The organism is Rhodohalobacter sp. 614A, assembly GCF_021462415.1.
Lineage (GTDB): Bacteria > Bacteroidota > Rhodothermia > Balneolales > Balneolaceae > Rhodohalobacter.
Genome location: NZ_JAKEDS010000001.1, coordinates 1,604,384 through 1,719,726 on the forward strand (window position 1 = coordinate 1,604,384; position 115,343 = coordinate 1,719,726).

The window sequence follows — 115,343 nt, forward strand, 5'->3', positions numbered from 1 at the left end:
CGTAAAATTGAACGGACTCACAGCAAAGACAAATCCTTCCAGCGGCCGGTAATCCACCCGATTCCACATACCGTCCGGAGAATAGGGTTGCTCATCCATAATTTTCGAGAGATACCACGGGCCAAAGCGGAAGAAATCGGCCAATTCACCCACAGCTTCAATTTCAGACTGATGGGGTGTTTTGGATAAATTCAGCATCGTGGAGGCGTTCATTGTGTAACGCCACGGCCCGGTGATGATATCGGCAGCTTTTTGAAATATGGCAACGCGTTCCTGCCACGGCAATACCGCCCATTTTTTACGGGCCTCAAGGGCGGCCTCAATGGCCATGTTTACTTCTTTCTCACCACAATAATGAACGGTAGCCAATTTATGGCCATGCTTGTGTGGCATCACCACATCGGCGGTTCTGCCGGTCTTTACTTCTTTTCCGTTGATGATCGCAGGAATTTCTATGACTTCATCCTGCAGTTCTTTCAATTTTTCTTTCAGCTTTTTTCTTTCGGGAGATCCCGGTTCAAAAGCATTATAGGATTCGTTTTTTGGCTCCTGAATGTTAAAATAGGCGTTCGACATGGTTCTCGTCTTCTATCTTAAAATGTTAGTTTTTCTGACTGAAAGATAAAGGATTCAGACCGATTATGAAGAGAAAAAACTATGCAGATAATATTCTACCCTGATGAAATATTACCTTGTTTTAAAAACGATGAGTATACGAGAGCTTGATGGTTCCGCTTCGCTGAAGAGTTCTGAACCGGTCGAACTGATCATCGTTCAGCCAGTTGTGATTGTAAACAAGATACAGGTCTGATCCCGGCCTGATAATCCACCGAAGACGATTGTTTGTGGCAAGCAGATCACTGAGGTTATCGAACTGAATATTGGTGGTGAAGAACAGGGAATTGGTAAAATCGATATTGGCTTCAAACCGGAAAAGGTCGGTCGAAAAACTCCCCTCTGCCAAATCAACATTGGTTCGGATATATTCAGGATTTAGTTCGAGGCCGGCAACCGGTCGCAGGCTGATATTTGCAGCATATTGAAATTGAGTGCCCGACCAGAATCCTCCCACAGCAACAGACGTTTCTATGGATATTTTGCGGAAAGATGCCGTTTCTATCTCGGCTGTAGCTAACCAGTTTTCGTACTCATCCACCGGGATAATAATGGAGGCGTCTCGTTTGATGTCAAACGGTAACTCCAGGCGTTCGTAATTCCTGGAAACATCAAACCGGATTTGGTCTCCGCTCATAAAGGAGATGTCGAAGAGGGTAAACGTGAGATCCTGTGTCAGAAGGTCAAAATCGAGATCCATCAGGTGTTCGTATCGAATGCCCCAGCCAACTTCCTGGAAAATATCACTTTCAGGAAATTGGGGTGTGTATTGAAGGGATGGCTGCAATCTTCGGAATGCATTTCTCGGTGTGAACCCCACGGCCGGATCAAACGCATTCCCGAATTCGCGGTAAGAAACATGCCCCGACCACGGCTCGTTTGGATAGTTTAGTCGGATTCCACGCGATGTCCGGTCCCAGAATTCCGATTCAGAATTCTCGAAAGCTGAGTTATGGAAAACAAAAAAGGCCTGGAATTGCAGGTTTTTATCACCAAGAAAATTCGAAGTACCGAGTTCAAGATCGGCACCCAGAGTGTGGCGATCCTGGAGATCAATGTCAGGATCAAAATCATCAGATGTGGACCGGCGCGTGTACACCACACCGATAGTACTCTCACTGCCGATATTTCGTTTGATTCGAGCCACCGAGAAATTTTCCGCACCTATGGTATTGGTTTCTCCCGTACGTACATGCAGGAGTGCGAGATTATATGGGCCGGTTGTACCGAGAAGCCGCGCGCCATATGTAATGGGTATGGGCTGACCGGCCGTGAGCCCGATCCGGCGGCTAAAGTATGGATTGATTCCACTCGAAGGTGCGAATTCATAGATATTGGATCCCTCAAGAAAGAAATCCCGTTGCTCGGGAAACTGCACGGCAAAGCGAGTGAGATTTACAATTCGCTGATCCACCTCGGCTTCCGCAAAATCGGTGTTGAATGTAAGAGAGGCTTTCAGGCTGGGAGTGATGCTGTAATTGATATCAAGGCCACCGTCAATTTCGCTGTCTGTTGTTTTGCCGGACGGGCTGTTCAGCTCATTTCCGGTCAGTATGCCGAAAGGCACAACTTCCAGGCCAAGTCCCTGAGACATGCCGTTCAGCCCGGTTAAAATTCCACCATCCTGCGGACGTGAAATTCCCTGGCTGCGCAGGTAGCCGGTCCAGAGTGCGGTTTCGTTTTTGCGACGGATCACCCGCATAAAATTCACACCCCACGTATCGCTGTTGGGATTGAAATTGAAAGTCCGGAATGGAATTTTAATTTCGGTCATCCAACCCTGTTCATTGATTTCCGCTTTTGCATCCCAGATACCATCCCAATTCAGGTTGATACTCTCGCCCTGTCCGGTGGTTATCAATCCGTCCGTTCGGAGGGCATTCGGGTTCACCTCCATAAAATAAGCCGTGCGGTTGTCGTTAAACGTATCAAAAAACCATGTGAACCGTTCATCAGCTACAATGGGTACGTCTCTTCGCTTTTGAGTTGCCTTAATTCCCGACGGATCGCTGTCGTATAAAATTACACCCATGTAGAGATACTCATCATCATAGGCGATTCGTACTTCTGTTAATTCGGTTGCTGGTTCTCCTTCCGATGGTTCCTGTTGACGAAAACGGGTAGCAGGCGCAATTTTCTGCCAAAAATCTTCTGTGGGATTTCCGTCAAAAATAATTTTGTCGGAGTCGGTAAGCCGATAAGCCTGGATTTCATTGCGCTGATGATCAGCCTGGGCAAGTAGTGCGGAAGGCAGGGAAAAAGCCAAAACCAAGAGCAAGATAATTAGTTGAAAAGGAAATTTATTTGAGAAGATGTGCGGCTCTTTGGAGATTCGATACATGTAATGGTTTTTCCGTCAGTTCTGTTGTTTGTAACCCCAGCAAAATATTTAAAATGAAGAAGTTATCTTTTACACGATACAACTTAAATTTGTATCAAATCTGAAGTAAAAATGAGAGTGGCAAGGTGCAGTTTTGCATAAATGATACGGAACGTTGACTCTGTGAATGAGTTTCTAAAGGTGAATAAAAAGAGATTCATAATCAGTTATGAGTAAAAATTTTTTCAATAATTCCCTGCTGGTAATCAAAAAAGCCGGGAAGAATTTCATGAAAAATGATCCCATCACCCTTGCCGGTGCACTGGCATTTTTTTCTATCATTGCCGCTCCACCCATTTTGATTATGATTATTTTCCTGGTGGGGCTGATTACGGGTCAGGACATGGCCAGTCAGGAAGTATTCCAGATCATCCGGACATCCATCGGAGAGGAAGCCGCGGATTTAATCCATAACATTGTACGGAATTATTTTGTAGAAGGAATCGGCCTGATCCAGCAGATCGTAAGTATCATCATTTTTCTGTTTGCAGCCAGTACATACTTTATCATTATTCAAAACTCGCTGAATCAAATCTGGCAGGTAAGAACAAAATCGAGCCGTAATCTCAAAAGAGTTCTCAAAGACCGGCTGATATCATTCATCCTGATTGCGGTTATGGGCGTTGTACTGATGCTCTCACTTTTACTGGAAGCAGCCCTGGGTTTTGTGGGTAACAACCTGGATTACCTGATTCCGGGCGTTTCCCCTATTCTCATTCATATCTTTGGTTACCTGATCTCCTTTTTAGCGGTGGTGATTATCCTGGGAATGATCTACAAATTTTTGCCCGATGTAATTATTGAATGGAAAGTGGTTTGGACAGGTGCGGCCGTTACGGCGTTCCTGTTTACGCTTGGTAAATTTTTGATTACGTTTATCCTCACCAACAGCAACATACAGGATATGTACGGAACAGCAGGCTCGACTGCCATTTTCCTGTTGTGGGTTTTCTATTCATCTTTGATCCTGTTTTTTGGGGCTGAGATCACCCAGCAATTTGCCATGGAATTCGCTGAAAATATTCAGCCGAAAGACCACGCCGAGAAAATTGTAACTCACAAAGCCGGTAAAGATTATATCGCCGATGAGCAGGGTGGGTAAATGCTATCATCAACACTCGTGTGATTAATTTTTTAAGAACATCTAAAAAGCATCAAATAAAGCTCAAAGTGACAGAAAAGAAATAATTAAGAATTTGAGTTGTACAATTGTTACATTTATGTATGCTGATAACAATTGACACATCCGCAGTACTGGCAGTTCTTGTTAATGAATCTCATAAGCAAGTAATTATTGAGCATACAGAGAACTCCGAGCTACAGTCACCGGAAAGTATAGATGCGGAGATCGGAAACGCACTATCAGCTATGCTAAAGCGCAAAAGAATATCCCTCACTAAGACGAAGCAGATTATTAATCAATTTGATCTCGTGCCCATTAGAAGAACACCCATTCGATTGAATGAAGCGCTCAAATTGTCAAAAGAATTCAATATTTATGCATATGATGGATACGTTTTGGATTGTGCAAAACAATACCGAACACCCTTACTTAGTTTGGACAGAAGAATGGTTGATGTTGCAAAAGAACTTAATATTACAGTTTTAGAGGTCTCATAATGAAAGTTTACACATACTCTCAAGCTCGACAAAAGCTGGCAAAATTACTGGATGAAGCCCGAAATGAAGGAGAGGTGGGAATAAAAAAAAGAGATGGTCAAACCTTTGTACTGAAGCCTGTAGAAAAGAAAGGCTCACCCCTCGATATTGAAGGCGTAGAAACTGATTTAGATCTCAATAGTTTAAATGAAGCCGTTCGAGAAAGCAGAGAGCGCGGCTAAAACTGCTGACTGATCTCTTCCAAGTGCCACACTGTTAATAGTAACCCCGCCCGGACTTGAACCGGGATTTAAAGCTTAGGAGGCTTTCGTTCTATCCGGTTGAACTACAGGGTTATATAGAACGTGAATTTCAATGTGATTTTGGTTAAACACACTCTTCATTTCCCTTTTAAGTGAGAAAGATATTGAGCCGGAGATCGGATTTGAACCGACGACCTACGCTTTACGAGAGCGTTGCTCTACCCCTGAGCTACTCCGGCGGGTAAAGAATCGTAAATTTAGGCACTTTTTGGTTCAGATTAAACCTTTGGTGAATGAAAAGTTTTGTTCATTCTGGAACTTTGGTGTTACCAAAAGTAATACACAGAGTGTGCAACTGCTCTATTGTCCTTTTGTATGGATTCAAAAGAACAAAAAAATCAAGACCGATTGGTTGGTACAGAATTTCTTCAATTGTTGAATGACTTGGGGTCATTCCAAAGTAAAAGAGTTGAAAGTTTTTTTCTGTGTAAACGTTTATTTTGAGAACGGTTTAAAATGAACGACGGCTTGATGTACAAAAGACTATTTCTTACCACAATTGTCTGGTTTCTGCTGGTGGGTGCACTGTTAGCCCAGGATTTGGAGCGCTATTCGTTTAGCTCAAACCACATGGGCACCCGGTTCAACATCGTTCTGTATACGGACAATGAATCTGTTGCAAGCCAGGCATCAAAAGAAGCATTTGCCCGGATTGAGGAGTTGAATCAAATCATGAGTGATTATCTTGAGGATAGCGAACTCAATCGTCTTGCAAAAACTTCAGGATCGGGCGAGGCCGTCAAAGTGAGCGAAGATCTGTTTACTGTTTTGCAGGAATCCATCCGAATGGCCAAAATGACGGATGGCTTGTTTGATATCACCATCGGCCCGATGAGCAAATTCTGGCGGGTGGTTCGGATGTCACCCGAGCCGGAATTGCCATCCAATGAAGAACTGGAAGAACTTCGGCAAAAAGTCGGTTACAAATACATCAAACTGAATGAAAAGAACCGAACCGTAGAGCTTCTTAAACCGGGAATGCAACTGGATCTCGGTGGAATCGCAAAAGGTTACGCGGCCGAAGAGGCACTGGCCGTGATACGAACGCATGGAATTGAAAAGGCACTCATTGATGCGGGGGGAGACGTCACTCTCGGAGATATGCCGCCCGGCCGTGACACTTGGGATGTGGCGGTTCCAAAAAATAAAACCAGGGGAGAAAACAGTTTTATTACACTTCAGGTTACCAATCGAACGGTAACCACTTCCGGTGATTTATTTCAGTTTGTAGTGATTGATGGAGAACGATATTCACACATCTTAAATCCGAAAACCGGGCTGGGCGCTACCCGTCAAATTCAGGCTACGGTCATTTCTCCCGACGGAATGCAGGCCGACGCCCTTGCATCAGTCCTCACCTTGATGGATCCAGAGGACGGAATAGAATTGGTCAACGGGCTGGATCACACCGAAGCCATTATTTTTATGAATGATGGCGGGAACATTCTTGAATGGTATTCGGTTAACAGTCGTATGTATCTCAAATGATTTTGAAATCATTTTCGGTTTCATTTTCTTGATTAAGAAGTACCTGGGAGATCATTTACAACTTAATGGAGAGCCCCATGAACGAGAATATCAGGATATTCGGCTGGTTACTTTTGGGTATGGGATTTGTACTTACCTTGTTAGGAGTAATGGCCATCATTGGTTTAGTTCACGTACAGATTGACGCTTTCGGAGTAAATCTGGATACCATACAGGAGAGAATTGCCTGGGTTGTTTTATGGATCGTTGCCGCTGTAACCGGTGGATTGCTTCTCGGGTTAACGCGCCCGGAAGACCAGGAAAGATCGGTTTGAGGTCGCTACTCTCGTTGAAAATGAAACCCTGAATTACAATCCCATACTCTGATTGTATTTCTATCGTTGCGGAACGCAGCTAATTCATTCTTCTTTTTTTGAGCAGTTATAGAATTTCCTCATCATTCGCTTTAGTGCTGTTTTTTCTCACCTAAAAATTATTATAATCTCCCCGAAACTTGTTGAGCTAAGCTCTCTAAGAAAGCGACTAATTATTTAAAGTGAGATTGGTTAAAGCATGAAACTGGAATACCGGGCATCGGATGAAATACGCAATGTTATAAATCAAATCGGGCGGACGGAGGACATCAAATTTTCTCCCGGAGCTCGCAGTTTTATCATTGCTGAATTTCTTGCTAATACGCTGCATCTATTCACTTTTGAGATTGACCGAACCATTTCTCCATCCGGTATATCTATTATGGGTTACAGCAAAATTACCTCTCCGGATATCAAAAATCCCCACGGGGTTTGTTTTTTGAATGAGGAATGGATTGTGGTTAGTAACCGGTCTGCGGGCGTTTCAATTTTCAAGCTTCCTGAGCCTGATGGTGAAATCAACAATTATGAGTTGTCTGCGGAGAAAGTCATCAGCGGGAAAGGGTTATTCACATCAAAAGTGAGTACACCCGGTTCGGTTCACAGTCACCAGATATCGGAAAATAAATTCAGAATTTTTGTTTGTAATAATCACAGGCATACGATTACATCTCATGTTATCAACCTGGAAAATGGCGTCAAAGTTAAGAACGAAGGGATTCTGATCGAAAATTCACTCCGGTTTCCGGATGGGATTACTGTGAGCCTGGACGGGAAATGGATCGCAATCAGCAATCATGATTATGGGCAAGTGGCGATTTATGAAAATAGTGGTGAACTCAACAAAAAAACTTCACCAGCAGTGGCCCTTGACGGCCCGGTTTGTCCGCATGGGATTCGATTCAGTCCCGATGCAAAGAAACTGTACGTTGCGGATGCCGCTACACAATATGTCTATTTTTTTGAATCTGAGGATGGAAACTGGAGCCGTGTAAAGAATTCGCCAAAAGCTCTTAAACTGGTAGACGATGACCAGTTCTACTATGGAAAAACCGGTGTGAAAGAGGGAGGTGTAAAGGGAATTGACATCGATCGTTCAAATGCTTTTTTGATACTAACCCACAGAATGGAAGTGGTTGGATTATATGATGTTCAGGCGTTAAATGAAATCAATCACAAACCGGATCCAAAAGAAATTGAAGAAATTAAACGTCTTCGGGATGAGACATTTAAAGCATCGGGAGAGAGCTTGTTGTTTAAGTACTGGCCGCAAGCGATTCCTTTCGTTCATTCGATAAAGCACAACAAGTATTTAAAGCCCGGTTATTACAAACAGCAGCGGAGGGAAGCTTTAGCCTTGCGTTCACTGAAATCTGAAAATCAGAAGTCCCGGCAGCCACTGACGGATCCGGCGGGTCCGGTTGTTTCTCTCACATCTCACGGTGTAAGAATTAACACGGTTTTCTATACGATTGAATCGATCCGGCGGGGAACTGTAAAACCATCGAGAATTATCTTGTGGCTCGATAACGAGGATTTGGGAAAACTGCCTGAACCGTTGCGGCGGTTACAGAAAGTTGGCCTTGAGATTTATTTCTCTGAAAATATTGGCCCTCATAAAAAGTATTATAGTTTTCTTCAGCAAAATGAAGCGTTTGATAAACCTCTCGTTACAGCAGATGATGATGTTATTTATCCGCCTGATTGGCTGGAAAAATTGGTGGAGGTTCACAAATCAAACACAGACGTAATTCACGCTTATCGCACCCTTCGGATGAGATTCAGTAACGGCAGGTTTATTCCTCCAAAAGACTGGAAGAATTCCGGAAGTACAACTCCCGACTCCTTGAATTACATTTTGGGGGTTTCCGGTGTTATTTATCCTCCGGAATTTCTTGAGTATCTCAAACAAGCAGGGGATAGATTTCTTTCAAGTTGTCCTACGGTGGATGATGCCTGGCTGACTGTAAGTGCGTTAAGAGCGGGTTTTAAGATTGCCCAAGTAGAGAACGAGCCCCGGTTGTTCATGACTATTCCCGGTTCCCAGAGCATGAGTCTGTATCAAAAAAATGTGGTTGAAGCAGGAAATCATTTTCAACTTCTCAGCACTTTTACAGATGAGGATATGCAGGATTTGAAAGTGGTTAGAAAAAATTGCTTTTTAGAAAAGGGCAGTTAAAGTACAACTTCCAACAAATCCACATCATAATGAGAGATTTCACAAGAGTCATTTCGCTATTTATTCTATTCATTTTCATTACATACAATTCCGCATTCGGGCAGGAGAACTCCACAGAAACAGATTCAACATTTGAAGCATACCATTCAGAGGTTTGGGATGAAATTGAGAAATCTGAATTTTCAGACAGCCTCCAAAATCAATATGCGGAGGAGTTTTTTGAGTATTACAAATCCCATAAAGGAACAAAATCAGCAGAAAGAGCTTTTTCCTCGGCCTTTCTTATGTGGGGAAATACAGGAAATAATCAATATGTTGATGAAGCATTGGCAACTCTTGACAACAATTCAGAATTGTGGACTTTAATATTGCGACCGCTTGGGAATATTTATGCAAGAAATGAGAATCTGGATTACGAGAATTATATCGGGTATCTGGAAAAAAAGGAGGACGAGCTAACACAACCTACAAGCAAATCTCAGCTTTACTTAATCTTAGTACGGCATTATGAAGACCAAGATAAAAAAGACAAGATTCGTGATTACGCCCAAAAAATGGTGGAATTAGATGCCAAAGATTTTTTCGTAGATTTCGCGCTTGGTCAGCTTCATGAGCTTGAGTCATTGCAAATTGGTCAGCCAGCACACGTTTTTGCAGCAGAAACTGTTCAGGGAAATTCTTTTTCTCTGTCTGATTTAAGTGGGGAATTTATCTTGCTGCAATTTTGGGGTACCTGGTGCGGTCCGTGCAAACCTGAAATACCTCACTTGAAAACATTATACGAGAAACACTCTGACAGAAATATGACGATTATTGGTGTTGCGTTAGATGAGAATGAGAAGTTAGTGCAGGATTTTACCACAGAAAATGAGATAGAATGGCCGCAAATATTGCAACCAAAAAGATGGGGAGGGGAAATCGTCGAGTCTTATAATGTGGCTGGTGTTCCCAGAATGTACTTGATTGATCCCGATGGAAAAATTGTGGCTAAAGATCTTAGAGGCGAAGAAATGGTGAATGAAGTAGACCGAATGATTGCTGAGTACTTTGATGAATAGATCAAACAAGATCCGCGAATCTGTAAAGGCTTAACGAATCTGATACTCAAACCTCGAAATCATCAGCTTTTACATAGGCGTCAATCAGGGCCAGCTCTCCCTCTTTGCCACCTTTCGATTTTCCGTGTTCCATTCCCACGATGCCGTCAAACCCTTTATCATAAATGTGCTTGAAGATATTCCGGTAATTGATTTCACCGGTGTAGGGTTCATTTCTTCCGGGATGATCGCCCAACTGGAAATAGGGAATTTCATCCCACGCCGCATCGATATTCGGGATCATATTTCCCTCGGTAATAGCCTGATGATACGCATCATACAGGATCTTGCATGATGGACTGCCAACATGCTTGCAAATTCGATATGCCTGTGATGTTTTGTTGAGAATCATTCCGGGATGATCATGAAGTGTGTTCAGAGGTTCGAGAACCACTACTAAATCGTGTGGTTCAAGAATTTCCATAGCCCGTTTCAACGTATCAATAACATTGAGTTCCTGGTAATCCATATCAAGACGTTTGTCTACATGGCCCGGGACCACCGTCATCCATTTGGCATCCACCCGTTTTGCCACCTCAACCGATTCACGGATTTCATCCAGGAATTGTTCCAGGTAGTCTTTGTCTCCGGTACTTAAACTCGGTTCATTCCAGTAGATCGTATGAGCCACAAACACACCCATTTCCATCCCGAGATCTTCCAGTTTTTGGCCGATTTGTTCTTGTGTCCGCCGGCTTCGGCCTTTCATACCGTTGTCTTCCAATCCACGGAATCCGATGTCACTCATAAATTGAAGCTGGTCCATTAAATCGCGGCCGGCATGATTCTCAAACATTCCGAAATGCGGGGAATATTTCAGTTTGAAATTATGCCTCGTCAGAAGATCTGATTTTTTAAGTGTCGAGGCATTTGCTTTAGTAAAAGCCGCACCGGTAGAAAGAGCTGTAGCTGCAAAAAGACTGTTTTTCAGAAAGGTTTTTCGATTCATAGGATATGTTGGATTGCAGAATAAGAAATGGATGTACAGAAAAGGAGTCCCCTCTTGAGAGGAGATTCAGGGGTGTGCTATTTGTAGTCAGTTCAGACAATCTCCATACTTACATCACACGGACACACCCCTGCTAATTCGCTAAACGCTTTTCAACGGTCTCCTTTTTAGAAGGATTTCTCTTTACCCTTTACTCGCCGTTGATTCCGTTCCCAAAACATCTGTAACTCCCGGAGTTGGAACAGGATAGTTACCATTCTCATCAGGCATTACGGGAGGAGGAGTATCCCAGGTCATGTTGTCAGGAACCATTTTATCATTGGCGTTAATGGCTTGATCCCAGGTAATCATCTGGCCGGAATATGTAGCCATTCGTCCAAGAATAGCAGTCATTGTACTTTTTGCTCCGTATTCGGTGTCGTCAATGACTTCTCCGTTACGAATAGATGCAAAAAGTTTGTCATGTTCAACCTGGTATGGATTTGGATCGTTCATGCCCTCGTGATCGTACAGAACAACGCCATCCCAATCTTTAATAACGGCTTTATTGTTGGAATCCAGCTCGATTGTGCCGAAGGCTCCCTGGAAATGCTCTGCTACACGAGAAAAGGTGTTGGGCTGATGACGGCACTGGCTGGCAATGACCGCTCCGCCCGGGTAAGTAAACTCTACAAAATGGTGGTCAAAAATCTGTCCGTGATCCTTTCCATTTCGAACTTCGCGTCCACCCATTCCCTGGGCAGAAACCGGATATTCGCCGATGAACCAGTTCGCAACATCGATGTTATGAATGTGTTGTTCCAGGATATGATCGCCGCATAACCAGTTAAAGTAGTACCAGTTTCTGTTTTGATATTCAAGCTCACTCATACCCGGCTGACGTTCCCGAACCCAAACTCCGGCGCCATTCCAGTAAACCTGTCCGGCCGTAATTTTACCGATGGCATTATCACGAATATGCTGAAGGGCTTCATTGTAATTATTTTGATAGTGCCGCTGCAATCCAACAACCACATTCAGTTTTTTACGCTTGGCTTCGCGACCGGCCTGCAGAACGCGGCGAACACCATGAGCATCCGTTGCAACCGGTTTTTCCATGAAAATATGCTTGCCCTGGCGTACTGCTTCTTCAAAATGCTCGGGACGGAATCCGGGAGGAGTGGCCAGAATCACAACATCAGCCAGCTCAATGGCGTGCTTGTATCCATCAAAACCAACAAATTTGTGCTCTTCCGGCACTGCAAGGCGGTCGGTTTCATTGCTTGCTTTCAACCGTTCGGAAAGAGCGGTATAGCACTCATCCAGCCTGTCTCTGAAAAGATCAGCCAACGCTACAATTTTAACACCGTTATCGGCCGTAAGTGCCTGGTTTGCGGCACCGGTTCCTCGTCCGCCGCAGCCTATCACGGCAACATTTAACGTATCATTGGCAGCAGCATAGGCACTTGATCCTATCGGAAGGCTGCTCAAAAGAAAACCGCCACCTGCAGCAAGCGATGTTTTCTTCATAAAATCTCTTCTTGTCAGTTTTGAGTTTAGCTGATTTTTGTTTTCCATGGCTTCATGTTTTGGTAGTTGTTGTTAAAATTTGATGATGGCTGTTAATTGTAATCCTGTATAGCATCAATCCAGTATTCTTCCATCTCATCAACTGAATTAGGTTCATTGACCGGCCTTACCACTCTGATGCCTACAAATGGCGCATTTGTATGCCACCAAAGACTTTTGGGAAGTTGAGGATCTCTCATTTTCCAGTTGGGATTAGAACCTCTCCGCTGAACACAGCTGGCCGATTCGGCAGGATCCATCCACGACCCGCCACGAACACTTCTGGGATAAAGCTGGTCCGGTTTGAAAAAAGGATTATCGGCAGGGTTGTGTTCAAGCTGGGCGCCGTAATCTTCATAATATTGATCGAAAGTCCATTCGGCAACATTGCCCAGCATATCATAAAGACCCAGAGCATTCGGTTCTTTACTTCCGGGTTGATGATATTTTCGTTCGCTATTATCACGATACCAGGCAAACCGGTTAAGTTCGCTTTGATTGCTAATTGGTTCATATACATTCGGATTGGCAGCCCTGCAGGCATATTCCCATTCCGCTTCCGTTGGCAAACGATAGAAATTTCCGGTTTTTACAGTCAGCCATTTGGTAAACATAAATGCGGCATAATGCGTCATGCTTACGGCAGGGAAACCGTCCGTTCCCATTCCGGCAGTCATATCGGAATAGGGTGGAGATGGCAGCGAAATAATATCGGCAGGAATGTCATTATCACGAAGCAGATCAAGCGCTTCTTCCGATAAGGTGGGAGATGAAATAGCATCCCCTTCAAGGTCAACGCCATATAGTTCCTTATAAACCTGTGTGCGGATGTCTTCAAGCACTTCATTTCTGAAGAGATTGTATTCATCCCAGGTGATTTCGTGTTTAGCGATCCAGAAAGAATCTACTTTTACTTCGTGGATTTCTCCATTTTCAAACGGGCCCATTTCATAATTTCCACCGGGAACCAAAACCATTTCGATCTCTTCACCGCTTCCGGGAATTTCAGCCGTATATTCTTCCGTTTGGATGTCAGTTACAGCAACATTATTAGTTTCATTTTGGGAAGTTGGTTCGGATTGAACCGGGGTATTATTTGTATTGACCTCAGAACTTTTACAGGATAGAATGAAAAATGGCAGTACCAGTATCCAAAAGAGGTTTGGGTTGTCCCAAACATTGCAAGCTTTCTTAATCATGTGAATGTAGGTATATCTTTTTCTCCAGTTGACAAAAGCCGTCTCATTAAATAAGCAAAATAAAACTTAAAAGAGACAACCGAATTTTAGACTATACCTATAAAATAGGAGAGAGGAAAGAAAAAATAATAAGGAATTTCCTGAAAGTGATGTTTATCCGAATATTTTCTTTTTCTTTTTTTGAATCCTCATTTCTACTTTAATCGAGAATACTTCAACCAAGACATACAATTTTTAAATTTAACGGATGATATGATTCTTAGAGTTGCCAACTACCTGATGATTGTTCTTTTTCTTTTAGCTGTGGTTGTTCAGTATAATGATACGAATCCTTTTCGCTGGATGTTGATTTACGGTGCAGCAAGCCTGGTTTCAATTCTCTTTGCCCTCAAAAAACTCAACTGGATTGCAGCTTCATCGGTACTTTTAATAACCGGGGTTTGGGCTTTGATGAAGATTCCTCACCTGACCGGAAATGGATTCCGGCATATGCTGGATGAAGTACAAATGAATCAGGCGGGTGTAGAAGCTGCCCGCGAATTTTTGGGGCTTCTTATCATCTTCGTATGGGTAGGGGTTCTGGCAATTTCCACTTATCGCAAGAAAGATAAAGCACCGCCAATAGCAGAATAAACTAATTCTGAATCCAGATTTTAGCTTTTTTCTTTTCATCAAACGAGAAAGCCTCAACTTCAATTGAGGGAAAAAGGTGGTCAGAAATATCAATAATTTTTTCCAGCCATTTCTTGTCTGTTACGAGCGCTTCTTTGTCGAAGCGGTCCCAGTTTTGAAGTCCGAATTTCAGATCTTTAAAGAATGTTTCGGGTGACATTCCTCCCAAAGATTTAATTTCAGCATAGATTCGGACGGTGGAGTGCTTGCTCATTTTTTCTTCGAGACGTGCTGTTATGGCGTCAAATTCCTGTTCGCTGATTTTTCCATCTATTCGAATTCCAACAACGTTATCTGCATCAATATCAATAAAGCCGGTCATGTCTCTCCTTATTTATAGTATTGCATATTATATTTTTCGAAAATCTCTTTATTTAAAGGGAAGGCCATGAGAAAAGTTTCTTAAAACAGGCATTCTCTCTGAAGTCGGTTTCAATTCGGAATTCACTTTTTGAACACATTCAGGTTGTAGATTCTATATCTTTTTAAAAAGGATTATATACCTGATCAAACCTTAGCCAGCTCTCTAAGAATGGATAAATCTCTCATTGTTCTCTTCATCATTATTATCACATTTGGTTTCATCTCTTGCCGGGAGTCATCTGAATCAAGTAATAATGAATATTTTTCACCACTCTCATACGTTGATCCGTTCATTGGCACGGCAGCTCACGGCCATACCTATCCCGGGGCAACAGTTCCATTCGGTATGGTGCAGGTAAGCCCGGATAACGGCAAAGACGGATGGGATTACTCCTCGGGTTACCATTATGAGGATTCGGTTTTAGCCGGTTTTAGCATGACTCATTTGAGCGGAACTGGAATCGGAGATCTTTCCGATCTGTCGTTTATGCCTCTTAACGGAACCGAACGCGACAGCGCAGCGGTTTACAACACGTATTCACACGAAAATGAATCCGCCAGTCCGGGTTACTATTCTGTGAAAATGGATGACGGTATTCGGGTTGAACTGACCGCAAGCAAACGAGTTGGTTTTTATCGCTATACTTTTCCCAATGATGAAGGACAGGCAGTTTCGTTGGACTTGGGATTTGCCATCAACTGGGATACCCCAACCGAAACTTTTCTTGAGATTGTAAACGACAGCTTGATTACCGGTTACCGTTTTTCTTCGGGATGGGCAAGAAACCAGTGGGTCTATTTTGCTGCTGAGTTTTCTAAACCGTTCTCAGAAGTAATTATCGAGAATGAGGGGGAAAAGCTTACGAATCCAACCGAAGCCAAAGGGCGTGAAACACACGGTTTCTTTTACTTTGATGAATCCGACAGTAATGAACTCTTGCAAAAAGTAGCCATTTCTGCTGTGAGTATGGAAAATGCTTTAGAGAATTTAAAAACCGAGGTTCCCCATTGGGAGTTTGATGACGTTCACAATCAAGCCGTTGGGATGTGGGAGAAGCAGCTTCAAAAAATTCAGGTTCAATCCGACGATGAAGCAAAGTTGAGAACGTTCTATACGGCACTTTACCATGCCACTCTTGCACCCACTCTGTTTATGGATGTGAACGGGCAATATCGCGGCCCGGATAAAAACGTTCATACGGCAGACGGTTATGAACACTACACCATTTTCTCCCTTTGGGATACCTATCGGGCGGAACACCCACTGCTCACCTTCATTGAGCCGGATCGGGTAAACGATATGATCCGAACGATGCTCAACTATTACGATCAAAATGGTTTTCTGCCGATCTGGGATCTTCACGGGTATGAAACCGGCACGATGATTGGGTATCACGCTGTACCGGTTATCGCTGATGCTTACTTCAAGGGAATTCGGGATTATGATGTTGAGAAAGCTTTCGAGGCGATGAAGAAGAGTTCACTCGAGCAAAACGAAGAGATTAAACGATACAACGAGCTTGGATATGTTCCATCGGATGAATTTGCAGAATCAGTTTCCAAAACGTTGGAATATGCCTATGATGACTGGGTCATTGCCCAAATGGCAAAAGCGCTTGGCAAGAACGAAGATTTTGAAATCTATTCAAATCGAGCACAAAACTATCTGAATGTATGGGATGAATCGACCGGCTTTATGCGTCCCAAACTGGCCAATGGCGAATGGGAAACGCCGTTTGATCCGCTTGCCGCCCCCGAAGATCTCGACAAACGAAATTACACCGAGGCCAATGCGTGGCAGTATTTGTGGTATGTGCCGCAGGACGTACCGGGACTCATGGACCTGATCGGAGGGAAGGAAAACTTTGTAGCACGACTGGATACCCTCTTTTCGATGGAATCAGAAACCAGAAGTGAAATTTCCGATATGAGCGGCCTGATTGGCCAGTACGTTCAGGGCAACGAACCTGCCCAGCAGATTCCCTATTTCTACAACTATGCGGATGCCCCGTGGAAAGCGCAGGAGATGGTTCGTACGATTGTGGATTCGCTGTACACCGATCAGCCCGACGGCCTGCCGGGGAACGAAGACTGCGGACAGATGTCGGCCTGGTATATTTTCTCCTCTCTCGGATTTTACCCGGCAAACCCGGCGAATGGCGTCTATGTAATCGGAAGCCCGGTGTTTGACAAAGCATCCATCAACCTGGCAGATGGAAAAACATTTACAGTGATCGCCAATGGTGTATCCTCACAAAACAGGTACATTCAATCTGCAACGCTGAACGATGAGCCGTACGAAAAATCCTACATCACCTACCGGGACATCATGGACGGGGCAACCCTTGAATTTGAGATGGGGCCGGAGCCGAACAAAGAGTGGGCAACAGGAGAAGATGCAAGGCCGCCGGTAACGGTTTATGAATAATGGTTTTTTAATCGGGACAGGTGTCCCAGATGGGTTTGTTTTCTTCTTCTAGAGGACTGTCTCACAAAAAAGTACGAAGGGGTTATAAAAGAAAGTCGGGATGACAGGATTTGAACCTGCGACCTCTTCGTCCCGAACGAAGCGCGCTACCGGGCTGCGCTACATCCCGAAAGATTAAAAATACGAAGTTGTGAATTGAATGTACATCCCAAATATCTGAATTATTCGTCACCCATTCGAATAGATAAACTTCTATAATTTACAACCCCATCCTGAATGAGAACCATCCGTAGAATTTCTTCCAAAAGAAGGCGGTTTGTGGTAAAGAGTCACTCCGCTGTTTGGCAATGGATGATCCAATTCTGGCAGATTTTTGCAATCCTGATTGTTTACAAAAAGTGAGTTTTGATAAATTTTTTCCAGATGACTCTGATAACCTCTGGCCAGTGAGGAGATATAATTTTCAGTCTGCCCCATGTCGTACACGGCAACCGTAACCTCCGTTTGAAGAAACGAGGCAAGTTTTTTGTACGATTCTTCCGCGATCTGTTGAGCCAATTCTGAAGCAGGGACATCGGGATTTGTTTCCAGTTGCCGAAGCGGCTGATCTGACAAATGGGAAAGGTGCAGGTTTTGGGGCGATGCCACGAGATAATTCGTAATACCGGAAAGAGATTCCACCATGACCGGATTCCCGTTGTTACAGGTGGACAGAACTGTTACATCAAACGTATCACCAAAAAGCCCCAGATCATTCGAGAAGATTTCTGTGTTCAGCAGGTTGTAGGGGCTGGAGCTGTGGTAAACGAAATATGGTTTTCCAACAGGAATTTCGTGGCCGAAGTAGAGAAAAATATTTTTATTGGAAGATTCGGCCAGGCTTTTAGTAACGATTTCTGCTTCTGCTTTTAATCCACCATTTTTGGGTGAATAATTTCCTCCACCTACCAGTTCACCATTCCGAAAGTGGTAATAATCCCTGTCTTTTTGAGGGATTAAAAACAGGAGTTTTCTTTCAGGTTTTTGATGGAAAATAAAAACTTCTCCATGCTTTGCATTTTGTCCGGTTTTGATGGCTTTATTCAGTACATCGAGATCAGCTTTGCGGCGTTTTCCATTAAGGTGGTAGGTATAATTGGCATCCGCATGAACGACGTATACCAGCGAATATTGAACCTCGCGAGTTGATTCATCCACCATCTGTTGGGAGGAAGAGCAGCCAAAGAACAGCACGAAAGCTGCAAGCAAAAAAACCAGACATAATTTTCTTTTCATAAAAAAAGCGTGGCAGAACCACGCTTGATTTTAAAAACTCAACGATTGTTTACAGTAACAACAAGATAATGATAATCAGCAAAGCTGTTGTTAAACTAATGGTAACAACTCGGTCGGCCTGCTCAATATCTTGCTGAGCGAATTGGGCAAAATCATTCAGTTGGCTGTCAGGAACTCTTTCGTATCCGTTTGTTCCATTCAGCTCATCCTTTTTTTCCTGGATGGTGTTTTTAAAATCAGCCAGTGCTTTTTTATCCGATTCCGGAACCCGGTTCATAGATTCTACCCGGTTGAATGCCGTGATGAGTTTATCAAAAGAAGTGTTCAGGATTTCTCTTTTTTCAACGGCTGTTTCTGCTTCTTTAACATTTTCAACCATTTTATTTATCTCGGTCTTCAGTTTGTCATGGGCATCTGAAGATTGAGCCTGAACCTGAAGAGGCATGAACGTTGCTGTCAAAAATAAAAGTAAAAATGATATTGTAAGCTTTTTCATAGTGTCATTTAAATTAATTAGTAACATCACTAATAAAACAAATTTTTAGCGATCATGTTCCATTTCGGACAAAAATTTACTCTTAAGATCCTAATTATCATATAATTACTTCATCAAAATTTTAATGGATTTAAAGGGTGCTACAGCAGCTGAATCGGTAAAATATGATTGTATAAAGATACTTTTGCAATTTCGAAACTTCATGGGTGTCAGCATCGTAGCCAAGAGAAATCATCCATTAACCTTTTGCTCATGACACAATCTCATCCGAAGTTTTCAAAAAAAATAATGTTGGTTGCAGGTTTTTTGTTTACGGCACTTTTGTTGCCGCTGCACTTGTCTGCTCAAAACCATTTTGGTGACCATGATATTGATGCCGATATAACTCAGCGTCTTCATCCCAGAGACGCCGAATATGCAATGACAACCCGAGAAGGTTCCGTGGATTTATTGGTTACTGATGATGCTATTCAAATTCAATTTTCAGACCGTTTTCTTGCCGAACTTGAGGATGAAATTCGTGACGATGAAGACCAGGATTATCACGAGGCATCCGTATTGGCAGATGTGATTAAATCGATGGTAACCACAGGTGTTAAAAAATTGTTGGATCACGCACTGATCATTCCTTTGTATGAAATCAGTGAGGTTTATTACGATGATGGAAGACTTTATATCATTGATCGCGAAGGAGATGAAATTTTTGAAGACCTGGAAATCGACGATGTGGATGTCATGGAAGATTTCTCACGGCGAGACGCCCGGCGGTTTGTAGCTGCTGTTGAGCGAAGAATGTATTAAGGAAGAAACGTTCGATGATTGGATCAAATCATCGAATTGTATGAGTGATCAATAAAATCGCCCGGCGAAGAGTATTCGTCGGGCGATTTTTTTTACCCCGAGTCGCCTGCACCTTCACAGAAACGAACCCAAAAGTTGTTCTGTTTTTGTAGTTTAGAAGTAATAAACAGAATCAAAAAAAGAGGTTTAAAATGGAGTATCGATTTTTGGGGCGATCCGGCCTGAAAGTGTCCGCCCTGTCATTTGGCTCATGGGTTACATTTGGAGAACAAATTGACGAACAACTTGCTACCGACTGCATGACGGAAGCGTACGATGCCGGTGTTAATTTTTTTGACAATGCCGAGGCCTACGCAGAGGGAAAATCCGAAACGGTTATGGGAAAGATCATCAAGAAACAAGGATGGAAACGTTCAGATCTTGTTTTATCAACCAAAATTTTTTGGGGTGGAGAAGGGCCAAACGATAGCGGGCTTTCTTATAAGCATATCATCGAAGGAACAAATGCGTCCCTCAAACGAATGCAGACCGATTATGTGGATCTGATTTTTTGCCACCGCCCGGACAAATTTACCCCGATTGAGGAAACTGTTCGCGCAATGGATCAGGTGATTCGTGAAGGAAAAGCATTTTATTGGGGAACCAGTGAATGGTCGTCCGAACAGATTCGTGAAGCGTATCATATCGCGAGAAGAGAGAATCTTCGTCCGCCATTGATGGAGCAGCCACAGTACAATATGTTCAAACGGGATAAAGTAGAAGGCGAATATGCGCGTTTATATGATGAAATTGGTTTGGGAACTACTATTTGGAGTCCGCTGGCGAGCGGCCTTTTGACCGGAAAGTATAATGACGGAATTCCCGATGACAGCCGCCTTTCTATGGAAAAATATGACTGGCTTCGCGAACGTCTCCTGGAAAGTGAAAGTGGAAAACAGCAGCTTCAGAAAGTAAAGGAACTTGCAGAGGTGGCGGATGAAGCCGGGATTTCCATGCCGGAAATGGCATTGGCCTGGTGCCTGAAGAATCCCAATGTGAGTACGGTTATAACCGGCGCTTCAAAACCGGAGCAGGTTCGCCAGAATATGAAAGCGATGGACAAAGTTGAAAAACTGACGGACGATGTGATGGAAAAAATCGAAGAGATTTTAGACAACAAACCGGATGAAGAACCAGATTTTCGCCGATAGATGAACCAGACATTTAATCCGCTCCGGAATCCCTCTCAACAAAAACCGGTCCCTGATATCATCCGGGAACTGAAAGAAGAGGGATATGAGCGGGAATTCAAAAAAGGGGATGTCCTTGTAAAACCCGGCAGCCCAATCTCGGACATTCCCATCATTTTGAAAGGTGCAATCAGTGTCTACCAACTGGATGATGATTACCGCGAAATGTTGCTCTATTATCTTGAGGAAGGGGATATGTGCATTATGTCGTTCATGGGCGGATTGTACAATGAATCAAGTAAAATAAAAGCGGTAGCCAGCGAGAAAAGTCATGTACTTCTTATTCCCGTCCAGAAAATTGGGAAAATTATTAAACATCATCCTGAATGGGTGGAATACATTTTTGATGTCTACCATCAGCGATTTCATGAACTGCTGGATGTAGTGAATGCAGTTGCGTTTAAAAAGATGGATGAAAGATTGGTGAACTTCATTGAGAAAAAGAGAGAAATTACCGGCAAATCTACCATCAAAATTACCCATGAAGAACTTGCCAACGAATTGGGAACTGCCCGGGTAGTGATATCCAGATTACTTAAAGAGCTGGAAAAAAAGGGAGTTGTGAAGCTCGGGAGAAATAAGATTACGCTACTGTAACAAATGTTACTGAGTTGGGAAAAACTGCTCTGTATATTTCTTTCTGTTGATTGAGTAACCAAGGATTTACCTGGCTATTTAATCTAAAAAGTCTCAGGACATAATCGATAACAGAAGAAATCAAAAAGACAGATGATGTTAAAAGAGCAGTTATTTTCAAACTGGTACCCCATGCGATGGTTTATGCTCATCCTTGGATTTGTGCTTGGTTATAATTTCCTGGCAAGTGGATCATCCATTTCCGGTCTGCTTTCACTTGTTATTCTATTCCAGGCACTTACCAATACAGGCTGTTTGCTGGGGCATTGTACTCCTGCTGTTCATCATCAAACCAAATCTGATTTAAATCTTGATGACGTAACCTTTGAAGAAATCAAAACAGATTGAACCATGAACGAAACACAAACAAAAGAGATCACTTTTAATGATTTAATAAAAGGCGAAACACCTGTCCTGGTGGATTTTTATGCTGATTGGTGTGGTCCGTGCCGAATGATGGCTCCCATCCTGCAAGACGTAAAGAACCGTTTTGGCGATTCTCTGCAAATCGTAAAAATTGACACAGAGCGAAATCCTGACATCGCCATTCACTACAATGTGAGGGGAATTCCGAATATGATCCTGTTCAGTAAAGGAGATATTTTGTGGCAGCAGGCGGGTGTAGTTCAGGCTCCACAACTCGAATCTATCATCCGAAGAAAACTGGAGGAACATGCCGTTGCCTGATCACCATAATTACGACGTAAAACTAACTTGGAAAGAGGGGCGCATCGGGGAACTTTCAGCACCTGGAATAAATGAGAAAATTGAAGTAGCTACCCCTCCACAATTTCCCGGAGGGGTTGATGGTGTTTGGTCGCCCGAGCATCTTTACACGGCATCGGTTGTGAGTTGTTTTTTTACATCGTTTACGGCCATTGCAGAATACTCCAAACTGGACTTTGTGAATTTAGAAGTAGAGAGTTCCGGAGAGATGAATCGGAATGAAGAGGGTAAATACATAATGAGCAAAGTGACGCTGAAGCCGGTTCTGACGATTGATGACGGATCGAAAGAGAAAAAAGCGTATCGCATTTTAGAGAAAGCAGAGGAGATCTGCCTGATCACCCGATCCATTCAATCAGAAATAATTTTCGAACCGAACGTTTACATTGCCCAAAAAGTGGGATAGATTTAATGCCGATTACTTTTTCTTTTATAATTGATTTGTGAAAGAATTAAGTTAAGTGTAAACAAATGGTTGAAAGAAAAATCGTACCTGATTATTATGAAATTTGAAACGCTGGCTATACACGCAGGACTTGATATTGGTAATCCCTCAAAAGCCATTATCCCCCCCATCTCTCCAAGTACAATTTTTGAGATTGATGAAACCGGATTAAAAGAAGGAGATTTTCATTATACGCGGCTACAGAATCCGAATCGCCAGCAGTTTGAACATGTAATTGCTGCGCTCGAAGGGGGAGAAGCTGCGGCCGCTTTTTCATCCGGAATTGCCGCTGCGGCAGCAATTTTACAATCATTGGAAACCGGCGATCATGTGATTATTCCCGAAGATGTATATGCCGGGAACCGGAAGATGGTAACATCAGTTATGAGCCACTGGGGGCTGGAATCCGATTTTATAGACATGACGGATCTGGAGAATATTGAATCGCATATCAGGCCGAATACAAAAATTATCTGGATTGAGACGCCCTCAAATCCGTTAATGCGAATTACAGATATTGCTGCTGTAGCCGAATTGGCAAAGTCGAATAACATCCGAACCGTTGCGGATAACACCTGGCCGACGCCGGTGAATCAGCTTCCTCTTGAATTGGGAATCGATCTGGTTCTTCACTCCACTTCCAAATATTTTGGCGGCCACAGTGATATTCTGGGCGGAGCCGTCATTTCAAAAAAACATGATGAATTTTTTGATCGGGTTTTAACGGTTCAAAAAATGGGCGGAGCCGTTCCCTCACCGCATGATTGCTGGCTGCTGAGCCGTAGTACCCGAACGCTTTCCTACCGGATGAAAGGCCACAACGAGCATGCCGAAAAAGTGGCGGCTTTCCTGGTAGATCATCCGAAAATTGCGGATGTATTTTATCCCGGTTTGGAATCTAACAAAGGCCATGAAATTGCCAAAAAACAGATGAAAGGATTCGGTGGGATGATTTCATTCTTGGTTGATGGTGATTACGATGAGACAATCAAAGTCGTGGGACGCACGAAACTGGTCAAACGTGCCACAAGTCTTGGCGGCGTGGAGACGACTTGGGAACACCGAAGAAGCAGCGAAGGTGAAGGATCCGTATCGCCGGAAAACATGGTTCGAATCAGTGTGGGCCTCGAACACCCGGATGATATTATTGAGGATCTGGAGCAGGCGTTGGGATAGTCAGGTTACAAGTCTCAGGATTCAGGAAATTTTAACTTTCCGAAGGTCTCCTTCGGAACACCCGGCCCGGAATCATTGCTTCAACCAAACACCAAACGTTGGCAAATTCTGACTACTCGCCAGAATTCATAAACTTCTCAACCCGTTCCGGATCATCCGGTTTGGTCATGAAACTGATACTCACAAGAAGCACTATGTTTACGATCAATCCGTAAATTCCTTCATGCATGGGGAATGGCTTGATTTCAGGGAAGATCAAACAGATTGTGTTTACCAAAATTCCACCGAAAAGTCCGGCAAGGGCACCGGCTTTGGTCGCCCGCTTCCAGTAAAACATGGCAAATACGATGGGAAAAATTTGTGCAACTCCGCCGTAGGATGCAAGCAATAAGGCTACGATGGAAATCTCATTAGAAATGGCAAAAAAGTATGATATCAAACCAATGATGATTACTGAAACCTGAATCAACAGGCGTTCTTTTTGATCGCTTAAAGGCTTGCGCACCAATTGGCTGACACCATCCCGAATGCCAATGGAAGCCGCTGAATGAAGAATTGCATCTCCCGATGACATGGAAGCTGCGAGTGCTCCTGCACAAAACAATCCTACGACAATGGCCGGGAGATCGAGTTGCATGAGAATGTAAGGCAAAATGCTGTCGGCTTGCTCTACTCCCGGAAATGCCACGATAGCGGAGAATCCAATCATCAAAATCGGGACAAGAAAAATCAAAAAAGTGGGATACAGAACCACGCTGAGCCGCAGAGAACGGGCGCTTTTGGCGGCATAACTCCGCATGAAAAGGTGCGGCCATGTCGAAAAACCGAATGCTGAAACCAGAACCGCAGAACTATATCCCCACCAGCTCCAGGCGGAGCCGTCGGAAGCTAATCCGGGTGCTTCGAGCATGGCTGTTTTTCCACTTTCCATAATGGCTGTAAACATTTCACCAATTCCGCCATACAGAGTGTTTGGAAGATAAATTCCCAGTACCCAAGCCATCACCATCATGAACATTCCCTGGAATGCGTTTGACCAACCGACGCCCATCACACCGCTGAAGTAAACATAGATCAACACAACCAAATAGGTTACACCGGCTCCCAGCCAGTATGGAATCAGTCCTTCACTAATCACATTCAAGACATAACCGGCCCCGACCATTTGCAGCGTGAGATAAGGAATAAAAACCACCACGCTTAGCAGTGCCAGCATCACCGACATAAATTTACTGTCGAACCGGTCGGAGAGGAGTTCTGCCTGGGTTACATATCCGTATTTTTCGCCCAATCGCCAAGTTCTGGGGCCGAAAAAATAGAAGGGTACAATTCCAATCACTCCGTAAGCAATGATGTAAAAAGCCGCAGCACCACGTGAATACGCCCAGCCCGGCCCTCCCAGAAAAGCGAATGACGAAAAGATAGATGCTCCCAATACAAAATAGAGAATAAACACATTCATGCTGCGGTCGCCGGCAACATACCCGCTCACACTTTTCGAAATTTTTAGCGATGGCAATATGCCTGTAAGAAGAGAGATGAACAGGTAGATCCCAACAATGAGGAGAATAATTGTGCTGGTTTCCATCTACTCCGGTTTTGATTTATAATCGGACCTGTAAAGCAAAAGCAAGGCGATGAATCCTGCGATGGTGCTGAAAATAATCCATGCAAATGATAGCGGAAATCCCAGGATAAATGGTGTCGCAGAGGAGAAAATCGTGTATCCCGGCCAGATAATCATGAGGGAAATCAAGGTCATCATGATGCAAAAAATGACTCTCGAAGTGCGATAGGATGATGAATTGTCTGTACCGTTACGGTTTTTAACCACGCCTTTTAATGAGTTATTAAGGATTGAATTCAGCGTGAATATAGTTTTTAAAAGCTTAAACTGAAAGATCCCGAAAGTTTTCAAAATTTTTAAAAAGTTGTCCGGTGACTCCTTATTGCTGAAGATTCTATTCAACTTTTCCTGCCAGATTCCATAGCTTTCCACCATGCCAAAAACCTACGTTGATATCGCATTTCCAACGGCCGTTCGCCGATTGTTTACCTATCATATTTCTGATTCTCAGAACATTCAGCCGGGCATGAGGGTTTGGGTTCCTCTGCGAAAGGAATTTGCAATCGGGATGGCTGTGCAGGTTCACACTCGAAAACCGGATTTTAAAACCAAATGTGTTGAACAGGTTTTGGATGAAGAACCAATCATGGATCAAACCATACTTCAATTGACAGAGTGGATTCATCGGTTTTACTATTGCAGTTGGGGCGAGGCCATTCAGGCGGCACTTCCGGTTGGGCTGAATTTTACGTCGGAGAAAAAATTGAGGGTAAAGAAAACGGATCGCGATTCACTTACTCAAAAAGAGAGAGAACTTCTTGGGGATTTGGAATCCGGGGATTACACATTACAAAATGCCCGAAAACGATGGCGAGACGGATCAGAAAAAAAAATCCTGAAAAAAATCATCAAACTGGGTTGGGTGGAAGTGTGGGAGCAACCCCGGCAGCGGGTGGATTATAAAACGGCAAAACACTGGCGGATTTCGGATTCCATCCATCCGGAGGAAATTTTGGACGAACTTTCTGAAAAAGAACAGGCCAAAAAATGGGTGCAGGCGTTTGAAGAACTCTCGAAACTGGATCTGCCAAAAACTCATCAGGAGCTTTTGAGCGACGAACTTTTTACGTCTTATACGCTGAATCGAATTGAAGAAGAGGGCTGGATTGAATCCGTTGACCTGCCGGTTGAGACGGAATCAAACCACAACGGGATTCATGAACCAAATAAAATCAAAACGCTATCAGAACAGCAGGGGGTTACTTTTGAAGAAATCAAACAACCTCTTGATGCTCGTGAATTCAAAAGTTTTTTGCTTTATGGCGTGACAGGATCAGGAAAAACAGAAGTGTACATTCATGCTCTGAAACATGCTTTGGATCAGGACAGGGGCGGGTTGGTCTTAGTGCCGGAAATTGCACTCACGCCTCAAACAGTTCAGCGATTTTTCCAGATTTTTGGGGATCAGATTGCCGTCCTTCATAGTCGTTTGAGTGATCGCGAACGTTTTGAAGCGTGGCAAAGCCTGAAATCCGGGGAGAAGCGAATTGCCATTGGCCCGCGTTCGGCAGTGTTTGCCCCGGTACAGAATATCGGTTTGATTGTTGTGGATGAGGAGCACGATACCTCCTACAAACAGTTTGATCCATCGCCACGATATCACGCACGGGATGTGGCGGTCATGCGGGCCAGTATGGAAAATGCAGTTGTAGTTTTAGGTTCGGCTACACCAGGAATGGTTTCTGTGAAAGCGGTGATGGAGAAAAAACATGAGATGTTGCAATTGCCACTGCGGCCAACCGGGACCATGCCCGAAGTAAAAATTCTGAATCTCCTGGAATACAAACACGCGATGAAAGGTTCGCTAACGGCCGAACTTCACCTGGAAATCGAGAAAGCACTGGATAGAAAAGAACAGGTCATTTTGCTCTATAACCGGCGCGGATATTCTTCTTATTTGCAATGCGAAGACTGCGGGCACATCCCGCAAAGTCCGCACAGTTCAACCAGTCTGACATATCACAAAAAGAAAAATATTCTGCTGTGTCATTATAGCGGCTATTCGCGTCGTGCCGATACGCATTGTGAAAAATGCGGATCAGAAAATTTGGTAATGAAAGGCAGTGGAACTCAAAAAGTAGAAGAAGAGATGAAGGACTTATTTCCAGACGCTCGATTGCTGCGGATGGATCGCGATACGACATCAGGGAAGTTTGGGCATCAGAAAATTTATGAGAAATTCCTGAATGGCGAAGCTGATATTCTGATCGGCACCCAGCTCGTAGCAAAAGGCCTCGACTTTCCGAATGTGACGGTTGTAGGAGTTATAAATGCTGATACTGAATTGGCCTTTCCCTCATTTCGTGCGGGCGAGCGAATGTTCCAATTGTTGAGCCAGGTAGCAGGACGTGCAGGTCGGGCTGAGAAACCGGGCGTGGTTTATGTACAAACCTGGAAACCGGATCATCCTGCTATCGAGTGTGCGCGAACACACGATTTTAAAACATTTGCCAAATATGAACTGGCTGACCGCGAAATGCTGGAATTTCCACCTTACTCAAGAATGATTGTATTCCAGTTTAAGGCAAAGAGTTTATCGAAAGTGCAATTGGTGGCAAATCGTTTTTGTGATGCCATGAGAAAAGTAACGGGTGAGGCTTCCGTTATGGGACCGTCACCGTCGGTGATTGAATGGATGAACGGGCAGTATCAATGGGAGGCGAATATTAAGCTGAAGCGGACGTATAATGCGCATGTGATCGAAAAATTATTGGATAGTATTTTTGAGCAGTACGAATCTATGAAGCCAAAAGGAGCGTCATCGGTGAGAATAAATGTAGATGTGGATGCGGTGGAATAAGGAAATAGCACTGTCACAGTGAGAGTGTCATCTGTCTTCCGAGAAACTTTTTTGATGCAGTTCAATTAAAAACGGTGATCTGCCAAAAAAAAAAGGAGCTCACATGAGATATAGAATTCAATTACTATTTCTTCTAATAGGTAGTGTTTTGATTGGGTGTAACCCAAAATACTATGTACCCAATACACAAAATGTTCCGGTTATCACATCCAAGGGACAGACGGATCTGACCGCTGCGGGAAATGCAAATCAATTGGAGTTTTTGGGAGCCTATGGGCTTACGAAGAATATAGCTATTCAAGTGAACGCTACACGTTTTTCACCAGGTACGGAGGATAATGGTGATGGAGGAACGGGAAATTTTGTAGAAGCCGGCATTGGATATTACACGAATATCAGCCCATCGTTTGTATTTAGTACATATGGACTTGCGGGAGTGGGTTCAATAGAGAATCAATTTCCCAGAACGGTGGACGAAAATCCGGCTACAACCGGGAATATATCTGCAAATGCTACACGGTTTGGTGTTCAACCTGTATTAACCTATCATAGCAAATATGTATCTGTTTCCGGCTCCACCCGGCTGATGAATCTCAATTATTCAAATGTTGAGGGGAATTTGATTTTTGATGGAGAAGATCAAGTAAACTATTTAACGGAGAACCGTTCGAATATTCTTCTTGAACCTGGAATTACAGTTCGCGGAGGCTTGGAAAGAATTAAACTTCAATTGCAATTGCTTCAAAGCATTAACCTCTCGAATAGTGATTTCAAACAGGACAATACTCTCCTGACAATAGGAGTAAATTTCAGGTTTGAATAGTTTCTTTGTATCAGTACAAACAGATGAAATTTCAAAAGGGAAATTGAGGAAAAAATTAATTCCAGAATTTCAAATACCCAATCTCTTCAAAAATCCATCTCGTAAATTTTTTCCCTTTAAACCAACCGAAGAGAGCACAAAGCCCCAGGAATGCCAGGAAGTAGGGATTTTTGAACCAATAAAAAGCATGCCCAATGGAAACCACCACAAATATTTTGGCTCCGTAGAAGAATACATGGAAGAGAGCGATACCTAATACAACGGAGGTTAAGGCATTTCTGAATCGCTCCGTGAGTGTCGGCCTTTCTTCGGGCGGACCAAAGTTCTTTTCGAATTCATCGAAATAAGGAAGCGGGTCTTTTATGTTTCTCATTGGAGCCATAAATCTTTCCAAAAGATGGACAAGCTAAACGCTTGCAGCAGAATGATGTGTCTTAAATTTCAAGGCTAAAGACTTTGTTTTATACATCACAAATCTCAACTCCCTGTTCGAGAGCAGCCATCTTATCATCCCAGGTTGGAATAAACTCCTGGCCGATATAACCGTCATAACCCGTTTCCAGAATAGCTTCAACAATAGCGGGATAGTAAAGCTCTTGGGTTTCGTCGATTTCATTCCGTCCGGGAACGCCGCCAGTGTGATAATGCGCAATATATGGATGATAATCGCGGATGGTTCGGATTACGTCGCCTTCCATAATCTGCATATGGTAGATATCGTATAACAATTTAAAATTGTCCGATCCAACCCGGTCAACCAATTCTACTCCCCATGCCGTGTGATCACACATATAATCGGGATGATCGATTTTACTGTTCAGCAATTCCATGCAGACCGTCACGTTGTACTTTTCGGCAGTGCTCATCAATCGTTTCAGGCCGGTTGTACAGTTTTCCAGGCCGGTTTCATCGTCCATTCCATTTCGGTTGCCGGAAAAACAGATGATCTTATCCAAGCCTGCATCCGCCGCGAGCGGGATCACTTCTTCATAGCTTGCCAGCAGCTCATCATGCAAATCGGGATTGTTGAATCCCTCAACAATTCCTTTCCCCGCTCCCCACGGCATGGCACAGGTGAGGCCATATTTTTTTAGAGTCGGCCATTCGTCAGGCCCAAGAAGTTCAATGGAATGCATTCCGAGATCTCGTACTCCGGCGCAAAATTCTTCCAGCGGAATATCATTGTAACACCATTTGCAAACCGAGTGCTTCACCCGGCCTTTCAGTTCTTTGCCTAAATAATATTCTACATTTTTAATTCGATCGAGAAAACCGGCCACTACACTCGAACCCATCATGGCACTCATCACATTGATTGCTTTTCGTCTGGTTATATTCATAAAATTATTTATTTGATGTTATGTTTCACAATTCTTTTGTGAAAGTAAAATGGCAGAGGTCCATCACAGGGTTGTTAGTCTCATTGTGATGTAGATTGATCCAAATTGAAGAATTCCCGGCTCCATCCTTCGGAAAAATGATCAGATAAGAATAATGTAATCGAAAAAGAATGGACTGCAAAAAATGAGATGGTTTGTGAAGCCGGTCGATTTATTTGTTAATAAAATAAAATCTGTGTTACCTTTGGTTGCAAGAATTTAAAAAACACCGTTATCCAGGAGTAAACGAAAGCTCAAAACCTGTTTTTCCCGCTTGTGGAAAAATCATTTAAATGATGAATACATTTTGTGCTAAATCACTGTTATTATTGTTCTTTCTTTGGATGGGCTGCGCAAACATGGTTTGGGCTCAACCGGAAGTTGAGGCAACGTTTGTTGAGTCCGGGTTAGCAAGCTGGTACGGCCCGGGACTTCATGCAAATACAACAGCAGGAGGTGAAGTGTTCGATATGAATAAACTCACCGCCGCGCACCCTTCACTGCCATTTGATACGCGCGTGAAAGTCACCAACCTCAGGAATAAAAAATCGGTGGTGGTTCGGATTAATGATCGCGGGCCATTCATCAAAAACCGGATTATTGATGTTTCCAGGGAGGCCGCTCGTAAACTTGACATTCTCCATTCCGGAGTTGCGCGGGTGAGAGTTGAAGTTTTGGATAACGAGATTGCGGAAAATATTCGACTTACCCATTCACTCGTTTCCATTCCTAAAAAAAGTATCGGGCTTCCATTCGGGCTGACAGAGCCGCTTCAAAACGAAGCGTTTTCCATTTCTGAACTGAATCGGAATTTCCCTTATGCCGCTCCGGGAAATAGCGAAACAGATTAGGCAGAGTGAATCAAATATTCATCATTTCTGAAGCCTAAACGTGTCGCCTTCGGTCAACAGTTTAAAATTTACTCCGGCATTTTCAGGTTTTTGCATGGCTTCGTAGAAATCATTGGCCGGTTCTTCCATGCCGTCATCTGCCAGCGGAAAAGTTCCGAAATGCATGCCAAAACTAATCTCCGCGTTCACATCTTTGTGAATTTGTATCGCCTCAGCAGGATTTACGTGGATCGGTCCCATGAACCATTCCGGTTTGTACGCCCCGATGGGAATCAGCCCAACTTTGACCGATCCAAATTTCTCTCCAATCTCTTTAAAGAAATCATCATAACCGGTATCGCCGGCGAAGTACACATTGCCAAACGGCGTTTCCAAAACATAACCGGCCCACAGGGTTTTGTTTCGATCAAAAAGTCCGCGGGCTGAAAAATGCTGTGCCGGAACCGAGTTTACAACTATGTCTTCAGAAACGGCTTCCTGATCCCACCAATCCAGCGCCGTGGTTTGGGAAATACCTTGCTTGTTCAGGTAGAGATCCACGCCGAGTGGCACAATAAAATCCGGCGCGTATTGGGTATTGATTTTTTTGAGTGTTTCAATATCCAGGTGATCGTAATGATTGTGGCTGAGGATGACGAGGTCAATTTCCGGAAGGTCTTCGAATTTCAATCCCGGCGGCCGCATCCGTTTTGGTCCGGCAAAACTCAAAGGACTGACACGCTCGCTCCAAACCGGATCAAGAAGAATGTTTAATCCACCGGTTTGAATGAGAAATGTGGCGTGGTTCACGTATGTAATTGCCAGAGAATTGGTAACTCTGGAGGCAGGTTTCTCAGCAAAGGTTGCGTTCTCTTCCGTCAGTTCTGTCCACTCGCCCGGTTCCCGGTTCAGTGACCACTTTAAAACTTCCAGAGTGCTTTGCGTTGTAGCTCCGCTGGGATTCACAAATTTGGATCCGTTAAAATGATCGGAAACCGGACCGCTATATCCCGGTTCGGAAAACCACCATCCGGCAATCACAATAAATAAAGCGGCGAAAATGAGAAGACCTAAAATCCAGAGCATTAATTTTTTCACTTAGATTGAATCAGTTTTAAAAATTAGACTGTGAATGATAAGGGTTTTGAATGATGAATAGCGAACAAGGAAGTCAGAATTCAGAAGTTTCGATATTCGTTATTTCTTTAGCAATCACTGTTTGCTCGCATTATCCTTTTAATTTCGCCTGGAAAGAGAAATCACCTTTCATAGGTATTAAGTATTTTATTGACAAGTGATATAAATCCATTTAGAATGAGATAGAAATAACTATTAAAAGTTAATGGTGCTTACCATAAAGAGAATAAATAAAAAACATTTCCGCCTTCTAATCATTTGTCTTTTTTTGATTGGATGTAATGAAGAATACCAGATGCAGACGGTTTTAATTAATGGAAACATCATTGATGGAACAGGTACTGAACTTAAACAAGACTGGGACATATTAATTTCTGATGATAAAATCACAAAAATAGGTCCAAATCTTGCAATACCTCAGCATGCTACAACTGTTGATGTTTCAGGTTTAACGATTCTTCCCGGACTTATTGACATGCATGGGCATATTTATGCTAACCTGGGATCAACAAATGGGATAAGCAATCAGAAATCGTATCTGAAGTTTTATTTGGCTGGCGGGGTAACCACAATTTACTCTCCAGGTGAATATGATGCCGAAGGAACTTTAGATCTACAAAACAGAGTAAGTCAAGGCCAGGAAGTTGGACCAAATATTCTAACTACAGGTCCTTATTTTGATCATAGCCCCTCACAAGTTCCATGGATCAATGGGATTAAATCTGTTGAAGAACTCGAATACCAGTTTAACAAATGGAGTGGAAAAATCGACGGGGTTAAAGTTTATACAAGCATCACTTCCAAAGAGCTGAGCAGACTTGTTGAATTAGCTGACAGTCATGATCTGCCGGTGACAGGACATTTGGGATCAGTTACTGCTAATGAAGCCATTGATTTAGGCATTCATGGGCTTGAACATGGTATTTTTGGGATGCCGGAATTTTTTTCTTCTGGGTTTACCCCGAGTAGCATAGCCTGCCAAAGTGGAGATTTTGCTTTGACGCATCCTGAGATAAAAATGTTAATTGATAAAATTATTGACAATCAGGTTTATTTGACTCCCACCATCATAACATTTCAGGCTATGTTAGTTAATTCGGAACCGGTTACTACAGACTGGCAAAAATATTTAAGTAGCGATGTTTTAAAGTCGATTTCAAAATTTGAGAAAAGGTTGATGTCTAACCAAAACATGCAAGATTGTCTTGAAAACGGTCTTAAAAAACAAAGTAAGCTATTAAAGGAAATTTATGATAGAGGAGGCTTAATTGTAGCAGGCACAGATCCCGTTGGGCCTATGATTATTCCGGGATTTGGACTTCACCGCGAAATGCAACTTTTGGTTGAAGCAGGCCTTCCTCCGATGGCAGCTATCCAAGCGGCAACAATAAATGCGGCCAAAGCATTACGAAAGGATGCTGAGTTTGGTTCAATAGAAACAGGAAAATTGGCGGACTTAATTGTAGTGGAGGGTGATCCATCCCAAAATATTAACCATATTGGAAATACCGTAATGGTTTTTAAAAACGGGAAGCAGTTTAATCCTTCAGAACTACGTGAATCAGTTATCGGTAAAATTGGTGGTGTTGAAGATTAAAAAATAATAGCACAAGCGAGACGCTTGCGCCATCCCTTCTCACTTCTCACTTTTGCCTTTTCACTCCTTAAGCTCCTCCTCAAAAAATTCAAAAATTCGCCGATACTCATCATACCATGAATCCGCATCAGTAAAACTGTGCGGTTCAGAAGGATACATCATCATATCGAAGTCTTCGTTGCCGGATTGAATCAACTTTTCGATGTACTGCACGGCATCCTGGAAACCGACATTGTCATCCTCTAATCCGTGGAGTAAAAGGGCCGGATGTTTTAATTCGTCCGCATAGGTGAGGGGGGAACTTTGGTCATAGTGTTCGGGGACTTCTTCGGGATCACCCAATCGCGGCAGTGTGTACCATGGATTGGCGTAATAGTAATTCCTCCAGTTGGTTACGGATCGGAGTCCGGCACCGGCATGGAAGCGTTCGGGAGCTGCGGTGAGGACATAGAGCGACATGAATCCGCCGTAACTTCCACCGTAAATTCCAACCCTGTCTAAATCAAGGGCGCCGCCGGTATGTTCTTCAGCCCAATCGAGGCCGTCCACGATGTCTTCCGTTTCATACTTGCCCATCCAGTTGGTGACATCTGCGCGGAAATCACGTCCGTAGCCGAGGCTGTGTCGGTAATCTACTTCCAAAACGATGAATCCGTGTTTGTTCAACAATTGATTAAACATGTATTCGCGCCAGTAGTTGTTGGACCATCCTTTGTACACATTCTGAAGCGATCCCGCCCCGTGTACAAAAACCACAACGGGGTATTCTTTGGTTTCGTCATAATCCAGCGGATAAAGAAGCGAAGCTGAGAGTTCGGTCTCGCCATCGCGTCCTGTAAATCGAACGTATTCTTCCTGCTGCCAGTCGTAATCATAAAAACTTTCCGGAACAGAATTTGTCAATTGAATTTCTTCATCGGGATCTTCCAAATCGAGACGGTACAAATCATACGGTTGGTTAAAAAACGTCTTCGCATAAATCAGACTGGATCGATCCGGCGTCAGGTAAAACTGATATCGGTAGGCTTCCTCATCGGTGAGCTGATACACAGCGCTGTCATCCACATCCAATGTGTAAATGTGTCGGACCCCGTAATCTTCCTCATTGCTCGCGAAAACAATCGATTCGTCATCCAGCCACTCGGCCCATGGAACGTAATAATCACCTTCCGTATGTTGAGTGAGATCGGATCCGTCCGCATGCACGGTGTAAATGTGGTTCCATCCGTCCTTCTCCGACAAAAAGAAAAGCTGATCGCCTTCCGGGGCAAATTCCATCTCACGTTCATCAATCCAGCCGTCGGTTGAGTCTTCAAATACAACCGTTTTTGAATCCTCCTGCAGATCATGAATAATAATTTTTCGGTGTTTCAACGGAGCGTCCGCCCAGTCGATGGCCACATAACGTCCGTCATGAGAAGCGCTGAGTGATGATCGATGAAGGCCGGTTACAAGGGTATCAAGAGCGGTTGTATCGAAAGAAGCAACATAAACAGAAACCTCAGGGATGCCGCGACTATTTCCACCCGGGACAACAAATTCATCTACATACTCGGGGAAATAGATGGTTCGCGCACCTGAATAATCATATTGAGAGAGAACCAGTTTTTCATTTCCGGCCCACGAACTCAGAGAGAAATTGGGATCATCGTCTCCTTTTTTCGTGATCTGTTGAATGGAGGGCGAATGTACGTTTGTCACCCAAACATTTCCGTCCATCACAAACGCCAGTTTTTGGCTGTCGGGAGACCATTCCAGTCCGTATTCACTATCCTGCGATTGAACAATCATCTGTTCGTTTGATCCGTCTGCCTCGGCGATAAAAATACCGTCATCTTTGGTATAGGCAATCTTTGATCCGTCGGGGGAGTGAACCGGCCGGTGAATGTCGTCATCCTCCACATCTTCCAGGTTATTTCCGTCCCAATCCACCGAATACAATCCGGTTTCGAAATAGGAAGAATCATTCCATTCAAAGAAAATCCTGGATTGATCACCTGAAACAAATTCAAAGTTGGGGCGAATGCCGGGAATCATGGGTTCCAGGAAAATCTTTTTAAGGGTGAGATCTGTCGGTACAGATTGCGAGAAAATGGTTGAGGGAATAAATCCAACGAGAAGAATTAGGGAGAATAGGAAACGTTTCATAAAATACGAATTGTAATTATGGGTCATCGGAGGAGGATTTATAAATTGAATGCTAAAAAGAGTAAAAACTCTCACCCGATGAACTTTCTTGCTTCAATTTTATTTCGGGTACGATAACGGGATTCCCAATTGGAATCAAGCGAAATGAATGAGGAATAGTGAAGAAGGTAGGACAAACACGTCACTTTGAGCGCATTGGAGCACAGCGGAAAGTAGTCGAGAAGTCTCGACCAATACGGCGAAGTTTTCGGCTTCCTCTTCGTTACAACTCAGAGTGCACTCAAACTGACGAATGTTGTCATGTGTGTTCCTTATTCAAGAGTAGCCTGATCTACCCCGTCCATCAATCTTGTAAAAAATTCTTCATCGCTGATTCCCCCGACTAAAAAAGTACCGTATCGAACAATGACCAGGTTCAGAGAAGGACAGATATAGAGTTTTTGGCCAAATAAGCCCGACATCATAAAAAGATCATCGGGCATGATGTCGGATATCATCTTGCCCGTAGCCAGACTTTTTGCATGATCCGGCAGATCCATTGTTGATCGTTTCTGTGATCCGACCGGTGTGTTGAGCCAGAATGTAATTCCGTAACCCGGATTGGCTTCAGTGGGGGTTAAAAGTTCGGCTAATAATTCACCCGAAATGATTTCGGAATTCCCGTTTAAGGTGCCGCCATTCATCAGCATAATGCCGATTTGCAGCCAGTCAAGTGCAGGATAGTTGCCTCCGTAAGCCATATTCGGATAAAAGAAATTCATGTTCGACCATTCACCACGAGATACACCAAGCGGGATAAAGAGGTGCTCTTCCAGGTAATCGATAGGATTGATCTCAAAGACCTCAACAAAAATCCAGGACAGAATATAAAATGGGGTAGGGCCGTAGGCAAAGGTTGATCCGCGCTCATGCTCCATCTCAACAGCAAGCCATTTCTCGGCCGTTTGGACCGTGCCTGCCGAAGCTGTTTCAATTCCTGAGGTGAGGCTGAGAAGCTGGCGGATGGTAACCTTTCCTCGCTCGCTTTCAGGATCCCATTCGGGGATGAGTTCGCCTAAAGTAGTATCAAATGTGAAAAGTTCATTTTTCACGGCAATTGTAGCCAGTAAACCGGCAAAACTTTTTGATCCGCTAAAGATTGTGTGAAGTTGTTGACGCTCAAACTGTTTGCCATATTCTTCCAGCAAAATTTCGCCATTGTGCCAGATGATGAGTGCTCGGCCTGTAGGACTATCATTTGTCCCAAGGGCGTACTCCTGAACAGCTTCGAGATTTTTATGAGGAATCAGGCCTTCCCCTTCTTCCGGGCCGGTGGATGAGTTGTCGCAGCCCGACAAGAAGAATAGCAGAAACAAGACAACGGAGGTAAGAGAAAGTTTATGGTTCATAGCAAAAAAATATCTCTGCCGGATTCATCTAATGGATAAATTCAACAGAGATAAAGTATAAAAAGTGCTAAAAAATTCCTGCTGTGGGATCAGGCAGAAATTTTCTCACTGATATTCTGGAAAACAATCGGCTTAATGGCTTCAAACGCATCGAGTGTTTTTTCAATGTGCTCGTCTGTATGCGATGCCATCGGAATCAGCCGGATCAAAACCATTCCACGCGGAACGACCGGGTAGGCCACGCCACTCACAAATACACCATGCTTCTCGCGCATTTCACGCATAATGGTTGTACAGAGATCGGTGCTTCCTTCCGTCAAAACCGGGGTAACCGGACTTTCTGACGGCAGAACGTTATAACCGATTTTTCGGAGGCCGTTTCTGAGTTTCAGTGTATTTTCCCACAATTTTTCTCTCCACTGGGGATTTTGTCGAATTAGTTTGATTCGTTCCCGGGCCGTTTCAACAATGGCAAGTGGAAGAGATTTTGCAAAAATCTGGCTTCGTGCGTTTGCTTTCAAAAATTCTTTTACCCGTGGCTCGGTAGCTACAAAAGCGCCGATCAATGCAACGGATTTGGCAAACGTTCCGAAGTAGATATCAATTCCATCCTGGCAGCCGAGGTGTGTTCCGGTTCCCGAGCCGTCTTCGCCAAGGGTTCCGAGTCCGTGGGCGTCATCAACCAAAAGACGGAAATCATATTTTTCTTTGAGTGCGATGATCTCCTTGAGCTTCCCGAGATCGCCTGTCATGCCAAAAACGCCTTCTGTAACCACCAAAATGGAAGAGTTCTTTTTGGCTTTGGAGGTAGCTCTTTTCAGCTGTTTCTCCAGGCTGTCGATATCGTTGTGTTTGTAAACGGATTTTTCGCTCATGGCGAGTTGCTTTCCGTCAACGATACAAGCGTGGCTTAGTTCATCGTAAATCAGAAAATCGTTACGGTCTACCAGGCAGTGAATCACACTCATGATTCCCTGATAACCGTAATTGAGCAGAAGTGCATCCGGTTTATGAACGAAGTCAGCGAGTTCTTTTTCAAGTTCTTCATGCTGATCAGAGTTTCCGGTCATAAGCCGTGCACCCATTGGTACGCTGAGTGAATGTTTTTTTGCTGCCTGAGCGTCTACCTCGCGAATTTTTGGGTTGGCGCCGATGCCAAGATAGTCGTTAATACTCCACACGATGACATCTTTACCGTTGAACCGCATTTGGGGCCCCAAGGGTCCTTCCAGTTTGGGGAATGTGTAATAGCCGTATCCGTCTGAAGTAAATTCACCCAACGGTCCTGGACGGTTTTCCAGCTTTTTAAATAGATCCATAAAAGAAAATTAAGCTAAATTTTTTTTGCCCGATTATTATTTTAAGCGTTACTATTTTTTTAGAAAAGTTTGATTGTTCAAAAGTAAGGAAATTGGAAAGCATGTCAAAAGTAATGAGACATCTATAATTTCTGAGATATTATTTAAGGTACGGGTTCTCCCTGCGATGCTTCAAGCAAATGAAACCAGTCCTGCCGATCCAGATCTACATCCCAAGCATTAACCGCCTTGATAATACGTTCTTTTTTACCCGTTCCCAACACCGGTTGAGGATTGCAGGGAAGTCTCAGGCACCAGGCAAGCGCAAGTTGGTCGAGTTCGATTTCATATTTCTGACAAAGTTTTTTTCCAACTTTCTTGATGCGTTTGACTCTTTTTCCATCCCCTTTAAAAAGCTTTCCGCCTGCAAATGGGGACCAAAGCATCGGCGAAATGCCATATTCCTGGCATTGATCGAAAGTGCCGTCATAAATAGGATCAAGGTGTAAAACGGAGCATTCCACCTGGTTTGTGACCAGTGGAATATCCAGTTTACTTTGAAACATCTGAAACTGTGACGGAGTGAAATTGGATACGCCCACATGGCGGATTTTTTGTTCCTCCCTGAGCTTCATGAAAATGTCGGCCATTTCTGATGCATCCATGAGCGGATCGGGACGGTGAATAAGAACCAGATCCAGATATTCTGTATGCAACTCTTTCAGGGAATTTTCTACCGATTTGCGGATGTGTTCAGCAGTTGTATTGTAATGCTGCATTTTATGCTCCGGTCGACTTTTCACCGGCAGGCAAATTCCACATTTTGAGACCAGTTCCATTTGGGAGCGTAGTTCTGGTTTTTCTCTCAAAGCCTTTCCAAAAATTCCTTCATTTTGATAATTGCCGTAAATATCAGCGTGATCAAAGGTAGTAATGCCATGTTCAAGGCAGGTTTCAATGAAATCGATGAGATCAGGTGTAGACATATTCCACTCGTTAAGCCGCCAGAAACCAGCTGCGAGTTTCGAAAATTCGGGGCCGTCTTTGTGGAGTTTTAAGCGTGTTTTTGCAGTTTGAGTCATGGTTCAAATCTTAGAATAAAAAGCCCCTGTTCAATATCACTCACAATGATTTTATCTCCTGAAAGCCAGGGGTAAACAGACCAAAGGCCGCCGAAGGTTAATAAATCTTCCTCTGGAGTTTCCGGGGTTGTATCAAAATATCCAATTTCAAAAATATTTTGAGGATTTGGATTGCTAACATCCAGAATCCGAAGTCCGGACATGTAATTCGCCTGGTACATCATATTATCCTCAACATACAGATTGTGGTCTCTCGATTGAGTGTCGTGCTAGTAAAATCCAATCATCTCAGGATTGTCCAGATCCTGTATATCCCAAACATAAGTACGGGTATTATGATGAAATCGTGCTTCATCCAGTTCATCATTCATAAAGAAAGTTTGCTGGTCTTCAGACAACCATCCCTGGTGCATGTAGGCCTGGCCCGGATAATTTCCAATTGAAATGGTGGATACGTTTTCTTTATTGCTTACATCCGAAATCAAGAAAGCACTTTCGCCTGAACTGAAACAGATTTCCTTTCCATTGTGCTCTTCATCCGGTCCGGTGTATATCACACATTGAGTGTCGTGAATGTATCCAGATTCAGTTATTCCGCCAGCATTTTCATCAAAATAACACCCGCCATATTCGGGTTGAAGGGGTTCGGAGATATCAATCATATGGAGTCCGCCACGTTCTGCACACAGCGAACCGGTTGTGCTTCCAACGGCATAAAGAAAATTGCTATCGCTGTTAATGTTGATGTTATGAGCATTTCCAAAATCGGTATAGCGCACATAATTGGAGAATGTGATACCCGTTTTGCTCACAATTCGGAGCTGAGTCAGATCGAAGACCTGCAGTCCATAATTATTTTGTTCGCTGACAATGTAAAGCGTGTTATTATGGACTTTCATATCACGCCAGGGAGAGTTCTCCTTGAAGCCTTCGCCATCATCATGAGCTTGAAAATCGGGCGATTTTGCAGGCGTTTCATTTGCATCCGGGATAAATCCAACGACAACGGGTTCGGAAGGAACGGTCACATCTACGATATCCACGCCACTATTCATGCCAATAATCGCGTACTCGCTGCCGGTTATCGGGTCAATCCAACCCCAAATATCGTTTAAATAATCACCTGAAAGTTCGGAGACCGGAACGTGCGCATAAAGCCCGATATTATTACAGGGATAAGATTCAGCCTTTCCATTTTCACAAGGGGTGTAATCAAGATCTGCCGGGCCTGTGCTTGGGTCACAAGCTGTCAAAAGTATTGTAAATAAAAGGCTTATTAGGAGGAAATAACGAAACATTTTGTTCATTAAACTCGTTATAAATAGTGATATGGCTAAAAAAAGTGGATGTTAGAACTTGACTTAACGAGCACTTCTTCCATTTTTATAATACGATCACACAACCAATAATATACAATATTTATTATGTCTGATTCTGATATTGAGATGTATGAGGAAATGATAGAAAATCCAACGAAGCACCAAATGAAAGCCATCCGTCATGCACGGGAACGAGCTTGTATTGATGCCATGAAATCATCTTCTTCCAAAAATCCACATAACAAGGGTTCCAATCTTGCCGGATTGTGGAATTACGTTTACGAAGAGTACTATCAGATTCAATAATCTTCAGGAACAATCACATTTAATGAATTTTTTTCTACGGTGAGTTTTAATTTGCGGATGTCCGTTCCCAAATGCTCACCGTCTCTGTGAACCGCCAAAGGAACGGCGCTCGATATTTCAAGATTTGTGGTTCGGCTTTTTTCTACACCTTTCATCCATTTTGCAGGCCCCCATCGAAATCGGAGGAGGTAGGCCAGCAACAACAGTTGTGGGACTTTTTTAACGGTCAGAATATCAAGTTCCCCATCCTGCAAGTCTGCATCCGGTGCAACCAGAAAACTCCCGCCTTCCCATTTTCCGTTGCATGCAGTTATCATTAAAAAATTATTTTTTTCTTCATCGTTATGCGATTTTATCTGCATTTCTGATCCATGAAATTTCAGAATGGCTTTTAAAGCGCCATAGTAATAGGTGATTCTTCCTTTTAACCACGACGTTTGATGCGCATAGAAATTTGCCCATCCGTCAATTCCAATCCCGATAGTATTGACACACCAACCCTGTATATCGCCCTCGTATCGAATCAGGTCAATTTTTGTGGTATGATTTTGATGAAGAACTTTAAGGCATTCCGTAAGTGATTTTTTTAACCCAATTGATTTCACAAAATCATTGCCGGAACCGATGGGGAGTACACCCAGAGTTCCACTCGTTTTCGCCAATCCATTGACGATTTGACTGATTGTGCCATCTCCGCCACAGGCTACAATGACATCAAACTCTTTTGATTTTTTTCTTGCAAGACCGGAAAGGGAATCGCGCTTATCAGCGATAACAATTTCATGGTTTTTCCAAAGCTTGGAAGCCTCCTGTCTCAGCCACTCGGCATTTTTTGCAGACCGATGACGATCGGCCGCCGGATTGATGATAAAGCAGATCCGTGTATTCTGATTTTGCATACCGGATACTACATCAAAAGAAAGGTATTTAAAAGCTGTTTAACCCACAGAAAGGGTTGTCAGCGCCCGGGTTCGTCAGTTCTGAAGTTTCTGGATATTGTTGAGCAGATGATGCAGGTGAGATTCCAAAGTGTCAAAGGGCCGATATCCGCGGGAGAGAATTCCGATTTCATCACCAATTTGAAGAAGCAGAGTGGGAAAAGCTGTGGCGCCGTGCTTTGCACACCATTCAAAATTCTGTTCGGTTATCTCTTTCATGTTTTCACTCTGGTAGAGCGTTTTAGCATCTTTGAGATTAACTGGAAACTCTGAAAGTATTTCTTCAAATGTGTCCCATTCATTCAGGTTTTTCCCATGTATAAAAATGGCTTCCTGAAGCCGCCCGGCAAATTCTAGAGCTATATCAGGATTAAGTTCATTCACTACATTTTGAATACGGCAGGAAGGCTCGGAGTTCATGAGATACGAACCCTCTTCAAGCAGAAGCTTGAAATTTTTTCCATACGTAATGCCGGTTGTTTTTTCTGCCTGAGGGAGTAGAGACAGCAGGTTGGGATATCCTTCCTCAACAGTTTTAACATTTTCTTTTGTAGCAAGGCCGCCCGGTATAATTTTCAGGTTTAACTGATCAGAAAATCGATCGGTTAGTTGTTTTATAACCGGATGAAAACCAAAACACCACCCGCAAAGCGGATCAAAAGCATATATCAATGTGGGTTTCATGGAGTACTGTCTGCTTCTTTGTTATCAATTGCCGCACTTAATTCAGCCAGCCGCTCACCTGCCTCTTTGATAGGAATAGAGACGGCGCTGGCACCGGCTTCTTGCATAATTTGTGCTTCCTCTTCGCGCATGGTTAACACATAAATCAATCCATCGAAACCGGTTGCACGAAGGGTTTTTGTCGCATTTTCTTTCACTGTTTCATTGCCCATTGCAATCATTACGGATTTGATGTTTTCCAGATCGAGACTTATCCATAAATCTCTGTCCTGAATATCACCATATACAACACGTCTGCCTGCTGCAAGGTTTCGCTCGATGCGTGCGGGGTCAATATCCATCCCTACAACTGCTTTTCCATCGGCTTTTAATTTATCATAAGCGGCGCGGCCGGCGTTGCCCATTCCTACAATCAGGAATTCGGCAGAACCAAGGGAAACCGTTTCGTGTTCGGGGTGTCTGCCGGCTCGTTCGAATTTTATCAAGTAGTCATGCCACTTGGTCCAGAGTCTCTCTTCCTTGATGCTGATGGGAGAGTTCATGGCATAAGAAATGGCTGTTGTAAGCCCAAGAACGACTAAAATCTCCGGAGGAAGAAATCCATTCTGAATAGCAACAGCACCGGCAATTAAAGTGAATTCACTGTATGATGTGAGAGATATGCTTGCCAGGAAACTGGTTCGGCCCCTGAGTCTTAACTTTGTAAAAAGAAGGTAAAAGACAATGGATTTAACCGGGAGTAATAAAAGAAGTACGGCAAGCATATAGAAACCCCGGGAATCCGGGAAGCCTGTGAGGCCCACTTCCAGGAAAAAGCCTACAAGAAATGCTTCTTTCACTCCCCACATTTTTTTACCGATTTTATCGGCTCGTTCATCAGACGCCAGCAGCATTCCTGCGGCAAGGGCTCCAAGTTCGCCTGAGAGATGGAACAGGTCAAAAAGAGCAGCTCCGCCAAGTGCGAGACCAAGCCCCAGCAACATCCAGATTTCATCATCCCGGATGTCTTCGAGAAACCGCAAAAGAACCGGCCGAAGAATCGGGAGAGCAAAGAGAGAAAGCGCCCACAAAGAGGGAACGCCGCCGCCGGTGTAAGCAATTAACGCGATTGCAACCAGATCCTGGACGACAAGGATACCAATGGCCGTTCGGCCGTAAAATGCACCTAATTCATTTCGCCGTTCAAGATTTTTTGCCGTTAAAACTGTACTCGAAAATCCGAGAGTAATGGCAATAATGATGGCAGACTGAAGCTCAAATCCAAATGCCAGTGCAACCGGTGTAAATAACAGCGTTGAAAAGACAAGGTGAGAGAGGCTAACGCCAAGAATATCAAACCGAAGAATATTCTTCAGGCGAATGTGTAAACCAACGGTGAACAACAGGAAGAGTACTCCAAGATGAGAGATTTCGTGGAGCATAGGTCCCGGTTCGTAGCCGGCGATGGAGAGAACCAACCCCGCGATGAGGTAACCCACCAGTGGAGGAAGTTGAATACGCGAAACTCCAAATCCAAATAAAAATGCAAGGCCGATCCAAATAATATCCATCTAAAACAAAGGGTATCCGGGTTTGAATTAATAATGATGTAGAATGTACCAATTGTTTAGGAGTGAATCACTTTGTTAAGAAGCCCGGAGCCACAAGAAAATGGATGGCTCCGGGAGATATTTTAAATCAGCGGGAGTTTATACCTGGATTCAGAACGTTTGTGTAACAAAGAACTGATTTTTCTCGACCATTTATTGGCGATTGAGATTTCTGATGTAAGCGACTTGCCGTTTTCACCATCATAAATTTCAAGAAATTCCGATGCTTTTCCTGATGTTTTATAATGGAGTTGAAGACGAATATTATTTGTGAAGCTCACATTTCCTTTCGCACCGCGAATGTTTTTAGAGCCATTCACAACTTTACAATTGTCAATTTCGGAAAGGTCAACAAATATTTTCTCTTCATTGTCTTTATTGGCTTTGACGTATAGAAGTTTTTTGCTTTTTTCATCGATGCCAAAGGCATAAAAATCTCCCCAGATTTCGTGATTAGTCAGGGAGATATTTTTCTCGTTCGCAAACTGGTTCAGTATTTCAGTTAATTTTTTCACTTTGGCTTTTTCTGAAATATGATACCAGGTGATGGGTACAAAAAATGTTGCCAAAGCAAAAAAACTGATAATTACAGAGGGTAAATCTACTTTCATTGTCGTATAAAATTTTTTGAGTGAACACACTCCACATGCTCTGTCCATTTGACAAGAAATATGAATCAGAGTGGATATGTGTATAGGAAATTTTGGTGAGGCTCAGACGTGACAGGAGCCCCGGGTATTAAAAAAGAAGGAGAGTTTAAAAGTAGAAATAGAATGGATATAACAATTCCCTTACTGAAGAACTGCCGACAACACTTCGCGAAAGTACAAGATAGATAGAACTGTATCTTTCAAGCGCCGATTCCCGGGCTAAATCTGATTTTGTTTGATCTTGCAGATCTTCCTCAGAATCTGAAGAAGATTGGGCGAACAGCAGATTTGAAGCACTGGTCTCAAGGTTGATAACAGCCCACAAAGTTGGAACCGATATTTCCCTGTAAGCCGGAGCTTCATTCTCCTGAGAATGAGAATATACCGTCTCAACTTCAGTGAAAGTCTCTATCCGGTTAACAGAGCTAAATACAATGCCAACCGCCAGAAGAAAAGATATTATTTTGGGTAAAAACCTCATGACTAAGTATACAAATTTTACTAGCTATTTACGTTGGTTGAGAATAGAAGTTGTCAACCAGCGTAAAATTTTTTCTGAATCATTTCTCTAACTCTGATTATAGCTCACGAATAACGTCAGGAAAACTTAGAAATTATTTTTTGGATGTGATCAATCTCATCCCGATTTACGGTATGGCCCATTCCCGGATAGATTTTTTTTGTTACTTCCGCTCCAAGACTTTTCAGGACTTCCACCGATTCATTAACCCGTTCAACAGGTATGTGCGGATCAACATCTGAACAGCCAACGAAATAGGGCATTCCGGCAAGATTGCCTTCATAGTTTTCGGGCTGAACCGTTTCACCAATCAGTCCGCCACTCAGTGCTACAAGTCCGCCATATTTGGAAGGGTGTCTGGCCACAAACTCAGTAGCGAGACAAGCGCCTTGTGAAAATCCCAAAAGAATAATTTTTTCTTTTGGAATGCCTTCTGTTTCAAGATCTGAAATCATGTCAAAAATTACTTGAAGTCCAGAGGATAAGCCGGGTTCATTTCGTTCGGTTGGCTGCAAAAAAGAATAGGGATACCAAGTATGGTGGTTGGCCTGCGGCGCCCGATAATGAATATTTCCGGTATCAAATTCATTTGCGAGTGTAATAATACTTTCCGCAGAAGTACCCCGCCCGTGAATGAGTATCATCGCCAAATCCGCATCGCCAGGGGAGACGCCTGCTGTTACGGTATTAGAATTTTGATGCGGACCGTTGAAAGGTTTTTTGGAGTTTGCTCTGAACATGAATCCATATTTTAAGATTTAAACTTCAAGTGGTGGAAGCCGGTTTTCAATATCCTGGCGGTGGTCTTCATACCACGGTGGTAATTTCAGTTCCGTTCCCAGAGTTTCAAGATCTTCATCTTTGGTAAATCCCGGGATGTCCGTAGCGATTTCAAACAGGACGCCGCCCGGTTCCCGGAAATAGACTGAGCGGAAATACTGCCGGTTTTGTACGGGGGTGGGATTAAATCCAAGGTCTATCAATTTGTCCCTCCAAGCGAGCTGGCTTTCATCATCAGGAACCCGGAAAGCAATATGATGAACAGATCCGCGCCCAAACCGTCCCCGCAAATTCGGTTCTTTTTTGAGGTCGATGACAGCGCCTAAATGATTCTCCGGCTCTGAAACATAACGAGTAATATCCGACTCTTTATTAGTCTCCTTCCATCCGAATTCCCGGAGAAGTTCTGCTGTTCGGCCAGTATCTGCCAGTGAAAGTGTCGTTCCGAAAAATCCCCGAATGGCCAATTCAGCCGGAATCCCATCCGTTTCTTTGGGTTTGATTTCATCGATTCCGGTTGATTCAACCACTTCAATGATCATCCCTTCACTATCTTTGACGCGGATTTGTTTATCGCCAAACCGGTTTTCATGAGGCAAAATTTCAACATCATTCTTTGCAAAATGTTCTCGCCAGAAATCAAGCGAATTTTTCGGCGTGGCGTATGAAACAACAGTCGCTTCACCGGTGTTCGGTATTCCCTGCGGAACTCCCTGCCACGGAAAAAAAGTAATTGAACTGCCGGGCGTGGCTTCATAATTACCGTAGTAGAGATGATAGGTGTAGGGATCATCAAAGTTGATAGTCTTCTTTGTGAAACGAAGTCCCAGCACGCGGGTATAGAAATCATAATTCAGGTGAGGCGGGCCAGACACCGCTGTTATATGATGTAATCCGTTTATTCTTTCAGGCATTTCATCCATGATCAGTTACCATTTCTTTTTTTGATATGAAATAAAAACCGGAAAGAAAAGAAAATAGTTCAATGTTAAACTAAATAGCCTATAAAAAACCCCCGCCCCAAATAAATGGGACGAGGGGACAAAGCTACGTGATCAGATAAAATTTATATTTCCGGATGATGTGGCCGTTCAGGGGCCAGTTTCCATTGTTCCGGAGATCGCCAGAGAGCTGAAAGCAACAGTTCGCGCATGAACAAGAACTCTTTCGGTAGTTTGTCATACAACTTGCTAAACAATTCCTCATGGCTTAAAACTTCTTTTTTCCAGGCTTCGCGATCAACGGTCATCAGTTTTTGGAATTCTTCTTCACTAAAGTCTTCCATTCCTGCCCAGTCGATATCTTCATGGCGAGGCATCCATCCAAGCGGACTTTCAACAGCGAAAGATCTTCCGTGAACACGTTCAACAATCCACTTCAGCACGCGCATGTTTTGTCCGAATCCCGGCCATATGAACTTGCCGTTTTCGTCTTTTCGGAACCAGTTTACGGCAAAAATTCGCGGAGCATTCGGTAGTGTTCGGCCCATCTGTAACCAGTGATTGAAATAATCGGCCATGTGATATCCGGCGAACGGAAGCATGGCAAATGGATCGCGGCGAACAGCGCCGATATTTCCAAAGGCGGCGGCTGTCATTTCAGAACCCATCGTGGCAGCAGCGTACACACCAAAATTCCAGTTAAAGGTTTGATAAACCAGGGGAACGGTTGTACTTCGGCGGCCGCCAAAGATGAATGCACTGATGGGCACACCGGCAGGATCTTCCCAATTATCATCAATAGAAGGACAGTTGGCTGCAGGAGCTGTAAATCGTGCGTTTGGATGAGCAACGGTTTTGCCGGATTTTGGATCGTGTAATTCTCGTTGCCAGTTGATGGTTCCTTCCGGGCATTCGTGACCGATTCCTTCCCACCATACATCACCGTCGGGCGTCAGGCCTACGTTGGTGAAAATGGTGTCTTTAGAACTGCTTTCCATCGCGTTTGGGTTGGTATCATAATTGGTGCCGGGAGCCACGCCAAAGTATCCGGCTTCAGGGTTGATGGCGTTCAGTTGACCTTCTTCATCTTTTTTGATCCATGCAATGTCATCGCCGATAGTGGTTACTTTCCATCCGTCAATACCTTTGGGAGGAATCATCATTGCAAAGTTGGTTTTCCCACAGGCACTGGGAAAGGCAGCAGCCACGTATGTTTTCTCTTTTTCGGGAGATTCTACACCGAGAATCAGCATGTGTTCAGCCAGCCATCCTTCATCACGGGCCATGGTTGATGCGATTCGCAGGGCAAAGCATTTTTTACCAAGAAGTGCGTTTCCGCCATAGCCTGATCCATAAGACATAATCAGTTTTTCTTCAGGGAAATGGCAGATATATTTGGTATCGCGATTGCAAGGCCATGGTACGTCTTCCTGACTGGGTCTCAGCGGTGCGCCAACAGAGTGCAGGCATCTCACAAAATCATCATCGCCAAGAACATCAAGAACGGCTTGTCCCATCCGTGTCATAATTCTCATGTTGGTCACAACATAAGGTGAATCGGTTATTTCAATACCTATTTCGGCAATGGGTGATCCAAGCGGCCCCATGCTGAAAGGAATTACATACATGGTTCGTCCTTTCATGGAACCGTCAAAAAGTTCATTCAGAACTTTTTTCATTGTTTTAGGATCTTCCCAATTATTGGTTGGGCCGGCATCGCTCTTTCGTAAGCTGTTGATGAATGTTCTGTCTTCAACCCGTGCTACGTCAGATGGATCCGAAAAAGCCACATAACTGTTCGGGCGTTTTTCAGGATTTAAGCGGATGAATGTTCCTGCATCCACCATTTCCTGGCAAAGGTTGTCGTACTCTTCTTGCGAGCCGTCACACCAAACCACTTCATTTGGTTTGGTCAAATCAGCAATTTCTTGTACCCATTTAAGAAGTTGTTTGTTTTTGGTAGGCGCCTCAGCGTTGATTGAGGGGGCTAATGTTGTCATGTTTTTCTCTTTTAATTGTTATAGGTAACTCTCTTTATTTCTCTACCTGTAAAATAAAAGAATAAAGACAATTTTACCTTAAAATCGATCTCAAAAACATCTTTTTTTCGGAAATCGCTTCCACGGAGGAATGGACTAAAAAAGGCCTTCAGGGTCTTAAATGGTGCATTTTTGTAGAAATAATTTTGTACCTTTGTCCCCCTTTACGGCTTTGAATTGTCAGAATTGAAATTCCATAAATAGTACTCTCCATGAATATATTTACCATTATCATACTTGCAGCAATTCTGGTTGATTTTGTACTTGAAATTGTATCCAATCGTCTCAACCTCAAAGCTCTGTCAACCGAACTTCCCGATGAATTTGAAGGAGTGTATGATGAGGAGACATACGCAAAATCGCAGGAGTACACCCGGGTAAATACGCGTTTTGGATTTCTGACCGGTACATTCGATTTGATATTGTTACTCGTCTTCTGGTTTGCAGGAGGATTCAACTGGCTTGATCAATGGGCGAGGAGCTTTGACCTTGGTGTGATTGGTACCGGTTTGATATTTATTGGAGCTTTAATCATTGGCAAAACCATTATTGATCTTCCATTTAACATTTATTCTACCTTTGTAATTGAAGAGCGATTCGGTTTCAACAAAACAACTCCCAAAACATTTGCGATTGACCGTTTGAAAGGATTGTTGCTTGGTGCTGTGATTGGATTGCCGCTCCTTGCGGGAATCATTGCATTTTTTGAATATGGAGGAAGCTGGGCGTGGGTCTATGCCTGGTTAGCGGTAACAGCTTTTTCCCTGATTATGCAGTATGTAGCGCCTACCTGGATTATGCCGCTATTTAACAAATTCGAGCCTTTAGGAGATGAAGAGTTGCGTAAGGCCATCGAAAATTATGCTGAGAAAGTAGATTTCCCACTTCAGGAAATTTATGTGATGGACGGCTCCAAACGATCCTCAAAATCCAATGCTTTTTTTACAGGTTTTGGGAAAAATAAACGAATTGCCCTGTTCGATACGCTGATTGAAAATCATACAAAAGAGGAACTTGTCGCTGTGTTGGCTCACGAAATCGGCCATTATAAAAAGAAACATATTGTAAAAAATATGGCGATCAGCATTCTGCATACCGGAGTTATGTTTGCGTTGTTATCCATTTTTCTGAAAGTTCCAGCGCTTTTTAATGCATTCTATATGGAAGAAATGAGTGTGTATGCCGGGCTGCTCTTTTTCGGGATGCTTTATTCGCCCATCGAAACTATTTTAGGGATCGGGATGCAGAAATTGAGTCGAACTCATGAATTTGAGGCAGATCATTATGCGGTAACGACTATTCAGCAACCGGAAGAGATGGTAAATGTGCTCAAAAAACTTTCAAAAGATAACCTGAGCAACTTGACGCCTCATCCGTTTTATGTGTTTCTGAATTACTCGCATCCACCAGTGTTGAAAAGGATAGAGGCGATTCGGGGACAGAGAAAGCAAACGAAGTGACGATAAGAATGTCAGGATTTTAGTTCTTTCACTTTTTCCTTTTTAGAAAGTCATCCACCCGTTTCAAATGCTCTTCGCTCTCCCAGAAGGTGCTGAAGGGTTCAATTTCATCCTCTGATTTCAACAAATCCTTTCTCTTTATATACTGGATAAATTTTCGATCATTTTTAACCAGGGCTTTCTTTAGATTTGTGAGCTTTTGATCGTACTCATTCTCTCCAAATACATCCTGAATAAGTCCTGATTTCCAAGCTGTTTCTGCATCGATCATCTTGTGCGATGCCAACCAATACATTGCTTGGTCTCTGCCTACTGTTTCCGTCAGTTTGGTGATGCCACCCCATCCGGGAGGGAGGTAAAATTTTCCTTGTGTAAAGCCAAAGGTAGCCGTAGAAATGGCAATTCTGAAATCAAAAGCTAAAAGAGTTTCCCATCCGCCGCCATACGCAGGACCATTTACGGCTGCAAGAGTCCAGCAGGGTAATTGCTCAATGCGCGACAGAACAGACATCATTCGTCGTGTCATCTCTTTTGCGCCATCAGCATCTTTTATTTGATGAAATTCGCGAAGATCGCCGCCGGAGATAAAGCTGCTACCGGCTCCGGTCAAAATAAAAAGCCTTAGTTCATGATCCTGTTCCAGTTCATCCAGAAGAGATTCAAGGGCGTTCATCACCTCAAAATTAATTGCATTCATCGCCTCGGGCCGGTTGATAGCAGCTTGTACGATGAATGGTTCTTTCTGGATGATCAGAGGCATGAATTAATCGGTTCTTAAATCTTCGTCTTGCGGCAGAGGTTTACGAACAGAGTCACGAATCCAGTTCAGGTATTCCGGGTTTCCCTCTTGCTCTGCAATATTTAAACTGACAACACAGGGAACTTCGTAGGAGTGCAGTTCTTTCACCCGTTTCGTCAGTTTTGCTACATTGCTGTAAGTTGTCTTTAAAACAAGTACCGCCTCTTCTGCAGTTTCAATCCCGTCATTCCAACGGTAGATCGAATTCATCCCATCAAGAATATTCGCGCAAGCGGCCAATCTTTCTTCAACGATTTTGGTGCCAATTTGAACCGCTTCTTCACGATTTTTTGTTGTAACGTATACAAGTCGAAGGTTTCTAAACATGGTGAGATTTATAGTTTGATTATTAGATCGAAAACTACAAAATATCGAACAATTCTTGAGTGAAATTTCTTAAAGAATTGAAACGATTTCTAAATCAAAAATTCAATTTAAAAGAGTAAATTTTTGATATCAGCAAGTAGTTGAAACCAGAGGTGAAAAACCGTATTTTATCAGGCTCCGATAAAAATTTATTGGAATTTCGCGAGAGTGGCGGAATTGGTAGACGCGCCAGATTTAGGATCTGGTACCTAAACAGTGTGGGGGTTCGAGTCCCCCCTCTCGTACCATAACAATTTAAATTTTCTAAAATAATCAGGTAAAACAAGTGGAACTATCCGTTGAGGAAATAACCTCTGTAGACAAGGAGATCACGATTAAAGCCAATCGGGAGGATTTGTCTCCTAAGTTTGAAGAAGCTTACAAGAAGTATAAATCTCAGATTCAAATGCCGGGTTTCCGCCCGGGACGAGTGCCGATAGGGCTTATCAAAAAACGATTTGGCAAAGAAATTGAGATGGAAGAGATCAACAGCTATGTTGAAGAAGTCTACGAAAAACAGATTGTTCCCGAACACGAACCCGTCGGTGAGACACAAATGCTGGATCTTACGTGGGAAGATGACAAACTCGAAGTGGTTTTTAAAGTAGGTGCCAAGCCGGAATTTGAGTTGAAAGACCTCAAAAGCATCACTGTAGATAAAATGGTGCATGATGTAACCGACGAAGAAGTGGAAGAGGAGATTGAACGTACACTACAGCGCCAGGGAAACTGGGAAGAAGTTGACGGCGAGATCACCGAAGAGAGCCGGGTTACCGTAGATGCAGTTTCACTGGATAATGAAGGAAATGCCATTGAAGGGGAGAAAGATGAAAATCAAAAGCTGGATCTTCGTCAGGATGCCGCTGAAGATTTTAGAAAGCATCTTGTTGGCCATAAAGTGGGCGACGTTGTAAAAATGGAGTTGGGCGAAGAAGAAGAGGTTGACCGGTTTGAACTTCATGTGAAGAAAGTTGAAATCAACCATGAAGCAGAACTGACTGATGAATTTGCCCAGGAGCAATCCAACGGCCAGGCTAAGAATGTAGATGAATTCAAGAGCTTCATCAAAAGTAAAATGCAGGAATATTACGATCAGTCATCCGGTGATATGTTCCAGCAGGATGCCGTTGAAGAGCTGACCGATGCTCACGATTTTGAGGTTCCGGATGTTATGCTGGAGCAAGTCAAAAATAATTTTGTTGAGTACGCAAAGCAGCAATCCGGCGGGAATTTACCTCCTAATTTTGATGTTGAGCAGTACAAGGAAAACATGAGCGACCAGGCAAAACAACAGGCCAAGTGGGCGTTCATTAACGAGAAGCTTCAGGAGAAGTTTGAGGATATTGAAATCAAACCGGAAGATATTGATGAGTTTATCGGGATTGAAGCCGCCAAGTACGGAGCTACAACCGATCAGTTGAAAAGCTATTACGCTCAGAATCCATCGCAACTTGAAAACCTGCGAAACAGCATTCGCGAAAATAAAGTTTTTGATAAATTGAGTGAAGAGGTTACTATCAATGAACTCTCTAAAGAAGATTTTCGTAAGAAAAGAGAGGAAAAAAATGAGAATCAACAAATACCACAACCGTAGTTAAGCTATGAACTTCAAACAACCCCTTTTTGAATTGCCCGAAATGAGCAGCGTTAGCCAGTTTCAAAATAACCTTGTGCCCATGGTGGTTGAGACCACGAACAGGGGAGAACGTGCTTATGATATCTATTCAAGACTTCTTAAAGATCGTATTATCATTTTGGGTACTCCCATTAATGATACCGTTGCAAGTTCAATTGTAGCTCAGTTACTTTTTCTGGATTCACAGGATTCTGAGAAAGACATCAATCTCTATATTAATAGTCCCGGCGGGGTAGTTTCTGCAGGAATGGCTATTTACGATACCATGCAATATGTAAAGAGCGATGTAGCTACAACATGTGTGGGTATGGCCGCTTCTATGGGCGCTGTTCTTCTTACTGCCGGTGAGAAAGGCAAGCGCCACGCACTTCCTCACTCGCGTGTAATGATTCACCAGCCATTAGGCGGTGTTCAGGGACAAGCCAGTGATATCGAAATTGAAGCCCAGGAGATTATCCGCCTCAAAAGAGAATTAAGCAGAATTTTGGCAGACCATTCTGGCCAGGATATCGAAAGAATTATTGAGGATTCAGACCGTAACAAATGGATGACTTCTGAAGAGGCTCAGGAGTATGGCCTGATTGACCACGTAATGAAACGTGACGACAGTAAAGAGAAGTAATTATTTACATTTTTCTGGTTTTTCCACAGAAGGAATTACCATAGCTAATCCGAAATATTTTCTGAAAAATTGCTGAGATTGCATACTTTAAAGCAACAAAAACAGAACTATGAGTAAAAAGAAAGATAACGATTCGGTCTATTGCTCTTTTTGCGGGCGATCCAGCCATGACGTAAACTCAATGGTTGCCGGACCAGACGTATACATCTGTAACCACTGTGTGGAAGATGCATCCAGCATTATTCAAAGTGATTTGTCTTCACTCGCACGTCGGCGGGAAAAACAGTACAAACCGATCCTGAAACCGGTTGAGATAAAGAACAAACTCGATGAATATGTTATTGGTCAGGACGGGGCAAAAAAATCACTTTCAGTAGCTGTTTATAACCATTACAAAAGAATTTCCAGCAGCTCGGATATTCAGATCGACGATACTAAAATTGAGAAGAGTAATATTATCCTTTTGGGGCCAACCGGAAGTGGAAAAACTCTTCTTGCGCGTACACTAGCAAACATCATTGATGTACCTATTACCATTGCAGATGCCACTGTACTTACTGAGGCCGGTTATGTGGGTGAGGATGTAGAGAGTATGCTCAGCAATTTATTGCAAGCCGCCGATTATGATGTTGAGCGGGCTCGCAAAGGAATTGTCTATATTGATGAAATTGATAAAGTAGCGCGTAAAAGTGATAATCCATCTATTACGCGGGATGTTTCCGGCGAGGGTGTACAACAGGCTTTGTTAAAAATCCTGGAAGGCACAACAGCCAATATTCCTCCAAAAGGTGGAAGAAAGCATCCTGAACAGAGTTTTATCCAGCTTGATACTTCGGATATTCTTTTTATTTGCGGTGGCGCTTTCAGCGGGCTTGAAGAAGTAATCGCCCGCAGACTTTCTACAAGTGCTATGGGTTTCCATTCACAGGATCAGGTGAAGTTTGACAAAGACGATCCCAGAATTTTTACCAATGTAGAACCCGAAGATCTTCAAAAATTTGGGTTGATTCCGGAACTGATCGGTCGTTTGCCAATCATTTGTGGACTCGAAGAGCTTTCTGATGATGCAATGATTGAAATTCTGCTTAAGCCAAAAAATGCAATTACAAAACAGTACAAAAAACTGTTTGCCATGGAAGATGTTGAGCTTGAGTTTGAAGATGATGCACTTCAGGCAATTGTCGAAAAGGCAAGGGAACGAAAAACCGGTGCCAGAGGCTTGCGCTCAATCCTTGAGGAAGCCATGCTGGAAATTATGTTTGTGATTCCATCGATGAAGAATGTAAAACGGTGTATTATTACGCGCGAAACCGTTGAGAAAAAAGCACCTCCCGTCTACGAAAAACATAAGGCAACAGCTTAACGGGTAGAAGTAGCGCAAAAAATATCAAAGTGTGCCGTTGCACTTTTCATGTAGGTTTGGCGAATTAATCAGGTTTCCTGCCGTTTAAATAGGCTTGTACATGAACACACTATTTCAATCCAGCCGGATTAAGATTATTCTCGTCTCCCTTCTGGTTCTTCTGGCAGGTGCTTCCTTTATTTACAACCAAATTCTGATCAACAGAATCATGGATCAGGAGAGAAAGAGTATAGAGCTATGGGCAAAAGCTTTTGAATTCAACTACGACCCGGTACATCTCGAGGTTAGTACAACGTTGAACCGGGTGGCAGATATGCTCAGCATGTATCCAAATGTACCGGACAGTTTGGCAAGAATGATTCGGTCGGCAGAGTCAGCCAGAACTACGGAAGACTTTGTTACACAAGAGTTAATTCGCCAACCTGATCTCTTTAATATTCCGGTTATTGTGATGGATGAATCCGGATTTGTTGTTTGGTATCGGTTTATTGAAGATGAGAATGCCGACATACAAGCCCTGGCCGAACGGTTTGCTGAATTCCAGGACCCGATTACCATTACATTCGGAGAAGAGAATCAGATGCAAAACCAATACATTTATTATGGAGAGAGCCCAATGATTCGGTACTTACGATTTTTTCCGTACGTACAGTTTGGAATTTTAGCTCTCCTTTTGGGCATCGGTTATATAACGTATAAAAGTATTACGCGTTCAGAACAGTCGAACCTTTGGGTTGGTATGACCAAAGAAGCTGCTCATCAGCTGGGAACGCCGCTTTCCAGTATTTATGGCTGGCTTCAACTCCTGAAAGATAAAAATCACGAAGACGAAGAAACACTCTCCATTGCCTATGAGATTGAAGATGATGTTTCGCGGTTGAAAGGAATTGCGGAGCGGTTTAATAAAATTGGTTCACAACCGGAACTAAAACTGCTGCATCCGGAGCCTATTATTGATGATGTGATATCTTATATGAAACGTCGCCTCCCTCAACTTGGAAAAGCCATTGAAGTTCGGAAATCCATACGAACAGATGTTAAAGCCCATATTAATCCCGAACTATTTCAGTGGGCGATTGAGAACCTGATCAAAAATGCGATGGATGCCATCAAAGAGACAGTGGCCGGGGCTTACGTTTCCATTTCCGTAAAGAAAGACGGCGGACAAATGATTATCGACGTGGAAGATTCGGGTTCAGGTATTGACAGAAAATACCAAAAAGAGATTTTCAAACCGGGCTACAGCACCAAGAAAAGAGGTTGGGGATTAGGTTTAAGCCTCACCAAACGAATCATTGAAGAGTACCACAAGGGAAGGGTTTTTGTATACACATCAGAGGTAAACAAAGGTACCGTAATTCGTATTACCCTTCCGATTTAGTCTGCATAACCTCGCTTTGTGGCATAATCCATCAATTCAGCTTTCAGCAGATTTCTTCCCCGGTGTAGCCGAGACCGAATAGTTCCGATGGGCACATCCAGCATGTTTGCAATTTCTTCGTAAGTGAAGTCTTCTACATCACAGAGCAGTACAACCGTTCGGAAATCTTCCGGAATATTATCAAGTGCCTGAGAGAGCTCATCGTCAATTAACTCCCGGAACATTTTATCTTCGAGATCAGATGTTTCTGTCCTTTCAGCACGGATTGTTTCGTAGAAAGTAGCCACTTCATCATAGTCCACTTCTTGTGGCTTTTTGGATTTCTTTCTGTAATTGTTGATGTAAGAATTCTTCAGAATTCTAAACAACCATGCCTTGGCATTGGTGCCTTTTTCGTAACTACTGAAGAAACGATAAGCTTTCACAATGGTGTCTTGAACGAGGTCTTCCGCATCGTTCGGATCTGAGGTCAATCTCAACCCAAAGTTATATAATGCATCCAGGTGAGGAATGATCTCTTCGTTAAAATCTTTCTGTTTTTTTACTTCTTTTTTTGTGAGTTCTGCCATCCCTTTTCTTTACTTGTCAGAACAGATTTTAAATAGTGAATCATTTACGTATCTGAAGAAAATTTATTTCAGATACCTTGGTCAGAAATTACAACTAAGCAAACGATTAATCTAATTGATAGAATTGATCGTATTTGTAGATATTATTTACATCCCTTTTGATTAAGTGAGCTATTAAGTTTCCTTACATTTGTGAAATTACAAAAATGTCGTAAAGTGCATGTGTCCACGCCGCAATCCCAAAACCACGTGTAACATAAATAACATTTAGAGCTAAGCCAAATAAAAACCTGAACAAAAAAGATCCCACTGTAAAGGAATCTCCAAATTGGCCTACATAATGAACGCCGCTAAATATAAGGGCCGCAATGAGTGCCGCGATTGCATAAGCTACTCCTCTCTTCGAAAAAAAATTCATCAAGACATATGATAAACCTCCAACCAGGATAACTCTGAAAAATAATTCTTCGTAAAGCCCGGCTCCTAACGACAAGGCGAAAAGTTGAACTTTATTCAGCGCCTCTACTGTATTGTATACTTTCATTGTCAGAATTGTTTCCAGCAGACCAATAATCACAATGGTTACCAATACTGCATAAACTGCCGATTCAAGGATCATCGACAAGAAGTATTTCTTTTTTAGATGAGAAAGATCTGCCCGTTTTATGTAGAGAATAATGGCCCCTATCACGGCAGCTACAATGAGAGTAGCTGAGATGGCATTTACTCCCAGTGATTGAAAAATGGATTTAAACCAGACATCAATGGAAATTCGTACAGCCTGTTCGGGAGGCTGCGAAACCAGAATAAGAATTTCATACGCTATCAGTAACGGTACCGAAATCAAATAGCTGTATAAAATCCCCCGGGTCTGTTCCAGGTATGATGTTGAAGTTTGGCGCAATGCTTAATTATCGAGATAAATGGTAACTTCGGGCTGTTCGATGCTTGAAAAACCTAGCATTTGAAAAGCCTTTTGCGACAGTTTCAGGCCGTCACCCGAATGTCTGTCATTTACACGTACGAAAACTCCGCGGCCGTTGGATGGGTTTTCTATAAAAATAATATTGCCGAGAGCCATGTTGGAATGGGCAGCAGTAAGTTGTTGAGGGTTATACAGTTCTCCGCTGGTTGTGGGGTTCGCCCTGTCATTCTCTCCATAACTCATAACCGGTACCGTTCCCAGATTTTCAAGGTTGGCATCCGGGCGATAAGGGTTGTTGAAGTTTCTTGTAGGTGGAAGAAGTACGGTGATTTGCTGGCCGGACGAAATATTATCAGCATTCATGCCGGGATTTAAAGCTTCAAATTCACTTCGGGTCATATTGAACTTGTCCAGTACTCTGGAACTATTCTCGTTACGCTGAACTCTGTATGTAGAAAATTTCCCCTGGGGGGTTGAATCTTCAGCTCCTTCAGCAATTGAAGGTGCCGTCTGGATTTTTCGAACGGTGATTCGTTGACCCACCCGAAGCATATCATCCTGAAGATTGTTGATCTGCCGAAGTTCGTTAACGGTCATATCGTGCTGGCGGGCAATTCCGTAAAGGGTGTCACCGCTTTTAACAGTATAATTTTCACTCTCGGCTGCCGATTCCGAATAGCGTTCAACAATGGATGTTCGCTCTGCCTGATCCATCTGTTCAAGATCATCAATTGATGGCTGTTCTGCTTCAGCACTTTGCGGGTAGATAACCAATTCGGTTCCGGCTTCGAGGCTGGTGCCTTCAAAGTTATTCCACTCCTGTATCTCAGCGATCGTTACATTGTATTGTCTTGAAATTCCAAAAAGAGAATCTCCCGGTTTTACTTCATGTAAAATGCTTTCGTCATTAGATTGCGGAACAATTACCAGCACCTGGCCGAGACGAAGGGAGTTCGATTCAAGATTATTCCACTCTTTCAATTCGCCAACCGTTACGCCGTAAGTTCGGGAGATGCTAAACAGCGTTTCTCCCTGTTTTACAATGTGTTTCTGATTGGTTTGTTGAGCATAACCTGAGAAAACCAATCCAAAAGAGAAAACCAGCGCAATCAGTGAGATAAGTACGAATTTTTTATAAAGTGGAATCATCATTTGATTCAAAATTTAGAGATTCAAGAGCATCTTTTAATTCAAGAGCCGTTCGTTCATTTTGTTGTTCTTTAGCAACTTTATAACCATCAGTGAATAACTTTTTGGCTTCTTCGAACCGGCTCTGCCGCTCATACAGTTTGCCGAGATGATAATAAACGCCCAGATAATCCGGATCTTGTTCTAAAACGGATTCAAAGAGCACTTTCGCTTTTGTTACGTCATCTTTTTTTAACAGTTCCAGTGCAAGGGCAAATTTTGTGAATGAATCGTCAGGATTTTTTTTAAGTGATTCAGCCAGTTCGCGGATTTTCTGGTTGTTATTCTTCATGATGATAACGTTCAAGAATTTCTTCCATTGAATCGCCACCGAATTTTTCCAGGATAGCATTGGCAAGGACGGGCGCAATAACGCTTTCTGCAACAACAACCGCCCTGGGCAGTGCGCAAACATCAGATCTTTCGTACCGTGTATCTTGCTCTTCTTTGGTATCCAGGTCTGCTGTTTTCAGCGGTTTGATCATGGTTGGAATCGGCTTCATAACACCCCTTAAAATAATCGGCATGCCGGTTGTCATTCCGCCTTCAATTCCACCGAGACGGTTGGTTCTTCGCTTGAAGGAGCCGTTTTCATGAATGATTTCATCATGCACATTGTGTCCGTGAGTTTTTCCGGCATCGAAGCCAAGCCCGATTTCAACTCCTTTCATCGCTTGTGTGCTCATGATAGCCTGTGCTAAAAGTCCGTCCAGTTTTCGATCCCAATGAACGTAGCTGCCGAGGCCGGCAGGAAGGCCTGTGACAATAATTTCATAAATACCGCCAAGGGATGTTCCTTCTTTTCGTTTTACTTTTATTTCTTCTCTCATCTGGTCGCTGAGTTCGGGATCAAGACAGCGAACGTCTGATTCATCCGCTTCTTTATAAATGGATTCCGCACCTTGATCGGCCAGAGGATCAGCAATAGTCCGAACAGCATTCCAGTTTTCATATCCGATAGATCCCAAATGAATGACATGGCCGCCAATCTCAATGCCAAGTTCTTTCAGGAATTTTCTTGCAACAGAACAGCAAGCTACACGCATGGCTGTTTCTCTTGCACTTGACCGCTCTATGACCGGACGGATATCATCAAACTTATACTTCTGGACGCCTACAAGATCGGCATGTCCGGGGCGGGGAAGGGTAATGCGTTCAATGTCACCGCGCTCGCCGTCTTTTGCCATTACTATGGGCCAATTGCTGTCATCTTTTTCATAGGCCCGGTTGGTCATCAAAAAAGCAATAGGGGCTCCGGTGGTTTTTGAAAAGCGTACACCGGATTGAATATTTGCATGATCTTTTTCAAAGGCCATTCGTCCGCCGCGGCCATAGCCTTTCTGGCGACGAATAAGATGCTGCTCAATGTAATCTTCAGTTAATTCAAGGCCGGCGGGAACGCCTTCAACAATTCCTGTAAGTCCCGGTCCATGGGATTCGCCTGCTGTAAAATATCGAAACATTAAATAGGGGTATAAAATTAAAGATGTAAGTTAATAAAGAGTCGTGGGAAAAATAAGAGTTATCAAGACGAACTGCTTGGCACTTATCAAGCTTAATTATTGTTGAGCCTATAGACGTTCTAAAATTCCTTCACTTTGTATAAACCTTTTGTAGTTTCAGGTGTTCACGAATAAGTACCTTTGAATGTAGCCACATTTTGGATAAAACTTTTGTAATATAATCGGATAAAATTTTCAGAATGACAGAACAGTTACGCGAAATATTTTTGAAAAAGATGATACTGCATGCGCGTATTTAAAGAGTTAGGCCAGTACAGTTCACTGCTTTATCAGGCGCTTCGGTCGTCAACAGAATTTGGTACCTACCGGAAGAATCTCTTCCAGGAATTGGTGAAGGTCGGTTACGACTCTATTCCAATTATTATCTTGGTTGGCGTTTTTACCGGATCTGTAATGACACTTCAATCCGCCTACCAGCTTGAGTCGGCATTTATTCCCTTATCCACGATTGGAGCTATCGTTTCGCAATCTATTTTGATAGAGCTGGCCGCTGTAATTTCAGGACTTGTGCTTGCCGGTAAAGTAGGAGCAAGAGTTGCAACCGAGCTGGGTACCATGCGGGTTAGTGAACAGATCGACGCGCTTGAATCGATGGGTTTTAATTCCGTGTCTTTTTTGGTTGTGCCACGCGTATTGGCCGGCATCCTGATGTTTCCAGTCATATATATTGTAGCAGGCGTCTGCGGATTGGGAGGAGGACTTCTTGCAGGATATTTTTCCGGGCAGGTTCCGGTGGCCGATTTTCTTGAAGGAGCCCGAATGTATTTTTATCCCTGGGATGTGGCGTTCGGTATCGTGAAGTCGTTTGTTTTTGGTTTTATTATCACCTCCATTGCATGCTATAAAGGATATTTTGCAACCGGAGGAGCCGAGGGAGTGGGAAATAGCACTACCCAGGCTACCGTATTGGGATGTATTTATATTCTTTTGGCAGACTTTCTCTTAGCAGCTTTATTACTATGATCGAAATTAAAAACCTGAAGAAAAGTTTCGGAGACCTGCTTGTCTGGGAAAACGTATCCTTTTCCATTGAGGATGGTGAGACGATAGCTATTATTGGACGCTCAGGTTGTGGGAAATCCGTACTTTTAAAACATATCAACGCACTTTTAACGCCTGATGAAGGTGAGGTTATCATCGACGGAAAAAATATCTTTGAACTCGATTATGTTGATAAGCGTTTATTGAGGCAACAATTCGGTGTACTTTTCCAGGGTTCAGCTCTGTTTGATTCCATCAATACATTTGAAAATGTAGCCTTCCCGCTTCGTTATTTCACCGATCAAGCGGAAGAGGAAATTGAGGAAAATGTGATGCGGGCCCTTAAATATGTGAATCTTGAAGGTGCAGCCAGTAAAGAAACTTCCGAACTTTCCGGAGGGATGAGAAAACGCGTGGGATTGGCAAGAGCCATTATCCTGGAACCCCGGTATATTATGTATGATGAGCCGACATCCGGCCTTGATCCCCAAACTTCAAACGAAATTAATGGATTGATTATTGAAATGGCTGAAGAGTTCGATATCACCTCCATTGTAATTTCGCACGACATGCACAGCGTTCTGGAAGTTGCGGACAAAGTTGCTTTTCTGGATCAACAAAAGCTAAGTTGGCACGGAACAATCGATGAGATGAAAAAAAGTGATCAACAGGATTTGGTTGATTTTATAACAGCCAGTGAATATCAAATTAAAGGACATTAAATATGAAAATGAGTAATGAAGTAAAAGTGGGAATTACCGTTTTCCTGGCTGTAGTTGTGGCCATTATCGGGTTTCGGTTCATGAGAGATATTCCCATTTTTGGCACCTCCCTGAAGCTAACCACTACGTTTGAAAAAGCGGATGGAATCAGTTCGGGAAGTCTTGTTTATATAAAAGGTGTGCGGGTTGGATCTGTCAGTGCTGTAAATTTAACTCCGGAAAATAATGTACACGTAGGCATGAGTATCGATACCGACGTAAATATTCCCCAGGGTTCTACAGCTATACTCACATCGTTGGGAATTGTAGAAGGGAAATCAATCGTTATTGAGCTCGGTACCGGCTCCCAATATCTTGAAAGTGGCGATGAAATTCCCGGTGAGTATGCCCAGACGATCATGGAAACCCTGGGTTCTCAAGGTGAACAGTTGGGGGGTGATGTCTCGAATTCCATCAACGAATTAAACCAATTTCTGCGCCAGTTAAATAAAACGGTTGATGACGAGACCAGTGCGAAACTAAACGAAACGCTTACCAATTTACTGGAATCGTCAGAAAGTGTGGCAACTCTGTTGCAGGAAAAACAGGATGAGATTGATTTAGCCATAGAATCTGGAAGCCGTGTGATCAGCCAGTTGGATACACTCACTACAAACAATCGCCCAAAAATTGACAGCCTGATAACATCTATCGAAGAAAATGTAAGTGAACTCTCGAAGGTACGTGAAGAGCTTGAAACAGCCACTGCAAGCCTGAATGAAATCTTGGATAAAATTAATCAGGGTGACGGCACGATGGGTAAATTGATTAATGACCCCTCCGTTTATGACAATCTCGATTCTCTTACCATTGAACTAAACAAACTGGTGAAAGGCATTAACGAAGATCCCGGCCGTTATTTGAAACACATGAGAATTTTCGAAGTCTTTTAATTGCAAGTTGTTCGAATAATCTTGCCTGACTGATTCCGTTGTTCTTCGTACAGAGTTATTGTATATTTCGGGGCTACAAAACAAAGCAGATTTTTAACAGATAAATAAGATTTTTTGAGGTTTTCCTATGGGTGTAATGGAAAAAATGAGAAACAGTACAACGACCATTTTGTGGGTGCTGATTTTCTCATTTGGGATTTTATGGATTTTGGCCGATACGCAGGTTTTTGATGCATTGACCGTGGGCCCAAGATCTTTGGGTAGCGTGAATGGCGAACCCATTTCTTTGGATGAGTACAACAATCGAGTCAACTTCTATACGGAGCAGTATAGCCAGAATACCGGCAACTCCATGACTCCGGAAATGCGATCGATGTATGAGAATCAGGCGTGGGAAGACCTTGTTGCGGCTGAACTCATTCAGCAGAAAATGAATGAACTGGGAATTACGGTTACCGATAGTGAATTACTGGAAATGGTTACCGGCGAAAATCCGGCGCCATTTATCCGGCAGCGTTTCCAGACCGAAGATGGCAGTATTGACCGAATCGCTCTTCGTGCCGCTATAGAAGCTCCTGAAAACAGCGAAGCATGGATTATGGTTGAGCAGCAATTGCGTGACAGCCGACGACAGGAAAAGTTAAGCAACTATATTTCTTCAGGGCTGAAGGTAAATGCACTGGAAGTAAAAAATGAATACATCAGGGAAAACTCGTATGCAGATATTCGATACCTCCGTTTCCCTTATGCAGATGTGTCTGATGATGAAATAACGGTTACGGAAGAAGAACTTCGTGATTATTATGAGGATTATCAGGATCAGTTCGAACGTAGTGAAACGTATCGCTTCAGATATGTAAGCTGGGACAAGACTCCGACCGCACAGGACACGACGAATATCATCGGCGAAGTGGAAAATCTTCGTACGGCTTTTGCAAATGCGGAAAACGATTCACTCTTTTTAGACCGCTATCAGTCTGCTGTACAGTTTACCGGTGCCTATGTAGCTGAAGACGAAATTCGTGAAGAATACCAGCCGGTTGTTGATTTGGAAGTGGGTGAAGTTTCTGAGGTTGTAATGATTAACGGTAATCCATATGTCTTCAAAAAAGTAGATCAGCGCGGAAATGAAATTAAATTTGGCGTTCTTTCCTATCCTGTCATTGCTGATCCGGTTGGAACCGTTGACCGATTGGCCGAGCAAGCCAGTGAGTTTGAGTTTTATGCATCATCAGAAGGATTTGAAGAGGAAGCCGAACGCCGCGAATTGGAAATTCGGGAAGGAACCGCTACCCAGGAAACAGCTTTTATACCCGGAATTGGTCAGAGTCAGCAGACCATGCAGGCGCTTGAAAATTTAAGCGAAGAAAGTATTTCGGAAGTAATTGAGCTAAACAATCAGTTTATCGTGGTTCAAATGCTTCAGCGAACACCAGAAGGTGCCCGTCCGTTTACAGAAGTACGAAGCCAGGTTGAGACGATCGTCAAAAACCAAAAGAGGATGGATATTATGCTTGAGCGGGTTCAGCAGATGTATCAAAGCAATTCAGATTTGGAAGCATTGGCTGCAGCCTCAGAGAAAGAGATTCAGGTTGCTGAAGATCTTCGAATGGCTGCAACCCGAATTCCTGATGCCGGCCGTGAAGTGAAAGTCATTGGTAAAGTTTTCAGCATGGAACCAGGTTCTACTTCGCAACCCATCCAGGGCGAAAACGGTGTGTACGTTGTTGAAGTGACCGAGCTCACAAAAGCCGATCCCGCCAGCATTACGGAAGCTGAAAGGCAACAAATTCAAGCCAGGCTGGAGCAGCAGAAATTTATAACATTTAACCAGATATTTCTCGATCAGTTAAAAGCCGAAGCAGATATTGATGACAACAGAAGTCAGCTTATTCAATAAGTTTAGATTTTGCTGAAATGATTTACAGGGTAAGGGAATTCTCTTACCCTTTTTTATTTTTAGGAGTAGTTACTTTATAATCAATTCCGGTATAAATACTTTTTGATTTCAATCGAATATGACCGCCAAACAAGATAAAATATGGATGCAACGCGCACTCAGCCTCGCTGAAAAGGGCAGGGGATATGTTTCGCCAAATCCGATGGTTGGTTGTGTGATTGTTTCAGAAGATGGAGATGTAATTGGCGAAGGATATCATGAGCGATATGGCCAGGCACACGCAGAAGTGAATGCGGTAAGGAGTGTGAAGGATTCATCTCAACTGAAGAATGCTACGGTTTACGTTACGCTTGAACCCTGTTCTCATCACGGAAAAACACCGCCCTGTGCCGATTTTTTAGCTGCGAAACCGATTAAAAGAGTGGTGGTAGCAATGACTGATCCGTCGGAGAAAGTCAATGGAAAGGGACTGGAGCGAATACGAAAAAGCGGAATAGAGGTGGATACCGGAATTCTTCAAAAAGAAGCCCGCCAACTGAACGAAAGCTGGCTTCACTACCTGGAATTTGATCGTCCGTTCATTACACTCAAAATTGCCCAAACCGCTGATGGCTATATTGCAGCACCTAACGGCGACTCGAAATGGATCAGTTCAAAAGAATCCCGCGAACAGGTTCATATCTGGAGGAGCCAGAATGATGCGGTGATGGTTGGACGAAATACAGCGCTGTACGACAACCCATCATTAACTGTACGATTGGTGGAAGGACGACAGCCAAAGCGTGTGGTGATTGACGGTCCGTTCTCACTGCCAAGAAATCTGAATCTTTTTTCGGATCAGTTTGAGGAAAAAACGTTTATCATCACCCATAATAAAGAGAAATCTCAGGCTGAAGCCGACCCGATGCTGAAGATGTTTCAAAGCAACTATTTTCGGGGTGAAATTATTCATGTGGAAGAAGTAAATGGTCATTCCCGATTGAAAGAGGGGATGAGAAAGCTGGCTGAGAAAGGAATCACATCGTTGCTTGTTGAAGGCGGACAACAACTCTCTTCGGCTCTTTTGAAGTTGGGAATTGTAGATCGTTTGCAGCTTTTTATCGCACCAAAATTATTGGGTGGCGGTACGAAATCAGTTATGGGTTTGGATATCAACAGGATGGAAGATATCGTACCTTTCAAAGAGTTCAGCTGGTCACAATCCGGACCGGATATGTTATTAACTGCAGATCTTTAAACGATGTTTACAGGAATTATTGAAAAAGTCGGTACCATTCAAAAAGTATCTCAAATGGATGGGGGAAAAGAGCTTACGATTCAGGCTCCTTTTGCGAATGAGGTTCATGTAGATGAAAGTATTGCCGTAAATGGAGTCTGTCTAACCGTGGTTTCTTTTGATGAAGAATCTTTCCACGTTCAAGCTGTAGACGAGACGTTGCGAAAGACCAATCTTGGTTTGTTACAAGAAGGTGATCCTGTAAATCTTGAGCGATCCCTGACTCTCGACAAAGCCGTGGAAGGACACATGGTTCAGGGACACGTGGACACAACCGGCACCATCAAAAAAATCCAGAAAGAAGGAGTGGATCTACTGATTACTGTTCAGTTTCCGGAAGAGTTCACCGATTACATTGTTGGACGCGGCAGTATTTCTATCGATGGAATAAGTCTCACGATAGCCCGTGAAAATGGGAATGAATGCACCGTTGCCATTATCCCCTACACGTGGGAACACACGAACCTTCATTCTAAGCAAGAAGGAGATCCCGTAAACCTGGAATTCGATATTTTTGGCAAATACATTGTGAAGTATCTGCAAAAACATCAGGGAAAATAATTTAAATGTCAGTTTGAACGCAACGAACGTTTCAACTTCGGCCGATCTAAAAGCAGACAGGACTGCGCTCAAACTGACGTTGAAGTCAAAAATTTACTTCACCGTTTGGCACAACTCCACCAACACGCCATTACTGCTTTTCGGATGCAGAAAGACAATCTGTTTTTTATCTGCACCGGGTTTTGGGGCATCACTTAAAAGTGTAAATCCTTCCGATTTTAGACGCTCAATTTCGGCGTGAATATCTTCAACTTCGAACGCTACGTGGTGCAATCCTTCTCCCTTTTTTTCAATGTATTTTGTGATAACGGAATCAGGGTCAGTTGCGCCTAAAAGTTCTACTTTTGATTGACCTGTTTGCAGGAATGCTGTCTCAACTTTTTGACTCTCAACAACTTCTTTTTTGTAGCAGGGAGTATTCAGGAGTTTCTCATATGTTTCAATTGCCGTTTCAAGGTCTTTTACGGCAATACCAATGTGATCAATATGCATAATTCTAATTTTTTTTGATTAATGATCATTTCTCTCAAAATGTTCTATTTGTAAACTATTCAGCCACCGGATGAGTGTCAATAAGGGAAACTCTGAAATGAAGGTTGGATTTAGTCAGTTGTTGGTTGTTAGTAGTTTTTTCTCAATTTTCCGACAACCGACAACCGACAACCGACAACCGACAACCGACAACCGACAACCGACAACCGACAACCGACAACCGACAATGAAAATTGCAGCCATACAACTCAATAGTCAGCCAGATCTTGAACACAACATGGAAGCTGTCTACAAATCTGTGAAAAAGGTGGCCAAAAAGGGAGCTAACCTGGTGGCTCTTCCTGAGAATTTTGCATTTATGGGAAATGAGAAAAAACGACTTGAGCAAGCTGATAAAATTTCCAAAACGGTTGAAGAATCACTGTCTGAATGGGCAAAAGAATTTGAGATTTATCTTCTTGGCGGTGGATATCCGGTTCCGGCTGAAAATGGTAAAGTGTTCAACCGGGCAAAGATGATCAATCCAAAAGGAGAAGACATCGCCATTTATAATAAAATTCATCTGTTTGATGTAGAGCTTTCCGAAAAAGAGACCTACAGAGAATCGGATATGGTTCAGTCAGGTAAAGATATTGTGATAACGAATCTTCCCGAATTTGAAATGAAAATCGGATTATCGATCTGCTATGACGTTCGTTTTCCAGAACTCTATCGGCAGATGACAAAAGAAGGCGCTCACATTCTTTTTGTGCCGGCGGCTTTCACTAAACCTACCGGAAAGGCTCATTGGGAGATTCTTTTGAGAGCACGTGCCATTGAAAACAGCGCATTCGTGGTAGCTCCGGCTCAAACCGGCAGCCATGGGAAAAAGCGGAAAACTCATGGACACGCCATGATCATCGATCCGTGGGGAAAGATTCTCTCAAATGCGGGAGTAAAGCCGGGAATGGCAATGGCAGAACTGGATATGGAAACGCTGAAAGATGTCAGGCGAAAGCTGCCGTCTTTAGAGCATCGGGTTCTTTGAAAACCATGATTTAGAAAAACTATTCCATTCGCTCATAAACAATGGTATAGTCACTTTCCACTCCCCCAAAAGTGAGCGTATCATTTCTAACTGAGATTTTCTCACAGATTTCATTTTCCGGATTCACAAAGTAAGTCTCATCATTCGCTGCTGAATCTGGCAAAAAAGGACATTCATTGGAGATTTCAAAAGGTTTAAAAGACGGAGGTTCTATCACGCCTTCTTCGGTAAACTTGACGGTGGAATCCTTAAATTCTGCTCTTCGAAACGGATATTCAGGTTCTCTCCATGAGCCCTGTAATTCTTCAATCAGAAGATTGGTATCCGCCTGAGAAGAATCCTGTTGAATTTCCTCAATCTCATTTGTATTGATTTCACCGGACAGGTCTTTTTTCTCTTCACAAGCAGTTATAAAAGCCAAAATGATAACCAGAACAAGATGAATTGTTTTCATATCTGTAATGAATGACAGTTATAATTTTCGGGACTTTCTATTGTATAGGCCGGTTGCGTTCTTTTGTTGCAGCACGCACCATCAGAAACCCTGGAATGGACAGCAATGTCTAATTCAGCTATTTGTGATCTTGGGGCTTATTGATGCGGAACGACTGGAGACTATTAATTCCGAGCCATTTTTAAGTTCGATTTTATTCGGATCATCTCACCCAGTGTTCGAGTTGTAGGAACCAATTCCGGCATGTTGATTTCATCAGCCATCCGGGCAACTTCAAGGTTCAGGCTCTCAATTTCAGTTCTTCGTTTATTACGGATATCCTCGTAGGTGGAGATAAGTTGTCCGTCTGCGCGCTGGCTGATCAGAAGTAATGTCTGTTCAATCTCTTTTTGATCCAGTTTAATATCATACTTTTCAGCGACGGCCACACATTCTCCTATAATGGTTTGAGCCATTTCAAAAGCCTCGGTATTTCGCTGAAAAATGCCATTGTCGATTTCCAGCAGCGGACAAATGGAATTAAACGCACAATTGATGATCGCCTTATTCCAAACAATAGTCTCAATATTGGGTTCGCTTCGAAAACCGAAATAGGAGGTATGTATTTGTTGAATGATTTCCTCCGTGCCGGCATTGTCTCCCTCAAGATTTCCTACAGGAGATTCCGTAACCGTTTTAAACGACACCTCATGAGTACCGGTAACCTGGCTGGTGGAAAACAACACGCAACGGTATACTTTCTCGAAATCATCGAAAGGCCGTTCAATATTGAGTCCGTTTTGCAGAAGAACAATGGAGAAATCGCCTTCTTTGTGCCGTAATTTTTCGGCGATCGCGGTATTTCCAAATGCTTTGGCGGTAATGAGTACGATCCCATTTATGTCAGACAAATGGCTGAATGTAGTGGTTTTGACGGTTTGCCGGGAAACCTGATCATCTTGTCCGTAAACGGTGATGGTATTTTCTTCTTCAGGTTGATGATCTACGCTGCCTCTGACAAGAATGGCATCTCTGTTTTCCAGTTTCAGAAAAACAGCCAGTGCTTTTCCAATCGCTCCCGATCCAATGATATAAATTGCAGGATTTTTCATGTCCTAAAATAAAGAGGAAAAATGAAGTTTATTGATGAATTTCTGTCACCCGTTTTGCATGAGGAATTCTATATAAAATGGGTAGCTATAGGAGCGGATCAGTTCAGTTTAGTGGCGTATTTTTCCAGTGTTTCCAAGAATTTGCTTCTGTCATCAAGATAGATGTTGGCCATAAAAATGATCCCTCTTGTTTGATTAAAAAGCAGGTTGGTACTTACACCAGGATCATCTCCATCATGGCCCATATATCCATTAGGATAGAGATTCCAGAATACTCCCTTATTTCGATCGGCTAAATTGAAATTATCTGGCACATTTTCATCGGAAAATGCAGGACTGAGCATTTTCTCAAAAGATGCTTGGCTTAGCAAAGAAGACTGTCCATTAAATCCACGTATCATTTCAAAAACATATTTACTTAAATCTGAGGCAGAGGTTCTTAATCCTCCATCCGGATAGGTTGTAAGGGAGTAAAATGGAAATGCTACGTCCTTATTTAGATATGGAATTGCGTGATTATCCATTGGAATTTCTTCTAAAAACCATGAAGAATGATCCATTTCAAGCGGCTTTAGAATGTGTTGTTGGGTAAAATCTGAAAAGGATAAGCCAGATTTTATTTCAATTAAGTATGCTGCCAAGGCAGAACCAATATTGCTATAATGATATTGTTCTTCAGGTTTACTCTCCGAGAAATTATGGTTGTTATATAGAAAACCTTCTTTGCTTAAATAGCTTTGTAAAAAAGCAGAAAGTGTGGAATACTGTAATCCCCCCGTGTATCCCAATTCATCCAGGATCGTAATTGCTCTTTTGTCAGTAGAATCAGTTTTAATGAATTTATAGGATCGTGGATAAATGCTTTCATTATCAATAATACCCGAAGTATGCGTAGCTAAATCTTTTACCTTTATTATCTCCTCAGGGAAAAAGGGGTTTATGACTTTAAAGGGCAAAATATCATTAATGCCTGTCTCCAGGGTAAAATAATTGAGCTCAACGGCTTTCATTAGTGCGACTGCAATAAATGTTTTACTGACAGAACCGATATTTACAATTGTTTCTGCTGTAAATGGCCGATGGGTTTCAAGATTTGAATATCCAAATCCCTTTTGGTACAGAATCTTATTTTTATCCGTGATTACTACATACATCCCCGGGATGTTGTATTGTTCAGATAAATGAGCTAGGTCAGCATCCAGGCTATCGCTATAATTCTGTGCAACAAGATTGGATATCGGGAGTGCAGTAAATCCAATAAGAAATATTACACAGTATATTTTTTTCATGGAGATTATTCTTAAATCAAAAAATAGTAGAATTACCCCAACTCCACAGCCTTCCCGGTCTTCACAGACTCATCACTTGCCAATACAATCTGAAGCGTATGAACAACCTCTCTCAAATGGTCGGAGAGATCTACATCTTCTTGGATCGCTTTCAGGAAATGCTCCTGTTCAAACTGGCAGAGTTCATCGTGACTGGCTTCGTCCGGCGCGTCGATGATGTCATCTTCTTTGGTGAGTTTTCCGTTTTCATCTTTTTCTGAATGATGGAGTCTGAATTTTTGGACCGACACATGAGATTCAACCTCTGCAGAAGAGCCGCGCGGCAGATCAAACGTATTTTTGCTGATGCTCACGCTTCCTTTGGGGCCGATAATATCCTTCACGAAATAGGCTTGCTCGCTCATCATCGGTCCCCAGCCGGATTCGTACCAACCGATAGATCCGTCATCAAACCGAACCTGCAACTGACCATAATTGTATTGGTCTTCAGCAATTTCGTCACTTAATCGTGCTCCAATGGCATGCACGCTGATCGGCTTGGCTTTGGTCATCTGGCACATCACATCCACATAATGAACGCCGCAATCCACGATGGGCGACATTGCCTCCATGATATTTTTATGCACATTCCACTCGCTGCCCGTACTCTGTTGATTCAGGTTCATCCGCATCACGAGAGGCTTGCCGAGTCCTTGGGCCAGATCTATGAATTTTTTCCATCCGGGGTGATGCCTGAGAATATATCCAACCACCACTTTCTTGTTCGCTTTCTCAGCGGCGGCAACAATCGCTTCGGCATCTTCAACTGTTTCGGAAATCGGTTTTTCGACAAAAACATGCGCTCCGGCTTCCAACGATTTGATCGTGTATTCAGCGTGCGTCTTCGGGTAGGTACTGATACAAACCGCATCCGGAGAGGTGGAGGCAAGGGCGTCATCAAAATTATCAAACAAGGGGAGACCACCGAGTTCATCGGAAAGTCTCTGTTTGCTATCGCCGCGACTAACCAATCCTACAATGTTAAAATCATCCAGCTTATGATATGCGCGGGCATGTGAAGCTCCCATGTTTCCGCATCCTACGACGAGTATGTTAATTTTATGAGACATTGATTGTTTGGTTTAATGGTTTAAATAATTTTTATTGAAGCCGAATCGAGTCAAAGTATCGTCAGTTCGAGCACAATGTAACGAAGTGGAATGTAGTCGATAAGTCCCAATGGCTAGGGAGTTCTCGACTTCGCTCCGCTGCACTCGAACTGACGGTATTATTAGTAAATCTAACCCTTCACCCGGTTAAAACTCATTGTTTTCAGCATCCAGTCGGGCAGTGGTTTTTGGTGTTTCCTTTTTTTCAGATTAATAAACCATCCCCACTTTTTCATGATTGGCACTCTGTGCGCTTCAACAAATTCGATGAGTGTGCCATCAGGATCTTCGATGTAGGAAAACTGACCGGCGGCTTCGCCCATATCAAAAGAAGAGGAGCTGTCTACTGTAAATGGAAATCCAAGTTCTTCGCATTTGGCCTGGAGCGTTTTCATATCGTTGACATCAAAGCAGATATGAATAAATCCCGGATCGCCCCAATATCTTCCGGCATAAATTTTCCGGGGTTTTCGGTTTAATGACTGAACCAGTTCGATATCAATATGACCAAAAAGCCGGCTGAATGCACCATCATCTTTTTGTTTTTTGCGAAGGAGAATCCGGCGGAATTCATGGTTTTCATCCAGGTCGGAGAAGGTTCCGGTCTCATTATAAATAATTTCATCAAAACCGAGTGCGATTGTGTAGAGTGGGAGAACGGCATCAATGTCGCTGACCCCAATTACGGCTCCGCAAACACCACCTGTAGAGTGTTTTCCTTTTGTAAACCAGGAATCTCCTTTAACCGCCTGAAACAGGTTGCCGTATGGATCTTTGGTCCAGAATGTCTGCTCACCATTCGGGAGTTTGTGAAGAGGAGAGAGTGTTTCATTGCCCAGGGCCGTAAAATGGTCATGAGCTTTTCGTACATCTTTACATTTAATTTTTACGGCGTTAATTCCAAAATCGCCTAATTGAGGTTCAAACTGGCAAGGTTCCGGTGTGCGGCTTTTAAATTGCCAGATTTCGAATCCGCCGCCGCCGCTCATATTAATTGCCAGAACAGCCCGGCGCGAGTGGGCATCGCCACCGGTGTAGCGGGTCATGAGGTTTGCGGTGGCTTCATCATCAAAAATGGGAACATCTGTACCAAAAAATTTGCGGTACCACGGCCAGGCTTCATCAATATTTGTAACTCCAATTCCAACCTGTTGAATCCCGGTAATTAATTGACTCATAGAAATATTTTTTATTAGTGTGATCCGAAGGCCTAATATAGCAAAGCTTCAGAAATTTTTAGGGGATGGATTTCTTCGAAATGAAAATTATGAATGATGGATTTTGAATGTTGGATGACTTCTTTACATCAAAAAAATAAAAGCCATCCTGCAATGTTAGCAGGATGGCTTTTTTAGTTAGCGGGATAAATTTTAGAGAGTGAGAAACTACTCAACATCCCACCAGAGGCGCCCATATAAATTGTTTTCACCTCCAAACTGTCGGTCTACCGCCTGCTGATAGTTCTCGGTGTTATTCAGAGCTTCATCCGATGTGTAACTCTGTCGCAGCGGGACATCTCGGCCAAGGGGACTCACCATATTAGCCGGGTAACCGGTTCTTCGGTATTCGGCCCAGGCTTCAAACCCATGAAGGAAAAGATGCACATATCGCTGCTCGGAAATTCTCTCAATAGAATTTGCAGAATCATAAGCAATTTCCGGCTGGGCTATAAAACTGGATGCTTCAGCTGAGCTTCCGGTCCACTGCAGAAGTGAGTTTTCGATAGCTGCATTGTAATTACTTTCGGCATCTTCGCCAATCCAACCCCGTGCGGCGGCTTCTGCCTTTGCAAACAGTACCTGTGCATAGGTCACAAGATATACCGGTGCGTCCTGCTCGTACATATCGGAACCCAGCAGAGAATAATCGTTCGGATCAATTCCTTCTTCGGGTGTGCCAAATGGCAGGCCAATGTATTCGGTTTCGTTACCCTGAGGCAAATCTCCGTAAAAGGAAAGCCGCGGGTCATTTACCGGTTTCATCAGGCTGACGAGCCCTTCACTAAGCGCCCACCAGTCCCTGGAAGTTCGCACGACCTGGTCGTACCAAAAGCTCTCATTGTCTTCATTTGCAAGATGTTCGAAAATGAAACTGTCGTCATTCGATGTCATGACTCCATCATTCAGAGCAGCATTAAACTCCTGCTGAGCCAGCTGCGGATTAACTTCAGAAAGGCGCAATGCCATAAGTAAACGAACGGTGTTACTAAATGTAATCCACTGTTCCATATTACCTTCATAGATAACATCGCTTCTTAAGGAACTGCCTGTATTTATTTCATCTTTTGCTTCTTTCAGAAGAGCAAATAAACTGTTATAGATCGACTCTTGTGTATCATATACAGGAGTGAACTGATCAGCTCCCATCAGAGCTTCCGAGTAGGGGATGTCACCCCAACGGTCCGTCATATGCCAGATAAAATAAGCCTTCAAGATTTTAGCCACGGCAATCTGATTGTCGAGTGTTGAATTATCGATAGCCGTTTGAAGATTTATGAGCGGTTCCTGATAGAACCAGTAAAAGCTTGTAGCTCCTTCCTGGTATAGAGACCCGTCTACATAAATGGTCTGTGAGAGATATTGGGCATTATATTCTCCCTGCGGGGTTGAATTGTACCCGCTTGAAGGTGCAGAACCTAATGCCGGTAACCATAACATCGCATTGGCGATGAGTTGAGTAGGATCCGCATCACTGGGCAAGTTCGGGTTTTTGTTGATGTCATCATCAATACTGGTAACATCACAACTGCTCAGGAAAAAAGCTATAATCGTAAAAGGTATAAGTAATTTCTTCATCGTTCTGTTTCCCCTTAAAAGATTAAGTTTACATTCATACCGAAAGTCCGAACGGTATTTAACTGTCCTGATTCGTACCAGGTTATATCCTGGCCGCCGGAAGACAGTTCAGACGGGTCTAATCCCTGTGGTGCTTTTTGCCAGATCATTACGGGATTATTGGCAAAAACAGACACTTCAATGGATCGCACGGGCAGGTTGCTCAGCATTTCATTGTTGAATGTATACCCGAACCGAAGCTCCCGCAGTTTGATGTAGGAAGCATCAACCACCCAGTCTTCATAAATATCATCACCGAGAACGCCGTTGTACAGAGCCTGGGGATCGACATACGCCGTAACCGGTTCTCCCGTAGATTCTGAGATTCCTTCAATTTTTACACCTCCGCCCTGGTCAATCGGTTCTCGAACGTTTACGCCGTTGTCATTTACTTCGGCAGTAAGCGGAGATAAGCCTGTTTTTACTGCAAGCAGTAAAGAACGGCTGAAGAACTGTCCACCGGCCTGGAAGTCGATCATCGCGCCGAGGCTGAAGTTTTTATAGCGGAAGACATTCATAAATCCACCGGTAAAATCCGGGAGAACGGATCCGAAATCATGAGTTGCATCCGTCCAGATGGGAAGGTTGTTGTCGTCCAGAATAATTTTTCCGGTTGCTTCGTCGCGAACATAAGCCTGGCCAACCAGCCTTCCATAAGCAGCACCTTCGTAGGAGTTCATGTAACTGGTTGTTCCGGAATAGGTTGTAGAACCGTGTGTGTATACATCAATATCTGGGTGAAGTTCAACCACTTCATTTCTGTTGAGGCCTAAATTAAAGGTTGCATCCCAGGCAAAAGACTGTGATTGAATGGGCGATCCGGAAAGGCTCAGTTCAATTCCTCTGTTTTCTATCAAACCTGCATTGATTGTGGCTTCACTGTATCCGCTGGCTCCTGAAATATTCAGATCAATAATCTGGTTTTCATTTTGCTGTTGATAGTATGTGAAGTTCAACTCCATTCGTCCGAAGAAATTCAAATCAATTCCTGCTTCGTAAGAGTGAGAAAATGAAGGTTTGATATTTGGATTGTTGATGGCATTGGGCACGGTTAAGGTATTCACGTTTCCATACACTGTGCCGACTCCATAAACGGGCGTTGTTTGATAGGGCCCCAGATCAGATCCGGCCTGTGCATAACTGGCACGGATTTTACCAAAAGCCAGAGGCTCCCAATCCAATAACTCACTGAATACAAAACTACCAGAAACAGACGGATACCAATAAGTATTATTGTCTTTTGGAAGAGTAGACGATTTATCACTTCGGATACTGACATCCACAAAATATGTATCCTGATAACCCAGTGATACCAAACCGAATCCACTCACAATTCTTTTTTCTGAAAGGTAGTTGTCAGGATCCGGCCGATCTAAAGAAGCATCAATATTATAGTAACCGGGTGACGTCAGGCCGCCTACGGTTTCCTGTCTCAGGTAAGAATAGTTGCTGTCAAAAACATTTCCTCCCACGGTAGCATCCAGAGAAAAATCAGCCCATCTTTCAGTATACTGAGCCAGTACTTCGTAGTTCATTTCCTGGCCTTCGTATTTTCCGATAAAGAATCCGGGAGTTTCCACACCGCCGGCAGCGGTTCTGCTTTCAATGTTTTGAATGTAAACATCTCCGCGAATGTGTCCGCTGATGGTCAGGTTTTGGAGAGGATTGTACTCAACTCCAACATCCCCGAAAATACGGTTTCGGCTGTCCTTGGTCGGGCTTTCATAGGCGAGAAAATAAGGATTTGACCAATAGGCAATAGTGGGGATTTCTCCCTCGTCCGGTATGCGGATATTCCAGTGGCTATAGGTGCCGTCTTCGTACTGATAGTTTTTCAGGTTTTTCATATCAAGACTGCGCTGGAACCATTGCCGGAAGTGCCGCGTACCGTAACCTGAACCCTGCGGCGGACGCTGGGCACTGTTTCTGGCATAATTTAAATTTGTAGTGAATCGCCATTGGTCGCTTGCATCAACACCGGCACTAATCCCTACATTATTTCGGTTCAGCCATGTGTTTGGAGACACTCCGGTAATCCGGGAGTCGTTAAAACTCAGGCGGTAATTGCTGTTCTCACTGCCACCGGAAACCGAGATTCCCTGGTTTGATTTATATCCTGTTTCAAAGAAATCTTTGATGTTATCAGGGTGGGGCTCAAACGGAGTGAGTTGTTGATAGCGCGGATCCTGCGGATAAAAACTGAAGTACTCGCGAACAAGTGTTCCGTCCATTCGGGGGCCCCAGCTTTCATCAGCATTTGTTTGCACATAGGGATCCCCATTTTCCAGCGTTGGGAAATCCAGAGAATAACCTGCGCCGTACAGATTTTGGAAATTCATAAAATTTGTAGCCTGTTGTATGGAAAACCCTGAGTTCAATTCTACTACAATATCATCCCGTCCCGCTCCTTTTTTCGTGGTAATCATCACGACACCATATTGGCCGCGAATACCATAGAGGGCAGATGCCGCCGGCCCCTTCAACACGTTGATGGATTCAATGTCATCGGGGTTAACATCCTGCGCAAGGTTTCCATAATCGGTACCAGCGCTACTTGCAAAATTGCCATTAGAAATGGGGGTGCCGTCTACAACAATCAGTGGTTGGTCTTCACCGTTTAGCGAGTTTATGCCACGTATTTTAATGGTTTGTGTTCCTCCAAGGCTGGCACCGGAAGAACCACTAACCTGAACACCGGCAATTTTTCCGGAAAGCGAACCGATCACGTTCTGTTCTTGTGAAATCGTCAGGTCTGAGCCGCCAATTTCTTGTGATGAATACCCCACGGAACGCTCATTTCGGGTGATGCCGAGTGCCGTTACAACCACTTCATTCAATTCCCGTGTGGAAACCGCCAAGTCAATATTTACAACAGTTTCTTCATCACCTGTTACTTCGATTGTTTGAGTCCATGTAGTATAGCCGATATATCTGGCCACCAGCTCATGCTCTCCTTCAGGGATGTTTCCAATTTCATAATTTCCGTTGGCATCTGTGGCGGTACCCACTCCCATGCCCGTAATTACAATATTCACTCCAACAAGCGGAACACCGGTGTCAGCATCTGTAACCGTACCGGTAACACTACCCTGGAATAGATCTTGTTCGTCTTCAGGCTGTTGCCCGGTTTCATAGATAATCAGTGTTCGTTTGTCATCACTAACCGTATAGCTGAGATTTGTGTTTTCAAGCAAATCATCGAGCACATCAAACACATTTTTGTTGCTTTGCCGATAGGTCACTTTAGTATTTGCAATTGTCCGGGTGTCTATGGAAATATTTACATCCAGTTCATTTGCAAGTTGATGCAGCACATCTATTAACTTGGCATCTTCAACATTCACCGAAACCCTGGGAGGAAGATCCTCTGATTGGCTGGCATAAAGTTGAGTTAGTTGAACCTGCTGGGCAAACTGGTAATTCGCATTGCCGTTTATCCGGGAATTCCGGGCGTCAGCGGGATTTTCCACTATAAAGAAACACAGAATTGCCAGAAGAACGATGCTCATAAGCGGCTTGTGCCTCCGGTTGGTCTGATTTGTAACGTTGTCCATCATTGTGTTATGTGTTTGGGGTTCGCGTTATCTTTCCATGTAACGGTATTATTTTCGAGTGAATAGCTAATACCTAATGTCTGAGCGATGATGTTAAGCACACCGGTCAGGTCTTCTCTTGACATATTGGTACTTAGAGGAAGTGTTTTTAGATATTCGTTATCAAAATGAACAGATACATTATACAGCCGTTCGATATAACGGCTTACTGTCCAGAGAGGATCATTATAAAAGAATAACTTGCCGCTGATCCAACTCAGATAGTTATCAACGGGAGTCTGTTCAATCAAAATTTCCCGGTTGTTGACGTTCAAAACACCAAGTGTATTTTTTGTGAGAATAGCTCCGTGGCCGTTTACATCTGTAGAATTTTTGAGAGATACCGTTCCTTCGGCTACAGCCACCTGGATATTTTGGGCGGTTTCATCCATTTTAACATTAAACTCTGTTCCCAAAACCTGAATGGCCGCCTGACCTGCCTCAATACGAAACGGTCGGTTTTTATCCCCGGCTACATCAAACCAGGCTTCTCCTGAAAGGCTTACAACTCTCTCATCGGGAGGAAAATGGTTGGGGATTTCAATACTTGAATTGGAATTGAGGCGTATTTGGGTGCCGTCCGAAAGAGTCACCAACCGGTGTTGATCTTGCTGGGTTGCAATGGTGCGTACCTTATTTGCCTGTTCGGTATCAACGGCACTGGCTTGTGATAGAACGCTAAAATATCCAACGCCTCCCAAAACGGCCGATATCAGAAACGCTACGGCAATGCGTATCGGCCAAAGTCGATGGCTCTTATCAAAAGATGTTATTCGGGTTTTTTTTGACGTGCGGATCTTGTTCAATATCTCATCCGTTGGAACATCCGGGTAAAGCAGCAGCCTGTCATCATCGGCATATTGCTGCATATCTTTATCCAGGCTTTCTTCAAAATAGAGTTTGCCCTCTTCTGTCTGGAACCAGCTTAAAATCTCTTCAATTTCTTCAAGAGTGCACTGGTTCCGGAAGTATTTTTTCAGAAGTTCCTTATCCAATTTTTTCCCGTTTATTCGCTGTCTTATAAGTCAGACACCCGGGAAGGGGAAAAGTATGGCGGATTTTTCAAAAAACTTTCAGAAGAGGATGGATCAGCCGTTACTTCGAGCTCTTATTTGAAGATCTGCGTGGTCATCCATGTATTGGCGGATGAACTTGGAAGCCTCGTAATATTGGGATTTCACCGTGTGAATAGTGATGCCGAGTTGTTTGGCAATGTCTCGGTTCGAAAGCTCCTGGAAAGTTTTAAGCTTAAAAATTTCCCGTTTTCCATCCGGAAGTTCATCAAGGCCGCGCGCCAGAATCTGCTGATATTCGGAATAGATAATAACATCTTCGGTTTTGTTGGATGATTTCTTCCTGCGCTGCTCAAGCTGTATATGTTTCAGCACTTTTCGTTTATGATTGCGGATCATGTTCATCACATGATTGCGAACCGACGTAAACAAAAATCCTTTGATGTTGGAGTGAACGGAGGTCCGGGCATCCCAAAGTTTGATAAACGTATCATGTACGGCATCTTCGGCCAGTTCATGGCTTTTCAGGTACTTAAAAGCAAAACTGTACAGTCTTTTGTGATATTGATGATAGAGTTTCTCATATACATCATTATCACCAAGCTTCAATCGCCTGATCGTAATTTTATCTTCAATTTTTGACATGATTTCGACAGAAAAAGAAATGATAGAGCAGATGGAATAAATCCGCTGAAATCCAACGATTGCAGAATAGTTAACGAATTGATAAAAATCCAACCTATTCTTTTAGTTATTTATTCCTGGTCGGGAATTCTACTTAAAAAGAAAGAATGTCTTTGCTGTTTATCTTAAAGCAAAAACGGATGAGGAGAAAAATTAAAACTCAAAAGATGGGTTTTTATCTTGCGTGAGGCGTTCTTGCTGTAACTTTTCCTGATACATTTTCTCAACGGTTTTGAGTGTATCTACATCTTCGGGGCCTAAATCCCAGCGGATCGCTTTGAGTCTTGGCAATCGCAACGTGTATCCCGCTTTCGTCCGCCTGTTTACCTGGATATCGTCGAACTCTATTTCCACTACCAGTTTCGGAATCAGACCGAGCGTTGGTCCGTACCGCTCAACAGTCAGTTCTTTTACTCTTTGGTTGATTTTTTTTAACTCTTCATCCGTATAACCGCCATACGCTTTCCCAATCGGAATAAATTCCTCTTCATACCGTTCATCTTCCTTGACAGAAATTCCAAGCGTAAAATCGGAGTAGGTTCCGCCGCGTTTGCCACTTCCGGCGTGGGCATACATCACGACCGTATCAAAAGAACCGCCGGGTTTTTTTACTTTTAACCACGATTTTCGGCGCTGACCATATTCGTATTTGCTCTCTTTATGCTTCAGCATCAATCCCTCATTACCATGCCTGAGTGCCCGATTGAATAAATATTCGATATCATCATTCCCGGAAATTTCAAACTGAACGGATGTCGGCAAACGATGTTTTTTTGATAATTTTTCAAGCAGTTTCCGGCGTCCCGGAAGTTTTAAATCAAAAATAGGTTTTCCATCCGTGAAGAGAAGGTCATAAGCGATAAAGAGCACCGGGTATTTTTCGAGGATTTTTTTGCCGGGTTTTTTGATTCCCATTCTTTTTTGAAGGAGTTGAAAGGGAAGGATGGTGTCGTCTTTATAAACACAAATTTCCCCATCAAATACAGTGGCCGGCATTTTTCTTTCAATAAAAAACGAGACGATCTCCGGAAAGGAACGGGTAATGTCATTCAGATCTCGTGAAAAGATTTGTACGGTATTTTCTTTTACGTGGACCTGTGCACGCATGCCATCAAATTTTTCTTCGGCAACATATTGCTCAATATGATCAACAGATCGACTTTCGATTGGCGATGCCAGCATAAATGAAAGCGGATGAAACAGCTTGAACCGGGCTTCATCAAGCTGATTGTGTTTTGCCAGCACGGCTGTTTTTCCGATGCTTCCGGTAATCATATGGGCGTAGCGGACATCCTCACGTTTCTTCTTAAAAGCTTTTGCGATGGCGGCTACCACGCTCCGTGTTTCAAACCCGATTCGAAGTGATCCCTGGCTGAGCATTCGAATAAAATATTTGATCTCCACTGGTGTCATCCGGCTCCAGGTTTCCCAAAGAATTTTTTCTTTGTCGGCCCGGGAAGAGACCGCATAAAGCTGATCAAAAATTTCGTCAACTTGTTCAAGTGTCAGGTTTCCGGGAACTCTTTTTTCGATGGCTTCGGGAATGTTGTTCATCAATCGTTCAATGGTTTCGGAACTGCTTCCCGTTGCTGTACGGCATGGTTTGAAAACGAGATCGTAATCAATTTCACAGAATTTGGCAGCCGCCAAAGCGCTGGTCCGGCTCCCGACGGATGCCCGTTTTCCACTCACTTCTTCAAACGCACCCTCCGCCGTAAACTGGGCAGCAAGATGCAAATCCCGGTCAGACGGTAACCGACGAAGATATTCGGCAAAAGCCTGAATTTTGCCATTGGTACTCCGGGTCTGCCGAATGGTCTGAATGACCTTGCAGAGCGTATAAAAGTTGAAGTTTTCAGCATTCATAGCATCGGAGTGGTTCTGCGTTTTATTCAATCAACATGAACTTTATAGAGACCATTATTTCGATCCAGTTTCACCCGGTGATCATAAATTTCACTCAAATTAGCAGATGTAAGAATATCATTTTTTGATCCGTCAAACTCTTTTTTCCCATTCTTTATCAGAACAACTCGTTCAATTTCAGGGATCATTTCCTCGATGTGATGGGTAACGAGAATCAACGTTGTTCCGCCTTGAACGATTTTTCGAATCTGGTCCATAAATTTATGCCGGGCAACAAAATCGAGTGCGGTTGTGGGTTCATCCAGAATCAGAACTTCCGGTTCGGTTACCAAAGCTCTTGAAATAAGAACCCTTCTCACTTCGCCGGTAGACATTTTATTCAGCATTTTATCCGCCAGTTGTGTGGCATCCATCAGCGAGAGTGCTTTTTTCGCTTTTTCAATCATATATTCAGAAATATGTTGATGCGGGAAGAGCCGAAGACTCGAGAAAAAACCAGTGACAACAACATCCAAACCAGGAATATGTCCCTCTTTTGTGTTGTGCAGAAAACTGTTCTGCAGATCACTGGAAACGATACTCAACTTCGACTTCAACTCCTCTAATACCCAATGATCTTTGCCAAACATACGTACAGGCGGTGCCCCTTCTTTATTGGCAATCGGGTAAATTTCCTGTGTAATGAGCTTAATAAATGTCGATTTTCCGGAGCCATTCGGGCCGGCAATCGCAGTATTTTCGTTCATTTGAATGGTCAGCGAAAACTGGTCGAGGATGTGAATTCCTTCGCGCCGAACCGTTGCATTTTCCATCTCAAGGATGGGAGGCTGGCGATGATCGTTGTTAATCTTCATAAATGGATGTTCTTAATCTTCCTCATTCATTTCAATATCAATATGCCCGGCGTTAATGTTTTCTTTTTCAAGGTAATGTTGTACCACCGCCGGATTTGGAGTGTGTGTGATATAAACTTTTTTTGGGTTGAGCTGTTTGCAGAAATCAATCAGTTCAAAAAAATCAAGATGGTCTGAAAGGGGGATTAATTGATCAACCGTAAGTTGTGTTCGCCTCGATTCGTTAGACGCCCATCCTGAGCAATATGCAATTCGTTTGTTTGATACGTTCGATGCAAATCCATTCGAAAGTGCCGATGACGGACAAATCAAAATTTTGCCCTCGCAGGTATCACGATCGTACGTTTCATAAGGGCCAAGGTGGATGCCAAATTTTTCATAAACCGGGCACATTTTATACCCGGCGCCGTGAATCATGATCGGATGGTTCAGAGGTGCAACAAGATGCATCAGTTCCTGTGCTTTGCCTAAATTATAGGCCAAAAAGATGGGAGTATGATTTTCAACAAGAGCCGCTTTAGCGAACGTGCGGACTTCTTCGGCAAGCTCATCATTGGTTTTCCATCGGTAGATCGGCAGACTGAATGTGGCTTCGGTTATCAGGATATCGACCTGTTCCGGCGCTTCAAATCCTTCGGTTGCCGGTGATGGCGGTGTTCGAAAATCGCCAGTGTAGAGTAGGGATTCATCATCCGTTTCAATATAAATCATGGCGGAGCCGAGAATATGGCCTGCGGGATAGATTCGCGCCCGGAATCGGTTGGATTCAATGGTTTCGCCAAATGACAGGGATTGTCCATTTCCGTTGTAGCCTCGTAATCTCATCAACTCCAGCGTGGCTTCGGAAGCATAAGCAGGAGTGTTACGATTTCTCGGCATATGATCGGCATGGGCATGGCTTACAAACACATAATCTGCTTTTGGATGATACCCGTCCAACGCAATGTTAAGCTCTGGAAAATAAAGCCCTTGATAGCCTGATTTTTGAATTTTCATTTAAATGTTATAGTAGCTTCATAACGTCAGTTTGAGTGTAGTTTCGAGGAAAAAGAACACTCGATATTGCGCTCAACATGACGTTTAATTCAATACATTAGAAATTGTGTTAAGCCGAACTCATTCGCTCTATCAAAAGGTAACAAAGGAGAAAGAGAATAATTCCGATTGAGATGAGATTGGCCGCCACAAATCGGATTTTCTTATCTATTTCATCTGCAAGTTTAAGGATTGTTTGAGAGGCCTGTGGCCACATCACCAAAAGCTGTCCCAATAAATAGACGATTAAAAGTGACCAAATCGAGAAGAACAACTCTACCCAGGAAAACGGAAAGAACGATAACACCAAACATGGAATGGTAAACAGAAAGAAATATTTCAAAACCTTTCTCCAGATTGCCGGCGTGTGATCTTCGGAAGACACGGTTAACAGGTACTCTTTAACGGATTGAGTTTTAAAAAGCAGGTAAACTCCATAGCTGATCAGCATGGTGCCGAGAGCAATGTAATAGGCCGTAAACCATTTTGCTGAAAAGTATTCCATGAGGTTTTGGATTATGAGTCATTACGAGGAGGAGCGGAACGACGACGTTGCAATCTCCAAACTTTTTAATGTTTCGGGATTGCTGCGCTTCGCCCGCAATGACTTATTTAATAATAACTTAGTCAAATGAAATTATCCGCTCATCTTATGGTAAATCTTCTTCCGGAACGTCAGGCTCTTCATCCTTTGGGTGCAGAATTGAGAAGATGACGGATATCGTCAATGTAACCACAATCACACCCAGCGTGAACAGTGTTGGAATATGGATCACATTTTCCAGGAGCATTTTCGAGCCAATATATACAAGGATAAAGGCAAGTCCGTAGTGCAGGTAGTGGAAGAGTCTCATCACGCCGGAAACTGCAAAGTAGAGTGCACGCAGTCCCAGAATAGCGAATGCGTTGGCGCTGTAGATCAAAAAAGTATCGCGGGTAATGGCCATAATGGCGGGAATGGAATCCAGCGCAAAAACGATATCGCTCGTTTCAATTACAATGAGAACCACAAACAGCGGTGTGGCGATGATTCGTTTGCCCCGTTTTATAAAGAAATTGGGACCATGTATTTTTTTTGTGATTGGCAGAAATCGTCTCACCAATAACAGTACCGGATTTTTTTCGGGGTGAATTTCCTTGTCTTTTTCAAGCCCGAGTTTGATTCCCGTAAAAATCAGAAAAGCGCCGAATATGTAAATAATCCAGTGGAACTGTTCGAGCAGGGCCACGCCTACAAAAATAAAGATCAGGCGAAAGACCAGAGCACCAAAAATTCCCCAGAAAAGAACCCTGTGCTGGTAGATGGCATCGACACCGAAATAGGTGAAAATCAGCAGGAAAACGAAAATGTTATCGACGCTCAGAGATTTCTCAATAAGATACCCGGTAAAATAATCGAGGGCGGGCTGCGAACCCATGAAATAGTAAATCCCAACGCCGAAAATAACGGCCTGGGCAATCCAGATGCCGGTCCAGATAAGGCTCTCTTTGATGCTGATTTCGTGGGGTTTCCGATTGAAGACTTTAAGGTCTACGATCAGCATTGCCAGGATGAAGACGTTGAATAAAATCCAGAGGGTAAGGCTATGGTCCATCAATTCATTGAATCGTGATTTTCAAAAAAAGAAAGGTACGGGATTTTGTGTTCAGGATTAAATGAATGTAGAGATGGGTGGGGGAGATTTAATAGAGCCATTGCAAGCAAACGAAGAGAGAGCTACCATCGCCAAACGTTTATTGCCGGGAGATTACTTCACTCCGTTCACAATGACTTACTTTCGAGATAATTCAAGTATTTCGCTGGGGCTGCGAAATCATTCAATCAACACACGCTTTTCCGTGGTTTTCAAAGATTTTGGAATGGAGCTGCAGATGGAATCTTTAAACGCGCCGATGATGGTTTGCTTGAGATGCTTTCGTCCAAAAATGAGGCGAAGTTTTCGCGATGGAACGGGGTCTTCAAACTCTTTAATCACAGCATTTACACAGCTACCGTCAAACTCCTGGATGGCTGTCCAGGGCAGTAAAGTCATTCCGAAATTCTGCTCAACCAGGCGTTTCAGGGTTTCAAGGTTTCCGCTTTTGAACTCAATTCTCGAGTGATTCCTTTTGTTGGATTCCTTGCACAATTTCACAGCCTGATCTCTAAAACAATGCCCTTCATTCAGAAGCCAGATATTGCTTCGATCCAAATCATCCACAGAAAGTTTCTCTTTATCAATAAGCGGGTGATTGTGAGAGAGATATCCTACAAACGGTTCCACAAAAAGATCTTCCGTGTAGATAAAACTTTGGCTGGTTGGCGTGGCGATAATACCGGCATCCAACTGGTCATTTCCTAATCTTTCAAGGACTTCCTGGGTCAATAACTCTTCAATAATAATATCAACCTGGGGATATTTTTTCAGGAAAGACCGTAGAAACAAGGGAACCAGGTAAGGGGCAACCGTCGGAATAATTCCAACTTTAAAACTGCCCTTAAGTTCATCTTCTTTAAAATTGGCGATATCAGACAACTGTTTCGATTCCTTTAGAATCGTTTTGGCCTGTTCAATCACTTTTTCCCCGATTTCGGTCGGGATAACGGGAGATTTGGAACGATCAAAAATGGTGATGCCAAGTTCGTCCTCCAGCTTGTGAATTTGCATGCTGAGTGTTGGCTGGGTAACAAAACTTTTATCCGCCGCCGTGGCAAAATGCCGGTATTTATCAACGGCGACAATGTATGAGAGTTGTGTAAGTGTCATGAAGAATCTCTAATCTGATTCAGTAAACAATCTAAAAAGTAAGAAATACAATGCAATTCTTAAGATCGAAATAAAATCACTCAGGAAAAACAAAAGATGGAGAATGTTCCGGTTTACTGACTTTCAAATTTTTACAGGCAGGATTTTGTTTTTGATGATGAACACGTTTTGCATCTTTACGTAAATATTAAATCAACAGAAATCAGAAATATGCACACAGCAACGAAACACCTGATTATTTCCGGGCGCGTTCAGGGAGTTGGATTCCGTTATTTTACCTATCGCAGTGCAAAGGGATTGGGAATTAAAGGATGGGTTCAAAATCTGCATGACGGAACGGTGGAGACAGTACTGGTTGGTTCTCATGAAAACATTGAGAAAATGATCGGTAAGTTGAAAGAGGGGCCGCCGTCTTCGAGAGTTCAAAACATTGAAGAAGTAGATGGACAAATAAACGCCGAAAATTTCAACGACTTTTCCATTCGAAGATGAGGCTTTTTATTTCTATTGATTTCCCGGATGATGTTTTAGCCGAAGTTCAATCCTGGCTTCCGGAGCAGAAAGCGTGGAAGAAAGCTAAGAATCATCAGATGCACCTGACGCTCGCATTTTTGGGTGAATGTACAGATGCAGAAAAAGAAGCGATTCATCAAAAACTATCTGCTATTGAGTTCAAACCTTTTTTGGTTACCATCAGCGGGTTAAGTGCATTTCCGAATGAATCGGCTCCGAGAATTATCTGGGCCGGCGTTCAGCCAACCGATTTGCTTATGAGTTTACAGAAAGAAATATCCGTTCAGTTACAGGATTTTATCAAATCAAAGAAGGAGCATTCCTATATCCCGCATATCACACTGGCCAGGAAGAAATCACCCAAGGGGATTAATCACATCGTAAAACAAAATTTGAAACAGGAAACGGCTGATATTGAAGTAAAGGTAGATGCTTTCCATCTGAAAGAAAGTATTTTAAAACCGTCGGGAAGTGAGCACCAGGTTCTTCATCAATACAAAGCCGAACCCGGTACATAAATAAGGAATTATTGACGTTGGGATTCTAATAGAAATAGATTTCCAAATTGTCTATAATATTCAATGGAAATTGTAAATGCCCGGACTGAGGGATGCCGAGATTTCAATAGAAAAGCATAGAAATCGACAAGAGAAGGTTTAGAGGTTTTCCTGATTATTGAAGAGCCATCACCATTTCAACAGGTTGTTTACAGTCTCTTGAAAAAATAAAATCCCAAAAACCTCATCCCTATGACATCCCAAAAAAATCTCACCATCTTTTTGTTGACTGCCTTTGTATTGATGTTTTGCAGTTGTAATTCAAGCTCGGAAGAAAAAGCAGAAGCCCAATCCGTTCAGAATAGTTCTGGTTCAGAAGAACGTACGCGAGCTACAAATTCTGTATACGAAACCATTGATGATGGGAACCGCCTCTCGGAAAATTCTTTACGATCTCAGCTTCCGGAAGCGATATTGGATGCTACAAAAAGTGGCGAAGCTCATTTTGAAGAAAGTGAACTTCGCGGTGGAATGTATGCCAGAATAAGCCAGACATATAATGATTCGCAAAGCCAATCCAGATTTTTCTTAGACATTAGTGATTATGCCGATGCTCAAAATTATATTAACAGTGTACAGGATGGGTTAAGGATTCAGAATTTTGATTTTTCCACGACTACTCAAAATGACCGGGGATGGTATATTACCGAGTCTTTTGAATCACGTGGAGAGGATGTAACTTCACGAACGCTGAATGTGAAAAATCCACGCTTTACGATTGAACTTCGGGCTGCGCCGCAATTAGGGAATGAGGTAGCAACTTTTGAACGTTTAATGACAGCGTTGGAAGACGTAAATTTACTGGATTTGATGGAACTCGAAATTCCCCAGGGTGATGTTGAAACGCCACAGGTTGCGGCAGATAACAGAAATGATCTGGTTTGTGATGACCTGCTTCCTGTTGAACAGGTTCGAAGCTTTTGTGATATAGACGGAGTAGAAGTAAATGTGACCAATTTTGAACAGCAAAAAAATTGCAATCGCCAATATTCCCATCCTGATAATTTTGGCGGACTCACGTTTATTGTGACTCAATATTCCAACAACGAAACGGCTGTCATTGCGGTACAAACAAAGCTTAATGATGAGGATCTTGAGTCTGAAGAAATCAGCAGTTTGGGGGATATCGCTTCTCTTGTAAATGTTGAGGGAGATTTGTTTCTCAGTGTTGCACACAATAACTATTTGGTTGAACTTCGATCCGCTTATGGAATGGGACCAACCGAAACGGCTGCTGTTTGTTTAGATAGTGGGCAGTTGAGTACTCTGGCGAACGATGTAATCGCAAAATTGCCGTGATATTTACTACTCATTTTTAAAATTAAAAGTGAATCTAAAATCAGGTCGATTTTTTTAATGATTGAATCCGTCACATTTCGACTTCGTTCTAACTCAACAAATGTCGAAACTGCGTTCAAACTGACGTTCATTATTGCTTTATCCTGAACTCGCGTTAATTAAAAATTCCATCTATCGAATGTCGGGAAGAATGATTATCCTGATAGAATCAACTTTGGCAATAATCCAAAATAGTTGAATGAGTAAAGTTGGAATTTTCTTTATGTCGATTCTCATTTCTATAATTCTTGGATACAGTTTATTACTTGGAGTGATGTATCTCTTTCAAAATAAACTGATTTTTCTTCCGTCATCTGAACTTATTGTCACCCCGGAAAAAGCGGGCCTCCGCGGCGAAGATGTTTGGATCAAGACCAAAGATGGTGAACAACTTCATGGCTGGTTTTTCCCGAATGAAGCAGCAGAGTATATCGTTGTTTTGTGCCATGGAAATGCGGGGAATATCAGCAACCGGATTGATATTGCGAAACTGCTGAATGGGATTGGTCTTTCTGTACTTCTTTATGATTACAGGGGATATGGCCAAAGCAGCGGCAAACCGAGCGAAGAGGGAGTTTATACAGATGTTGAGTCTGTAGTGTATTTTCTAAAAAACGAAAGAGGATATTCAGAACATCAAATGATTATGTATGGCCGGTCAATGGGCGGAGCTGTGGCCTCGTATGCCGCTACAAAGTTTGATGTCAGCGGGTTGGTATTGGATTCGGCATTCAAAAATCTGAAAGCGATGGTCAGGGATTTGTACCCGTTTGTTCCGGCATCTCTGGCAAGGTTCGAACTTCCAACAGAAGAGTATCTAAAAGAGATTTCAGATATTCCCGTGATGATCATGCACAGTCCAAGGGATAGTATCGTGGGCATTTCTCATGGTCAGCACCTGTACAGGATTGCCAGGGAACCAAAGAAATTTGTGGAATTGCGTGGCGGCCATAATGACAATTTTCACACATCTACTGATATTCACAGCAAGAGTTGGATAGAATTTGTTCGGTTAATCCGCGATCGCGAGGAAGCAGAAGCATCAGGTATGGGTTTATAAAACCTTCAAAAATTTCCCCGGATTCTAATTCTACTTTCGCCACTTCATTAGTATATTTCGGCTCGTATTTGAGCCATTCATCGCAGCCCCAAAACCGTCCGTTTTATGTACCTGATTTTCGACACAGAAACAACCGGCCTACCCGACAATTACTCAGCACCGCTGACCGATTTCGATAACTGGCCGCGTTGTGTTCAACTTGCCTGGCAGGTGCATGATGAGACCGGCAAACTCATTTCGAAAGGAAATTATATTGTAAAACCTGATGGATTTACCATTCCTTTCAACTCCGAGAAAATTCATGGAATTTCTACGGAGCGGGCTGAAAAAGAGGGAATTCCGCTTAGCGATGTGATGGATGCTTTCGACAAAGATATTGAGAAATCAACCTTTATAATCGGGCACAACCTGGAATTTGATCTCAATATTATGGGATCGGAATACCTGCGGATGGATCGGGAAAACCCGCTGACCGAGAAAATTAGCATTGATACCAAGGATGAGTCCACAGAGTATTGCGCCATTCCCGGTGGCCGTGGCCGGTACAAATGGCCAACGCTTTCCGAACTGCACGATAAATTATTTGAGATTGGATTTGAAGAAGCCCACAACGCTGCGGCTGATGTAGATGCCACAGCCCGTGCATTCCTGGAACTGGTTCGTATTGGAGTTATTCAACCCACATTTCCTGCCGAACCGGGAGAGTTGCCTCCAAATCCTTCCCGGCTGATTGATTCCAATCACTATATGCCGAAGGTTGAAGATTTAAAGCGCAGGGGTGTTACGGGAGAGGAAGAAGAGGGATCATCCAAGATTGATCTGCCACAGGATACGGCGGGTCCGCAGGTGAAATCTGCATTCATTCATCTTCATAATCACTCCAAATATTCCGTTCTTCATGCCGCTTCGGGCGTGAAAGACCTTGTGAATAAAGCCAAAGAAGATGGCATGCCGGCCGTAGCTCTTACCGATCTCGGAAATATGTATGGTGTTTTCCATTTTGTGAAGGCGGCCAAGAGTGCGGGAATCAAACCGATCATTGGCCTGGAAGCCTATTTTGTTGAAGACCGGCACGAAAAAAGATTTACGCGCGACAAAAAAGACAAACGGTATCGGCAGGTTTTTCTCGCCAAAAACCGCGAAGGTTATGAGAATCTTGCCGAAATGTGTTCCCTCGGGTTTGTTGAAGGTTATTACTACAAGTTTCCCCGAATTGACCGCGAACTGGTTCAAAAATACAAAAAGGGTCTGATAGCAACGACCGGAGGAATTGGCGGCGAAGTTCCGGATTTGATTTTGAATCGCGGTGAAGAATATGCCGAGGAAGCTTTAAAATGGTGGCACGATCTTTTTGGAGATGATTTTTACATCGAACTGATGCGGCATGGACTGGAAGAAGAAGAGCGGGTTAATGGTATTCTGCTGGAGTTTGCGAAGAAGTACGGCATCAAAGTAATTGCGACCAACAATTCCTTTTATATGGAAGAAGAGGATGCAAAAGCGCATGATGCCCTGCTCTGTATCGACAACAACGAACTGATTTCTACCCCGATTGGAAAGGGACGCGACCGACGGTATGGCTTTCCTAATGACGAGTTTTACTTCAAAACTCAGGATGAAATGAAGGCGTTGTTTGCGGATGTGCCCGACGCAATTTCAAACACCGTGGAGGTGGCCGGCAAGATCGAAATGATCGATTTGGACAGGGATGTGATTCTTCCTCATTTTTCACTTCCTGATTCGTTTGAAACAGAAGACCAATATCTTCGGCATCTGACTCTCGAAGGGGCCAAAGAGCGATATCCTGAATTGACGGATGAAGTTCTGGACCGGATTGACCTGGAGCTTCAGATTATCGGTACAATGGGCTTTGCCGGTTACTTTTTGATTGTACAGGATTTTATTGCGGCGGCCAAAGAGATGGGGGTATATGTTGGTCCCGGACGTGGTTCCGCTGCCGGATCGGTTGTAGCCTATTGCACGGGAATCACCAATATCGATCCGTTGAAATACGACCTGCTTTTTGAGCGATTCCTCAATCCCGAGCGTGTATCCATGCCCGATATTGATATCGACTTTGATGATGACGGCCGACAGAAAGTCATTGATTACGTTGTTGACAAATACGGGAAAGATCAGGTTGCGCATATTATTACGTTTGGTACAATGGCAGCACGCTCTTCGGTTCGGGATGTTGCCCGTGTGTTGGATTTGCCACTTTCAGATGCCGACCGGCTGGCTAAACTCGTGCCCGAAACAATCGGGATTTCTCTTGAGGATGCCTTCAAAGAGGTAAAAGAATTACAGGAAATTAAAGAGTCTGATTCGCTTGAAGGGCGAACCCTTCAGATGGCTGAAACGCTTGAAGGATCCGTTCGAAATACCGGAATTCATGCGGCGGGTGTCATTATTGCTCCCGATAAACTCACCAAATACATTCCGGTTTGTACAGCCAAGGATGCTGATCTTTATGTTACTCAGTTCGATGGCAAAGTGATTGAAGATGCCGGGATGTTGAAGATGGACTTTCTCGGGTTGAAAACACTTTCCATCCTGAAAACGGCTATTCATTTTGTAAAAGAGAATCACGGGAAAGAGTACGATCTCGATGAAATTCCTCTGGATGATGAAAAGACTTTCCGAATGTTTCAGAAAGGAGCTACCGTGGGGATTTTCCAGTTTGAGTCGGACGGCATGCGTAAATATCTCAAACAGCTCAAACCGACCAACATCAACGATTTGATTGCTATGAATGCGTTGTACCGTCCCGGTCCGATGCAGTTTATTCCGGATTATATCAAGCGGAAACATGGCGAAGAGAAGGTACTGTACGATCATGAAGATCTGCTGGATATCCTGGAGCCGACCTACGGAATTATGATCTACCAGGAGCAGATCATGAAAGTGGCACAGCGAATGGGCGGTTACACACTTGGCGAAGCGGATGTGCTCAGGCGAATCATGGGTAAGAAACAGCCGGAACTGCTTCCGCCGGAAGAAGAAAAGTTCGTCAGTCGTGCTATTGAGAAAGGCTACGAAAAAGACATCGCCAAAAAGGTATTCGATAAAATGGCGTTGTTTGCCGGCTATGGTTTCAATAAATCGCACTCGGCGGCCTATTCGGTTGTGGCTTATCAAACCATGTATTTCAAGGCTAATTATACGGCTGAATACATGGCGGCGGTTCTCAGCCACAACATGAGTGACATCAAGAAAGTGAGTTTCTTTATTGAAGAGTGCCAGCGTATAGGTATTCCGGTGGATCCGCCCAATATCAACACTGCAGAAGGAAAGTTTGTTGCGCGAGAAGGCCGTGTGCAGTACGGATTGGCAGCGATCAAAGGAGTGGGATCCAGCGCCATTGAGCAGATTGTAGCCAATCGAAAAGAGAAAGGAGAATTTCGAAGCGTCTTTGATTTTTCATCCCGGATTGATACCCGGGTTTGCAACAAAAAAACAATTGAAAGCCTCTCCCAGGCCGGCGCATTTGATACACTGAATAAAAACCGTGCGCAGCTTTTGGCAAGCATTGAGGATGTGTTGAGTTATGCATCGCGAAAGCAGGAAGAAGAGCGATTGAACCAGGTAAGTCTTTTTGGAGACGGTTCATCCGGCGGCGGATTGGTACAAGAGCCGAAACTGCGGGATTGTCCGCCGTGGACAAATATTGAGCGACTCAATAAAGAACGGGAATTAATTGGATTTTACCTGAGCGGCCACCCATTGGATCGGTACAAAGAAGATGCCCGGTTGTTTGCGAATCACTCGCTGGCATTGGATGAACTCGCTGAAATGCGAGACAGGGATAAAATCAAAGTGGTTGCAATTATTACGGCGGTAAAAAGAATCACCGATAAAAAAGGCCGGCCAATGGCTTTCGTTCAGGTTGAAGATCTCCAGGGCAGTGTGGAAGTATTGATTTTTAGCGAAGTTTATGATCGGCATCAGGGATTGATTGCTCCAGATACGGTTGTATTAGTGGAAGGAACGATTTCTCAGCGGGACAGTCAGCCAAAAATCATTGCCAATAGTCTTGAACGGGTTGAAAATCTCCGGGAGAAATTTCAAAGTCAATTGCAGTTGAATATCAAACTGGATACATCGGAGATTTCTGAGGCCGACCTCCAGGAAATGGCCAGCCTTTTCGGCTCTTTTAATGGAGAAACGCCGGTAAAACTCCAGATCAAATCAGAGCATTCCAGTAAACCGATCAAAATGAGTGTGAGAAAGTTTGTTGTAGAACCGACGAATGAACTACTTCAGGGATTACGAAATGTTGTAGGGCAAGAGTCTGTTCATCTAATGAATAACAAACAATAAAATAAGCTGTTTTTAAGGAGTGGAGAAGTTCTTAATGCAACAAGCGAGGAAGAAACATTTATAAAGTTTTGCAATAGTATTGATAGCTATTTGATATATGGTTATTGGCATTAATTTTCCGATCTTTATCTCTTATTATTAAATAATTCAAAATAATTGCTATGAGTAAACCACTTGAACTAACAGACAGTAATTTTTCTGATGAAGTAGAAAATTCCGATTCACCCGTTCTTGTAGATTTTTGGGCCGAGTGGTGCGGACCGTGCCGAATGGTTGGACCGATTGTTGAAGAACTAGCCGGAGAGTACGAAGGAAAAGCCAAAATCGGCAAAGTAAATGTAGACCATAATCCGGAAGTGTCTGTAAAATATGGAATCAGAAGTATTCCGGCATTGCTGATTTTCAAAAACGGAGAAGTTGTTGACCAGATTATTGGAGCTGTGCCTAAAACACATATTAAGAAACAACTCGATGCACAAATTGCATAACGAATTTCAAATTTAGAAAACAATGCAGGGACAATTCATGAATTGCTCCTGCACGGTTAAAAAATATTTAAAAGGCGATGAATTTTGGTTCATCGCCTTTTTTAATTTTATTCTGAGAGTACGGAATCAAAAAACAGTTCCATGTCATCCACGTAGTAAACACCGTACTTATTATAGGTTTCTACTGTTGAGTCATTCGGTTTCCAGTCGAAGAAAGCATGTCCGGCTCCTCCAACCTGTACGTACTCAACTCTCTGGCCTTTTTGGATGAGTGCATCCATATATTTTGTAACATTCTCATCAGAGATTAATGGATCCTGTGTACCTCTTGTCAGGTAGTGGGGGACAGGTCGGTCGCTTGCGTTTGGAATATTACTCAGGGGAGAAATCGCCTCAATAGCGGCGGCCGGTGCGTCAACCAGCCCAAGCATTTGCCGGACATTCGGCATGTTAAATTCAAACACTCCATAACTTGGAGCCACTCCTTTAATGGCAGACATCATTTCTGATCGAACCTGGTCGGCCGATTTATTTTCAGGCAAGTAGGTTGGCAGATATTCATATACTCCATCGCTTTCGCCAAATCCGCCATCGCCAATCATATGTGGCATTGTAGCTGCAGCAGCAGAGAGATGTCCCCCTGCACTATCGCCGGTCAGCAGAATTCGGGAAGCATCACCGCCATACTCACCGGCGTGTTCCATAATATGTGCAATGCCGCCAAAGACGTCTTCAATCAGGTTGAGCATGGTATTAGGTTGTTCATCACCATCAAGCTGACCCCTCCACCGGTAATCAATACTGGCTACTACATATTTTCCTCCTTGAGCCAATTGCCGTGCCATTCCCCGCATAATGTCTTCGTCATTTGACGTCCATCCGCCGCCGTGAATGATGATAATAATGGGGAGATTGTCTGCTCCGTCGGGTGAGTAAACATCATATTTTAGCGGTTTTACACCTGGCTGAGCAAAAACGACATCTGAAGTTACAGTGAATCCGTCCAGAAGAGATTGTTCAATAAAATAGGCGCCAACATTTTTATCTTCGTTTACGGTAACTTCGATGGAAGAAACGCGCGGGGTATCGTAAAACATGGCTCCCCACTGGCCTTGTGTGGAGTAATAAACGGCATCCACGGCATACCCGGATTGAGGCGTTGCAGTGACGGTAACCACAGTGCCTTCTGCATATTTTCCATCAGCCGGAAGTGCAGGATTTAATGAAACAGATCCATGTGAAGATTCGTCAACAGTGATGGTATATGTGGATGTCTGGCTGAAGGCTCCGGATATCATCACAAGTGCAGAAAACAGTGTTGTGAGAATTATTTTTTCATAAAAGATTTTCATTTTTTGGTTGACATCTTTAAAGCTTTTTGAATGGTAAAACATACCATTGCCATTTCATTGTTTCAATTTAAAACATTAGTTAATTCTTTTTAACTTGCGAGGAATTTGCAACATTATTTTACAATGAATTGATTCATTATTCAGAACTATGTCTTAACTTTATTCGTTTTCGGACATTATTAAGACAAATCAAAGGCACACAGGTACATTTTTTTGAAGAGAATAGTTACAATTATCATCATTCTTTTGGTTATAGGTGGTTTATCCTATCCCAAAGTAAAACCCTTATTCAGTTCAACCGGAGAGGATCAGGCAGCCGGAAATCCTCAAACCACTGGCATTCTGGAAGTTCAGGCGGTAGAAGTTGGATATGAAACTATTGAAGATGAAATTTATTCCAGCGGAACCATCCAGGCAAACGAAGTAGTAGAACTTAGTGCAGAAGCTTCCGGAATTGTTACGGATATTTATTTGGAAGAAGGCCGCGAAGTTGAAGCCGGAGATTTACTGCTTAAAATTAATGACAGTGAACTTCAGGCACAGAAGCAAAGAGCGGAATTTCGCTTAAATCTTGCCGAACAGCGAGAAGATCGCCAGGGGCGGTTGCTTGAACGAGGTGGTATCAGCCAGGAAGATTACGATGCAACCCTCAATGAGGTAAACGTTCTTCGGTCTGAAGTTCAACTGATTAACGCCCAGATTGAGAAGACTGAAATTCACGCACCGTTTTCCGGGATAGTGGGCTTGAAGTATGTTAGCGTTGGATCTTACATCGGGCCCAATACACGCATTGCCTCCTTGCAGGAAGTTGACCCGATTAAGATCGATTTCTCTGTTCCGGAAAGATATATTTCGAGGGTAACAGTCGGTGATAAAATTAATTTTGCCGTTCAGGGAGTGGATTCCACGTTTACCGGAGAGGTATATGCCATCGAGCCCCGAATCAATACCGACACTCGAACGTTGCAAATACGTGCTGTCAGCGATAATTCCGGTCAGTTACTTTATCCCGGTGCATTTGCAAATATTACGTTGATTCTGGATGAAATTGACGATGCGCTAATGGTTCCGACAATTTCCATTATCCCCGCACTCGATTCACAAAAAGTATTCATAGTTCGAGATGGTGTGGTTTCCGAGCAGGCCATCCGGACAGGAATAAGAAACAGCGAAAAAGTTCAGGTTGTAGAGGGAATCCAGCCTGGCGATGTTGTTTTGACTACAGGGTTATTGCAGGTAAGACCCGGAATGGAAGTGAATGTCACAGAACTTTCTAAATCCACTGAAATATGAGCTTATCCTCTCTAAGTATTCGCCGTCCGGTTCTGGCTTCGGTGATGTCTATTGTTGTTATTTTGTTTGGGGTGATTTCTTTCTTCTATCTTGGAGTGAGAGAATATCCCTCCGTTGATCCGCCTGTAGTAACCGTTTCGAGCAGTTACGTGGGCGCAAACGCCGATGTAATTGAATCCCAGATCACCGAGCCGCTTGAAGAGTCGATCAACGGTATCGCGGGAATTCGAACACTTACATCAGTAAGCCGTGAAGGGCGAAGTACAATTACAGTTGAATTTGATCTGGAAGTGGACCTCGAAACAGCTGCGAATGATGTTCGCGACAGGGTTTCACGTGCACAAGGTCAGTTGCCGCCTGATGCCGATCCACCTACGGTAACCAAGGCCGATGCCGATGTAACTCCCATTGTGTTTTTAAATGTGAATACCGATCGAAGGGATCTGCTGGATCTTACAGCCATTGCGGATAATATCTTCAAAGAGCAACTCCAGACGATTCCGGGCGTTAGTGAAATCAGGATTTGGGGCGATAAAGAGTATGCCATGCGTTTATGGATGGATCCACTGAAACTGGCCGCTTATGGAGTAACTCCGCTGGACGTTCAGGATGCACTAATGAGGGAAAATGTGGAATTGCCATCCGGACGGATTGAAGGGATGACAACCGAGCTTTCCGTACGAACCATGGGGCGTCTGAGTTCAGCTGATGAGTTTAACAACTTGATCATCCGTGAAGAAGACGGCCGCAAAGTTCGATTCCGCGATATTGGTCAGGCCGAGCTTGGGGCCCTGAATGAACGAACCGTTCTGAAACGAAATGGAGTGCCGATGGTTGGTGTTGTAGCTATGCCTCAACCCGGATCAAACCAGCTGGATATTGCCGAGGAATTCTTTGCGCGTGTAGAACGAATCCAGCAGGAACTTCCCGAAGATATTAATATTGCTGTTGGCTTTGATACAAGCGAATACATTCAGCAGTCCGTTGATGAAGTTGAACAGACCATTTTTCTTGCACTTGCACTTGTGGTAGCTATCATTTTTCTCTTTTTGAGGGATTGGCGTACCACACTTATACCGATTGTGGTTATTCCGATATCATTGATTGGAGCCTTCTTCGTGATGTATGTGGCCGGCTTTTCCATCAACGTACTGACAATGCTGGCTATCGTACTTGCTATTGGCCTTGTGGTGGATGATGCAATTGTAGTGCTCGAAAATATTTACTCAAAGATGGAACAGGGGCTGCCTACAATGGAGGCTGGAATTCTTGGTTCCAAGGAAATTTTCTTTGCCGTTATTGCAACATCGCTGGCCTTGGTTTCTGTATTTCTTCCCATTCTTTTTCTTGGCGGAACAACCGGTCGTTTATTCAGGGAATTTGGAGTGGTAATTGCCGGTGCCGTTATTATTTCTTCATTTGTGGCACTGACACTTACACCGATGTTGGCTACCAAAATTTTATCGCAGGGAGCGAAGAAAAATCGGTTCTACAACATGACCGAGCCTTTCTTTGTGAGAATGAATAACGCTTATAAAAATTCTTTGGAATCGTTTATGAAGCACCGATGGGTTGCATTCCTTATTCTTGCTGCCACATTCGGTTTTATTGCAATTTTTTATTCAACCATTCCCAAAGAACTTGCACCGCTTGAAGACCGTGGCCAATTACGAATATTTGCCACCGCTCCGGAAGGTGCCTCTTTTGAATACATGGATAACTATGTAGATCGTATGATCGATGCGATTGAGGAGAATGTCCCCGAGCTTGCTTCCATCAATACGGTAACTTCACCCGGATTCGGAGCTTCATCATCCGTAAACTCGGCATTTGGTTTCTTGACATTGGTTGACAAGAGTGAACGCGAACGTTCTCAACAAGAGATTGCAGATCATATGTCCACCGTTCTGGCAGATCTTTCAGGAGCGCAAACATTTGTATCTCAGCCGCAATCAATTGGTAACCGTCGAGGGGGATTGCCTGTTCAGTACGTACTTCAGGCCCAAAATATTGAGCAGCTGGAGGAGGTGATTCCGGAATTTGTACAGGCGGCCAACAATCACCCGGCATTCAACTTTGCTGAAGTGGATTTGAAATTCAATCAGCCCGAAGTTCAGTTAAATATTGACCGTGACCGGGCAAGAGTTTTGGGGGTTTCCGTTCGCGATATCGCCAGAACATTACAACTTTCTTTATCAGGAAGCCGGTTTGGCTATTTTATCATTGATGGAAAACAGTACGAAGTGATTGGTCAGATGGAACGCCAATACAGAAATGAGCCGATTGATTTACGAACAATTTCTGTAAGAAGTGCTTCCGGCCAGCAAATTCAGTTGGATAATCTCGTTTCTCTGAAAGAGACCAGTGCGCCGCCTCAACTGTATCGCTTTAACCGGTTTAAATCAGCAACGATTTCTGCCTCTCTGGCACCAGGTTATACGCTTGGTGATGGCATTGACGCAATGAATGAAATTAGCGAAGAAGTGCTGCCAGGTACGTTTATTACGGATTTAAGCGGTCCCTCCAGGGATTTTGCTGAAAGCGCCGCAAGCCTGAACTTTATTTTTGGTCTTGCCCTGGTGCTGATTTACCTGGTATTGGCCGCACAATTCGAAAGCTTCAGGGATCCCTTTATTATCCTGTTTACTGTGCCATTGGCCATTTTTGGGACCTTGTTATCCCTTTGGTATTTCGATCAAACCCTGAACATTTTTAGCCAGATTGGTGCCATTATGTTGATCGGTTTGATTGCTAAAAATGGTATTCTGATTATCGAATTTGCCAATCAGCGGCAAGAGCAAGGCATGGGGGTTATGGAAGCTATTCTGGATGCATCAGCCGTTCGTTTTCGACCTATCTTGATGACATCCATTTCAACCATCCTGGGTATTCTTCCAATTGCACTGGCTTTGGGCGCCGGTGCGGAAAGCCGAACGTCAATGGGTATTGCGGTTATCGGTGGACTTCTGATTGGTAGTTTCCTTACGCTTTACGTAATTCCTGCTATTTACAGTTATTTCGCTTCAGAAAAATCGGACAATCAGGAAATCATAGAAAAAGCTAATAAAGCCGAAAAAATGGAGCCGGCGTCAGTATGAGTTTTAGAGTAACAGGTAAATTTGTAATTGTATTTTTTATCATTTTTTGGGGCAGCTCAACTGCTACTGCGCAGGAATTACTAACTCTGGATGAAGCTATAGCTATAGGTTTGGAAAACAATTATGGCATACAAATATCCAGAAATGAGGTAGAGCAGGCAGAGAATAATCACTCGCTGGGAAATGCCGGGTTTCTTCCCGCTCTCAATGCAACAGCTTCAAGAACAGAGAGTGTTGAAGACAGCGAATTTCAGGCCGGTGGAGAATCAAGAATAACCGACGGCGCAGAAAGCAGCACTACAAACGCCGGTATAAATCTCGATTGGACAGTTTTTGACGGCCTGCGAATGTTCTCATCATACAATCGTTTGGGAGAACTGCGCAACCTCAGTGAAATGCAGCTCGATTTAGACCAGGAATTTCTGGTGACCAATATTTCATTCACTTATTTCAATATTATTCGCATCAGCGAGCAGTTGAAAATTCTGGAAAATAATATTGAAGTGACCGAAGAAAGGATTGAAATCGAAGAAACCAAAGTAGATCTGGGCTCAGGTTCTGAATACGATCTTCTACAGGCACGTTCTGATTTGAGTGAAGACCGTGCCGCCTATCTTCGGGAAGCAAATATGCTTACCGAAGCTAAAATTAATTTAAATGAACTTCTCGGCCGAACCCCGGGAGAGGAATTCCAGGTTGCAAGTGATATTTCAGTAAATCGTTCACTGGCAAGAGAACAACTCTTTCAGAATTTAATTGAAGGGAATACCGAGCTCGCCATTGCCAGAACCCAAGAAGATATTTCTGAACTTGAGTTACGCGAAATCCGTGGAGAACGGTTTCCGGAAATATCACTGACCTCCGGGTATACATACAGCCGAAATGAAAGCGGCGGTGGGTTTTTCAGTTTTAACGAAAGTGTAGGGTTTTCTTACGGTCTGACTGCCCGAGTACCCATCTTTGATGGATTTAATCTCAACCGTCGTATCCAGAACGCAAAGATTAACCAAAGAAACGCACAAATCAGCAGAGAACAGGAAAGGCTGCGAATAGAATCTAATTTTGAGAGCACATTTCGTGCATATACAAACGCAATTGAGCTGGTAGATTTGGAGGAAGATAACTACCAAAATGCTGAACGTACGCTCGATATTGCGCTGGAACGGTTCCGTCTGGGAAGCATCAGTTCGCTCGAATTCAGGGAAGCTCAGACGACTTTCCTGGAAGCCGAAAACAGGCTGATTAATGCCAAATACGAAGCTAAAATAGCCGAGACAGAATTGCTTCAGTTAAGTGGCAATATTGACGCTCTGGTCGTACGGTAAAAAGAAATTATCTGCTTAGAGAGAATCTGATTTTAGTACCGTCCTCAAGATAGTCCATCGAATCAGAAATCTCCCGGATCAGAAAAATACCGCGGCCGCTATCACGTAGTAAATTTTCCTCTTTGAGTGGATTTTTTGTAGTCTTTGGATTAAATCCTTTTCCCTGATCTTTAACAGTGGAAATAATTTTTTCTGAGTTTACGTGGACCTCAACCTCAACTTTTTTTGATTCGTCAAGTTTGTTGCCATGCACAATGGCGTTTGTGACAGCTTCGCTGAGCAAAAGCATGAGGTTGCCAGTAGCGTCTTCTTCTAATTGACTCTTTTCCTGAATTTCCGTTACAAAATCCGGAACTTTTTCCGACTCTTCATAAGTCGAATTCAGTGAGAGCCGAAAAATCTGTTTCGACATATCGCCGTATTTCAAAGTGTTATGTTAAGCGTATATACCACGCATTTTCAATGTTGTTGCAACTCTGTCTATTGCATAAACATAAGCAGCTTGGCGTAAAGTTATTCTAAAATCTTCACTTACGCCATAAACATTATCAAAAGCATTTCGCATCATACGATTTAAACGTCTGTTTACACGTTCTTCGGTCCAAAAATAACCCTGTCGGTCCTGAACCCATTCAAAATAGGAAACCGTAACACCACCGGCGTTTGCAAGAATATCAGGAATTACCATAATCCCCTTTTCTTCAAGCACGGCATCTGCGTTAGCAGTAACAGGGCCATTCGCTCCTTCAGATATTATTTTCGCTTTAATGTTCCCCGCATTATGTCGATTGATCTGGTCTTCCTTAGCGGCTGGAATTAGTACGTCACATTCAATTTCAAGGAGTTCTTCATTGGAAATCGGTTCAGCTCCCGGGAAGCCCTCAAGCGTATTATTATTCTTTTTAGAGAATCGAATGGCTTCCGGGATGTCAATTCCACTCTTGTTGTAATAACCACCTGAAATGTCGCTAATAGCAATAATGCTTGCGCCCTGTTCGTACATAAGTTGTGCGGAAACGGATCCCACATTTCCGAACCCCTGAACGGCTACCGTAACTTTATTGGGCATCATTCCAAGCTTATTCAGCCCTGCAAGAGTAACGGTCACTACACCTCGTCCTGTGGCTTCTTTGCGTCCCTGTGAGCCTCCAAGGATAATTGGCTTACCGGTTACAACTGCTGTCTCTGTGCGTTTGGCGTTCATGCTGTAGGTATCCATAATCCACGCCATAATTTGCTCATTGGTATTCATATCAGGCGCGGGAATATCTTTATTCGGGCCAAAGATATCGAGCATATTGGAGGTATATCGCCGGGTAAGACGTTCAAGCTCGGTCCGCGACAGTTCTTTGGGATTACACCGGACGCCGCCTTTGGCTCCTCCAAAAGGAACATTTACAACGGCACATTTCCATGTCATCCAAGAGGCAAGGGCTTTAACCTCATCCAGATTTACATCGGGCGCATAACGTATTCCGCCTTTCGATGGACCTAATACATTGTCATGGATGACACGATATCCTTCAAAAACTTCAATCCTGCCATCATCCATAATGATAGGAATGGAGACAATAACCTGTTTTACAGGACTTGCCAGGTACTGAAACATACCCTCGTCAAGTTCAAGAACTTCCGCTGCAAAACGGAAACGTTCCATCATGGATTCAAAGGGGGATTCTGTGTTTAATTTGGGTCCGGGTTCTTTATAGTAAGAAGAGCTGTAGTTACCTTTGCTGGTTGTCATAAATAGTTATGGAAGCGCTTGTTTGATTTTAAATAGACGAAAATAGTCATTTTCATCAGGTAAAATACTGGCTTTTTATCCAAGGAGAAACTCTTTTTTGAGTTAATTTTTCCCTCATTTTTTCCAAAAAAAGATCGGAAAGAATTGTTTTATATGGCTGTTAAGAAAGGTGATTGTCTGTTAAGATTTTATGACCAACCATTTAAATCCAAAGTGTGTGCGTTTCGCGTATAGGTAAGAATGATTAAAAAGAATTTTCAGTTGAAATTTTGAACAAAATAAGCCATACTATTTAGGCTTTAGATTCATTTTATGCAATATATCTTCTACATGTATCGCTAATACTTAACCCATGGATTCCGACGTACTTGTTCTAAATCAGGATTACCAACCCATCAGCATCTGTTCCGTACAACGCTCTGTGAAATTGGTATTCCTTGAAAAGGCAGAACTCCTTCATGACGATCCGGAAAAAGTTATCCGAACGGTAGATGACGAGTATTCTTACCCTTCAGTCATCCGTCTTAGAAGATATATTCGGCTTCCATATGCAAAAATTGTACTGTCTCGCAGAAATGTGATGAAGAGAGACAGGCATACCTGCCAGTACTGTGGTACAAAATCTGACCTTACGCTCGATCATGTTATGCCACGCAGCAGAGGAGGTGAAGATAGTTGGGAAAACCTGGTGACGGCATGCAATCACTGTAATGTAAAGAAAGGAAATCGCACTCCGGATGAGGCGAACATGCCGTTAAAAGTAGAGCCTTACCGCCCCGTACATATTACGTTTTTCCAGAACCTTTTGGGAGGAGTACAGGAACACTGGAAGCCTTACCTGTATATGTAAACACCTTCAGCTTTTTTTAAATTTTAAGTACCATTTTGTTCAATCCGGTTGAGAAGAGTTGAGATGTATTTTTGCCGTTCACTTTCCCGATTCTCAATTAACTTAAGTGTCTCAGAAGCCGTGGAGAGTATTTCATATGCGTCTTTATTTTTTCCGGTTTCCATCAAAAATGGAGCATATTGCATGCTGGCAAGCACATACTCTAAAGAAACTTTGTTATAGGTTTCATTCATCTTTGAGAATCCTTCGTCGAAGTAAAACCGGGCCGTTTCAAGATCTTCGTAAACCATATAGACCGATCCGATTCCAAGCATAGACTGCGCTGTGAACGAATGGTTTTCTGACAAGTTCTTTCTGAATATTTGATAAGCATCTTCATACAGCTGGAGTGCAAAATCCGGCTGATTGGTTTTCAGCATTAGCTTTGCCATCGTGAATTTTGAGATGGCTGTATTGGTATGATTCTCTCCAAGTTGTGTTTTTCTGATTCGATATGCTTCTTCTACATAATCGGATGCTTCCGTTAACCTATTTTGCTCAATGTGAGAAAGAGCCAGGTTATTTAGTGTAAGTGCTACAGATGGATGGTTGTCTCCATATAGTTTTTTTCGAATAAAAAGAGCTTCCTTCAGCAGGCTGTCCGCTTCCTCGTAGTTGCCAAGATTCATCAGCAGTGCTCCCAAACTGTTCTGGCTGATGGCTATATCAGGGTGGAGAGGTGTCAACAGGTTTTGGCGGCGTTCCAGGATTTCACGAAAGAGCTCCTCTGTTTCCCGGTATTTAGCTTTATAATGCAATACAACGCCGAGACTGTTCATATTTTCGAGTGTCAGCGGATGATCAGGACCGAGATGTTCCTCCCGAATTTCGAGACTTCTTCGGTAAAGTGGTTCAGCCGTTTCATTATCACCTATTCTTCGGGTGGCAAAAGCCAAATTACTCAAAGTTTGGGCCAGGGCGGGCCCTGTGGAATGGATGTAATTTTCCCGAATATCCAGGGCAAGTGTTAAGATGGAATCGGCAGTGAAGAAATCTCCTTTGTTGATAAGAAGTAAACCCAGTTTATCGAAAGCACTTACTGTCTCAGCGTGATAGTTTCCATATAAATCCTGTCTGATTTGAAGCGATTGTCTCAATAATGATTCAGATTTATTATAGTCCCCAAGCCGGCGGTATACTTCGCCGATTACCTCATACATTTGGGCTTTCAACTCCGGATACCCTTCCAGTTTTCCGGCTTCGTTTTCACCCCGCACAAGCATATCCTGAACATTAAAGTTATTTCCGCCGGTTTGCGAGGGACTGTTGGCTTCAAACATATCCATTAGGAAAAGTGTCACCTGTTCCGCTTTTTGAGCTTGGAGTTCTGCTACCTGTTTTTCCTGCGAAATTCTGTATGTATAAAAAAGGGTAAAACCGGAAACCAGGATAAAAATCAGACTTGTAAATAATAGTGGGATGGAGTGGCGGCGTATAAATTTTTTTGACTTGTAGGAAACAGTATCGCGGCGAGCTTTAACCGGCATTGAATTCTCATACCGTTCAATATCTTCAATAAGATTTTGGGCAGACTCGTAGCGTTCAGACGGCTCTTTTCTTAGCGCTTTAGAAATGATGGCATCCAGATCTCCTTTTAATTTAAGCTGCAAGTCGCCAGGTACCGAACTGGCATGATCTGGCACATGGTTTCGGATAATGTATTCCGTTTCCTGAAGGCTTTTTCCTTTCAGGTCAAATGGATGTGAGCCGGTTAGCAATTCATATAGCAGAATCCCGAGTGAATAGACATCGGTTGCAGTAGTGATTGGCTCAAGCGTAATCTGTTCCGGAGCGGCATATTTTAAACTGAGCATCCTGAGGCCAACACTGGTTTGCAGCAAAGCCTGCTCGTCAAGGCTGTCGTCAACCATTTTGGCGATGCCGAAGTCCAGTATTTTTACGATACCCTCTTTGTTAACGAGCAGATTGTCGGGCTTCAGATCGCGATGGACAATGAAATTGGAGTGTGCATATTGTACGGCTCTGCAAACCTGTTTAAACAGGCTTAGCCGTTGATGAAGACTGCAACCATGTTTCTTGCAGTACTTGTCAATCGGAACTCCATCCACATATTCCATGACGTAATACGATCGCCCATCCGAAGAAATACCGCCATCTAAAAGTCGTGCAATGTTTGGGTGGTTTAAAGAAGAGAGGATGGTTCGTTCCTGTTCAAATCGGTTAGCCTGTTCGTAAGACGTAATACCATGCCGTATTAATTTTAAAGCTACATTCTGATGAAACTTTTCATCAATACGGCTGGCCAGGTAAACTTCACCCATTCCTCCAATTCCAATTCTTTTTTGGATGTGGTAAAAACCGATTTGTCCGGGAATTTTCGATTCGATATCCGGCAGCGGGTGAGTTGAAAGGCTGCCATGTCCGTTTCTTTGGTCACCATAATTCTGAGTCAGATCGCCAATAAAAATCCGGTTTGATTCAAAAAGCGAATTCCAATAATCCGATGAATTCTCAATGGATTCAAGAAGATTGAGGACCTCATTTTTTAATTCAGAATCACCCTCGCACCATTTTTTTAAAGCTTCATCCTGATCGATAATCCCATCCATTTGAAGGATATCATCTACAATATCAACAATCTTATTCCAACGTTTTTTATCCATAGCCAATTATTCCGTTGTACGTCCACTCATATATAATTATGAATGCGTGAAAGATTCGAAATTATATCAAATTCGACAGGCGAAAATTTACGCTGTCAATGAATGTGAAAAGCCATTACCCGTGTTTTGATTTCAATCGCTGATAAAGCCAGCCTCTTGCTTTTGCCCAATCCCGATTTACTGTGCTGGCAGACAGACCCATCATTTGTGCTGTTTCATCAATATTCAGGCCTGCAAAGAAACGCAATTCAACAATTTGGCCCAGCCGCTCATCCAGCTCGGAGAGTTGATCTAGGTGTTCATCGAGCTCAATGATATTTTCAGCATGTTTTTTGAGATGAAAAAGATGCTCATCTAACGGAAGTGGTTCATTGCCCCCGCCGCGTTTATCCGCTTTTTTCTTCCTGGCGTAATCTACCAAAAGCTGCCGCATGGAACGAGCGGCGATTGCATAAAAATGTGTTCGATCATTGTAGTCAATTTTCGACTGATCGATCATTTTTAAATAGGCTTCGTGCACGAGCTCGGTTTTGCTGAAGGTGTGATCAGAATATTCGTAGTTCAATTGGCGATTGGCAATCCTTCTCAATTCGTCATAAACCAATTCAAACAATTTCTTATAAGCATCCTGGTCTCCCTTATTAATGGTTAGCAGAAGCTGGGTTATGTTACTTTTATCGCTCATTTAGGGGGTTTCTGAAAATAAATGGACCATTTCCATTTTTGATTACGCATTACTCAGTAAAGAACAATGGCCGTATTTGCAGCGGCTTAATGATCAGTCTGGCATGAACTCCAAGGCATCCCGGATCATAAAACCGGAAGTTTCCTGCCTGTCGTTCAGGCTACAATCAAGTAAAGATGATCACATCCGGTATTAATCACAAATAGCAAACGGATTTATAGGTGTTTTTTTAGGAGGAAATACTATTCATCCCACAGAAATTTGCAAAAAATGCATTTTACGAAAATGCGGAATATAACCGTTTTCTTTTTAGGGCTATGTTTAGCAACCGTTTTCGTACCAAATGTTTATTCGCAAGAGACTATAGGAGACACTGATATTGAGCCTTTTACATATAGCGGAACGGTTGGATTTCAAAGTCATGCCTACACAACCACGCAAGACATAAACCGCAGGCAGCCTCTTGGCGGGCTCTTCACTGCCAATGTCGATTTTTCAGTTCTCGGCCTTCAGTCAGGGGTGGATATTCGCTATAGTACGGATGATAACAAGCTTCGTCAGTCGCTAAACAAATTTGGCTTTTATGGCAGTTGGCGCTGGATAACACTTTCAGCAGGAGACGTAAATCCGGACTACGCTAATTATGGAATTCGGGGAACGACAATTAGAGGAGCGGAACTCCAATTAACGCCCGGCATTGTATTTATTGAATTAGGATTTGGCCGTTTGAACCGGTCAGTTTACGATTTTGGAGAAGAATACCTGAGACGACCGTCCTACGAACGATGGATTTACGCAGCAAAAGTTGGTGTGGGTGACCAGGAGAAAAGCCATTTTAGCCTTTCTGGATTTTACGGGGAAGATAAAATGAATTCCATTCCGGATACGGCAAGTGTGGCTTACGGACCGGATTTCCTTGCACCACCGGCCGAGAATATAGGTATGACTCCGAAATTCCAGGTTTCTCTTTTTGAAGAAGCATTTAAAATTGGTGCGGAGACAACCGTTTCTGCTTATACAAGAGATCAAACCAGCCCGGTTCTTTCGGCAGATGAAGCAAATGTACCATCTTTTCTAACAAAGTTGTACACACCAAGGAACAGTACAAGACTGTCGTACGCAGGCGTCGCTCATACTGAGTTTAGTTTTGATGTTTTTGATATGAGAGCTCAATACGAACGAATTTTACCAGGTTATGAAAGTATGGGTATACGCCAGCTTCGGGATGATCAGCATACATTTACCGTTTCTCCGGCATTTCGTTTTTTTGATGATCGATGGTCGCTGGACGGCACTTTTTCTTTGAGTGAAGATAATTTGTTGGGGAATCGCCTCTCCACCCAAAGTCAACAGAACCTCAATCTGAAAACGATGGTTCGTGTTTCAAATCAAATCAATATTGGCGGGGGATACATACGTTTTGAATCATTTACTAAATCTGCAGGAGCTGGTTCCGGGGGGCAGCACAGCCAGGTTTCCCAGGTTTTTCAACTGTTTCCCAGTTTTACAATCATGGATGGAAGTACAACGCATAATTTCTCTATTACGGGTATTTACCAGGACATGACTGTGGAGTATCCTGTTTTGGATGGTGAGCAACAAATCAATCAATCCAATACCAAGACGGGGGCTGCCAGCTATTCACTTGCTATGCCCACTGGATTAATGCTTAACGGCTCGGCAAATGCTGTGTTCGGTGATGCCCCTGGCAATACATTTACCACTATCGGCGGATCTGCCGGAGCCGGATACGCTTTATTTGAACGAAAATTGAATCTGAATGTAACGGTAAATGTATCACAGAATCAGTTTGAGCGATCCTTTGGCGATCAAGAAATCACCAATAAAAATCTCCAGGTGAATGGGAGTTTTATTGCAACGTATTCCATCACTTCATACAACAGCCTGCAACTGAATCTCCGAAGTCAAAATAATACAATCATGCAGGGTGACGGGCAAGGCTTTTCAGAAATGGAAGCCAGAATTAGATTTCAACAGCGATTTTAAAAAAAGAACGATGCATAAAGAGATAAGCCATAGAATGACACACTTTATAAAATGGTTCCTGTTTTTACTTCTGACAATCTATGTAAATCAAGGTGTTCTGCACGCACAGAGCCAGGTTCAGGCTACCGTTACAGGCATTTCTCAAATTCTTCCAAGTCCATATATCAGTGATTTTGAGCAGAATATTCGATCTGGCAATTACCAGGTTCATCTAAACGTGACAGGGACGAGTTCAGTCCAGGTGCGATTTCATGTGCGTTTAACGTTGGACAGCGAAGTTCTTGTCGATGAAATCTCTTTGCCGGGCACTTTTGATTCGGGATTTCACGTACTCAGCCCATTTCCCAATTTTGTTGAGTTTGAATCAACCACTCGCGAAATACTGGAAGACCTTCCCGGTAACCGATTCCGCCAGGCTTTTCAAACAGGATCTTTCCCGGAAGGAAATTACACCGTAACGGTAGAGCCTCAAATTGTTGGTTCCCAAATGCCGGGAATTCCGGGGATGGCAAATTTTATGGTACGCTATCCTCAGCCACCAACTCTGATTAACCCCACCAATGGTGCATCGGTTTCTGAAGCGATAATCACCCCGGTGTTTAACTGGTCGCCAGTGATGGGGCCGCCGGGATTGACTCTTGAATACGAATTTTTATTGGTTGAACTGTTTGACGATCAAAATCCGGCCGATGCCATTCTGAGTAATCGTGAACATGCATCTGCCTTAAGTGTGGGCAACACAACCTTACCTTATGCCGGAGGATATTTGCCACTCGAGGAAGGGAAAACCTATGCATGGCAGGTAACCGCCCGCGATGTAAATGGGGAAATACCCATTAAGAATGAAGGGAGAAGTGAAATTCATGTATTTACCTTTGGCTCTGAGCAAGATGAAGAAGAGCAGGGTTTGATTGCTAACGTTCCGGAAATGACATTTACTCCCGTAGAGAGTTTGATAACAGTTACGACAATTTCCGGAAGGGTAAATTGGAGATTCCGACCAACAGAAGGTTTTGAACAAATGCAGCCCTCTGATTTTAGAGATATGATTAATCTCACTGCTACAAATGATTCAAACGTACAGGTGGCTATTGATGATCCCAATTACAGTTTAGAAAATGCGAATTATAATGGGCAGATCTACACCGGGTTTGCCAATCAAATTGGCGGGGAGCAGTCAGATGAGAGTGATCAACAACGATTAACAGATCTTGCGGTTCCAGTATATGGTGGCGGGATAACAGGAAATATTCAGGTTCAAAATTTTGGGCAATCCATAGACGAGTATCAAAATCAGTTCGCTGATATTACGGAGCAGTTACAGACTCATCCAATGTCGGGAGCCGAAGTGAAAGCTGTGGTTAATATAGATGGGACCCCTCATGTGATTGCCTCTACCAAAGCCGATGAAAACGGAAATTATACACTTTCCTTTGCTCCCTCTGAACTCGACCGGCTGATCAATCAGCCAGAGGAATCAGAATCGTCAGGAAGCCCGCTTTCAAATTTTACCCAGCAGACTCAAATTCAAACGGTTAATATTCAAAATATAGATTCGCCGGTTTATCAAGCGAGTGATTTGAAACCGGCCATCCATTCTATTCAGATTGTTGTAGACTCACCCTACTTTACATTCTCCGAAGAGAAATTTTTAACCGTTAGTACGCTCAGTGCCAAGACCTATAATGCCGGTATAATGACCGCAACCGCATTGACCTATCGGATGTATCCCACAGTGGTAGACCATGAGGATGAAGAACGGGTTGCAAATGCAACGATCGAAATTTTCAGGCCGCTGGCCTGGTATGATGTTGCCCCTGCACTTAAGCCGGAAGGCTGGCCTCTTGATGCCGGAGATGAAGGATCACGGCAGATCATTAACGGAAGCACGGTATTGAAAGTTGCCGAAACAAATGCTTCCGGAATTATCACGCAACTTTTTCCCAGAAAAAAGGGGACGGCAGATCGATATGTCGTCCGGGTGAGTGCAGAGGGATTTAACCCGCTGGTAACCACACTTTCTGCATCACCACAACTGTCTGTGACCGAATCGGTAACGGTTGAAAAAACATACAAGCTCACAAAAGCTCCGCCCACAATCACAGGCCGCGTAGTTCGGCGTGATAATCAGGCGCCAATCAGAAATGCTGTTGTGGCCTTAGAACCACCCTCAGGTAATGATTCACGAATAGCAATGACGAATAGGGAGGGGCGATTTACAATTGCTGCAGCATCCGTCCTTGAAGAGCCCTATAAGCTTACCGTTACGAGTTCAAGAACTGCAAAATATGAAGAGGAACTTTTATTGAATGAGAGTGGGGTGACGATAGAAAGAGATCCATTGATAGTTGATCCCACTCTTATTTCGGTGGTGGGTAAGGTTGTGAATGATGAAGGGATTTCGGTCAGTAATGCTACCGTAAAATGGGAGGACGGAGGCAATCCGGTTCAGACAGATCAATATGGAAGGTTTGTAACGGCCAACACTGCCGGCACACATGTATTACAGATTCGAAAAATGGGTCATGCTGATGTTGATACCTCCATCACAATAGAAGTTTCTGATGAAGATTCCTGGGGTGATTTAATAAGAGAATCGATAGATACGGATTGGAATCAGGAAACGGCCGTGAACTTTGCGCAGAACACCGGGCAATGGGCAAATTCATTAGTAAATACGGAATCTTTTCAAATTGATATTGATAACGAAGATCAAGAAGAAGAACAGTTGCTTCCTTTCGAAGCGATGGGATACAATGGCAATATGTATCAGTCATATAATGTCAACAATACACAGACACTGGAGATCGTCAATCAGAACAACTTAAACATATCCCCTCAGCAGTTTGAGAATGCCTCCTCCTACTTTATGGATCTGATGGGTGAGAGTGGTTCTCCCGGCGATGTGCAGGATGTTGGCACAATTATCATCAGCCGGTCCGTCGGTAAACTGGATGTAACTGTTGAAGCTATATCCGATTCCAGCCCGATTGAAGGAGCCAACGTGGAAGTGGGCTCCGGTGGTTTGAATGCCAATACCGATGCCGAGGGAAATATCTATTTTGATGAGGCACCCAGCGGCACAGTTCCTGTGAAAGTGGTGGCTCCCGGAAGCACAAACTTTGTAACGGTTTCTACTGAAGTAACCATTACAGATAATGGCGACGTGACCACCGTAACTATCCCGATGGAGATTGGAGGACGCGCAACAGGAACCGTTACAGCGAACGGAAATCCAGTTGAAAACGCCACCATTCGGTTAGAGGGACGGGAAGATATTTCAACCACATCAGCGGATGATGGTACCTATACACTCCCCGGAATTCCGACCGGAGAATGGACGCTGAAAGTATCCAAATCAGGATTTGTAGGCGCTTCAGAAACCGCAACGTTTGCCGAAGATGATGAACAAACAATTGATTTCAGTTTACAGGACTCAGAATTTAATATTGCTTCACTGCTCGGTTTCGAAATAGAAGTGGATGAACTCTCCACCGAATCCGATACAACCATCAGCGGGGCATTTGTTTCTATTCAATCCAATGATCTCTTATCGGTTGATTCAAGGCTGAGAATTCCTTTTTCCGATGTTCAGGTATATGAAGATAATGGGATTCTGAAACCTATTGGCGGTGAAGTTCAAACCGATGCCAGCGAAATTACAGCGAAAATCTTTGATTACCTGCACGTAACCATCTCAAACCAACAAGGTCTGGTTGTACGATCACGGCAAATTCCGTCCGATATTGGCTATCTGGCCGGAAAGGTGGAAGTGGATTATGAATCCACATTTACATCGGCAACAGGATGGGAGTGGCCCAATGCGGCTGATCAGTTCCTGGAATTACCAAATACCGATGATCTGCC

97 protein-coding genes, 4 tRNA genes and 2 pseudogenes (2 of these 103 running past the window's edge) are annotated in these 115,343 nt (G+C 43.3%); 46 read left to right on the plus strand and 57 right to left on the minus strand.

Annotated features, from left to right (window positions below):
- Positions 1 to 576, minus strand: partial view of an L-glutamate gamma-semialdehyde dehydrogenase gene (gene pruA, locus L0B18_RS06440; RefSeq protein WP_234570541.1) — the beginning only. It extends 1,056 nt beyond the left edge of the window; 576 of the gene's 1,632 nt are visible here — the first part of the coding sequence; its start codon is at positions 574 to 576; the stop codon falls past the left edge of the window.
- 121 nt (positions 577 to 697) lie between these two features.
- Complete coding sequence (locus tag L0B18_RS06445) at positions 698 to 2,956, minus strand: carbohydrate binding family 9 domain-containing protein (RefSeq protein ID WP_234570543.1); 2,259 nt, start codon at positions 2,954 to 2,956, stop codon at positions 698 to 700.
- Positions 2,957 to 3,164: 208 nt separating this feature from the next.
- On the opposite strand from L0B18_RS06445, the gene L0B18_RS06450 reads away from it, so the two are divergent.
- The 3 genes from L0B18_RS06450 to L0B18_RS06460 all read left to right on the plus strand — a co-directional run bounded on the left by L0B18_RS06450 (position 3,165) and on the right by L0B18_RS06460 (position 4,836).
- Complete coding sequence (locus tag L0B18_RS06450) at positions 3,165 to 4,097, plus strand: YihY/virulence factor BrkB family protein (RefSeq protein WP_234570544.1); 933 nt, start codon at positions 3,165 to 3,167, stop codon at positions 4,095 to 4,097.
- A gap of 122 nt (positions 4,098 to 4,219) precedes the next feature.
- Complete coding sequence (locus L0B18_RS06455) at positions 4,220 to 4,615, plus strand: type II toxin-antitoxin system VapC family toxin (RefSeq protein WP_234570546.1); 396 nt, start codon at positions 4,220 to 4,222, stop codon at positions 4,613 to 4,615.
- Positions 4,615 to 4,836 carry a type II toxin-antitoxin system Phd/YefM family antitoxin gene (locus L0B18_RS06460; RefSeq protein WP_234570548.1) on the plus strand — a complete coding sequence of 74 codons (222 nt, stop codon included), beginning with the start codon at positions 4,615 to 4,617 and terminating at the stop codon, positions 4,834 to 4,836. Before L0B18_RS06455 ends, L0B18_RS06460 begins: the two co-directional genes overlap by 1 nt.
- A gap of 41 nt (positions 4,837 to 4,877) precedes the next feature.
- Here the strand turns inward: L0B18_RS06460 and L0B18_RS06465 are convergent.
- Positions 4,878 to 4,950, minus strand: a tRNA-Arg gene (locus L0B18_RS06465).
- Positions 4,951 to 5,024: 74 nt separating this feature from the next.
- Positions 5,025 to 5,096, minus strand: a tRNA-Thr gene (locus L0B18_RS06470).
- 292 nt (positions 5,097 to 5,388) lie between these two features.
- On the opposite strand from L0B18_RS06470, the gene L0B18_RS06475 reads away from it, so the two are divergent.
- The 4 genes from L0B18_RS06475 (at position 5,389) to L0B18_RS06490 (ending at position 9,995) form a co-directional block, all read left to right on the plus strand.
- The gene (locus L0B18_RS06475) at positions 5,389 to 6,405 is read left to right on the plus strand and encodes an FAD:protein FMN transferase (RefSeq protein WP_234570549.1); all 1,017 of its coding nucleotides are present in this window, start codon (positions 5,389 to 5,391) and stop codon (positions 6,403 to 6,405) included.
- Positions 6,406 to 6,482: 77 nt separating this feature from the next.
- The gene (locus L0B18_RS06480; RefSeq protein WP_234570551.1) at positions 6,483 to 6,719 is read left to right on the plus strand and encodes a hypothetical protein; all 237 of its coding nucleotides are present in this window, start codon (positions 6,483 to 6,485) and stop codon (positions 6,717 to 6,719) included.
- A gap of 238 nt (positions 6,720 to 6,957) precedes the next feature.
- Positions 6,958 to 8,937: a hypothetical protein gene (locus L0B18_RS06485; protein ID WP_234570552.1), complete on the plus strand. Its 1,980-nt coding sequence runs from the start codon at positions 6,958 to 6,960 to the stop codon at positions 8,935 to 8,937.
- A gap of 29 nt (positions 8,938 to 8,966) precedes the next feature.
- Positions 8,967 to 9,995 (plus strand): TlpA disulfide reductase family protein, encoded by a 1,029-nt coding sequence (locus L0B18_RS06490; RefSeq protein WP_234570554.1) that lies wholly within the window; start codon positions 8,967 to 8,969, stop codon positions 9,993 to 9,995.
- A gap of 46 nt (positions 9,996 to 10,041) precedes the next feature.
- On the opposite strand, the gene L0B18_RS06495 is transcribed toward L0B18_RS06490, so the two are convergent.
- The 3 genes from L0B18_RS06495 to L0B18_RS06505 all read right to left on the minus strand — a co-directional run bounded on the left by L0B18_RS06495 (position 10,042) and on the right by L0B18_RS06505 (position 13,730).
- The gene (locus L0B18_RS06495) at positions 10,042 to 10,983 is read right to left on the minus strand and encodes a hydroxypyruvate isomerase family protein (RefSeq protein WP_234570556.1); all 942 of its coding nucleotides are present in this window, start codon (positions 10,981 to 10,983) and stop codon (positions 10,042 to 10,044) included.
- 183 nt (positions 10,984 to 11,166) lie between these two features.
- A complete protein-coding gene (locus L0B18_RS06500) occupies positions 11,167 to 12,540 on the minus strand; it encodes a Gfo/Idh/MocA family oxidoreductase (protein WP_234570558.1) in 1,374 nt (457 codons plus the stop codon).
- Between the two features lie 44 nt (positions 12,541 to 12,584).
- Positions 12,585 to 13,730: a formylglycine-generating enzyme family protein gene (locus L0B18_RS06505; RefSeq protein WP_234570560.1), complete on the minus strand. Its 1,146-nt coding sequence runs from the start codon at positions 13,728 to 13,730 to the stop codon at positions 12,585 to 12,587.
- 252 nt (positions 13,731 to 13,982) lie between these two features.
- Here L0B18_RS06505 and L0B18_RS06510 point away from each other — a divergent pair, with 252 nt between their 5' ends.
- Positions 13,983 to 14,363 (plus strand): transmembrane 220 family protein, encoded by a 381-nt coding sequence (locus L0B18_RS06510; protein WP_234570562.1) that lies wholly within the window; start codon positions 13,983 to 13,985, stop codon positions 14,361 to 14,363.
- A gap of 1 nt (position 14,364) precedes the next feature.
- On the opposite strand, the gene L0B18_RS06515 is transcribed toward L0B18_RS06510, so the two are convergent.
- Positions 14,365 to 14,724, minus strand: coding sequence for an STAS/SEC14 domain-containing protein (locus L0B18_RS06515; RefSeq protein ID WP_234570563.1), 360 nt, complete (start codon positions 14,722 to 14,724; stop codon positions 14,365 to 14,367).
- 210 nt (positions 14,725 to 14,934) lie between these two features.
- Between L0B18_RS06515 and L0B18_RS06520 the strand changes: the two genes are divergently transcribed.
- Positions 14,935 to 17,193, plus strand: coding sequence for a GH92 family glycosyl hydrolase (locus L0B18_RS06520; RefSeq protein ID WP_234570565.1), 2,259 nt, complete (start codon positions 14,935 to 14,937; stop codon positions 17,191 to 17,193).
- 95 nt (positions 17,194 to 17,288) lie between these two features.
- Here the strand turns inward: L0B18_RS06520 and L0B18_RS06525 are convergent.
- The 3 genes from L0B18_RS06525 to L0B18_RS06535 form a co-directional block, all read right to left on the minus strand.
- Positions 17,289 to 17,362 (minus strand) — tRNA-Pro (locus L0B18_RS06525).
- 83 nt (positions 17,363 to 17,445) lie between these two features.
- Positions 17,446 to 18,468: a clostripain-related cysteine peptidase gene (locus L0B18_RS06530; protein ID WP_234570568.1), complete on the minus strand. Its 1,023-nt coding sequence runs from the start codon at positions 18,466 to 18,468 to the stop codon at positions 17,446 to 17,448.
- A 49-nt stretch (positions 18,469 to 18,517) separates the two neighbouring features.
- Complete coding sequence (locus L0B18_RS06535; protein ID WP_234570570.1) at positions 18,518 to 18,964, minus strand: hypothetical protein; 447 nt, start codon at positions 18,962 to 18,964, stop codon at positions 18,518 to 18,520.
- Between the two features lie 252 nt (positions 18,965 to 19,216).
- On the opposite strand from L0B18_RS06535, the gene L0B18_RS06540 reads away from it, so the two are divergent.
- The 7 genes from L0B18_RS06540 to L0B18_RS06570 all read left to right on the plus strand — a co-directional run bounded on the left by L0B18_RS06540 (position 19,217) and on the right by L0B18_RS06570 (position 23,977).
- Entirely contained in the window at positions 19,217 to 19,765 is a 549-nt protein-coding gene (locus tag L0B18_RS06540; RefSeq protein ID WP_234570571.1) for a hypothetical protein, read from the plus strand.
- Positions 19,766 to 19,956: 191 nt separating this feature from the next.
- Complete coding sequence (locus tag L0B18_RS06545; RefSeq protein WP_234570573.1) at positions 19,957 to 20,955, plus strand: potassium channel beta subunit family protein; 999 nt, start codon at positions 19,957 to 19,959, stop codon at positions 20,953 to 20,955.
- The gene (locus L0B18_RS06550) at positions 20,956 to 21,591 is read left to right on the plus strand and encodes a Crp/Fnr family transcriptional regulator (RefSeq protein ID WP_234570575.1); all 636 of its coding nucleotides are present in this window, start codon (positions 20,956 to 20,958) and stop codon (positions 21,589 to 21,591) included.
- A 132-nt stretch (positions 21,592 to 21,723) separates the two neighbouring features.
- On the plus strand, positions 21,724 to 21,978 hold the full coding sequence (locus L0B18_RS06555; RefSeq protein WP_234570577.1) for a hypothetical protein: 255 nt from the start codon (positions 21,724 to 21,726) through the stop codon (positions 21,976 to 21,978).
- Positions 21,979 to 21,981: 3 nt separating this feature from the next.
- A complete protein-coding gene (trxA, locus tag L0B18_RS06560; protein WP_234570579.1) occupies positions 21,982 to 22,317 on the plus strand; it encodes a thioredoxin in 336 nt (111 codons plus the stop codon).
- Complete coding sequence (locus L0B18_RS06565; protein WP_234570580.1) at positions 22,304 to 22,762, plus strand: OsmC family protein; 459 nt, start codon at positions 22,304 to 22,306, stop codon at positions 22,760 to 22,762. The genes trxA (L0B18_RS06560) and L0B18_RS06565 overlap by 14 nt, the downstream gene beginning before the upstream one ends.
- Before the next feature lie 96 nt (positions 22,763 to 22,858).
- On the plus strand, positions 22,859 to 23,977 hold the full coding sequence (locus L0B18_RS06570; protein WP_234570582.1) for a trans-sulfuration enzyme family protein: 1,119 nt from the start codon (positions 22,859 to 22,861) through the stop codon (positions 23,975 to 23,977).
- A gap of 112 nt (positions 23,978 to 24,089) precedes the next feature.
- Here the strand turns inward: L0B18_RS06570 and L0B18_RS06575 are convergent, their stop codons facing one another.
- Both L0B18_RS06575 and L0B18_RS06580 read right to left on the minus strand, forming a co-directional pair.
- Complete coding sequence (locus L0B18_RS06575; protein ID WP_234570584.1) at positions 24,090 to 25,565, minus strand: sodium:solute symporter family protein; 1,476 nt, start codon at positions 25,563 to 25,565, stop codon at positions 24,090 to 24,092.
- On the minus strand, positions 25,566 to 25,742 hold the full coding sequence (locus L0B18_RS06580) for a hypothetical protein (RefSeq protein WP_234570586.1): 177 nt from the start codon (positions 25,740 to 25,742) through the stop codon (positions 25,566 to 25,568).
- A 235-nt stretch (positions 25,743 to 25,977) separates the two neighbouring features.
- Between L0B18_RS06580 and priA the strand changes: the two genes are divergently transcribed.
- A complete protein-coding gene (priA, locus tag L0B18_RS06585; RefSeq protein WP_234570587.1) occupies positions 25,978 to 28,404 on the plus strand; it encodes a replication restart helicase PriA in 2,427 nt (808 codons plus the stop codon).
- A gap of 103 nt (positions 28,405 to 28,507) precedes the next feature.
- On the plus strand, positions 28,508 to 29,227 hold the full coding sequence (locus L0B18_RS06590; protein ID WP_234570589.1) for a hypothetical protein: 720 nt from the start codon (positions 28,508 to 28,510) through the stop codon (positions 29,225 to 29,227).
- Between the two features lie 55 nt (positions 29,228 to 29,282).
- On the opposite strand, the gene L0B18_RS06595 is transcribed toward L0B18_RS06590, so the two are convergent.
- Together L0B18_RS06595 and L0B18_RS06600 are read right to left on the minus strand one after the other, a co-directional pair.
- Entirely contained in the window at positions 29,283 to 29,600 is a 318-nt protein-coding gene (locus L0B18_RS06595; RefSeq protein ID WP_234570591.1) for a hypothetical protein, read from the minus strand.
- An 88-nt stretch (positions 29,601 to 29,688) separates the two neighbouring features.
- Positions 29,689 to 30,567: a hydroxypyruvate isomerase family protein gene (locus tag L0B18_RS06600; RefSeq protein ID WP_234570593.1), complete on the minus strand. Its 879-nt coding sequence runs from the start codon at positions 30,565 to 30,567 to the stop codon at positions 29,689 to 29,691.
- 332 nt (positions 30,568 to 30,899) lie between these two features.
- Between L0B18_RS06600 and L0B18_RS06605 the strand changes: the two are divergent.
- Positions 30,900 to 31,286: pseudogene (locus tag L0B18_RS06605) on the plus strand (septal ring lytic transglycosylase RlpA family protein); the annotation flags it as partial.
- Positions 31,287 to 31,478: 192 nt separating this feature from the next.
- On the opposite strand, the gene L0B18_RS06610 reads toward L0B18_RS06605, so the two are convergent.
- A complete protein-coding gene (locus L0B18_RS06610; protein ID WP_234570596.1) occupies positions 31,479 to 32,534 on the minus strand; it encodes an MBL fold metallo-hydrolase in 1,056 nt (351 codons plus the stop codon).
- Between the two features lie 244 nt (positions 32,535 to 32,778).
- On the opposite strand from L0B18_RS06610, the gene L0B18_RS06615 reads away from it, so the two are divergent.
- The gene (locus L0B18_RS06615) at positions 32,779 to 34,170 is read left to right on the plus strand and encodes an amidohydrolase family protein (protein WP_234570598.1); all 1,392 of its coding nucleotides are present in this window, start codon (positions 32,779 to 32,781) and stop codon (positions 34,168 to 34,170) included.
- A gap of 60 nt (positions 34,171 to 34,230) precedes the next feature.
- Here the strand turns inward: L0B18_RS06615 and L0B18_RS06620 are convergent, their stop codons facing one another.
- The 5 genes and pseudogenes from L0B18_RS06620 to L0B18_RS06640 form a co-directional block, all read right to left on the minus strand.
- A complete protein-coding gene (locus tag L0B18_RS06620) occupies positions 34,231 to 36,318 on the minus strand; it encodes an alpha/beta fold hydrolase (RefSeq protein ID WP_234570599.1) in 2,088 nt (695 codons plus the stop codon).
- 311 nt (positions 36,319 to 36,629) lie between these two features.
- Positions 36,630 to 37,706, minus strand: a complete 1,077-nt coding sequence (locus L0B18_RS06625) for a serine hydrolase domain-containing protein (protein ID WP_234570601.1) — start codon at positions 37,704 to 37,706, stop codon at positions 36,630 to 36,632.
- A gap of 89 nt (positions 37,707 to 37,795) precedes the next feature.
- A complete protein-coding gene (locus L0B18_RS06630; RefSeq protein ID WP_234570603.1) occupies positions 37,796 to 39,025 on the minus strand; it encodes an aminotransferase class I/II-fold pyridoxal phosphate-dependent enzyme in 1,230 nt (409 codons plus the stop codon).
- Positions 39,026 to 39,168: 143 nt separating this feature from the next.
- Positions 39,169 to 40,086 carry an aldo/keto reductase gene (locus L0B18_RS06635; protein ID WP_234570604.1) on the minus strand — a complete coding sequence of 306 codons (918 nt, stop codon included), beginning with the start codon at positions 40,084 to 40,086 and terminating at the stop codon, positions 39,169 to 39,171.
- Positions 40,083 to 41,393 (minus strand): annotated as a pseudogene (locus tag L0B18_RS06640) (choice-of-anchor B family protein). Before L0B18_RS06640 ends, L0B18_RS06635 begins: the two are co-directional and overlap by 4 nt.
- A 117-nt stretch (positions 41,394 to 41,510) precedes the next feature.
- Between L0B18_RS06640 and L0B18_RS06645 the strand changes: the two are divergent.
- Positions 41,511 to 41,711 carry a hypothetical protein gene (locus L0B18_RS06645; RefSeq protein ID WP_234570605.1) on the plus strand — a complete coding sequence of 67 codons (201 nt, stop codon included), beginning with the start codon at positions 41,511 to 41,513 and terminating at the stop codon, positions 41,709 to 41,711.
- Here L0B18_RS06645 and L0B18_RS06650 read toward each other — a convergent pair.
- The 8 genes from L0B18_RS06650 to L0B18_RS06685 all read right to left on the minus strand — a co-directional run bounded on the left by L0B18_RS06650 (position 41,705) and on the right by L0B18_RS06685 (position 49,813).
- Entirely contained in the window at positions 41,705 to 42,610 is a 906-nt protein-coding gene (locus tag L0B18_RS06650) for a diacylglycerol/lipid kinase family protein (RefSeq protein WP_234570606.1), read from the minus strand. The two genes, L0B18_RS06645 and L0B18_RS06650, sit on opposite strands and share 7 nt — an antisense overlap.
- A gap of 75 nt (positions 42,611 to 42,685) precedes the next feature.
- Positions 42,686 to 43,333 carry a DsbA family protein gene (locus L0B18_RS06655; protein WP_234570607.1) on the minus strand — a complete coding sequence of 216 codons (648 nt, stop codon included), beginning with the start codon at positions 43,331 to 43,333 and terminating at the stop codon, positions 42,686 to 42,688.
- Positions 43,330 to 44,883, minus strand: coding sequence for a cation:proton antiporter family protein (locus L0B18_RS06660; RefSeq protein WP_234570608.1), 1,554 nt, complete (start codon positions 44,881 to 44,883; stop codon positions 43,330 to 43,332). The genes L0B18_RS06655 and L0B18_RS06660 overlap by 4 nt, the downstream gene beginning before the upstream one ends.
- 122 nt (positions 44,884 to 45,005) lie before the next feature.
- Positions 45,006 to 45,533 carry a hypothetical protein gene (locus L0B18_RS06665; RefSeq protein WP_234570609.1) on the minus strand — a complete coding sequence of 176 codons (528 nt, stop codon included), beginning with the start codon at positions 45,531 to 45,533 and terminating at the stop codon, positions 45,006 to 45,008.
- Positions 45,534 to 45,678: 145 nt separating this feature from the next.
- Entirely contained in the window at positions 45,679 to 46,053 is a 375-nt protein-coding gene (locus L0B18_RS06670; RefSeq protein ID WP_234570610.1) for a hypothetical protein, read from the minus strand.
- Positions 46,054 to 46,169: 116 nt separating this feature from the next.
- Entirely contained in the window at positions 46,170 to 46,832 is a 663-nt protein-coding gene (locus tag L0B18_RS06675) for an alpha/beta hydrolase (RefSeq protein ID WP_234570611.1), read from the minus strand.
- 18 nt (positions 46,833 to 46,850) lie between these two features.
- Entirely contained in the window at positions 46,851 to 47,795 is a 945-nt protein-coding gene (locus L0B18_RS06680; protein WP_234570612.1) for a ring-cleaving dioxygenase, read from the minus strand.
- A 143-nt stretch (positions 47,796 to 47,938) separates the two neighbouring features.
- The gene (locus tag L0B18_RS06685; protein WP_234570613.1) at positions 47,939 to 49,813 is read right to left on the minus strand and encodes a phosphoenolpyruvate carboxykinase (GTP); all 1,875 of its coding nucleotides are present in this window, start codon (positions 49,811 to 49,813) and stop codon (positions 47,939 to 47,941) included.
- Between the two features lie 251 nt (positions 49,814 to 50,064).
- Between L0B18_RS06685 and L0B18_RS06690 the strand changes: the two genes are divergently transcribed.
- On the plus strand, positions 50,065 to 51,312 hold the full coding sequence (locus L0B18_RS06690; RefSeq protein WP_234570614.1) for a M48 family metallopeptidase: 1,248 nt from the start codon (positions 50,065 to 50,067) through the stop codon (positions 51,310 to 51,312).
- Positions 51,313 to 51,340: 28 nt separating this feature from the next.
- Here the strand turns inward: L0B18_RS06690 and L0B18_RS06695 are convergent, their stop codons facing one another.
- Together L0B18_RS06695 and cutA are read right to left on the minus strand one after the other, a co-directional pair.
- Positions 51,341 to 52,072: an enoyl-CoA hydratase/isomerase family protein gene (locus L0B18_RS06695; RefSeq protein ID WP_234570615.1), complete on the minus strand. Its 732-nt coding sequence runs from the start codon at positions 52,070 to 52,072 to the stop codon at positions 51,341 to 51,343.
- A gap of 3 nt (positions 52,073 to 52,075) precedes the next feature.
- Positions 52,076 to 52,438 carry a divalent-cation tolerance protein CutA gene (gene cutA, locus L0B18_RS06700; RefSeq protein WP_234570616.1) on the minus strand — a complete coding sequence of 121 codons (363 nt, stop codon included), beginning with the start codon at positions 52,436 to 52,438 and terminating at the stop codon, positions 52,076 to 52,078.
- Between the two features lie 201 nt (positions 52,439 to 52,639).
- Between cutA and L0B18_RS06705 the strand changes: the two genes are divergently transcribed.
- The 5 genes from L0B18_RS06705 to L0B18_RS06725 all read left to right on the plus strand — a co-directional run bounded on the left by L0B18_RS06705 (position 52,640) and on the right by L0B18_RS06725 (position 57,479).
- Positions 52,640 to 52,725 (plus strand) — tRNA-Leu (locus L0B18_RS06705).
- A 38-nt stretch (positions 52,726 to 52,763) separates the two neighbouring features.
- Positions 52,764 to 54,071, plus strand: coding sequence for a trigger factor (gene tig, locus L0B18_RS06710; protein WP_234570617.1), 1,308 nt, complete (start codon positions 52,764 to 52,766; stop codon positions 54,069 to 54,071).
- A 43-nt stretch (positions 54,072 to 54,114) separates the two neighbouring features.
- Positions 54,115 to 54,735 carry an ATP-dependent Clp endopeptidase proteolytic subunit ClpP gene (gene clpP / locus L0B18_RS06715; RefSeq protein ID WP_255695610.1) on the plus strand — a complete coding sequence of 207 codons (621 nt, stop codon included), beginning with the start codon at positions 54,115 to 54,117 and terminating at the stop codon, positions 54,733 to 54,735.
- Between the two features lie 109 nt (positions 54,736 to 54,844).
- Complete coding sequence (gene clpX / locus L0B18_RS06720; protein WP_234570618.1) at positions 54,845 to 56,098, plus strand: ATP-dependent Clp protease ATP-binding subunit ClpX; 1,254 nt, start codon at positions 54,845 to 54,847, stop codon at positions 56,096 to 56,098.
- Positions 56,099 to 56,198: 100 nt separating this feature from the next.
- Complete coding sequence (locus tag L0B18_RS06725; protein ID WP_234570619.1) at positions 56,199 to 57,479, plus strand: sensor histidine kinase; 1,281 nt, start codon at positions 56,199 to 56,201, stop codon at positions 57,477 to 57,479.
- On the opposite strand, the gene L0B18_RS06730 is transcribed toward L0B18_RS06725, so the two are convergent.
- The 5 genes from L0B18_RS06730 to aroC all read right to left on the minus strand — a co-directional run bounded on the left by L0B18_RS06730 (position 57,476) and on the right by aroC (position 61,624).
- On the minus strand, positions 57,476 to 58,048 hold the full coding sequence (locus tag L0B18_RS06730; RefSeq protein ID WP_234570620.1) for a sigma-70 family RNA polymerase sigma factor: 573 nt from the start codon (positions 58,046 to 58,048) through the stop codon (positions 57,476 to 57,478). The two genes, L0B18_RS06725 and L0B18_RS06730, sit on opposite strands and share 4 nt — an antisense overlap.
- Before the next feature lie 184 nt (positions 58,049 to 58,232).
- Positions 58,233 to 58,952, minus strand: a complete 720-nt coding sequence (locus L0B18_RS06735; RefSeq protein ID WP_234570621.1) for a CPBP family glutamic-type intramembrane protease — start codon at positions 58,950 to 58,952, stop codon at positions 58,233 to 58,235.
- 3 nt (positions 58,953 to 58,955) lie between these two features.
- The gene (locus L0B18_RS06740) at positions 58,956 to 60,125 is read right to left on the minus strand and encodes a LysM peptidoglycan-binding domain-containing protein (protein ID WP_234570622.1); all 1,170 of its coding nucleotides are present in this window, start codon (positions 60,123 to 60,125) and stop codon (positions 58,956 to 58,958) included.
- Entirely contained in the window at positions 60,106 to 60,453 is a 348-nt protein-coding gene (locus tag L0B18_RS06745) for a tetratricopeptide repeat protein (RefSeq protein ID WP_234570623.1), read from the minus strand. The genes L0B18_RS06740 and L0B18_RS06745 overlap by 20 nt, the downstream gene beginning before the upstream one ends.
- Positions 60,443 to 61,624, minus strand: coding sequence for a chorismate synthase (aroC, locus tag L0B18_RS06750; protein WP_234570624.1), 1,182 nt, complete (start codon positions 61,622 to 61,624; stop codon positions 60,443 to 60,445). Before aroC ends, L0B18_RS06745 begins: the two co-directional genes overlap by 11 nt.
- A gap of 285 nt (positions 61,625 to 61,909) precedes the next feature.
- Between aroC and L0B18_RS06755 the strand changes: the two genes are divergently transcribed.
- The 6 genes from L0B18_RS06755 to L0B18_RS06780 all read left to right on the plus strand — a co-directional run bounded on the left by L0B18_RS06755 (position 61,910) and on the right by L0B18_RS06780 (position 68,056).
- On the plus strand, positions 61,910 to 62,647 hold the full coding sequence (locus tag L0B18_RS06755; RefSeq protein WP_234570625.1) for an MlaE family ABC transporter permease: 738 nt from the start codon (positions 61,910 to 61,912) through the stop codon (positions 62,645 to 62,647).
- Entirely contained in the window at positions 62,644 to 63,387 is a 744-nt protein-coding gene (locus tag L0B18_RS06760) for an ABC transporter ATP-binding protein (protein WP_234570626.1), read from the plus strand. Before L0B18_RS06755 ends, L0B18_RS06760 begins: the two co-directional genes overlap by 4 nt.
- A 2-nt stretch (positions 63,388 to 63,389) precedes the next feature.
- A complete protein-coding gene (locus L0B18_RS06765; RefSeq protein ID WP_234570627.1) occupies positions 63,390 to 64,319 on the plus strand; it encodes an MlaD family protein in 930 nt (309 codons plus the stop codon).
- Between the two features lie 127 nt (positions 64,320 to 64,446).
- On the plus strand, positions 64,447 to 66,219 hold the full coding sequence (locus L0B18_RS06770; protein WP_234570628.1) for a SurA N-terminal domain-containing protein: 1,773 nt from the start codon (positions 64,447 to 64,449) through the stop codon (positions 66,217 to 66,219).
- 118 nt (positions 66,220 to 66,337) lie between these two features.
- Positions 66,338 to 67,456: a bifunctional diaminohydroxyphosphoribosylaminopyrimidine deaminase/5-amino-6-(5-phosphoribosylamino)uracil reductase RibD gene (gene ribD, locus L0B18_RS06775; protein ID WP_234570629.1), complete on the plus strand. Its 1,119-nt coding sequence runs from the start codon at positions 66,338 to 66,340 to the stop codon at positions 67,454 to 67,456.
- 3 nt (positions 67,457 to 67,459) lie between these two features.
- The gene (locus tag L0B18_RS06780) at positions 67,460 to 68,056 is read left to right on the plus strand and encodes a riboflavin synthase (protein WP_234570630.1); all 597 of its coding nucleotides are present in this window, start codon (positions 67,460 to 67,462) and stop codon (positions 68,054 to 68,056) included.
- 93 nt (positions 68,057 to 68,149) lie between these two features.
- Here L0B18_RS06780 and mce read toward each other — a convergent pair whose 3' ends face one another.
- Entirely contained in the window at positions 68,150 to 68,548 is a 399-nt protein-coding gene (gene mce, locus L0B18_RS06785) for a methylmalonyl-CoA epimerase (RefSeq protein ID WP_234570631.1), read from the minus strand.
- A 226-nt stretch (positions 68,549 to 68,774) separates the two neighbouring features.
- Between mce and L0B18_RS06790 the strand changes: the two genes are divergently transcribed.
- Positions 68,775 to 69,575 (plus strand): carbon-nitrogen hydrolase family protein, encoded by an 801-nt coding sequence (locus tag L0B18_RS06790; RefSeq protein WP_370647532.1) that lies wholly within the window; start codon positions 68,775 to 68,777, stop codon positions 69,573 to 69,575.
- 19 nt (positions 69,576 to 69,594) lie between these two features.
- Here the strand turns inward: L0B18_RS06790 and L0B18_RS06795 are convergent, their stop codons facing one another.
- The 15 genes from L0B18_RS06795 to L0B18_RS06865 form a co-directional block, all read right to left on the minus strand.
- Positions 69,595 to 70,029, minus strand: a complete 435-nt coding sequence (locus L0B18_RS06795) for a hypothetical protein (protein ID WP_234570633.1) — start codon at positions 70,027 to 70,029, stop codon at positions 69,595 to 69,597.
- A 164-nt stretch (positions 70,030 to 70,193) separates the two neighbouring features.
- Positions 70,194 to 71,120 (minus strand): ketopantoate reductase family protein, encoded by a 927-nt coding sequence (locus L0B18_RS06800; RefSeq protein ID WP_234570634.1) that lies wholly within the window; start codon positions 71,118 to 71,120, stop codon positions 70,194 to 70,196.
- A gap of 98 nt (positions 71,121 to 71,218) precedes the next feature.
- Positions 71,219 to 72,409 carry a serine hydrolase domain-containing protein gene (locus L0B18_RS06805; protein ID WP_234570635.1) on the minus strand — a complete coding sequence of 397 codons (1,191 nt, stop codon included), beginning with the start codon at positions 72,407 to 72,409 and terminating at the stop codon, positions 71,219 to 71,221.
- Between the two features lie 32 nt (positions 72,410 to 72,441).
- A complete protein-coding gene (locus L0B18_RS06810) occupies positions 72,442 to 73,518 on the minus strand; it encodes a Gfo/Idh/MocA family oxidoreductase (RefSeq protein ID WP_234570636.1) in 1,077 nt (358 codons plus the stop codon).
- Between the two features lie 170 nt (positions 73,519 to 73,688).
- Positions 73,689 to 74,735, minus strand: coding sequence for a VOC family protein (locus L0B18_RS06815; protein WP_234570638.1), 1,047 nt, complete (start codon positions 74,733 to 74,735; stop codon positions 73,689 to 73,691).
- A gap of 207 nt (positions 74,736 to 74,942) precedes the next feature.
- Positions 74,943 to 76,352, minus strand: a complete 1,410-nt coding sequence (locus L0B18_RS06820; protein ID WP_234570640.1) for a SusD/RagB family nutrient-binding outer membrane lipoprotein — start codon at positions 76,350 to 76,352, stop codon at positions 74,943 to 74,945.
- Between the two features lie 14 nt (positions 76,353 to 76,366).
- Positions 76,367 to 79,948, minus strand: coding sequence for a SusC/RagA family TonB-linked outer membrane protein (locus L0B18_RS06825; RefSeq protein WP_234570642.1), 3,582 nt, complete (start codon positions 79,946 to 79,948; stop codon positions 76,367 to 76,369).
- Positions 79,945 to 80,979: a FecR family protein gene (locus L0B18_RS06830; RefSeq protein ID WP_234570644.1), complete on the minus strand. Its 1,035-nt coding sequence runs from the start codon at positions 80,977 to 80,979 to the stop codon at positions 79,945 to 79,947. The genes L0B18_RS06825 and L0B18_RS06830 overlap by 4 nt, the downstream gene beginning before the upstream one ends.
- A gap of 93 nt (positions 80,980 to 81,072) precedes the next feature.
- Positions 81,073 to 81,735: an RNA polymerase sigma factor gene (locus L0B18_RS06835; RefSeq protein WP_234570646.1), complete on the minus strand. Its 663-nt coding sequence runs from the start codon at positions 81,733 to 81,735 to the stop codon at positions 81,073 to 81,075.
- Positions 81,736 to 81,834: 99 nt separating this feature from the next.
- Positions 81,835 to 83,577 (minus strand): ATP-dependent DNA ligase, encoded by a 1,743-nt coding sequence (locus L0B18_RS06840; protein ID WP_234570647.1) that lies wholly within the window; start codon positions 83,575 to 83,577, stop codon positions 81,835 to 81,837.
- Positions 83,574 to 84,401, minus strand: coding sequence for an ABC transporter ATP-binding protein (locus L0B18_RS06845; RefSeq protein ID WP_234570649.1), 828 nt, complete (start codon positions 84,399 to 84,401; stop codon positions 83,574 to 83,576). Before L0B18_RS06845 ends, L0B18_RS06840 begins: the two co-directional genes overlap by 4 nt.
- A 12-nt stretch (positions 84,402 to 84,413) precedes the next feature.
- Positions 84,414 to 85,397: a hypothetical protein gene (locus tag L0B18_RS06850; RefSeq protein WP_234570651.1), complete on the minus strand. Its 984-nt coding sequence runs from the start codon at positions 85,395 to 85,397 to the stop codon at positions 84,414 to 84,416.
- 109 nt (positions 85,398 to 85,506) lie between these two features.
- Positions 85,507 to 85,941 carry a hypothetical protein gene (locus L0B18_RS06855; protein WP_234570653.1) on the minus strand — a complete coding sequence of 145 codons (435 nt, stop codon included), beginning with the start codon at positions 85,939 to 85,941 and terminating at the stop codon, positions 85,507 to 85,509.
- 145 nt (positions 85,942 to 86,086) lie between these two features.
- On the minus strand, positions 86,087 to 87,031 hold the full coding sequence (locus tag L0B18_RS06860) for a TerC family protein (protein WP_234570655.1): 945 nt from the start codon (positions 87,029 to 87,031) through the stop codon (positions 86,087 to 86,089).
- 219 nt (positions 87,032 to 87,250) lie between these two features.
- Positions 87,251 to 88,183, minus strand: a complete 933-nt coding sequence (locus tag L0B18_RS06865; protein WP_234570657.1) for a LysR substrate-binding domain-containing protein — start codon at positions 88,181 to 88,183, stop codon at positions 87,251 to 87,253.
- A gap of 210 nt (positions 88,184 to 88,393) precedes the next feature.
- Between L0B18_RS06865 and L0B18_RS06870 the strand changes: the two genes are divergently transcribed.
- The 6 genes from L0B18_RS06870 (at position 88,394) to trxA (L0B18_RS06895) (ending at position 96,459) form a co-directional block, all read left to right on the plus strand.
- Positions 88,394 to 88,675: an acylphosphatase gene (locus L0B18_RS06870; protein WP_234570659.1), complete on the plus strand. Its 282-nt coding sequence runs from the start codon at positions 88,394 to 88,396 to the stop codon at positions 88,673 to 88,675.
- Entirely contained in the window at positions 88,672 to 89,214 is a 543-nt protein-coding gene (gene thpR, locus L0B18_RS06875; protein ID WP_234570661.1) for an RNA 2',3'-cyclic phosphodiesterase, read from the plus strand. Before L0B18_RS06870 ends, thpR begins: the two co-directional genes overlap by 4 nt.
- Before the next feature lie 231 nt (positions 89,215 to 89,445).
- Positions 89,446 to 90,552 (plus strand): hypothetical protein, encoded by a 1,107-nt coding sequence (locus tag L0B18_RS06880; protein WP_234570663.1) that lies wholly within the window; start codon positions 89,446 to 89,448, stop codon positions 90,550 to 90,552.
- Between the two features lie 238 nt (positions 90,553 to 90,790).
- Complete coding sequence (locus tag L0B18_RS06885) at positions 90,791 to 91,651, plus strand: alpha/beta hydrolase (protein ID WP_234570665.1); 861 nt, start codon at positions 90,791 to 90,793, stop codon at positions 91,649 to 91,651.
- A 105-nt stretch (positions 91,652 to 91,756) separates the two neighbouring features.
- Positions 91,757 to 95,971, plus strand: coding sequence for a DNA polymerase III subunit alpha (gene dnaE / locus L0B18_RS06890; RefSeq protein WP_234570667.1), 4,215 nt, complete (start codon positions 91,757 to 91,759; stop codon positions 95,969 to 95,971).
- Between the two features lie 161 nt (positions 95,972 to 96,132).
- On the plus strand, positions 96,133 to 96,459 hold the full coding sequence (trxA, locus tag L0B18_RS06895; protein WP_234570669.1) for a thioredoxin: 327 nt from the start codon (positions 96,133 to 96,135) through the stop codon (positions 96,457 to 96,459).
- A 107-nt stretch (positions 96,460 to 96,566) separates the two neighbouring features.
- On the opposite strand, the gene L0B18_RS06900 is transcribed toward trxA (L0B18_RS06895), so the two are convergent.
- Entirely contained in the window at positions 96,567 to 97,811 is a 1,245-nt protein-coding gene (locus L0B18_RS06900; protein WP_234570671.1) for an alpha/beta hydrolase fold domain-containing protein, read from the minus strand.
- A 213-nt stretch (positions 97,812 to 98,024) separates the two neighbouring features.
- Between L0B18_RS06900 and L0B18_RS06905 the strand changes: the two genes are divergently transcribed.
- Genes L0B18_RS06905 through L0B18_RS06915 form a run of 3 tightly spaced genes read left to right on the plus strand, consistent with a single transcriptional unit; the run spans position 98,025 to position 103,527 of the window.
- Positions 98,025 to 99,104, plus strand: a complete 1,080-nt coding sequence (locus tag L0B18_RS06905) for an efflux RND transporter periplasmic adaptor subunit (RefSeq protein ID WP_234570673.1) — start codon at positions 98,025 to 98,027, stop codon at positions 99,102 to 99,104.
- Positions 99,101 to 102,202, plus strand: a complete 3,102-nt coding sequence (locus L0B18_RS06910) for an efflux RND transporter permease subunit (protein WP_234570675.1) — start codon at positions 99,101 to 99,103, stop codon at positions 102,200 to 102,202. The genes L0B18_RS06905 and L0B18_RS06910 overlap by 4 nt, the downstream gene beginning before the upstream one ends.
- Positions 102,199 to 103,527, plus strand: a complete 1,329-nt coding sequence (locus tag L0B18_RS06915; protein WP_234570677.1) for a TolC family protein — start codon at positions 102,199 to 102,201, stop codon at positions 103,525 to 103,527. The genes L0B18_RS06910 and L0B18_RS06915 overlap by 4 nt, the downstream gene beginning before the upstream one ends.
- A 7-nt stretch (positions 103,528 to 103,534) precedes the next feature.
- Here L0B18_RS06915 and L0B18_RS06920 read toward each other — a convergent pair whose 3' ends face one another.
- Both L0B18_RS06920 and L0B18_RS06925 read right to left on the minus strand, forming a co-directional pair.
- Positions 103,535 to 103,939 (minus strand): ATP-binding protein, encoded by a 405-nt coding sequence (locus L0B18_RS06920; RefSeq protein WP_234570678.1) that lies wholly within the window; start codon positions 103,937 to 103,939, stop codon positions 103,535 to 103,537.
- A 24-nt stretch (positions 103,940 to 103,963) separates the two neighbouring features.
- A complete protein-coding gene (locus L0B18_RS06925) occupies positions 103,964 to 105,271 on the minus strand; it encodes a Glu/Leu/Phe/Val family dehydrogenase (RefSeq protein WP_234570680.1) in 1,308 nt (435 codons plus the stop codon).
- A gap of 352 nt (positions 105,272 to 105,623) precedes the next feature.
- Between L0B18_RS06925 and L0B18_RS06930 the strand changes: the two genes are divergently transcribed.
- Entirely contained in the window at positions 105,624 to 106,121 is a 498-nt protein-coding gene (locus tag L0B18_RS06930) for an HNH endonuclease (RefSeq protein WP_234570682.1), read from the plus strand.
- A gap of 23 nt (positions 106,122 to 106,144) precedes the next feature.
- Here the strand turns inward: L0B18_RS06930 and L0B18_RS06935 are convergent, their stop codons facing one another.
- Together L0B18_RS06935 and L0B18_RS06940 are read right to left on the minus strand one after the other, a co-directional pair.
- The gene (locus tag L0B18_RS06935) at positions 106,145 to 108,784 is read right to left on the minus strand and encodes a tetratricopeptide repeat protein (RefSeq protein WP_234570685.1); all 2,640 of its coding nucleotides are present in this window, start codon (positions 108,782 to 108,784) and stop codon (positions 106,145 to 106,147) included.
- 115 nt (positions 108,785 to 108,899) lie between these two features.
- Complete coding sequence (locus L0B18_RS06940; RefSeq protein WP_234570687.1) at positions 108,900 to 109,469, minus strand: sigma-70 family RNA polymerase sigma factor; 570 nt, start codon at positions 109,467 to 109,469, stop codon at positions 108,900 to 108,902.
- A gap of 270 nt (positions 109,470 to 109,739) precedes the next feature.
- Here L0B18_RS06940 and L0B18_RS06945 point away from each other — a divergent pair, with 270 nt between their 5' ends.
- Both L0B18_RS06945 and L0B18_RS06950 read left to right on the plus strand, forming a co-directional pair.
- Positions 109,740 to 111,476, plus strand: a complete 1,737-nt coding sequence (locus L0B18_RS06945) for a hypothetical protein (protein ID WP_234570689.1) — start codon at positions 109,740 to 109,742, stop codon at positions 111,474 to 111,476.
- A 10-nt stretch (positions 111,477 to 111,486) separates the two neighbouring features.
- Positions 111,487 to 115,343 carry the 5' portion of a carboxypeptidase-like regulatory domain-containing protein gene (locus L0B18_RS06950; protein WP_234570691.1) on the plus strand. The gene runs 2,062 nt beyond the window's last position, so only the first 3,857 of its 5,919 coding nucleotides appear in the window; its start codon is at positions 111,487 to 111,489; the stop codon falls past the right edge of the window.

Coding starts and splice junctions, on each gene's coding strand:
- L0B18_RS06445 (WP_234570543.1), bottom strand. CDS start 2,956: ATGTATCGAATCTCCAAAGAGCCGCACATCTTCTCAAATAAATTTCCT.
- L0B18_RS06450 (WP_234570544.1), top strand. CDS start 3,165: ATGAGTAAAAATTTTTTCAATAATTCCCTGCTGGTAATCAAAAAAGCC.
- L0B18_RS06455 (WP_234570546.1), top strand. CDS start 4,220: ATGCTGATAACAATTGACACATCCGCAGTACTGGCAGTTCTTGTTAAT.
- L0B18_RS06460 (WP_234570548.1), top strand. CDS start 4,615: ATGAAAGTTTACACATACTCTCAAGCTCGACAAAAGCTGGCAAAATTA.
- L0B18_RS06475 (WP_234570549.1), top strand. CDS start 5,389: ATGTACAAAAGACTATTTCTTACCACAATTGTCTGGTTTCTGCTGGTG.
- L0B18_RS06480 (WP_234570551.1), top strand. CDS start 6,483: ATGAACGAGAATATCAGGATATTCGGCTGGTTACTTTTGGGTATGGGA.
- L0B18_RS06485 (WP_234570552.1), top strand. CDS start 6,958: ATGAAACTGGAATACCGGGCATCGGATGAAATACGCAATGTTATAAAT.
- L0B18_RS06490 (WP_234570554.1), top strand. CDS start 8,967: ATGAGAGATTTCACAAGAGTCATTTCGCTATTTATTCTATTCATTTTC.
- L0B18_RS06495 (WP_234570556.1), bottom strand. CDS start 10,983: ATGAATCGAAAAACCTTTCTGAAAAACAGTCTTTTTGCAGCTACAGCT.
- L0B18_RS06500 (WP_234570558.1), bottom strand. CDS start 12,540: ATGGAAAACAAAAATCAGCTAAACTCAAAACTGACAAGAAGAGATTTT.
- L0B18_RS06505 (WP_234570560.1), bottom strand. CDS start 13,730: ATGATTAAGAAAGCTTGCAATGTTTGGGACAACCCAAACCTCTTTTGG.
- L0B18_RS06510 (WP_234570562.1), top strand. CDS start 13,983: ATGATTCTTAGAGTTGCCAACTACCTGATGATTGTTCTTTTTCTTTTA.
- L0B18_RS06515 (WP_234570563.1), bottom strand. CDS start 14,724: ATGACCGGCTTTATTGATATTGATGCAGATAACGTTGTTGGAATTCGA.
- L0B18_RS06520 (WP_234570565.1), top strand. CDS start 14,935: ATGGATAAATCTCTCATTGTTCTCTTCATCATTATTATCACATTTGGT.
- L0B18_RS06530 (WP_234570568.1), bottom strand. CDS start 18,468: ATGAAAAGAAAATTATGTCTGGTTTTTTTGCTTGCAGCTTTCGTGCTG.
- L0B18_RS06535 (WP_234570570.1), bottom strand. CDS start 18,964: ATGAAAAAGCTTACAATATCATTTTTACTTTTATTTTTGACAGCAACG.
- L0B18_RS06540 (WP_234570571.1), top strand. CDS start 19,217: ATGACACAATCTCATCCGAAGTTTTCAAAAAAAATAATGTTGGTTGCA.
- L0B18_RS06545 (WP_234570573.1), top strand. CDS start 19,957: ATGGAGTATCGATTTTTGGGGCGATCCGGCCTGAAAGTGTCCGCCCTG.
- L0B18_RS06550 (WP_234570575.1), top strand. CDS start 20,956: ATGAACCAGACATTTAATCCGCTCCGGAATCCCTCTCAACAAAAACCG.
- L0B18_RS06555 (WP_234570577.1), top strand. CDS start 21,724: ATGATGTTAAAAGAGCAGTTATTTTCAAACTGGTACCCCATGCGATGG.
- trxA (WP_234570579.1), top strand. CDS start 21,982: ATGAACGAAACACAAACAAAAGAGATCACTTTTAATGATTTAATAAAA.
- L0B18_RS06565 (WP_234570580.1), top strand. CDS start 22,304: ATGCCGTTGCCTGATCACCATAATTACGACGTAAAACTAACTTGGAAA.
- L0B18_RS06570 (WP_234570582.1), top strand. CDS start 22,859: ATGAAATTTGAAACGCTGGCTATACACGCAGGACTTGATATTGGTAAT.
- L0B18_RS06575 (WP_234570584.1), bottom strand. CDS start 25,565: ATGGAAACCAGCACAATTATTCTCCTCATTGTTGGGATCTACCTGTTC.
- L0B18_RS06580 (WP_234570586.1), bottom strand. CDS start 25,742: ATGATGACCTTGATTTCCCTCATGATTATCTGGCCGGGATACACGATT.
- priA (WP_234570587.1), top strand. CDS start 25,978: ATGCCAAAAACCTACGTTGATATCGCATTTCCAACGGCCGTTCGCCGA.
- L0B18_RS06590 (WP_234570589.1), top strand. CDS start 28,508: ATGAGATATAGAATTCAATTACTATTTCTTCTAATAGGTAGTGTTTTG.
- L0B18_RS06595 (WP_234570591.1), bottom strand. CDS start 29,600: ATGAGAAACATAAAAGACCCGCTTCCTTATTTCGATGAATTCGAAAAG.
- L0B18_RS06600 (WP_234570593.1), bottom strand. CDS start 30,567: ATGAATATAACCAGACGAAAAGCAATCAATGTGATGAGTGCCATGATG.
- L0B18_RS06615 (WP_234570598.1), top strand. CDS start 32,779: ATGGTGCTTACCATAAAGAGAATAAATAAAAAACATTTCCGCCTTCTA.
- L0B18_RS06620 (WP_234570599.1), bottom strand. CDS start 36,318: ATGAAACGTTTCCTATTCTCCCTAATTCTTCTCGTTGGATTTATTCCC.
- L0B18_RS06625 (WP_234570601.1), bottom strand. CDS start 37,706: ATGAACCATAAACTTTCTCTTACCTCCGTTGTCTTGTTTCTGCTATTC.
- L0B18_RS06630 (WP_234570603.1), bottom strand. CDS start 39,025: ATGGATCTATTTAAAAAGCTGGAAAACCGTCCAGGACCGTTGGGTGAA.
- L0B18_RS06635 (WP_234570604.1), bottom strand. CDS start 40,086: ATGACTCAAACTGCAAAAACACGCTTAAAACTCCACAAAGACGGCCCC.
- L0B18_RS06645 (WP_234570605.1), top strand. CDS start 41,511: ATGTCTGATTCTGATATTGAGATGTATGAGGAAATGATAGAAAATCCA.
- L0B18_RS06650 (WP_234570606.1), bottom strand. CDS start 42,610: ATGCAAAATCAGAATACACGGATCTGCTTTATCATCAATCCGGCGGCC.
- L0B18_RS06655 (WP_234570607.1), bottom strand. CDS start 43,333: ATGAAACCCACATTGATATATGCTTTTGATCCGCTTTGCGGGTGGTGT.
- L0B18_RS06660 (WP_234570608.1), bottom strand. CDS start 44,883: ATGGATATTATTTGGATCGGCCTTGCATTTTTATTTGGATTTGGAGTT.
- L0B18_RS06665 (WP_234570609.1), bottom strand. CDS start 45,533: ATGAAAGTAGATTTACCCTCTGTAATTATCAGTTTTTTTGCTTTGGCA.
- L0B18_RS06670 (WP_234570610.1), bottom strand. CDS start 46,053: ATGAGGTTTTTACCCAAAATAATATCTTTTCTTCTGGCGGTTGGCATT.
- L0B18_RS06675 (WP_234570611.1), bottom strand. CDS start 46,832: ATGTTCAGAGCAAACTCCAAAAAACCTTTCAACGGTCCGCATCAAAAT.
- L0B18_RS06680 (WP_234570612.1), bottom strand. CDS start 47,795: ATGGATGAAATGCCTGAAAGAATAAACGGATTACATCATATAACAGCG.
- L0B18_RS06685 (WP_234570613.1), bottom strand. CDS start 49,813: ATGACAACATTAGCCCCCTCAATCAACGCTGAGGCGCCTACCAAAAAC.
- L0B18_RS06690 (WP_234570614.1), top strand. CDS start 50,065: ATGAATATATTTACCATTATCATACTTGCAGCAATTCTGGTTGATTTT.
- L0B18_RS06695 (WP_234570615.1), bottom strand. CDS start 52,072: ATGCCTCTGATCATCCAGAAAGAACCATTCATCGTACAAGCTGCTATC.
- cutA (WP_234570616.1), bottom strand. CDS start 52,438: ATGTTTAGAAACCTTCGACTTGTATACGTTACAACAAAAAATCGTGAA.
- clpP (WP_255695610.1), top strand. CDS start 54,115: ATGAGCAGCGTTAGCCAGTTTCAAAATAACCTTGTGCCCATGGTGGTT.
- clpX (WP_234570618.1), top strand. CDS start 54,845: ATGAGTAAAAAGAAAGATAACGATTCGGTCTATTGCTCTTTTTGCGGG.
- L0B18_RS06725 (WP_234570619.1), top strand. CDS start 56,199: ATGAACACACTATTTCAATCCAGCCGGATTAAGATTATTCTCGTCTCC.
- L0B18_RS06730 (WP_234570620.1), bottom strand. CDS start 58,048: ATGGCAGAACTCACAAAAAAAGAAGTAAAAAAACAGAAAGATTTTAAC.
- L0B18_RS06740 (WP_234570622.1), bottom strand. CDS start 60,125: ATGATGATTCCACTTTATAAAAAATTCGTACTTATCTCACTGATTGCG.
- L0B18_RS06745 (WP_234570623.1), bottom strand. CDS start 60,453: ATGAAGAATAACAACCAGAAAATCCGCGAACTGGCTGAATCACTTAAA.
- aroC (WP_234570624.1), bottom strand. CDS start 61,624: ATGTTTCGATATTTTACAGCAGGCGAATCCCATGGACCGGGACTTACA.
- L0B18_RS06755 (WP_234570625.1), top strand. CDS start 61,910: ATGCGCGTATTTAAAGAGTTAGGCCAGTACAGTTCACTGCTTTATCAG.
- L0B18_RS06760 (WP_234570626.1), top strand. CDS start 62,644: ATGATCGAAATTAAAAACCTGAAGAAAAGTTTCGGAGACCTGCTTGTC.
- L0B18_RS06765 (WP_234570627.1), top strand. CDS start 63,390: ATGAAAATGAGTAATGAAGTAAAAGTGGGAATTACCGTTTTCCTGGCT.
- L0B18_RS06770 (WP_234570628.1), top strand. CDS start 64,447: ATGGGTGTAATGGAAAAAATGAGAAACAGTACAACGACCATTTTGTGG.
- ribD (WP_234570629.1), top strand. CDS start 66,338: ATGACCGCCAAACAAGATAAAATATGGATGCAACGCGCACTCAGCCTC.
- L0B18_RS06780 (WP_234570630.1), top strand. CDS start 67,460: ATGTTTACAGGAATTATTGAAAAAGTCGGTACCATTCAAAAAGTATCT.
- mce (WP_234570631.1), bottom strand. CDS start 68,548: ATGCATATTGATCACATTGGTATTGCCGTAAAAGACCTTGAAACGGCA.
- L0B18_RS06790 (WP_370647532.1), top strand. CDS start 68,775: ATGAAAATTGCAGCCATACAACTCAATAGTCAGCCAGATCTTGAACAC.
- L0B18_RS06795 (WP_234570633.1), bottom strand. CDS start 70,029: ATGAAAACAATTCATCTTGTTCTGGTTATCATTTTGGCTTTTATAACT.
- L0B18_RS06800 (WP_234570634.1), bottom strand. CDS start 71,120: ATGAAAAATCCTGCAATTTATATCATTGGATCGGGAGCGATTGGAAAA.
- L0B18_RS06805 (WP_234570635.1), bottom strand. CDS start 72,409: ATGAAAAAAATATACTGTGTAATATTTCTTATTGGATTTACTGCACTC.
- L0B18_RS06810 (WP_234570636.1), bottom strand. CDS start 73,518: ATGTCTCATAAAATTAACATACTCGTCGTAGGATGCGGAAACATGGGA.
- L0B18_RS06815 (WP_234570638.1), bottom strand. CDS start 74,735: ATGAGTCAATTAATTACCGGGATTCAACAGGTTGGAATTGGAGTTACA.
- L0B18_RS06820 (WP_234570640.1), bottom strand. CDS start 76,352: ATGAAGAAATTACTTATACCTTTTACGATTATAGCTTTTTTCCTGAGC.
- L0B18_RS06825 (WP_234570642.1), bottom strand. CDS start 79,948: ATGATGGACAACGTTACAAATCAGACCAACCGGAGGCACAAGCCGCTT.
- L0B18_RS06845 (WP_234570649.1), bottom strand. CDS start 84,401: ATGAAGATTAACAACGATCATCGCCAGCCTCCCATCCTTGAGATGGAA.
- L0B18_RS06850 (WP_234570651.1), bottom strand. CDS start 85,397: ATGAAAATTCAAAAATCAGGCTATCAAGGGCTTTATTTTCCAGAGCTT.
- L0B18_RS06855 (WP_234570653.1), bottom strand. CDS start 85,941: ATGGAATACTTTTCAGCAAAATGGTTTACGGCCTATTACATTGCTCTC.
- L0B18_RS06860 (WP_234570655.1), bottom strand. CDS start 87,031: ATGGACCATAGCCTTACCCTCTGGATTTTATTCAACGTCTTCATCCTG.
- L0B18_RS06865 (WP_234570657.1), bottom strand. CDS start 88,183: ATGACACTTACACAACTCTCATACATTGTCGCCGTTGATAAATACCGG.
- L0B18_RS06870 (WP_234570659.1), top strand. CDS start 88,394: ATGCACACAGCAACGAAACACCTGATTATTTCCGGGCGCGTTCAGGGA.
- thpR (WP_234570661.1), top strand. CDS start 88,672: ATGAGGCTTTTTATTTCTATTGATTTCCCGGATGATGTTTTAGCCGAA.
- L0B18_RS06880 (WP_234570663.1), top strand. CDS start 89,446: ATGACATCCCAAAAAAATCTCACCATCTTTTTGTTGACTGCCTTTGTA.
- L0B18_RS06885 (WP_234570665.1), top strand. CDS start 90,791: ATGAGTAAAGTTGGAATTTTCTTTATGTCGATTCTCATTTCTATAATT.
- dnaE (WP_234570667.1), top strand. CDS start 91,757: ATGTACCTGATTTTCGACACAGAAACAACCGGCCTACCCGACAATTAC.
- trxA (WP_234570669.1), top strand. CDS start 96,133: ATGAGTAAACCACTTGAACTAACAGACAGTAATTTTTCTGATGAAGTA.
- L0B18_RS06900 (WP_234570671.1), bottom strand. CDS start 97,811: ATGAAAATCTTTTATGAAAAAATAATTCTCACAACACTGTTTTCTGCA.
- L0B18_RS06910 (WP_234570675.1), top strand. CDS start 99,101: ATGAGCTTATCCTCTCTAAGTATTCGCCGTCCGGTTCTGGCTTCGGTG.
- L0B18_RS06915 (WP_234570677.1), top strand. CDS start 102,199: ATGAGTTTTAGAGTAACAGGTAAATTTGTAATTGTATTTTTTATCATT.
- L0B18_RS06920 (WP_234570678.1), bottom strand. CDS start 103,939: ATGTCGAAACAGATTTTTCGGCTCTCACTGAATTCGACTTATGAAGAG.
- L0B18_RS06925 (WP_234570680.1), bottom strand. CDS start 105,271: ATGACAACCAGCAAAGGTAACTACAGCTCTTCTTACTATAAAGAACCC.
- L0B18_RS06930 (WP_234570682.1), top strand. CDS start 105,624: ATGGATTCCGACGTACTTGTTCTAAATCAGGATTACCAACCCATCAGC.
- L0B18_RS06935 (WP_234570685.1), bottom strand. CDS start 108,784: ATGGATAAAAAACGTTGGAATAAGATTGTTGATATTGTAGATGATATC.
- L0B18_RS06940 (WP_234570687.1), bottom strand. CDS start 109,469: ATGAGCGATAAAAGTAACATAACCCAGCTTCTGCTAACCATTAATAAG.
- L0B18_RS06945 (WP_234570689.1), top strand. CDS start 109,740: ATGCATTTTACGAAAATGCGGAATATAACCGTTTTCTTTTTAGGGCTA.